Source organism: Stutzerimonas stutzeri (genome assembly GCF_002890915.1).
Lineage (GTDB): Bacteria > Pseudomonadota > Gammaproteobacteria > Pseudomonadales > Pseudomonadaceae > Stutzerimonas > Stutzerimonas stutzeri_AF.
The window spans coordinates 1-113,896 of record NZ_POUT01000010.1 but is presented as its reverse complement, the minus strand read 5'-3'; the positions used below and the strand labels follow the sequence as shown (position 1 = coordinate 113,896).

Annotated in this window: 101 protein-coding genes, 2 tRNA genes and 1 pseudogene (1 of these 104 cut by a window edge); 41 read left to right on the top strand and 63 right to left on the bottom strand. The window is 66.3% G+C overall.

All coding sequences use genetic code 11. The annotated features are described in order from the left end of the window. Together arsB and CXK94_RS17420 are read left to right on the top strand one after the other, a co-directional pair. Positions 1-545, top strand: partial view of an ACR3 family arsenite efflux transporter gene (gene arsB / locus CXK94_RS17425; protein ID WP_102895282.1) — the 3' portion only. It extends 535 nt beyond the left edge of the window; the window shows 545 of its 1,080 coding nt (coding positions 536-1,080); its start codon lies beyond the left edge, outside the window; it ends in the stop codon at positions 543-545. Positions 546-669: 124 nt separating this feature from the next. Next, complete coding sequence (locus CXK94_RS17420) at positions 670-852, top strand: PLDc N-terminal domain-containing protein (RefSeq protein WP_180984446.1); 183 nt, start codon at positions 670-672, stop codon at positions 850-852. Between the two features lie 7 nt (positions 853-859). On the opposite strand, the gene CXK94_RS17415 is transcribed toward CXK94_RS17420, so the two are convergent. From CXK94_RS17415 to CXK94_RS22300, 7 genes are all read right to left on the bottom strand, one after another. Then, positions 860-1,105, bottom strand: coding sequence for a hypothetical protein (locus CXK94_RS17415; protein ID WP_037038046.1), 246 nt, complete (start codon positions 1,103-1,105; stop codon positions 860-862). 168 nt (positions 1,106-1,273) lie between these two features. Further along, a tRNA-Cys gene (locus tag CXK94_RS17410) sits at positions 1,274-1,347 on the bottom strand. A gap of 44 nt (positions 1,348-1,391) precedes the next feature. After that, positions 1,392-1,467 (bottom strand) — tRNA-Gly (locus tag CXK94_RS17405). A 69-nt stretch (positions 1,468-1,536) separates the two neighbouring features. Continuing rightward, on the bottom strand, positions 1,537-2,094 hold the full coding sequence (gene pgsA, locus CXK94_RS17400; protein WP_102895280.1) for a CDP-diacylglycerol--glycerol-3-phosphate 3-phosphatidyltransferase: 558 nt from the start codon (positions 2,092-2,094) through the stop codon (positions 1,537-1,539). Positions 2,095-2,127: 33 nt separating this feature from the next. Then, complete coding sequence (gene uvrC, locus CXK94_RS17395) at positions 2,128-3,951, bottom strand: excinuclease ABC subunit UvrC (protein WP_102895279.1); 1,824 nt, start codon at positions 3,949-3,951, stop codon at positions 2,128-2,130. Then, positions 3,951-4,595, bottom strand: coding sequence for a response regulator transcription factor GacA (gacA, locus tag CXK94_RS17390; RefSeq protein ID WP_037038042.1), 645 nt, complete (start codon positions 4,593-4,595; stop codon positions 3,951-3,953). Before gacA ends, uvrC begins: the two co-directional genes overlap by 1 nt. Before the next feature lie 47 nt (positions 4,596-4,642). Beyond that, positions 4,643-4,894, bottom strand: a complete 252-nt coding sequence (locus tag CXK94_RS22300) for a hypothetical protein (RefSeq protein WP_146032316.1) — start codon at positions 4,892-4,894, stop codon at positions 4,643-4,645. Positions 4,895-4,937: 43 nt separating this feature from the next. Here CXK94_RS22300 and arcD point away from each other — a divergent pair, with 43 nt between their 5' ends. From arcD to arcC, 4 genes are read left to right on the top strand one after another with little or no spacing between them, the layout of a single operon-like run. After that, positions 4,938-6,365: an arginine-ornithine antiporter gene (arcD, locus tag CXK94_RS17385; RefSeq protein WP_102895278.1), complete on the top strand. Its 1,428-nt coding sequence runs from the start codon at positions 4,938-4,940 to the stop codon at positions 6,363-6,365. 47 nt (positions 6,366-6,412) lie between these two features. Then, positions 6,413-7,669, top strand: a complete 1,257-nt coding sequence (gene arcA / locus CXK94_RS17380) for an arginine deiminase (RefSeq protein WP_014853078.1) — start codon at positions 6,413-6,415, stop codon at positions 7,667-7,669. A 10-nt stretch (positions 7,670-7,679) separates the two neighbouring features. Then, a complete protein-coding gene (locus tag CXK94_RS17375; RefSeq protein WP_102895277.1) occupies positions 7,680-8,690 on the top strand; it encodes an ornithine carbamoyltransferase in 1,011 nt (336 codons plus the stop codon). Positions 8,691-8,704: 14 nt separating this feature from the next. Continuing rightward, a complete protein-coding gene (gene arcC / locus CXK94_RS17370) occupies positions 8,705-9,634 on the top strand; it encodes a carbamate kinase (protein WP_102895276.1) in 930 nt (309 codons plus the stop codon). 63 nt (positions 9,635-9,697) lie between these two features. On the opposite strand, the gene CXK94_RS17365 is transcribed toward arcC, so the two are convergent. From CXK94_RS17365 to exaC, 14 genes are all read right to left on the bottom strand, one after another. Next, positions 9,698-9,988: a hypothetical protein gene (locus CXK94_RS17365; protein WP_146032315.1), complete on the bottom strand. Its 291-nt coding sequence runs from the start codon at positions 9,986-9,988 to the stop codon at positions 9,698-9,700. Between the two features lie 140 nt (positions 9,989-10,128). Next, complete coding sequence (locus CXK94_RS17360; RefSeq protein ID WP_102895274.1) at positions 10,129-13,275, bottom strand: efflux RND transporter permease subunit; 3,147 nt, start codon at positions 13,273-13,275, stop codon at positions 10,129-10,131. Next, positions 13,272-14,768, bottom strand: coding sequence for an efflux RND transporter periplasmic adaptor subunit (locus tag CXK94_RS17355; RefSeq protein WP_102895273.1), 1,497 nt, complete (start codon positions 14,766-14,768; stop codon positions 13,272-13,274). Before CXK94_RS17355 ends, CXK94_RS17360 begins: the two co-directional genes overlap by 4 nt. After that, on the bottom strand, positions 14,765-16,015 hold the full coding sequence (locus CXK94_RS17350) for a TolC family protein (RefSeq protein ID WP_102895272.1): 1,251 nt from the start codon (positions 16,013-16,015) through the stop codon (positions 14,765-14,767). The genes CXK94_RS17355 and CXK94_RS17350 overlap by 4 nt, the downstream gene beginning before the upstream one ends. 86 nt (positions 16,016-16,101) lie before the next feature. Then, positions 16,102-16,449, bottom strand: coding sequence for a hypothetical protein (locus CXK94_RS17345; RefSeq protein ID WP_102895271.1), 348 nt, complete (start codon positions 16,447-16,449; stop codon positions 16,102-16,104). Between the two features lie 52 nt (positions 16,450-16,501). Further along, positions 16,502-18,193: a hybrid sensor histidine kinase/response regulator gene (locus tag CXK94_RS17340; RefSeq protein WP_102895270.1), complete on the bottom strand. Its 1,692-nt coding sequence runs from the start codon at positions 18,191-18,193 to the stop codon at positions 16,502-16,504. Beyond that, on the bottom strand, positions 18,177-19,340 hold the full coding sequence (ercA, locus tag CXK94_RS17335; RefSeq protein ID WP_102895269.1) for an alcohol dehydrogenase-like regulatory protein ErcA: 1,164 nt from the start codon (positions 19,338-19,340) through the stop codon (positions 18,177-18,179). Before ercA ends, CXK94_RS17340 begins: the two co-directional genes overlap by 17 nt. Before the next feature lie 106 nt (positions 19,341-19,446). Then, complete coding sequence (locus tag CXK94_RS17330; RefSeq protein WP_102895268.1) at positions 19,447-21,342, bottom strand: S9 family peptidase; 1,896 nt, start codon at positions 21,340-21,342, stop codon at positions 19,447-19,449. Positions 21,343-21,353: 11 nt separating this feature from the next. After that, complete coding sequence (gene pqqE / locus CXK94_RS17325) at positions 21,354-22,508, bottom strand: pyrroloquinoline quinone biosynthesis protein PqqE (RefSeq protein ID WP_102895267.1); 1,155 nt, start codon at positions 22,506-22,508, stop codon at positions 21,354-21,356. Beyond that, positions 22,480-22,758 (bottom strand): pyrroloquinoline quinone biosynthesis peptide chaperone PqqD, encoded by a 279-nt coding sequence (gene pqqD, locus CXK94_RS17320; protein ID WP_102895266.1) that lies wholly within the window; start codon positions 22,756-22,758, stop codon positions 22,480-22,482. Before pqqD (CXK94_RS17320) ends, pqqE (CXK94_RS17325) begins: the two co-directional genes overlap by 29 nt. Before the next feature lie 101 nt (positions 22,759-22,859). Further along, positions 22,860-23,612 (bottom strand): pyrroloquinoline-quinone synthase PqqC, encoded by a 753-nt coding sequence (gene pqqC, locus CXK94_RS17315; RefSeq protein WP_102895265.1) that lies wholly within the window; start codon positions 23,610-23,612, stop codon positions 22,860-22,862. Between the two features lie 83 nt (positions 23,613-23,695). Beyond that, positions 23,696-24,607, bottom strand: a complete 912-nt coding sequence (gene pqqB / locus CXK94_RS17310; RefSeq protein ID WP_102895264.1) for a pyrroloquinoline quinone biosynthesis protein PqqB — start codon at positions 24,605-24,607, stop codon at positions 23,696-23,698. 48 nt (positions 24,608-24,655) lie between these two features. Further along, positions 24,656-24,727 (bottom strand): pyrroloquinoline quinone precursor peptide PqqA, encoded by a 72-nt coding sequence (gene pqqA / locus CXK94_RS17305; RefSeq protein WP_003253598.1) that lies wholly within the window; start codon positions 24,725-24,727, stop codon positions 24,656-24,658. 1,070 nt (positions 24,728-25,797) lie between these two features. Beyond that, positions 25,798-27,318 carry an acetaldehyde dehydrogenase ExaC gene (gene exaC / locus CXK94_RS17300; protein ID WP_102895263.1) on the bottom strand — a complete coding sequence of 507 codons (1,521 nt, stop codon included), beginning with the start codon at positions 27,316-27,318 and terminating at the stop codon, positions 25,798-25,800. 414 nt (positions 27,319-27,732) lie between these two features. Between exaC and pqqA (CXK94_RS22845) the strand changes: the two genes are divergently transcribed. From pqqA (CXK94_RS22845) to CXK94_RS17270, 6 genes are all read left to right on the top strand, one after another. Then, positions 27,733-27,807 (top strand): pyrroloquinoline quinone precursor peptide PqqA, encoded by a 75-nt coding sequence (gene pqqA, locus CXK94_RS22845; protein WP_102895324.1) that lies wholly within the window; start codon positions 27,733-27,735, stop codon positions 27,805-27,807. Positions 27,808-27,861: 54 nt separating this feature from the next. Then, positions 27,862-28,155, top strand: coding sequence for a pyrroloquinoline quinone biosynthesis peptide chaperone PqqD (gene pqqD / locus CXK94_RS17290; protein ID WP_037040071.1), 294 nt, complete (start codon positions 27,862-27,864; stop codon positions 28,153-28,155). Beyond that, on the top strand, positions 28,124-29,269 hold the full coding sequence (pqqE, locus tag CXK94_RS17285) for a pyrroloquinoline quinone biosynthesis protein PqqE (RefSeq protein WP_102895262.1): 1,146 nt from the start codon (positions 28,124-28,126) through the stop codon (positions 29,267-29,269). The genes pqqD (CXK94_RS17290) and pqqE (CXK94_RS17285) overlap by 32 nt, the downstream gene beginning before the upstream one ends. Before the next feature lie 151 nt (positions 29,270-29,420). Continuing rightward, positions 29,421-29,924, top strand: a complete 504-nt coding sequence (locus CXK94_RS17280; RefSeq protein ID WP_037040076.1) for a urate hydroxylase PuuD — start codon at positions 29,421-29,423, stop codon at positions 29,922-29,924. Then, positions 29,905-31,005: a 3-phosphoserine/phosphohydroxythreonine transaminase gene (gene serC, locus CXK94_RS17275; RefSeq protein WP_102895261.1), complete on the top strand. Its 1,101-nt coding sequence runs from the start codon at positions 29,905-29,907 to the stop codon at positions 31,003-31,005. Before CXK94_RS17280 ends, serC begins: the two co-directional genes overlap by 20 nt. After that, on the top strand, positions 30,998-31,855 hold the full coding sequence (locus CXK94_RS17270) for a phosphoserine aminotransferase (protein ID WP_102895260.1): 858 nt from the start codon (positions 30,998-31,000) through the stop codon (positions 31,853-31,855). Before serC ends, CXK94_RS17270 begins: the two co-directional genes overlap by 8 nt. 29 nt (positions 31,856-31,884) lie before the next feature. Here CXK94_RS17270 and CXK94_RS17265 read toward each other — a convergent pair whose 3' ends face one another. Genes CXK94_RS17265 through CXK94_RS17200 form a run of 14 tightly spaced genes read right to left on the bottom strand, consistent with a single transcriptional unit; the run spans position 31,885 to position 44,518 of the window. Then, positions 31,885-32,877 (bottom strand): tetratricopeptide repeat protein, encoded by a 993-nt coding sequence (locus CXK94_RS17265; RefSeq protein WP_102895259.1) that lies wholly within the window; start codon positions 32,875-32,877, stop codon positions 31,885-31,887. A 1-nt stretch (position 32,878) separates the two neighbouring features. Further along, on the bottom strand, positions 32,879-33,844 hold the full coding sequence (locus tag CXK94_RS17260) for a type II secretion system F family protein (protein WP_102895323.1): 966 nt from the start codon (positions 33,842-33,844) through the stop codon (positions 32,879-32,881). Between the two features lie 14 nt (positions 33,845-33,858). Further along, a complete protein-coding gene (locus CXK94_RS17255; RefSeq protein WP_102895258.1) occupies positions 33,859-34,845 on the bottom strand; it encodes a type II secretion system F family protein in 987 nt (328 codons plus the stop codon). Continuing rightward, entirely contained in the window at positions 34,842-36,275 is a 1,434-nt protein-coding gene (locus tag CXK94_RS17250; protein ID WP_102895322.1) for a CpaF family protein, read from the bottom strand. Before CXK94_RS17250 ends, CXK94_RS17255 begins: the two co-directional genes overlap by 4 nt. 2 nt (positions 36,276-36,277) lie before the next feature. After that, entirely contained in the window at positions 36,278-37,492 is a 1,215-nt protein-coding gene (locus tag CXK94_RS17245; protein ID WP_102895257.1) for an AAA family ATPase, read from the bottom strand. Beyond that, on the bottom strand, positions 37,486-37,977 hold the full coding sequence (locus CXK94_RS17240; protein WP_102895256.1) for a TadE/TadG family type IV pilus assembly protein: 492 nt from the start codon (positions 37,975-37,977) through the stop codon (positions 37,486-37,488). Before CXK94_RS17240 ends, CXK94_RS17245 begins: the two co-directional genes overlap by 7 nt. Beyond that, positions 37,977-38,444: a TadE/TadG family type IV pilus assembly protein gene (locus tag CXK94_RS17235; protein WP_102895255.1), complete on the bottom strand. Its 468-nt coding sequence runs from the start codon at positions 38,442-38,444 to the stop codon at positions 37,977-37,979. The genes CXK94_RS17240 and CXK94_RS17235 overlap by 1 nt, the downstream gene beginning before the upstream one ends. Before the next feature lie 9 nt (positions 38,445-38,453). Next, positions 38,454-39,782, bottom strand: coding sequence for a Tad domain-containing protein (locus tag CXK94_RS17230; protein ID WP_102895254.1), 1,329 nt, complete (start codon positions 39,780-39,782; stop codon positions 38,454-38,456). Positions 39,783-39,792: 10 nt separating this feature from the next. Further along, positions 39,793-40,062 carry a hypothetical protein gene (locus tag CXK94_RS17225; protein ID WP_037040094.1) on the bottom strand — a complete coding sequence of 90 codons (270 nt, stop codon included), beginning with the start codon at positions 40,060-40,062 and terminating at the stop codon, positions 39,793-39,795. Positions 40,063-40,076: 14 nt separating this feature from the next. Further along, positions 40,077-41,585, bottom strand: a complete 1,509-nt coding sequence (locus tag CXK94_RS17220) for a type II and III secretion system protein family protein (RefSeq protein WP_102895253.1) — start codon at positions 41,583-41,585, stop codon at positions 40,077-40,079. A gap of 55 nt (positions 41,586-41,640) precedes the next feature. After that, on the bottom strand, positions 41,641-42,429 hold the full coding sequence (cpaB, locus tag CXK94_RS17215; RefSeq protein ID WP_102895252.1) for a Flp pilus assembly protein CpaB: 789 nt from the start codon (positions 42,427-42,429) through the stop codon (positions 41,641-41,643). A gap of 12 nt (positions 42,430-42,441) precedes the next feature. Further along, a complete protein-coding gene (locus tag CXK94_RS17210; protein ID WP_102895251.1) occupies positions 42,442-43,764 on the bottom strand; it encodes an AAA family ATPase in 1,323 nt (440 codons plus the stop codon). Positions 43,765-43,778: 14 nt separating this feature from the next. Continuing rightward, positions 43,779-44,297, bottom strand: a complete 519-nt coding sequence (locus CXK94_RS17205; RefSeq protein WP_102895321.1) for an A24 family peptidase — start codon at positions 44,295-44,297, stop codon at positions 43,779-43,781. Between the two features lie 29 nt (positions 44,298-44,326). Continuing rightward, positions 44,327-44,518, bottom strand: coding sequence for a Flp family type IVb pilin (locus tag CXK94_RS17200; RefSeq protein ID WP_037040132.1), 192 nt, complete (start codon positions 44,516-44,518; stop codon positions 44,327-44,329). Between the two features lie 305 nt (positions 44,519-44,823). On the opposite strand from CXK94_RS17200, the gene CXK94_RS17195 reads away from it, so the two are divergent. From CXK94_RS17195 to CXK94_RS17185, 3 genes are all read left to right on the top strand, one after another. After that, positions 44,824-45,687: a helix-turn-helix transcriptional regulator gene (locus CXK94_RS17195; protein ID WP_102895320.1), complete on the top strand. Its 864-nt coding sequence runs from the start codon at positions 44,824-44,826 to the stop codon at positions 45,685-45,687. A gap of 266 nt (positions 45,688-45,953) precedes the next feature. Further along, complete coding sequence (locus tag CXK94_RS17190) at positions 45,954-47,225, top strand: PAAR domain-containing protein (protein WP_102895250.1); 1,272 nt, start codon at positions 45,954-45,956, stop codon at positions 47,223-47,225. Further along, entirely contained in the window at positions 47,206-47,784 is a 579-nt protein-coding gene (locus CXK94_RS17185) for a hypothetical protein (RefSeq protein ID WP_102895249.1), read from the top strand. Before CXK94_RS17190 ends, CXK94_RS17185 begins: the two co-directional genes overlap by 20 nt. A gap of 396 nt (positions 47,785-48,180) precedes the next feature. On the opposite strand, the gene CXK94_RS17180 is transcribed toward CXK94_RS17185, so the two are convergent. Continuing rightward, positions 48,181-49,956, bottom strand: coding sequence for a PQQ-dependent methanol/ethanol family dehydrogenase (locus CXK94_RS17180; protein WP_102895248.1), 1,776 nt, complete (start codon positions 49,954-49,956; stop codon positions 48,181-48,183). A 278-nt stretch (positions 49,957-50,234) separates the two neighbouring features. Here CXK94_RS17180 and CXK94_RS17175 point away from each other — a divergent pair, with 278 nt between their 5' ends. After that, positions 50,235-51,473: an ABC transporter substrate-binding protein gene (locus CXK94_RS17175; protein ID WP_102895247.1), complete on the top strand. Its 1,239-nt coding sequence runs from the start codon at positions 50,235-50,237 to the stop codon at positions 51,471-51,473. Between the two features lie 30 nt (positions 51,474-51,503). On the opposite strand, the gene CXK94_RS17170 is transcribed toward CXK94_RS17175, so the two are convergent. The 4 genes from CXK94_RS17170 to CXK94_RS17155 form a co-directional block, all read right to left on the bottom strand. Continuing rightward, the gene (locus CXK94_RS17170; protein WP_102895246.1) at positions 51,504-52,973 is read right to left on the bottom strand and encodes an efflux transporter outer membrane subunit; all 1,470 of its coding nucleotides are present in this window, start codon (positions 52,971-52,973) and stop codon (positions 51,504-51,506) included. Beyond that, on the bottom strand, positions 52,970-56,074 hold the full coding sequence (locus CXK94_RS17165; protein WP_037040109.1) for an efflux RND transporter permease subunit: 3,105 nt from the start codon (positions 56,072-56,074) through the stop codon (positions 52,970-52,972). Before CXK94_RS17165 ends, CXK94_RS17170 begins: the two co-directional genes overlap by 4 nt. 184 nt (positions 56,075-56,258) lie before the next feature. Further along, entirely contained in the window at positions 56,259-59,339 is a 3,081-nt protein-coding gene (locus CXK94_RS17160; RefSeq protein WP_102895245.1) for an MdtB/MuxB family multidrug efflux RND transporter permease subunit, read from the bottom strand. Beyond that, on the bottom strand, positions 59,336-60,577 hold the full coding sequence (locus CXK94_RS17155; RefSeq protein ID WP_102895244.1) for an MdtA/MuxA family multidrug efflux RND transporter periplasmic adaptor subunit: 1,242 nt from the start codon (positions 60,575-60,577) through the stop codon (positions 59,336-59,338). Before CXK94_RS17155 ends, CXK94_RS17160 begins: the two co-directional genes overlap by 4 nt. Positions 60,578-60,854: 277 nt before the next feature. Here CXK94_RS17155 and murJ point away from each other — a divergent pair, with 277 nt between their 5' ends. Beyond that, complete coding sequence (gene murJ / locus CXK94_RS17150) at positions 60,855-62,321, top strand: murein biosynthesis integral membrane protein MurJ (RefSeq protein ID WP_037040114.1); 1,467 nt, start codon at positions 60,855-60,857, stop codon at positions 62,319-62,321. A gap of 223 nt (positions 62,322-62,544) precedes the next feature. Here murJ and CXK94_RS17145 read toward each other — a convergent pair whose 3' ends face one another. The 6 genes from CXK94_RS17145 to CXK94_RS17115 all read right to left on the bottom strand — a co-directional run bounded on the left by CXK94_RS17145 (position 62,545) and on the right by CXK94_RS17115 (position 72,739). Then, positions 62,545-63,720, bottom strand: a complete 1,176-nt coding sequence (locus tag CXK94_RS17145) for an NAD(P)-dependent oxidoreductase (protein ID WP_102895243.1) — start codon at positions 63,718-63,720, stop codon at positions 62,545-62,547. 311 nt (positions 63,721-64,031) lie between these two features. Beyond that, positions 64,032-64,532 carry a thiol peroxidase gene (gene tpx / locus CXK94_RS17140; protein ID WP_102895242.1) on the bottom strand — a complete coding sequence of 167 codons (501 nt, stop codon included), beginning with the start codon at positions 64,530-64,532 and terminating at the stop codon, positions 64,032-64,034. A gap of 96 nt (positions 64,533-64,628) precedes the next feature. Beyond that, a complete protein-coding gene (locus tag CXK94_RS17135; protein WP_037040116.1) occupies positions 64,629-65,972 on the bottom strand; it encodes an alanine/glycine:cation symporter family protein in 1,344 nt (447 codons plus the stop codon). 577 nt (positions 65,973-66,549) lie between these two features. After that, positions 66,550-70,230 (bottom strand): translocation/assembly module TamB domain-containing protein, encoded by a 3,681-nt coding sequence (locus CXK94_RS17125; protein ID WP_102895240.1) that lies wholly within the window; start codon positions 70,228-70,230, stop codon positions 66,550-66,552. Next, complete coding sequence (locus CXK94_RS17120; RefSeq protein WP_256046191.1) at positions 70,227-71,909, bottom strand: autotransporter assembly complex protein TamA; 1,683 nt, start codon at positions 71,907-71,909, stop codon at positions 70,227-70,229. The genes CXK94_RS17125 and CXK94_RS17120 overlap by 4 nt, the downstream gene beginning before the upstream one ends. A gap of 194 nt (positions 71,910-72,103) precedes the next feature. After that, the gene (locus CXK94_RS17115; RefSeq protein WP_037040120.1) at positions 72,104-72,739 is read right to left on the bottom strand and encodes a GNAT family N-acetyltransferase; all 636 of its coding nucleotides are present in this window, start codon (positions 72,737-72,739) and stop codon (positions 72,104-72,106) included. A 267-nt stretch (positions 72,740-73,006) separates the two neighbouring features. Here CXK94_RS17115 and xthA point away from each other — a divergent pair, with 267 nt between their 5' ends. Both xthA and CXK94_RS17105 read left to right on the top strand, forming a co-directional pair. After that, positions 73,007-73,819, top strand: coding sequence for an exodeoxyribonuclease III (xthA, locus tag CXK94_RS17110; protein WP_102895238.1), 813 nt, complete (start codon positions 73,007-73,009; stop codon positions 73,817-73,819). Positions 73,820-73,941: 122 nt separating this feature from the next. Further along, on the top strand, positions 73,942-75,318 hold the full coding sequence (locus tag CXK94_RS17105) for a phosphate ABC transporter substrate-binding/OmpA family protein (RefSeq protein WP_102895237.1): 1,377 nt from the start codon (positions 73,942-73,944) through the stop codon (positions 75,316-75,318). Positions 75,319-75,788: 470 nt separating this feature from the next. Here CXK94_RS17105 and CXK94_RS17100 read toward each other — a convergent pair whose 3' ends face one another. Next, positions 75,789-77,015: an acyl-CoA dehydrogenase gene (locus tag CXK94_RS17100; RefSeq protein ID WP_037037434.1), complete on the bottom strand. Its 1,227-nt coding sequence runs from the start codon at positions 77,013-77,015 to the stop codon at positions 75,789-75,791. Between the two features lie 141 nt (positions 77,016-77,156). Between CXK94_RS17100 and CXK94_RS17095 the strand changes: the two genes are divergently transcribed. Next, positions 77,157-78,074 (top strand): LysR family transcriptional regulator, encoded by a 918-nt coding sequence (locus CXK94_RS17095; protein WP_037037431.1) that lies wholly within the window; start codon positions 77,157-77,159, stop codon positions 78,072-78,074. Between the two features lie 33 nt (positions 78,075-78,107). Beyond that, positions 78,108-78,407 (top strand): peptidylprolyl isomerase, encoded by a 300-nt coding sequence (locus CXK94_RS17090; protein ID WP_371257573.1) that lies wholly within the window; start codon positions 78,108-78,110, stop codon positions 78,405-78,407. A gap of 3 nt (positions 78,408-78,410) precedes the next feature. On the opposite strand, the gene zapE is transcribed toward CXK94_RS17090, so the two are convergent. Continuing rightward, a complete protein-coding gene (gene zapE / locus CXK94_RS17085; RefSeq protein ID WP_037037426.1) occupies positions 78,411-79,514 on the bottom strand; it encodes a cell division protein ZapE in 1,104 nt (367 codons plus the stop codon). 69 nt (positions 79,515-79,583) lie between these two features. Continuing rightward, complete coding sequence (locus CXK94_RS17080) at positions 79,584-80,480, bottom strand: LysR substrate-binding domain-containing protein (protein WP_102895236.1); 897 nt, start codon at positions 80,478-80,480, stop codon at positions 79,584-79,586. 130 nt (positions 80,481-80,610) lie between these two features. Here CXK94_RS17080 and CXK94_RS17075 point away from each other — a divergent pair, with 130 nt between their 5' ends. The 10 genes from CXK94_RS17075 to nikR all read left to right on the top strand — a co-directional run bounded on the left by CXK94_RS17075 (position 80,611) and on the right by nikR (position 89,580). Next, entirely contained in the window at positions 80,611-81,855 is a 1,245-nt protein-coding gene (locus CXK94_RS17075) for a D-amino acid dehydrogenase (protein WP_102895235.1), read from the top strand. Positions 81,856-81,877: 22 nt separating this feature from the next. Then, positions 81,878-82,231 carry a RidA family protein gene (locus CXK94_RS17070; RefSeq protein ID WP_102895234.1) on the top strand — a complete coding sequence of 118 codons (354 nt, stop codon included), beginning with the start codon at positions 81,878-81,880 and terminating at the stop codon, positions 82,229-82,231. A 62-nt stretch (positions 82,232-82,293) separates the two neighbouring features. Then, positions 82,294-83,268: a TAXI family TRAP transporter solute-binding subunit gene (locus CXK94_RS17065; RefSeq protein ID WP_102895233.1), complete on the top strand. Its 975-nt coding sequence runs from the start codon at positions 82,294-82,296 to the stop codon at positions 83,266-83,268. A 686-nt stretch (positions 83,269-83,954) separates the two neighbouring features. Beyond that, the gene (locus tag CXK94_RS17055; RefSeq protein WP_102895232.1) at positions 83,955-85,994 is read left to right on the top strand and encodes a TonB-dependent receptor; all 2,040 of its coding nucleotides are present in this window, start codon (positions 83,955-83,957) and stop codon (positions 85,992-85,994) included. A gap of 15 nt (positions 85,995-86,009) precedes the next feature. Continuing rightward, entirely contained in the window at positions 86,010-86,726 is a 717-nt protein-coding gene (locus CXK94_RS17050; protein ID WP_102895231.1) for a DUF4198 domain-containing protein, read from the top strand. Next, a complete protein-coding gene (locus CXK94_RS17045; protein WP_146032314.1) occupies positions 86,719-87,207 on the top strand; it encodes a carboxypeptidase regulatory-like domain-containing protein in 489 nt (162 codons plus the stop codon). Before CXK94_RS17050 ends, CXK94_RS17045 begins: the two co-directional genes overlap by 8 nt. Then, positions 87,207-87,821: a cobalt transporter CbiM gene (gene cbiM, locus CXK94_RS17040; RefSeq protein ID WP_102895229.1), complete on the top strand. Its 615-nt coding sequence runs from the start codon at positions 87,207-87,209 to the stop codon at positions 87,819-87,821. The genes CXK94_RS17045 and cbiM overlap by 1 nt, the downstream gene beginning before the upstream one ends. Further along, positions 87,818-88,480, top strand: a complete 663-nt coding sequence (locus CXK94_RS17035; protein ID WP_102895228.1) for an energy-coupling factor transporter transmembrane component T family protein — start codon at positions 87,818-87,820, stop codon at positions 88,478-88,480. Before cbiM ends, CXK94_RS17035 begins: the two co-directional genes overlap by 4 nt. After that, on the top strand, positions 88,468-89,094 hold the full coding sequence (locus CXK94_RS17030; RefSeq protein WP_102895227.1) for an energy-coupling factor ABC transporter ATP-binding protein: 627 nt from the start codon (positions 88,468-88,470) through the stop codon (positions 89,092-89,094). The genes CXK94_RS17035 and CXK94_RS17030 overlap by 13 nt, the downstream gene beginning before the upstream one ends. Positions 89,095-89,109: 15 nt before the next feature. Then, positions 89,110-89,580 (top strand): nickel-responsive transcriptional regulator NikR, encoded by a 471-nt coding sequence (nikR, locus tag CXK94_RS17025; protein ID WP_102895226.1) that lies wholly within the window; start codon positions 89,110-89,112, stop codon positions 89,578-89,580. 42 nt (positions 89,581-89,622) lie between these two features. Here nikR and CXK94_RS17020 read toward each other — a convergent pair whose 3' ends face one another. The 11 genes from CXK94_RS17020 to urtA form a co-directional block, all read right to left on the bottom strand. After that, positions 89,623-90,468, bottom strand: coding sequence for an urease accessory protein UreD (locus CXK94_RS17020; RefSeq protein WP_102895225.1), 846 nt, complete (start codon positions 90,466-90,468; stop codon positions 89,623-89,625). Beyond that, positions 90,465-91,106, bottom strand: coding sequence for an urease accessory protein UreG (ureG, locus tag CXK94_RS17015; RefSeq protein ID WP_102895224.1), 642 nt, complete (start codon positions 91,104-91,106; stop codon positions 90,465-90,467). The genes CXK94_RS17020 and ureG overlap by 4 nt, the downstream gene beginning before the upstream one ends. Before the next feature lie 14 nt (positions 91,107-91,120). Next, a complete protein-coding gene (ureC, locus tag CXK94_RS17010) occupies positions 91,121-92,833 on the bottom strand; it encodes an urease subunit alpha (protein WP_102895223.1) in 1,713 nt (570 codons plus the stop codon). Position 92,834: 1 nt separating this feature from the next. Then, the gene (locus CXK94_RS17005; RefSeq protein WP_102895222.1) at positions 92,835-93,530 is read right to left on the bottom strand and encodes an urease subunit beta; all 696 of its coding nucleotides are present in this window, start codon (positions 93,528-93,530) and stop codon (positions 92,835-92,837) included. Positions 93,531-93,558: 28 nt separating this feature from the next. Then, on the bottom strand, positions 93,559-94,284 hold the full coding sequence (locus CXK94_RS17000) for an urease accessory protein UreF (protein WP_102895221.1): 726 nt from the start codon (positions 94,282-94,284) through the stop codon (positions 93,559-93,561). Next, complete coding sequence (gene ureE / locus CXK94_RS16995) at positions 94,281-94,727, bottom strand: urease accessory protein UreE (RefSeq protein ID WP_102895220.1); 447 nt, start codon at positions 94,725-94,727, stop codon at positions 94,281-94,283. Before ureE ends, CXK94_RS17000 begins: the two co-directional genes overlap by 4 nt. An 11-nt stretch (positions 94,728-94,738) precedes the next feature. Beyond that, the gene (gene urtE / locus CXK94_RS16990) at positions 94,739-95,428 is read right to left on the bottom strand and encodes an urea ABC transporter ATP-binding subunit UrtE (protein WP_102895219.1); all 690 of its coding nucleotides are present in this window, start codon (positions 95,426-95,428) and stop codon (positions 94,739-94,741) included. Positions 95,429-95,431: 3 nt separating this feature from the next. After that, the gene (gene urtD / locus CXK94_RS16985) at positions 95,432-96,169 is read right to left on the bottom strand and encodes an urea ABC transporter ATP-binding protein UrtD (RefSeq protein ID WP_102895218.1); all 738 of its coding nucleotides are present in this window, start codon (positions 96,167-96,169) and stop codon (positions 95,432-95,434) included. Beyond that, on the bottom strand, positions 96,166-97,197 hold the full coding sequence (gene urtC, locus CXK94_RS16980) for an urea ABC transporter permease subunit UrtC (protein ID WP_256046244.1): 1,032 nt from the start codon (positions 97,195-97,197) through the stop codon (positions 96,166-96,168). Before urtC ends, urtD begins: the two co-directional genes overlap by 4 nt. Positions 97,198-97,297: 100 nt before the next feature. After that, on the bottom strand, positions 97,298-98,200 hold the full coding sequence (gene urtB / locus CXK94_RS16975) for an urea ABC transporter permease subunit UrtB (protein ID WP_102895216.1): 903 nt from the start codon (positions 98,198-98,200) through the stop codon (positions 97,298-97,300). Positions 98,201-98,254: 54 nt separating this feature from the next. Continuing rightward, positions 98,255-99,442: an urea ABC transporter substrate-binding protein gene (gene urtA / locus CXK94_RS16970; protein ID WP_102895215.1), complete on the bottom strand. Its 1,188-nt coding sequence runs from the start codon at positions 99,440-99,442 to the stop codon at positions 98,255-98,257. 602 nt (positions 99,443-100,044) lie between these two features. On the opposite strand from urtA, the gene CXK94_RS16965 reads away from it, so the two are divergent. The 4 genes from CXK94_RS16965 to phaR all read left to right on the top strand — a co-directional run bounded on the left by CXK94_RS16965 (position 100,045) and on the right by phaR (position 103,200). Next, entirely contained in the window at positions 100,045-101,190 is a 1,146-nt protein-coding gene (locus CXK94_RS16965) for a transporter substrate-binding domain-containing protein (RefSeq protein WP_102895214.1), read from the top strand. After that, entirely contained in the window at positions 101,187-101,819 is a 633-nt protein-coding gene (locus CXK94_RS16960) for an ANTAR domain-containing response regulator (protein ID WP_102895213.1), read from the top strand. The genes CXK94_RS16965 and CXK94_RS16960 overlap by 4 nt, the downstream gene beginning before the upstream one ends. 123 nt (positions 101,820-101,942) lie before the next feature. Beyond that, positions 101,943-102,389 carry a hypothetical protein gene (locus CXK94_RS16955; protein WP_102895212.1) on the top strand — a complete coding sequence of 149 codons (447 nt, stop codon included), beginning with the start codon at positions 101,943-101,945 and terminating at the stop codon, positions 102,387-102,389. 268 nt (positions 102,390-102,657) lie between these two features. After that, positions 102,658-103,200: a polyhydroxyalkanoate synthesis repressor PhaR gene (gene phaR, locus CXK94_RS16950; protein WP_102895211.1), complete on the top strand. Its 543-nt coding sequence runs from the start codon at positions 102,658-102,660 to the stop codon at positions 103,198-103,200. Between the two features lie 184 nt (positions 103,201-103,384). Here phaR and CXK94_RS16945 read toward each other — a convergent pair whose 3' ends face one another. After that, entirely contained in the window at positions 103,385-103,846 is a 462-nt protein-coding gene (locus tag CXK94_RS16945) for an acyloxyacyl hydrolase (RefSeq protein ID WP_423835246.1), read from the bottom strand. A 154-nt stretch (positions 103,847-104,000) separates the two neighbouring features. Then, on the bottom strand, positions 104,001-104,576 hold the full coding sequence (locus tag CXK94_RS16940; RefSeq protein ID WP_102895209.1) for a phasin family protein: 576 nt from the start codon (positions 104,574-104,576) through the stop codon (positions 104,001-104,003). Positions 104,577-104,861: 285 nt separating this feature from the next. On the opposite strand from CXK94_RS16940, the gene CXK94_RS16935 reads away from it, so the two are divergent. From CXK94_RS16935 to gltS, 5 genes are read left to right on the top strand one after another with little or no spacing between them, the layout of a single operon-like run. Beyond that, positions 104,862-107,468, top strand: a complete 2,607-nt coding sequence (locus CXK94_RS16935) for a DUF3141 domain-containing protein (protein WP_102895208.1) — start codon at positions 104,862-104,864, stop codon at positions 107,466-107,468. Next, entirely contained in the window at positions 107,465-108,397 is a 933-nt protein-coding gene (locus tag CXK94_RS16930) for a phosphate acetyltransferase (RefSeq protein WP_102895207.1), read from the top strand. Before CXK94_RS16935 ends, CXK94_RS16930 begins: the two co-directional genes overlap by 4 nt. Next, positions 108,394-109,602 (top strand): acetate/propionate family kinase, encoded by a 1,209-nt coding sequence (locus CXK94_RS16925; RefSeq protein WP_102895206.1) that lies wholly within the window; start codon positions 108,394-108,396, stop codon positions 109,600-109,602. The genes CXK94_RS16930 and CXK94_RS16925 overlap by 4 nt, the downstream gene beginning before the upstream one ends. Further along, positions 109,599-110,378 carry an enoyl-ACP reductase FabI gene (fabI, locus tag CXK94_RS16920; protein WP_102895205.1) on the top strand — a complete coding sequence of 260 codons (780 nt, stop codon included), beginning with the start codon at positions 109,599-109,601 and terminating at the stop codon, positions 110,376-110,378. Before CXK94_RS16925 ends, fabI begins: the two co-directional genes overlap by 4 nt. Before the next feature lie 15 nt (positions 110,379-110,393). Then, on the top strand, positions 110,394-111,614 hold the full coding sequence (gene gltS, locus CXK94_RS16915) for a sodium/glutamate symporter (RefSeq protein ID WP_102895204.1): 1,221 nt from the start codon (positions 110,394-110,396) through the stop codon (positions 111,612-111,614). 75 nt (positions 111,615-111,689) lie between these two features. On the opposite strand, the pseudogene CXK94_RS16910 reads toward gltS, so the two are convergent. Then, positions 111,690-112,667 (bottom strand): annotated as a pseudogene (locus tag CXK94_RS16910) (AraC family transcriptional regulator); the annotation flags it as partial. Positions 112,668-112,876: 209 nt separating this feature from the next. Between CXK94_RS16910 and phbB the strand changes: the two are divergent. Then, positions 112,877-113,620, top strand: coding sequence for an acetoacetyl-CoA reductase (phbB, locus tag CXK94_RS16905; protein WP_102895203.1), 744 nt, complete (start codon positions 112,877-112,879; stop codon positions 113,618-113,620). The last annotated feature ends 276 nt before the right edge of the window (positions 113,621-113,896 follow it).

The window sequence follows — 113,896 nt, the reverse complement described above, 5'->3', positions numbered from 1 at the left end:
TCGCCCTGTTGCTGGGTGTCTCGTCGATCCCGGTTCCGTGGGACACCCTGCTGCTCTCCGTGGTGATGTACATCGTCATTCCACTGGCCATCGCCCAGTTCATCCGTGCGCGGCTGATGAAACGCGGCGAACGCGCGTTCCAGACGGCACTGGCGAAGGTTTCGCCATTTGCCATCGTCGCCCTGCTGGCGACCCTGGTCCTGCTGTTCTCCTTCCAAGGCAAAGCCATCGTCGCCCAGCCGCTGATCATTGCCATGCTCGCCGTGCCGATCCTGCTGCAAACGCTGTTCATCGCGGGACTCGGCTATTGGCTCAACCGCAGCTTCAAGGTTCGCCACGACGTGGCCGGGCCGTCGACGATGATTGGCGCCTCGAACTTCTTCGAGCTGGCAGTCGCCGTCGCAATCGTGCTCTACGGCTTCGACTCGGGCGCGGCATTGGCCACCGTGGTCGGCGTACTGATCGAAGTGCCACTGATGCTCTGGCTGGTACGCAGCATCAACCACAGTCGGGATTGGTACAACCAGGCATTATCAGCGGCTTGAGACAACGCCCGTTGCGCGCCCCGACGGGGCGCACGGCAGGCCAGCTATCGCTCCGCGGAACCAGCAGGCGATGCTCGTGGCCTGATGAGTAGCAGCGCTGTGGAGACAAGCCGTGTCCGACTCGATGACTTACCTGGTCATCGCCGCAATGGTCCTGCTGATAACGCTTGATCTGCTGGCGATCATCAGCGTCTTCAAAAGCGACAGAACCGTAGGCGCCAAAGCGCTCTGGGCTATCGGCATTGCCGTTTTCCCGATACTGGGCCTGCCGTTCTGGCTATTGGCCGGCCTTCGCCGCACGCGCTGAAGCGTTCTCAGGGATTCGAGCCCAGCAGATCCAACGCCTGCCCCAGGACCTCCACCGCTTCGGCATGCTTGCCGGCATTGTGCAGTTCCTCGCCCTGCGCCCGCAGATCCTTGACCTGGGCGAGCGTGGCGGCATCTTCTGGCGGGTTGTTCTGCAGTTGCTCATCGATCTTCGCCATGTCCATTGGGCAATGCATGGCGAACAGTGAAGTACTGAAGACGGCAGCGAGGGTGAAACCAAGCAGGCGGCGCATGGCGGCTCTCCTCTGGGAGCGGTCCTTCAAGTATAGAAAGCCCTGCCGGCGCAACCGGGTTTCGGATATATGGTCAGCCGTAACGGCTGAGCGAGTGCTCGCCTTGCGGCGCCATCGCTGCAAAAGAAAAAAACCCAAGCAAACGAGCTGCTTGGGGTTCTTTTAAGATGGAGGCCGATGTCGGAATCGAACCGGCGTACACGGATTTGCAATCCGCTGCATAACCACTCTGCCAACCGGCCTCAAAACGACTGCGCCGCAATTTCCTGCGGCGCAGTCTGCAAACTGGAGCGGGAAACGAGACTCGAACTCGCGACCCCGACCTTGGCAAGGTCGTGCTCTACCAACTGAGCTATTCCCGCGTTGTCTTGGTGACGGGCGCCATTCTATACCATCGAATGCTGCCGTCAAGCCTTTGATTAAAAAAGTTTTTATTTCTTTTCCGTGGTGCTCAGGTGCGGCCATGCGGCGATCAGGTAGTTGACCATCGACCACAGCGTCAGGCCGGCCGCGACGATCAGCAGCGCATATCCGATTCCGACCCAGATCGTCGGCTGCGGCGGGTTGGCCAGCAGGATCACCAGGGCCACCATCTGCGCGGCGGTCTTCCACTTGCCCAGGTTGGAGACCGCCACCTGCGCCCTGGCGCCGAGTTCCGCCATCCATTCGCGCAGCGCCGACACCACGATCTCGCGGCCGATGATGATCGCCGCCGGCAAGGTCAGCCAGAGATTGCCGTGCTCCTCGACCAGCAGCACCAGGGCCACCGCCACCATCAGCTTGTCGGCGACCGGATCGAGGAAGGCGCCGAACGGCGTGCTCTGCTCCAGCCGACGTGCCAGGTAGCCGTCGAGCCAGTCGGTCAGTGCGGCCACGGTGAACACTGCGCTGGCGGCCAGGTAGCTCCAGTAGAACGGCAGGTAGAACAACAGGATGAAGATGGGTATCAGCAGCACGCGCAGTACGGTGAGCAGGTTTGGGATATTCATCGGTACCACTGATCGGCGGAATTCGAGGAGAGTTTACTCACTGTGCAGAGCGGCATAAATCGACTCGGCAAGCTTTTTACTTATACCAGGTGCTTTGGCGATTTCCTCGAGGCTGGCTCTGCATAGCTCCTGCAGACCACCGAAGTGCTTGAGCAGTTCGCGCCGGCGCTTGGGGCCGATACCCGGAACGTCTTCGAGCGTCGAGGTACGCCGCGCCTTGCCGCGTCGCGCTCGGTGTCCGGTGATGGCGAAGCGGTGGGCTTCGTCGCGCACCTGCTGGATCAGGTGCAGCGCCGGCGAATCGGCCGGCAGGGTGAATTCGTGGGCGGCATCGTTCAGGTAGAGGGTTTCCAGGCCCGGCTTGCGCGTCACGCCCTTGGCCACCCCGAGCAGGATCAGCTCCGGCACGGCCAGCTCTTCGAGCACCTCGCGGGCCATGTTGAGCTGGCCCTTGCCGCCATCCACCAGCAGGATGTCGGGCAGCTTGCCCTCGCCTTCGGCGGCCTTGCGAAAGCGGCGCGACAGGGCCTGGTGCATTGCCGCGTAATCGTCGCCGGCGGTGACGCCCTCGATGTTGTAGCGGCGGTAGTCGGACTTCAACGGTCCTTCCGGGCCGAATACCACGCAGGAGGCTACGGTCGCTTCGCCGCTGGAATGGCTGATATCGAAGCACTCCAGGCGCAGCGGCGGCTCGTCGAGCTGCAGCGCCTCGGCCAGTGCCTCGAAGCGCGCCGACAGGTGTTGCCGGTTGGCCAGCCGTGCGGCCAGTGCCTGTTCGGCGTTGGTCAGCGCCAGCTGCTGCCAGCGCGCCCGGGTACCGCGCACGCGATGGCTGATGCTGAGTTCCAGCCCACGCAGCTCGGCGATGGCGTTGGTCAGCGTGGCGAAGTCCTCGTGCACGGCGTTGACGATCAGCTCGCCCGGCAGGTCGCGCTCCGCCGAGCCCAGGTAATACTGCTCGAGGAATGCCTGCAGCACTTCGCTGACGCTTTCCTCGATCGCCACCTGGGGGAAGAAGTTCTTGCTGCCCAGCACCCGCCCGCCACGCACCGTGATCAGGTGAACACAGGCGCCGCCCGGGCTGACCGCCGCGGCGACGATGTCGACGTCGCCGGAACCGCCTTCCATGCTCTGCTGGTCCTGCACCCGGCGCAGGATGGCGATCTGGTCGCGAATCTCGGCGGCGCGCTCGAAGTCCAGGTTCATCGCGGCCTTCTCCATGTTGCGCGAGAGTTCCTCGGCCAGCGCGTTGCTGCGGCCTTCGAGGAACATCACCGAATGGCGCACGTCCTCGGCGTACTCGGCGGGATCGACCAGGTTCACGCAGGGCGCCTTGCAGCGCTTGATCTGGTACTGCAGGCACGGCCGCGTGCGGTTGCGGTAGTAGCTGTCCTCGCACTGGCGCACGAAGAAGGCCTTCTGCAGCAGGCTCAGGCTTTCGCGGATGGCCCCGGCGCTGGGATAGGGGCCGAAATAGCGCCCCGGCTCCTTCTTGGCGCCGCGGTGGATGCTCAGCCGCGGGAATTCCCCGGTGGACAGGAAGACGTAGGGGTAGGACTTGTCGTCGCGCAGGAGGATGTTGTACGGCGGCCGCCACTGCTTGATCAGCGTCTGCTCGAGCAGCAGTGCCTCGGTTTCGTTCGCCGTGATGGTGGTTTCCACCTGCGCGATCTTCGCCACCAGGGCCGCCGTCTTCGGCGCCTGGCCGGTCTTGCGGAAGTAGCTGGCCAGGCGCTTCTTGAGGTTCTTGGCCTTGCCCACGTAGAGCAGCTTGCCGTCGCTATCGAGCATGCGATACACGCCAGGCCGGCCACTGCAGGCGGCCAGGAATGCGGCCGGATCGAAGGTGCCTGCCATCAGTTGACGGTATCGACCATCCCGTGACGAACCGCCAGCAGGGCCAGTTCGACGTCACTGGTGATCGAAAGCTTCTCGAAGATGCGGTAGCGGTAGGTGTTGACCGTCTTCGGCGAGAGGCAGAGCTTGTCGGAGATGCTCTGCACCTTCTGGCAGTTGGCGATCATCAGCGCGATCTGGATTTCCCGTTCGGAAAGCAGATCGAAGGGCGACTCGCTGAGCTGCGGCTGGAACGACTTCAGTGCCAGCTGCTGGGCGATCTGCGGGCTGATGTAGCGCTGGCCGCCGAAGACCATGCGAATGGCCTGGACCATTTCATCGAGCGCCGCGCCCTTGGTCAGATAACCCGCCGCGCCGGCCTGCAGCAGGCGGGTGGGGAAAGGATCCTCTTCGCAGATAGTCACTGCGATGACCTTCAGGTCGGGATAGCTGCGCAGAAGCTTGCGAGTCGCCTCGAGGCCACCGATGCCCGGCATCTTCACGTCCATCAGGACCACATCGGGCTTGAGTTCGCGGGCCTTCTTGATGGCCTCTTCGCCAGAATCCGCCTGCCCAATGACTTGCAGCCCATCGATATCCCCCAGCATGCGACTGATGCCTGTGCGAACCAGATCGTGGTCGTCGACCACCAGCACCCTAATCAAGCAGACACCTCATTGACTGTATTGAAAGCTGGCTGGCTGCGCGCTTTTCAGGAGCGAACTCTACCAAAAAAAACATCCGGCTGGCCGATCAACAAGCCAAGCAACTGATCGAGATCATAAGACGGCCTGCAGCAACCGACGAAGTGCGCACAGAACGCCGATGGGCGGTCGCCTTCCAGCCCTCGCATCCCGCTTCTTCCGGCGCCATGGTCATTCGCCTGCCATGCCTCGCCATTACCGTTGACTCGACCAGCGGATAATTGACAAATGCTGATCCAAGTCATTTCGGCGATTGCCATGCGTGCGCTTAATGAGACAGGACATCCGTAGGGAGCACGTAAAATGTCGGAATCAGCGCAAAAACTCCGCCTCAGTGCCCTGATTGCACTGGTGGTCGGTTCGATGATCGGCGGCGGTATCTTCTCGCTACCGCAGAACATGGCGGCCAGTGCGGGGGCCGGTGCGGTATTGATCGGCTGGGCGATCACCGGGATCGGCATGCTGACCCTTGCTTTCGTCTTTCAGACCCTGGCCAACCGCAAGCCGGAACTGGATACCGGCGTCTATGCCTATGCCAAGGCCGGATTCGGCGACTACATGGGCTTTTCCTCGGCCTGGGGCTACTGGATCAGCGCCTGGATCGGCAACGTCAGCTACCTGGTCCTGCTGTTCAGCACCCTGGGGCTGTTCTTCCCGGCCTTCGGCGAAGGCAACACCCCGGCCGCCATCATCTGCGCCTCGCTGCTGCTGTGGGGCATCCATTTCCTGGTACTCAACGGCATCAAGGAAGCGGCTTTCCTCAACCTGATCACCACCATCGCCAAGGTCGTGCCGCTGGTGCTGTTCATCGTGATTGCCGCCCTCGCCTTCAAGGTCGAAGTGTTCAGTGCCGACTTCTGGGGTGCGGGCAACCTCGAGCTGGGCAGCGTGATGGACCAGGTACGCGGCATGATGCTGGTCACCGTCTGGGTGTTCATCGGTATCGAGGGCGCCAACATCTATTCGGCACGCGCGCAGAATCGCCGTGATATCGGCAAGGCGACCGTCATCGGCTTCTACGCCGTACTGCTGCTTCTGGTGCTGGTGAACGTGCTGTCGATGGGCATCCTGAGCCAGCCGGAACTGGCCGCGCTGAAGAACCCCTCCATGGCCGGCGTGCTGGAGCACGTGGTCGGGCGCTGGGGCGCGCTGCTGATCAGCGTCGGGCTGGTCATCTCGCTGCTCGGCGGGTTGCTGGCATGGACGCTGCTCTGTGCCGAGATACTCTTCGCCGGGGCGCGCGACCACACCATGCCGACCTTCCTGCGCAAGGAAAACGCCAAGCAGGTCCCGAGCAACGCGCTGTGGTTGTCCAATGGCCTGATCCAGCTGATGCTGATCATCACCCTGTTCAACGACGCGACGTACCTCAACCTGCTGTACCTGGCCACCTCGATGATCCTGGTGCCGTACTTCTGGTCGGCCGCCTATGCGGTGCTGGTCAGCTGGCGTGGCGAAACCTACGAGAACGCCCCCGGCGAACGCCGCAAGGATCTGCTGATCGCGCTGGTCGCCCTGCTCTACGCCGCATGGCTGCTCTATGCCGGCGGCATCCAGTACCTGCTGCTGTCGGCCCTGCTCTATGCGCCTGGCGCGCTGTTTTTCGCCAAGGCCAAGCGCGAACTGGGCCAGCCAGTGTTCACCACGCTGGAGAAGCTCATCTTCGCCGGCGTGCTCGTGGGTGCGCTGATCGCGGCCTACGGCCTGCATGACGGCTTCCTGACCCTTTGACCCACCCTGGCCCCTCCGCGGGGCCAGCCCGTGCAAGGAGATTTCCGATGGCTACCCCAACCCAGCAACTCGGCGTGCACTCCGAGGTCGGCAAGCTGCGCAAGGTACTGGTCTGCTCACCGGGCCTGGCTCATCAACGGCTCACCCCGTCCAACTGCGACGAGTTGCTGTTCGACGACGTACTTTGGGTCAGTCAGGCCAAGCGCGATCACTTCGATTTCGTCACCAAGATGCGCGAACGTGGCGTCGAAGTGCTGGAAATGCACAACCTGCTCACCGACATCCTGCACGATGCCGAAGCGAAACGCTGGCTTCTCGACCGCAAGCTGACGCCCAACCTCATCGGCCTGGGCCTGCACGACGAAGTCCGCGCCTGGCTGCAGGAACTCGAACCGCGCCAGCTTGCCGAGCATCTCATCGGCGGCATCTCCGGCGACGACCTGCCCGGCACCCACAGCGGCGAGATCGTGCGGATGTTCCGCGACTACCTCGGCCACTCCAGTTTCATCCTGCCGCCGCTGCCGAATACGCTGTTCACCCGCGACACCACCTGCTGGATCTACGGTGGCGTGACGCTCAACCCCATGCACTGGACCGCGCGCCGCCAGGAAACGGTCCTGGCCGCCGCGATCTACAAGTTCCACCCCACCTTCGCCAACGCCGATTTCAAGGTCTGGTACGGCGACCCGGACCTGGACCATGGCCTCGCCACCCTGGAAGGCGGCGACGTCATGCCGATCGGCAACGGCGTGGTGCTGATCGGCATGGGCGAGCGCTCCTCGCGCCAGGCCATCGGCCAGCTGGCGCAATCGCTGTTCCAGCAGGGCGCGGCCGAGCGGGTGATCGTCGCCGGCCTGCCGGTCGGCCGTTCATCGATGCACCTGGATACGGTATTCAGCTTCTGCGACCGCGACCTGGTGACCATCTACCCCGAAGCGGTACAGGCCATCACCTCCTTCAGCCTGCGCCCGGACGAGAGCAAGCCCGGCGGCATCGACCTGCGCCGCGAGGAAAAGGGCTTTCTCGAGGTGGTCGCCGAGGCGCTCGGCATACAGCAGCTGCGCACGGTGCAGACCGGCGGTGACAGCTACGAGGCCGAGCGCGAACAATGGGACGACGGCAACAACGTGGTGGCGCTGGAGCCCGGCGTGGTGATCGGCTACGACCGCAACACCTACACCAACACCCTGCTGCGCAAGGCCGGCGTCGAGGTCATCACCATCGATGCCAGCGAACTGGGCCGCGGACGCGGCGGCGGCCACTGCATGACCTGCCCGATCGTCCGTGACCCCGTCGATTACTGAGGTAACCGCGATGGCCTTCAACCTGCACAACCGCAGCCTGCTCAGCCTGACCCACCACAGCGAGCGGGAGCTGCGCTACCTGCTCGACCTGTCCCAGGACCTCAAGCGCGCCAAGTACAGCGGAATCGAACATCAGCACCTCAAGGGCAAGAACATCGCGCTGATCTTCGAGAAGACCTCCACCCGCACCCGTTGCGCGTTCGAGGTGGCCGCCTACGACCAGGGCGCCAACGTCACCTATATCGATCCGGCCACCTCGCAGATCGGCCACAAGGAAACCATGAAGGACACCGCCCGCGTGCTCGGGCGCATGTACGATGCCATCGAATACCGTGGCTACAGCCAGCACGTCGTCGAGGAACTGGCGCAGTTTTCCGGCGTGCCGGTGTTCAACGGCCTGACCGACGAATACCACCCGACCCAGATGCTCGCCGACGTGCTGACCATGCGCGAGCACAGCGACAAGCCGCTGCACGAGAATAGCTACGCCTACGTCGGCGATGCCCGCAACAACATGGGCAATTCGCTGCTGCTGGTCGGCGCCAAGCTGGGCATGGACGTGCGGATCGGCGCGCCCAAGGCACTCTGGCCGAGCGCCGAGCACATCGCCGCCTGCCAGGCCTTCGCCGAGCAGTCCGGCGCCCGCCTGACGCTCACCGACGATCCGCGCGAAGCGGTGCGGGGCGTCGACTTCATTCACACCGACGTCTGGGTGTCGATGGGCGAGCCGGTCGAGGCCTGGGGCGAGCGCATCGGCCAGTTGTTGCCCTATCAGGTCAACGCCCGGTTGATGAAGGCCAGCGGCAACCCACGGGTGAAATTCATGCATTGCCTGCCGGCCTTTCACAACGCCGAGACCCGGATCGGCCAGGAGGTCGTTCGGCATCATCCACAGCTGGCCGGCGGCATCGAGGTCACCGACGAGGTGTTCGAATCGCCGGCCTGCATCGCCTTCGACCAGGCCGAGAACCGCATGCACACCATCAAGGCCGTGCTGGTGGCGACCCTCGGGGGAATCTGAAGCGGAGGCACAGCATGCGCATCGTCATAGCCCTGGGCGGCAACGCCCTGCTGCGTCGCGGCGAACCGCAGACCGCCGACAGACAGCGCGAGAACGTGCAGCTCGCCTGCCGCCAGATCGCGCTGGTAGCAGCCGGCAACCAGTTGGTGATCGCCCACGGCAACGGCCCGCAGGTCGGCCTGCTGGCCCTGCAGGGCGCCGCCTACGACCCGGACGGCGCCTACCCGCTGGATGTGCTCGGCGCGCAGACCGAGGGCATGATCGGCTACATGATCGAGCAGGAACTGGGCAACCTGCTGCCGGCCGAAACGCCCTTCGCCACCCTGCTGACCCAGGTCGAAGTGGATGCCGGCGACCCGGCCTTCGCCGCGCCGAGCAAACCCATCGGCCCGGTCTACAGCCATGAGGAGGCCCAACGCCTGGGCGCGGAAAAAGGCTGGAGCATGGCCGCCGACGGCGAGCATTTCCGCCGCGTGGTACCGAGCCCGCGGCCCCGGCGTATCTTCGAGATCCGCCCGGTGCAGTGGTTGCTGGAGCGCGGTTGCGTGGTGATCTGCGCAGGCGGAGGCGGCATTCCGACGGTCTACGACGAACAGCACAAGCTGCACGGCATCGAGGCGGTGATCGACAAGGACCTCTGCTCGGCACTGCTGGCCGAGGAGCTGCAGGCCGAGCTGCTGCTGATCGCCACCGACGTCGACGGCGCCTATGTGGATTGGGGCACGCCGGCACGGAAGGCCATCGCCCACGCCCATCCCGACGAACTGGAGCGACTACCCTTCGCCGCCGGCTCCATGGGGCCGAAGGTCCAGGCGGCCTGCGAGTTCGTCCGGCATACCGGCAAGGATGCGGTGATCGGGGCGCTGGCGGATATCGAGGCGATTGTCCGCGGTGCCGCGGGAACCCGCGTCAGCCTGGCCGGAGCGGGTCTCCGCTACCGCTGAGCAGGCGTTCGCCAGGGGCTGTTGCCGTTTCAGTTCTGCGCATAGCGCAGACCTTGGTGACCGTCAGCGCCGCACGCGGTCGTTGTCCAGCGGTGGTCGGGTCGGTGCGGGACGCGGTTGCGGCGGTTGCCGCTCGAGCCCGGGCAGTGTCGGCTGGCGCTCGTTGCCACGCGCCGGCGGCAGTGCAGGCAGCAAGGGTGGCTTGGCCGACGGCAAGGTGGTCGGGCGTGGTGGCCCCGGGTCGGTATAGGGGCGCGGCGTCGGCGTACCGGGCGCGCCGCTGCCCTCCTCCCTGGCCAGCGCCGTGGCCAGGGGGAACAGCAGGATGATCATGGCGATGCAGAGTCGCGTCATCTTCGTGCCCTCGGTGGCTTTGCCGACACTATAGCCGCCGTACATCGCTCACCGGGCACACACCGGACCTGTAGGAGCCGGCTTGCTGGCGATGCTGTCACCACCCATCGCCAGCAAGCTGGCTCCTACGGTGCTAAAGGTCACCTAGCCTCGGGACGGCGTACAACGCCGCCCCGGCGCCGCATCAGCCGGTAGGCCGCCGGAATCACGAACAATGACAGCAGCGGTGCGCTGAGCATGCCGCCGACCATCGGCGCGGCGATGCGGCTCATCACCTCGCTGCCGGTCCCGGCGCCCCAGAGGATGGGCAGCAGGCCGGCGACGATCACCGCCACGGTCATCGCCTTGGGCCGTACCCGTTGCACCGCGCCCTCGCGAATGGCCTCGCACAGCGCCGCCTCGCCATGTCCCCCGGCCTGCTGGCGCTCGGCCCAGGCATTCTTCAGGTAGAGCAGCATGATCACGCCGAACTCCGCGGCCACCCCGGCCAAGGCGATGAAGCCGACGCCGGTGGCCACCGACAGGTTGAAGCCCATCAGGTAAAGGAACCACACCCCGCCGGTGAGCGCGAACGGCAGCGTCAGCATGATCAGCAGCGCCTCGTCGAAGCGGCCGAAGGTCAGATAGAGCAGCACGAAGATGATCAGCAGCGTGGCCGGGACCACCAGCTTGAGCCGGGCATTGGCGCGTTCGAGGAATTCGAACTGGCCCGAATAGCTCAGGCTCATGCCCGGCAGCAACTCGACGTTGGCGCTGACCGCCTGGCGCAGATCGGCGACCACCGAGGCGATGTCGCGCCCGCGCACGTCGACATACACCCAGCCGGCCAGTCGCGCATTCTCGCTGCGCAGCATCGGCGGTCCGTCGCTGACCCGGACCCGCGCCACGCTGCCCAGCGTGATCTGCCCGCCCTGCGGCGTCAGGATCGGCAACTGTTCCAGCGCCTGCGGCGAGTCGCGCCATTCACGCGGATAGCGCACGCTGATCGGGTAGCGCGCCAGCCCCTCCACCGTTTCGCCGATGGCCTGGCCCCCGATGGCGCCGGCGACGATGGCCTGCACATCGGCGATATTCAACCCGTAGCGCGCGGCATCCTGGCGATCGATGTCGATGTCGATATAGCGCCCGCCCACCAGCCGTTCGGCCAGCGCCGAGCTGACGCCCGGTACGTCCTTGGCCACGGCCTCCACCTGCCGGCTGATGCGGTCGATCTCCTCCAGGCTGGCCCCGGCGATCTTCACCCCGATCGGGCTCTTGATCCCGGTGGCGAGCATGTCGATGCGGTTGCGGATCGGCGGAATCCAGATATTGGTCAGGCCCGGCACCTGCACTGCGCGGTCCAGTTCCTCGACCAGCCTTTCCGGGCTCATGCCCGCGCGCCACTGATCGCGCGGCTTGAAGCGGATGGTGGTCTCGAACATCTCCAGCGGCGCCGGATCGGTAGCCGAGTCGGCGCGCCCGGCCTTGCCGAACACCGTTTCGACTTCCGGCACCGTGCGGATCATGCGGTCGGTCTGCTGCAGCAGCTGCGCGGCCTTCTGCGCGGAAAGCCCCGGCAGTGCCGACGGCATGTAGAGCAGGTCGCCCTCGTCCATCGGCGGCAGGAATTCGCCACCCAGCCGGGAGATCGGCCACAGCGTGGTGGCGAGCAGCAGCAGCGCCACGGCGATGGTGGCTTGCGGATGCGCCAGCACCGCCTCCAGGGCCGGCCGGTAGAGGCGGATCAGTCCGTGATTGAGCGGGTTGCGCGCCTCGTCCGGCAGCCGGCCGCGAATCCAGTAGCCCATCAGCACCGGCACCAGGGTCACCGAGAGCCCGGCCGCCGCGGCCATGGCATAGGTCTTGGTGAAGGCCAGCGGGCCGAACAGGCGGCCCTCCTGCGCCTCGAGGGTGAACACCGGGATGAACGACAGGGTGATGATCAGCAGGCAGAAGAACAGTGCCGGCCCCACCTCCTGCGCCGCATCCGTCATCACCCGCCAGTGCTCCTCGCCCGCCAGCGCCCTGCCCGGGTTGGCGTGGCGCCAAGCCTCGGCCTTCTTGTGGGCGTTCTCGATCATCACCACCGCCGCATCGACCATGGCACCGATGGCGATGGCGATGCCGCCGAGCGACATGATGTTGGCGTTGATGCCCTGGTAGCGCATCACCGCGAAGGCGATCAGCACGCCGATCGGCAGCGAGACGATGGCCACCAGCGAGGAACGCAGGTGCCAGAGGAACAAGCCGCAGACCAGCGCGACGACGACGAACTCCTCCAGCAACTTGAAGCTGAGGTTCTCCACGGCGCGGTCGATCAGCTGGCTGCGATCGTAGGTGGTGACGATCTCGACGCCCGCCGGCAGGCTGGTCTTCAGCTCCTCCAGCTTGGCGTGCACGGCGGCAAGGGTCTCCCGCGCATTCTTGCCGCTGCGCAGGATCACCACGCCGCCGACGGTCTCCCCCTCGCCGTCGAGTTCAGCGATGCCGCGGCGCATCTCCGGGCCGAGCTGGAGGTGCGCGACGTCGCCCAGGGTCACCGGCACGCCGCCCGCGCTGAGCTGCAGCGGGATGCGGCGGAAGTCGTCGAGCGTCTGCAGGTAGCCGGAGGCACGCACCATGTACTCGGTTTCCGCCAGTTCGAGCACGGCGCCACCGGTTTCCTGGTTGGCCAGGCCGATGGCCGCGACCACCTGGGCCTGGGTCACGCCGAGGCTGGCCATCTTCAGCGGATCGAGCACGACCTGGTACTGCTTGACCATGCCACCGATGGTGGCGACCTCCGCCACGTTGGGCAGCGTGATCAACTCGTACTTGAGGAACCAGTCCTGCAGGCTGCGCAGTTGCGCCAGGTCATGCCTGCCGCTGCGATCGACCAGCGCGTACTGGTAGATCCAGCCGACGCCGGTGGCATCCGGGCCGAGCGCCGGCTTGGCACCGGCCGGCAGCCGGGCCTGCACCTGGCTGAGGTATTCCAGCACCCGCGAGCGCGCCCAGTACAGGTCGGTGCCGTCCTCGAACAGCACGTAGACGTAGCTGTCGCCGAAGAACGAATAACCGCGCACGGTCTTCGCCCCCGGCACCGAGAGCATGGTGGTGGTCAGCGGATAGGTCACCTGGTTCTCGACGATCTGCGGCGCCTGGCCCGGATACGGCGTGCGGATGATCACCTGCACGTCGGACAGGTCCGGCAGCGCATCGATCGGCGTGCTGCGCAGCGCCCAGACGCCCACGGCGGACAGCAGCAGGGTCGCCAGTAGCACCAGCAGCCGGTTCGTCACCGACCAGCGAATCAGCATGGCGATCATGGCTGCTGCTCCTCGACCTGCAGTTGCTCGACCAGCAGCCCGGCCCCCGTTTCGCGGACGGCGAAGCGCACCCGGTCGTCGACCTTGGCGCCGTGCAGCAGGTGCGGGTTGGCGACCGCGAAGCGCATGGTCATGCCGGGCATGCCCAGCGTCCTGAACGGCCCGTGGGCGATCTTCACGCTTTGCTCGGCGAGCTCGACGATGCGCCCTTCGGCCTCATGCAGCGCCGGCGCCAGCGCATGCTCGTGGGTCGGCTCGGCGGGCATCGGTTCGCCGGCCGGGGCCGCGGTGATGCCACGCAGGCTGGCTTCGGAGTCGATGAGGAACTGCCCCGAGGCGACCACCTGCTGGCCCTCCTCCAGGCCATCGAGGATTTCGGTCTGGCTACCGCTGTCGGCGCCGATCCGCACGTCCACCGGGCGATAACGGCCGCCGGCTTCGGCAAGCATCACCAGGGCGCGCTTGCCGGTACGGATGACCGCCTCGCTGGGTACCAGCAGCACGCGGCCTTCCTGGCGGTCGGTCAACTCCACCCGCGCCGTGAGCCCCGGCCGCAGGCGACCGTCGCCATTGGGCAGCTCCACCCTGACACGCAGGGTGCGGCTGGCTGCGCTGGCTTCGGGCAGTACCGCCGTGATCGTGCCCGGCACGGCCTCGCCGGCCAGTGCCGGCAGGTAGGCGGTCACCGCCTGGCCGCTGCGAATGGCCCCGGCCTGGGCCTCCGGCACCGCCACCTCGAGCCAGACGCTGTCCAGGCCGTTGAGCCGCGCCAGCGGCGCGCCGGCCGCGACGCTCATGCCCTGGCGCACATCGAGCGTCTGCAGCACACCGCCGATGGGCACGCGCACGGTCTGCTGCGCATTCACCCTGCCCGAGCGCTCCAGTTGGCGAATCGTCTCCGCCGGCATTCCGGCCAGGCGCAGGCGCTGCCGCGCTGCATCCAGCAGCGCGGGCTCGCCGATGCGCCGCACGGCGAGGAATTCTTCCTGCACGGCCACCCATTCCGGGATCAACAGGTCCACCAGCGGCGCCCCCGCCTCCAGCACGTCTCCCGGTGCCAACTGATAGACGCGCTCGACGAAACCGGCTGCCCGCGCCTGCACCAACGCCACGTCACGCGCGTTGAAATCGAGTACGCCGACCGCCTCGATGCGGCGGCTCAATTGGCCACGGCTGACGCTGGCCAGGCGCACGCCGAGGTTGCGGGTGACGGCCGCATCGATGCTGACCGCCGGCGTGCCCGACGAGCCTGCCTCGTCGGCGTAACGCGGCACCAATTCCATGTCCATGAAGGGTGATTTGCCCGGCTGGTCGAACTTCTGCTGCGGGACCATCGGGTCGTACCAGTACAGTACGCTCCGCTCGCCCTGGGCGGCAGCCGGCAAGTCCTGGGGCGCGGCCTGCGATTGCTGCGCCAGCCAGTAGCCGCCGCCCATCCCCAGTGCGGCCGTCAGGGCGACCAGTACGCTGGTTTTGAAGAAAGTCGGGTTCATCGTGCGTCTCCATAGGCGAAATACAGGCGGCTGGCAGCAATGGCCTGCAGGCCTTCGAGGTCGATCTGCTTGAGGCGGGTCTCGATCAGCTCGCGCCGCGCGCTCAACACCGCGTCCAGCTCGCCGGTACCGGCGCGATAGCCGGCCAGGGTCAGGTCGGCACGCTCCTGCGCCAACGGCAGGAACACCTCGCGATTGCGCGTCAGGGCGCGCTGCAGGCGTTCCAGCTCGGCCAGGTCGCTGCTCAGTTGTGCGGCGAACTGGCGCTCCAGGGCCTCGCGTTCGGCCTCCAGCTGGTTCAGCTCGGCATGTCGGGCGGCGATACGCGGGGTCTGCCGCGAACCTTGGAATACCGGCAAGTCGAAGCTGAACGTCAGGTTGACCATGTCGCCGAACTCGCGTCCGCGGCGCAGGTAGTCGACTTCCCAGCTCCAGTCCGGCCGCTTGTCGGCCGTGGCCTCACGGATGCGCGCCTGGGCCTGTTCGGTCCTCGGTGCGAAGGCCTGCAGCTGCGGATGGTTGTTCAACTGTCGCTGCAGCGCCTGGGTATCGAGCGGCCAGTTCGGCATGTCGCCCTCCAGCGGTTGCCGGGCAGCCTCGCCGATCCAGCGCGCCAGTGCCGCACGCGCCTGCTGGCGTTGCTGGCGCAGCTCGTCGGCGCGCTCGGCGAGTTGCGCCGCCTCCTGGCGCGGCACCACGCTCTCGGCGATCGTCCCACGGCCTCCGGCGATGCGTGCCTGCACCGCTTCGGCGAGCAGGCGGTTCTCTGCGTAGAGGGCGTCGAATGCCCGCAGCTTGCGCTCGATGGCATGGGTGGCGATCCAGGCCTGGGCCGTCGCCTGGCGCACGTTCAACCTCTCGACCTCGCGCTCGGCCGCGGCGCGCTCGATGCCGGCCCGGGCCACGTCGACACGGGCGCGACGCTTGTCGCGGTTGGGCATTTCCTGCATCAGCCCGACCATGCCCATGGTCATGCCGTCCTGATCCAGGCTCCAGCGGTTGGCACCTTCGATCGGCACGCTCTGCACGCCGAGCAGCAGTTTCGGGTCGGGCAGTTCGCCGGCCGGCACGGCGGCGCTGCGCGCGGCCTGCAGCTTGGCCGCTTCGGCTTGGAGTGAAGGTGCCTGCTGCTGGGCGACTTGCAAGGCGTCGTCGAAACTCAGCGCATTGGCGGCAGCCGGCAACAGCAGCACGCACACGGACAGGCCGGCCTGTGTGCGAAGTCTTCGCAACAATCGGGATCTCATGGTTCAGATTCCTCGGGTCCTGCGTGCCTGGCAGGCACGCGCGACATCCATCGCAAGGCGATGGACGGTTCGGTCAGGAAGAGGAATCAGGCGCGCGGTGGGCGCCAGACATCGGCGCAGTTGCGCGCAGGAATGAATTCGGAATGAAAGGTGGTCAGGCTAGGCGATGCCACGCCGGCATCGGCCTGGGGGATATCGACCAGCAACAGGCAGCCGACCTTGCACTGGTGGCCGCTCTTGCACAGCGGGTTGCCGTCGTGATCTTGCGTGTCGTGCTGTCCATGCTCCGCGTGGTCCATGTGCAGCGCGGCCTGATCCAGGTCGCTCATCGGCAGGGAACACGGCTGTGCGGCCAGCTCGGCGCCCGCCATCCCTTTGACGGGAAGCACGAGGCTGATCAGCAACAGGAAGCACAGCAGCAAGCGGGTTTTCATGGCAGGCAGTTTAATCGTGGGTGAGTAGCCGAATACTTGATCGAGATCGGGTTCAGGCCTGTTGCGCAGCGGTTTTTTCGCCGAGCAGGTGGCTCAGCGCCGAGCGCATCTTACCGGCCTTGACCGGTTTGTTCAGCACCGGCACGCCGAAGCCCTGCAATTGCTTACGGCACTGGTCGCTGCGGTCGGCGGTGATCATGACCACCGGGATCGCCTGGCCGAAGCGCACCCGCAACGACTGCGCCACCTCCCAGCCGGTCGTGCCACGGTCGAGATGGTAATCGGCCAGGATCAGCTCCGGGGCGCGCCCCTGCAACGCTTCCAGCGCGGCAGCCTCGTCGGTCGCCGTCAGCACCTCGCAGCCCCACTGGCCAAGCAGCGCCGCCATGCTGTGCAGGATGCTCAGTTCGTTGTCGACTACCAGCAGGCGCCGGCCGGGCAACGGGTCGCCCAACTGCGGCTTGCTCACCAGCACCTCGCCGCCGCCACGGGGCAGCCCCTCGGCGAGCGGCACCTCGATGCTGAACACCGAGCCGCGTCCGGGCTGCGAACGTACCTGGATGCGGTAATCGAGCATGTTGGCGATGCGCTCGACGATCGCCAGGCCCAGCCCGACTCCGCGCCGCTCGGCCGCGCGTTCGACGTTGAGCTGGTTGAATTCGAGGAAGATCGATTGCAGCTGATCGGCGGCGATGCCGCGCCCGGTGTCCCAGACCTCGATGCGCAGCGAGTCGCCGCGCCGGCGCGCGCCGAGCAGTACCCGGCCGCGGTCGGTGTAGCGGCAGGCGTTGCTGAGGAAATTGCGCAGGATGCGCGTCAGCAGGCGGAAATCGCTGCGGATCGCGCACTGCGGGATGTAATGCGCCAGCTGCAGGCCGGCCGCCGCAGCGACCGGCTGGAACTCGGAGACCAGTGGCAGCAACACCTCGTCGAGGCGATAGCTGTCGACGTCCGGCTTGATCGCGCTCTGGTCCAGCTTGGAAATATCCAGCAGGTCGGTGAGCAGGTCTTCGGCGCCCTCCAGCGCCTGGTGGGCCCGCTCCACCAGATTGAGCTCTTCGCTCGGCAATGCCCGCTCGCGCAGGGTCGAGATCAGCAGGCGCGCGGCATTGAGCGGCTGCAGCAGGTCATGGCTGGCCGCCGCCAGATACTTGTCCTTGCTCAGATTGGCCGCTTCGGCGGCGTCACGGGCATCGCGCAGCTCGCAGGTACGCTCGGCGACCCGTTGCTCGAGCTGCTCATTGAGCTGCAGCAGCCGCAGCTGGGCCAGCTTGCGCTCGGTGATGTCGGCGACGAAGCCTTCCACCAAGCCGTCCTCGTCGGGCTTGAGCAGCAGGTTCATCACCACATCGATGGCACTGCCATCCTTGCGCCGCAAGCGTGTCTCGTAGCCGAACAGGCCGAGCCGGGTGCTCAGCGTGTGGCGTATCCGCCGCAGCTCCTCCTCGCCGCCGATGAACAGATGATGGGACAGGTCGGTCAGCCCCCATAGCGCCTCTTCCGGGCTGTCATAGCCGAGCATGCGTGCCAGCGCCGGGTTGGCCGCGCGAATGCCTTCCTGCAGGCTGGCCTGGAAGATGCCGTGCACGGCATGCTCGAACAGCCATTTGTAGCGGTTGCGTTCGGCCTCCAGTTCTTCCAGGCGCGCCAGCAGCTCCGGGTAGTGGCTCTTGCGCGCCGAGTGGCTGCCGAAGCCGAGCAGCTGGGTCAGCGCCTGCTGCTGCTCGTCAGAGGGCTTCGGCATAGACGACCTCGACATCCTTCTGCGTCGACGAGCGGGGATTGGTCAGGATGCAGGGGTCCTGCATCGCATGCTGCGAGAGGAATGGGATGTCCGAGAGGTTGACGCCATGCAGGCCGAGGGTTTCCTTGAAGCCGATGGCCTGCTTGAGGTCGATCAGGTGCTGCACCAGCCGCTCGCGAACCTGCCGGTGGTTCAGGCCGCGGCTGTCGATGCCGAGGGTTTCGGCGACGATCTTGTAGCGCTCCGGCGCGGCATCGTAGTTGAACGCCACCACATGCTCGACCAATACCGCGTTGCATACCCCGTGAGGCAGGTCGAGATAGCCGCCGAGGCTGTGGGACATGGCGTGCACGGCGCCAAGAATCGCGTTGGAAAACGCCAGGCCGGCCTGCATGCTGCCGAGCATGATCTGCTCGCGCAGCGCGATATCCGCCGGATTGGCGATCATCTGCACCAGATTGCCGTTGATCAGCCGCATGGCCTCCAGCGCATGCGGGTCGGTCAGCGGCCCGTGGCCGGTGGAGACGAACGCCTCGATGGCATGTACCAGCGCATCGATGCCGGTACAGGCGGACAGGAAGGTATCCATGCTCAGCGTGGTTTCCGGATCGATCAGCGAGACGTCCGGCACGGCCGCCTTGCTGACGATGGAGAACTTCATCCGCTCGTCCTGGTTGGAGATGATCACGAACTGCGAGACATCCGCCGAGGTGCCGGCCGTGGTGGGAATCAGGATCAGCGGCGGGCTGGGCACGCGCAGGGTGTCCACCCCTTCGAATTCGATGATGTGGCGGCCGTGGGCGGCGACGATGCCGATGCCCTTGGCGCAGTCCATCGGGCTGCCGCCACCGACCGCGACGATCACGTTGCAGCCTTCGCTGCGATAGCGCTCGGCGCCGAGCATCACCTCTTCGCAGCGCGGGTTGGGCGACACCTCGGTGAACAGGCAGTGCTCGATGTTCTGCCGTTCGAGGCTGGCCTGCACGTCCGCCACCCAGCCGGCGGCGACCACGCCGGGGTCGGAAACCACCAGGACCTTGCGCGCGCCGAAATTGCTGGCGCAGGTGCCGACGCTGTGGCGACAGCCGGCACCGAAGATGATTTCCGGGGAAACGAATTTACGCTGGAGGCTGATATTCGGGCTCATCACTGCGGCCTTTTTATTTTTTGTAACAACCGCACAAGCCTACTGCATTGCTCGGGTAAAGCAATGCACCGAACGGAGGGTGCCCGCCGTATGAGCGGGCACCGCGTCACAGCAAGCGCTGGTAGAAACGCCACTCGCGCTCCAGTGCATCGGCCAGGTTGCACGCCTCGCGAAAACCGTGGCGCTCCTGCGGATAGCACTGGTATTCCACGGCGACGCCACGCCGGCGCAGCGCCGCCACCATCGCTTCGGTCTGTTCGGGCAGCACCACCGCATCCTGGCCACCCTGGAAGAAGATCACCGGCGTGTCGATCCACTCGGCGTTGTGCAACGGCGCCCGCTCGCGAAAGCGCTGCGGCACCTGTTGCGGATCGCCGATCAGCCAGTCGAGGTAGTCGCCCTCGAACTTGTGGGTGCCCCGCCGTAGCGCCAGCGGGTCGCTGACCCCGTACAGGCTGGCGCCGCCGCGGAACAGCTCGCTCGCCGCCAGCGCGCAAAGCGCGGTGAAACCTCCCGCGCTGGAGCCACGGACGAATACCCGCGCCGGATCGATCAGCCCCTGGGCGGCGAGCGCCCGCGCGGCCTGGCAGACGTCCTGCACATCCACCACGCCCCATTGCCCGCGCAGGCGCTGCCGATAGGCACGGCCGAAGCCGCTACTGCCGCGGTAGTTGACGTCGGCCACGGCGAAACCGCGCTGGGTCCAGAACTGGATGCGCGGATCGAATACCGGGTAGCAGGCCGAGGTCGGCCCGCCATGGGCGAACACCACCAGCGGCGGCAACGCGTCGGGCCGGCCGTGGCACTCGGCGTTGCGCGGCGGGTAGAAGAAGGCATGTGCCGTCCCCCCCTCGCCGGTCGCGAAGCGCAGGGGCTGCGGACGCGATAGTTGCTCGGGCGCGAGCGGCGCCGCGCCACCCGCGAGGATGCGCACGGCCCCACTGGCCCGCTCGATGGCCAGCACCGCCGGGGTCCGTTCCGGCGAACCGGCGATGCAGAAGACGAAGCGATCATTCACCGCCAACTGGCGGCAGCGCGAATAATCCACGGCCAGCTGCCGCGGGCTGCCGGCCGGCCCATGTTCGAAGAGGTATCCGAAGCCGTCCAGCATGTGGGTCAGCAACAGCCCGCCCCCATCCAGTGGCAGATAGCTGGTGGTCCCCAGTTGCCAGGGTGCCGGTGCGCAGTCGAACTGCGCCGCCCCGCCCCCGGCCAGCCCATGCGGGACCAGCCGGCCCTGCGCCTCGTACCAGGGCTGCCAGCCGCCGTGACGGTCGCTCAGGCAGTACAGCCGGCCATCCGCGGCGAAACGGGGCTGCTGCAGGGCTTCGCCACCCGCCTCGCCCGCCAGGCAGCGGCCGGCGCTCCAGCGCCCGTCCGGCAGGCGCTGGCTCAGGCACAGGCGGGTCGCGGTCCAGGGCTGTTCGGGGCGGCTCCATTCGATCCAGGCCAGCCGCTCGCCGTCGGGGCTGAGCGCCGGCGAGGCGTAGAAATCGGCGCCGGCCGCGATCACTCGGCGCGCCCCGTCGCCCCGGGCGATGCTCACCAGGCGATGCACGACGCCTTCGCCACCGCGTGCCTCTTCCAGCGCGACGATGGCATCGGCGCGGCGGTCGTACTGCAGGTCGCCGTAGCGGCAATCGGCTCGCCGGGTCAACGCGAGCGGTTGCGCTGGCACAGAGCTTTCCGGCTCGCCGAGATCCTGCAGGTAGATTTGCTGGTCCGCCTCGTTGACGAACGCCACGTCCTGCCCGGCCAGGCAGAAGGCGCCGCCGCCGTATTCGTAGACGCGGCTACGCAGCGAGAAGCCCGCTGGCGTCAGGCAGGTCGCCGCCCCGCCCCGCCACTGCCATAGCGTGCAGCGCGCGTCGGCCGGCTCGTAGGCGAGCCAGAACAGGCCGTCCGCTCCGGCGCGCAGCTCGGCGAAATCCCGGCTGGCCGCGGCTGCGGCGGCGGCGCTCCAGGCGCTGGGCCAGAAGCCGTAGGGACGGCAGGTAGTCATGGCAGGCGGCCTCACGCCTTGAGGATCAGCCGGGAGGCCTTCTCGTTGCGGTACTGCAGCTGATCGAGACCCAGCGCGCCGTGCTCCGCCTGTTCGCGGGCGGCGAGTATCCTGCCGTGTTGCGGCGACTTGCTGCAGACCGGGTCGGCATTCGCCGCATCGCCGGTGAGCATGAAGGCCTGGCAGCGGCAGCCGCCGAAATCCCGCTCCTTTTCGTCGCAGCTGCGGCAGGGCTCGGGCATCCAGTCGTAGCCGCGGAAGCGGTTGAAGCCGAACGAATGTCGCCAGATGTGCTCGATACTGTGCTCGCGCACGTTGGGAAATTGCACCGGCAGCTGGCGCGCGCTGTGGCAGGGCAAGGCGGTGCCGTCCGGGGTGATGTCGAGGAACAGGTTGCCCCAGCCGTTCATGCAGGCCTTCGGGCGCTCCTCATAGTAGTCGGGGGTGACGAAGATCAGCTTGCAGGGGTGGTTCTGGGCGGCGAGCTTCTCGCGCCATTCGTTGGTGATCCGCTCGGCGCGTACCAATTGTTCCTTGCTCGGCAGCAGGCCGGCGCGGTTGAGCTCCGCCCAGCCATAGAACTGGCAGGTGGCGAGCTCGACGAAATCGGCCTCCAGTTCCACGCACAGCTGGATGATCCGCTCGATGTTGTCGATGTTGTGCCGGTGGGTGACGAAGTTGAGCACCATCGGGTAGCCGTGCCGCTTCACCGCGCGGGCCATCTCGAGCTTCTGGGCGAAGGCCTTCTTCGAACCGGCCAGCAGGTTGTTCACCTCCTCGTCGGCGGCCTGGAAGCTGATCTGGATGTGGTCGAGCCCGGCCGCGGCGAAGCTGGCGATCTTCGCCTCGCTGAGGCCGATGCCGGAGGTGATCAGGTTGGTGTAGTAGCCCAGCCCGCGCGAGGCGCGGATCAGCTCCGTCAGGTCCTGGCGCACCAGCGGCTCGCCGCCGGAGAAGCCGAGCTGCGCCGCGCCCATTTCGCGGGCCTGGCGGAACACCTCGATCCACTCGGCGGTGCTCAGCTCCTCATGGCTGCGGGCGAAATCCAGTGGGTTGGAGCAGTACGGGCACTGCAGCGGGCAGCGATAGGTCAGCTCGGCCAGCAGCCACAGCGGCGGGCCGGGCTCGTGGCCGGGTTTAGCGAAGCTCGATCCAGAACCGTTCAACGGCCACCTCCAGGAACGCCAGGATGTCTTCCTCGATGCCCTCGGCCTCGGGGAAATGCGCCTGCAACTCGGCGACGATGCCGCCGACGGTACGCGCGCCATCCACCCGCTTGAGGATCTCGCTGGCGCTGTCGTTGAGCTTGATCATGCCTTCCGGGTAGAGCAGCACGTGGCCGTCCTGCGCCGGCTCGAACTGGAAGCGGTAGCCGCGGCGGAAGGTCGGGACTTTCAGCAGGATGTTCTCGTTCATATCGGCTCACTCGCCAAAGGCCGAGGTGCGACGGCCGTAGGGTGGCAAACAAGGGTGGAAAAGACCTGCGGTCGTTTTCCACCCTACGCGCTTCGCCGTGCTCACAGCGCGATGCCCCGGTGCCAGACCCGCTCGCGGGTAACGGTGTGATACGGCGGGCGGTCCAGTTCGTAGGCCATGCTCATGGCGTCGAGCATGCTCCACAATACGTCGAGTTTGAACTGCAGGATCTCCAGCATGCGCTCCTGGGCCTCGCGGGTGCGGTAATGCTCCAGGGTGATGCGCAGGCCGTGCTCGACGTCGCGGCGGGCTTCCTTGAGCCGCTTGCGGAAGTAGTCGTAGCCGGAGGCGTCGATCCACGGGTAGTGCTGCGGCCAGGCGTCCAGGCGCGACTGGTGGATGGTCGGCGCGAAGAGTTCGGTCAGCGAGCTGCTGGCCGCCTCCTGCCAACTGGCGCGGCGGGCGAAGTTGACGTAGGCGTCCACGGCGAAGCGCACGCCCGGCAGCACCAGTTCCTGCGACAGCACCTGCTCGCGCTCCAGTCCCACCGCTTCGGCCAGCCGCAGCCAGGCCTCGATACCGCCCTCCTCGCCAGGCGCCCCGTCGTGGTCGATGATGCGCTGTATCCACTCGCGACGGGTGGCGCGGTCCGGGCAGTTGGCCATGATCGCCGCGTCCTTCACCGGAATGCAGACCTGGTAATAGAAGCGGTTGGCCACCCAGCCCTGAATCTGCTCGCGCGTCGCCTGCCCGGCATACATCGCACGATGAAAGGGATGATGGATGTGGTAGTACTCGCCCTTGGCACGCAGTGCCTGTTCGAATTCGGCGGGGGACATGGCTGGCAGGTTCATCAGGGCTTCCTATGCGGGTGTCCGGCCGATCGGCGCATCAGGCGCACCCTCGGCTCTGTCGTGATGCGGCGCGCTGCGGCTAACTACAGCTCGATGCTCATGCCGTCGAAGGACACTTCGATGGCGTGCTCGTCCAGGATCGCGCGCTCGGGCGAGTCCTCGTCGAGGATCGGGTTGGTGTTGTTGATGTGGATGAGGATCTTGCGGGCTGCCGGCAGCGCGTCGAGCACCTCGATCATGCCGCCCGGGCCGCTCTGCGGCAGGTGGCCCATCGCGCTGCCGAGCTTGCTGCCCACCTCGCGCACGAGCATCTCGTCGTCACGCCACAGCGTGCCATCCACCAGCAGGCAATCGGCCTCGCGCATGGTCTCGAACAGCTCGGGGCTGAGCTGGCCCAGCCCCGGCGCGTAGAACAGCTTGCCGCCGCTGCGCAGGTCCTCGATCAGCAGGCCGATGTTGTCGCCCGGATGCGGATCGTGCCGGTGCGGCGAATACGGCGGCGCGGAACTGCGCAGCGGGATCGGCGTGATAGCCAGGTTCGGGCAGCAGGGAACCGCGAAGCGACCGTCCAGGGCGATGGGGTTCCACTGCAGCCCGCCATTCCAGTGCTCGAGCATGTTGAACAGCGGAAAGCCGCTGGTCAGGTCCTGGTGCACCATCTCGGTACACCAGACCTGGTGTGGGCAGCCTTCGCGCAGCGTCAGCAAGCCGGTGGTGTGGTCGATCTGGCTGTCCAGCAGGATGATCGCGCCAATCGCCGTATCACGCGGCGCACGGGCCGGCTGCAGCCTGGGAAAGGCCTCCAGCTGGGCGCGGATGTCCGGCGAGGCGTTGCACAGGATCCAGTTCGCGCCGTCGTCGCTGACGGCAATGGAGGACTGGGTGCGCGGCCGGGCGTTCAGGGTGCCGGCCCGCAGCCCGGCGCAATTGGCGCAGTTGCAGTTCCACTGCGGAAAACCACCGCCCGCGGCGGAGCCGAGAATCTGGATGAACATGGACGACCCCCAAAATGCGAGCCCCGGCCGGAGCCGGGGCTGATTCGATCAACGGTTAGCGAAGTACATGGTGACTTCGAAGCCAATACGCAGGTCGGTGAAAGCGGGTTTGGTCCACATGGGTCGATCCTCTTGTTATAGGGCGCCGGAAGATTCCGACAGCCCAATTAAGCCCCCTGATCCGCCTTGAGCAGAATGGTACTTTGGAAGGAGACAGCGCCGTGCCTTGGTAGTGCCCGATGGGGCACTCGATCCATTACAGCACGTTGGTTGCCAGTTGCCAGGCGAGACTGCATCAGCGGCATCGCACGCCCTTGCGTTGGCGGAACCGGAGTAGCCATACGACGGTGACGGCCGGTCGCCCGGAACACATAAAAAAGTTCTTCGCATTTCATGGGGACATGGTTGTTTGACACCGGACTGGCAAGATTGGGTGTGTTGAATGAAAGTTTTGCTTTCATGGGGCGTTTAGCGAGTTGCTTGAGAGATTGGTTTCGCCCTGCTGGGCGACTCACTTTTTTCAGTCGCGAAAAAAGTAAGCAAAAACGCTTGCCCCTGCATCCGGCCCTGCGCTTCGCGCAGGGTTCGTTCGCTCCATCGCCGCTCCAGGGGCACGCCGCGAAGGGACGTCCCTGTCCCTTCGCGTCTCTCGCGGCGTCCATGCCGCTCAACCCCCTACGCAACGATTCCGCTCACCCTCCTGAAGGGGCGTTGGGCGTCGCCTGATAGTTCGTGCATTGAGCAAAAAGCAACGATCTTCCAGGCGACTCGGACCCCGTTCCCGTCAGGAGGCTCGCGCAGGGGGATAGGCCCATGGTTAGTTTTTCGACGAGCAACGAGATACGGAGCGTAGCGGAGAACAGCCGCAGGCTGGCCCGAAGGGCGAGCGAAGCGAGTCAAGTGACTCGGCCGGGGGGCCGAAACCAGAAGTGTCAGCACACTCGGTAAGCGCCCTGATCACCGAGGCGCAAGCCCAAACCAAATGGTGGCAACACCCAAACTTGCCAGTCCGGTGTCAATCCTTGCTTCCCCAAGAAAGCACGATGAACCTAAAAAAACGCGGCCGAAGCCGCGTTGCGATGGACCCGTCCGTCCGGGAAGGGGGATACAGCTGAAGCGGAACAGGTCCCGCACAATGAAGTGCGCAGCAAATGAACCGGCACGCGGGAGCACGCGTGCCGGGGCCCTCATCAGAAGAAGCCGAGCGGATTGACGTCGTAGCTGACCAGCAGGTTCTTGGTCTGCTGGTAGTGGTCGAGCATCATCTTGTGGGTCTCGCGACCGACGCCAGACTTCTTGTAGCCACCGAATGCGGCATGCGCCGGATACAGGTGGTAGCAGTTGGTCCACACCCGGCCGGCCTTGATGCCGCGGCCCATGCGGTAGGCGCGGTTGATGTCGCGGGTCCAGACACCGGCGCCGAGGCCGAATTCGGTGTCGTTGGCGATGGCCAGCGCCTCGGCCTCGTCCTTGAAGGTGGTGACGCCGACCACCGGCCCGAAGATTTCCTCCTGGAACACGCGCATCTGGTTGTGCCCCTTGAGCAGGGTCGGCTGGATGTAGTAACCGCTGGCCAGGCCGCCCTCGAGTTTTTCCGCGGCGCCGCCGGTGAGCACCTGGGCGCCCTCCTGCTGGGCGATGTCCAGGTAGGAGAGGATCTTGTCGAACTGCTGCTCGGACGCCTGGGCGCCAACCATGGTGTCGGTATCCAGCGGGTTGCCGCGCTTGATCTGCTTGACCTTCTTCATCACCTCGTTCATGAACGGTTCGAAGATCGATTCCTGGATCAGCGCGCGCGACGGGCAGGTGCACACCTCGCCCTGGTTGAAGAACGCCAGCACCAGGCCTTCGGCAGCCTTCTCGATGAAGGCCGGCTCGGCCTGCATGATGTCCTCGAAGAAGATGTTCGGGCTCTTGCCTCCCAGCTCCACGGTGCTGGGGATGATGTTCTCGGCCGCACAGCGCATGATGTGCGCGCCCACCGGGGTGGAGCCGGTGAAGGCGATCTTGGCGATGCGGGTGCTGGTGGCCAGCGCCTGGCCCGCTTCCTTGCCGAAGCCCTGGACGATGTTCAGCACACCCGGCGGCAGCAGGTCGCCGATCACCTCGGCGAAGACCATGATCGACAGCGGCGTCTGCTCGGCGGGCTTGAGCACCACGCAGTTGCCGGCCGCCAGGGCCGGAGCCAGCTTCCAGGCGGCCATCAGCAGCGGGAAGTTCCACGGGATGATCTGCCCGACCACGCCCAGCGGCTCGTGGAAGTGGTAGGCGGCGGTGTGTTCGTTGATCTCGGCGGCGCTGCCTTCCTGGGCGCGGATGCAGCCGGCGAAGTAGCGGAAGTGGTCGGCGGCCAGCGGCACGTCGGCGTTCAGCGTCTCGCGCACGGCCTTGCCGTTGTCCCAGGTTTCGGCGACGGCGAGCTTTTCCAGGTTGGCTTCGATGCGATCGGCGATCTTCAGCAGGATGTTGGCGCGATCCTGCACCGAGGTGCGGCCCCAGGCATCGGCTGCGGCATGGGCGGCGTCCAGGGCCTTCTCGACGTCTTCGGCGCCCGAACGCGGAAACTCGGCGATCACTTCGCCGTTGAGCGGCGAGGTGTTGACGAAATACTCGCCTTTGACCGGCGGTACGAATTCACCACCGATGTAGTTGCCGTAGCGTGGCTTGAAGGAAACGACGGCGCCTGCGGTACCGGGTTGGGCGTAGATCATGATGGGCCTCTCTTTCTCTGCTTGTCAGAGCCTGCGTCGGAACGTGCGCAGGGCATGGACCGATCTTAGGCAGTGCCCTCCGGCCTCCGGTATGCACCCATGGCAGCGGAGGACTCCTCATTTGGTAGTAGATGCCAACGGCGCTGGGCGCGGCGTCGAGGTGCCGCCAGGCCCGGCGGCGGAGACGTTTTCCATGTGAAAAAACGAGCCAGTTTAGGCCGTTCCGGACACGCGGAAATGACCATGGACAAGGGTGTTGCAGGGCAATGCAAATATTTCTCCGACGCCGAAAAAACACGACCAAATACCCGGAAAACCGCTGCGAAAGTCCTATTAGTCGCCCCTGCGAAGCGCCTTAGCTTCGAACTGCGACAACGCTTCCCCTGAACCCACCCTTGCTTAAGGAGATACGCCATGCAGTGGATCGATCCGCAGTTCTGCGACCTGCGTCTGGGCTTCGAAGTCACCGCGTACGTCTACGTACGCTGAGCCCCCGGCCGGCGTGGCGCCCCGCCGCCACGCCGGTCGAGCGAGGAATTGCATATGACAACGACACACATATCGCCAGCCAGCTGCTATGAAATCCGCCCGCCCTTCCTGTTTCGCTGGGAGGCGTCGCAACAGGCCCATGTGCTGCTCTACCCCGAAGGCATCGTCAAGCTGAACGCCACCGGCGGCGAAATACTGCAGCGCTGCGACGGCCAGACCAGCGTCGCCGAGCTGATCGAGCAACTGAGCCGCGTCTACCACGCATCCGCTGACGGCGCGATCCGTGCCAGCGTCCTGAATTTCCTGGAGGTGTCCCATGCCAAGGGCTGGATCCGCGCCAAGGCTTGATGGCCATGGCAACCCGGTCTGGTTGCTGCTGGAGCTGACCTATCAGTGCCCGCTGCAGTGCGTGTTCTGCAGCAACCCACGCAACTTCGCCGATTACCGCCAGGACGAGCTGAGCACCGCCGAGTGGATCGACGTGATGGCCCAGGCGCGCGCCATGGGCGCGATGCAGATCGGCTTCTCCGGCGGCGAGCCGACCCTGCGCAAGGACCTCGAGACGCTGGTCGCCGAAGCCGACCGCATGGGCTACTACACCAACCTGATCACCTCCGGCATCGGTTTGACCGAAGCCCGCCTGCGCGCCCTGAAGGCCGCCGGGCTGCGGCACATCCAGCTCGGCTTCCAGTCCACCGACCGCGGCGTGGCGCGCCAGCTCGCCGGCGTCGATGCCTGGAAGCGCAAGCTCGGCATGGCGCGGCTGATCAAGGCCATGGACTTCCCCATGGTGCTCAACGTGCCGATCACCCGGCAGAACATCGGCCAGGTGCCGGAGATCATCGCGTTCGCCGTCGAGCTGGGCATCGAGTACGTCGAGCTGGCCAACGTGCAGTACTACAACTGGGCGCTGCTCAACCGTGACCAGCTGATGCCGACCCACGCCGAGCTGCAGCGCGCCGAGGCCGCGGTGCGCAAGGCCCGCGAGCGCTACGGCGACCGCCTGACCATCTTCTTCGTCATCCCCGACTATTACGAGGGCCGACCCAAGGCCTGCATGAACGGCTGGGGCGCCATCCACGTGACCATCGCGCCCAACGGCAACGTGCTGCCCTGCTCGCAGGCCAGCAACTTCAAGGACCTCACCTTCCCCAACGTGCGCCAGCAGCGGCTGGAACGGATCTGGCACGACTCGCCGGTGTTCGACCTCTACCGCGGCGACGCCTGGATGCCCGAGCCCTGCCGCAGCTGCGACGAGAAGGAAAAGGATTTCGGTGGCTGCCGCTGCCAGGCGCTGCTGCTGACCGGCAACGGTGCCAATACCGATCCGGCGTGCAGCAAGTCGCCGCATCACCAGCTGATCCGCCAGGCCGTCGAACTGGCGCAGGATGCGACGCGGCCACAAGGCCAGCTGATCGCCCGCCATGCCAGCCCGGGGGTGGACCTTGAAACTGCCCCATGACTCCTTCGCCGGCACCATCGGCGCCGGCGTCGCCCTGACGCTCGGCTGCTACCTGCTGCTGCGCTGGCTGGTGTAGGAGCCCGGGGGGACGCCGAGTCCTTGCCGGCGACAGCCCCTCGGTTTGAATCACCAACGGCTCCCAGGAGGCGCCATGCAACTGCCCCTGCTCGACCTGCTGGCCCGCTACGCGCACCTGCTGTTCGCACTGGTCTGGGTCGGCCACAACTATGCCAACTTCGTGCAGAACCCGCGCTTCGTGCCCTTGCAGAACGGCATCGACGTCGCCACGCTGAACCGCGACCTGGAAGCCCGGATGAAGCGCGAGCACGGCATCTTCCGCTATGCCTCGCTGGTGGTCTGGGCATCCGGCATGACGCTGCTCTGGCAACGCGGCTGGCTGCCCGATGCCCTGTTGCTGCAAGGCCCGCTGGCGGTGATTGGCCTCGGCGCCTGGATCGGCACGGCGATGCTGCTCAACCTCTGGCTGGTGCTCTGGCCACACCAGAAGAAGCTGCTCGGCTTCGTCCCGGCGACGCTGGAGGAACGGGTGCGCTGCTCGCGGATCACCTTCCTCTCCTCGCGCAGCAACACCATCCTGTCCTTCCCTCTGCTGTTTCTGATGGCGGCCGGCGGTCATGGTCTGCATCTCTTCTGAGCGGCCCGGGCGCTACAACTTCGCCGCCGGCCCGGCGATGCTGCCGGCCGAGGTGCTGGCGCAGATTCGCGAGGAACTGCCGGACTGGCAAGGCAGCGCGCTGTCCATACTGGAACAACCCTTTACCGGCGCCGCCTTCAAGCAGCTGATGGCCGAGACCGAGCAACAGCTGCGTGCACTGCTGGCGATTCCGCCCAACTACCGGGTGCTCTTCCTGCAGGGCGGCGCCAGCGCACAGTTCGGCCTGCTGCCGCTCAACCTGCTGCGAGCCGGGCAATGCGCCGATTACCTGGACAGCGGCCACTGGGCGCGCAAGGCCATCGCCGAGGCGCGCCGGCACGCGCCGGTGAACATCGTCGCCAGCGGTGCAGCCGAGGCGTTCAGCGCCCTGCCCCCGTTCGAGCGCTGGCAGCTGGCCCCGGATGCCGGCTACTGCCACATCACCAGCAACGAAACCGGCAACGGCCTGCAGGTGCACGACTTCCCCGACCTGGCGGTGCCGCTGGTGGCGGACATGACCTCGGATTTCCTCACCCGCCCGGTGCCCGTAGAGCGCTTCGGGCTGATCTATGCCAGCGCCCAGAAGAACCTCGGCGTGGCCGGCCTGTGCCTGGTGATCATCCGCGACGACCTGCTGCGGGCTCCGCCACGCGGTTTGCCCGCGGCGTTCAGCTATGCCGTGCAGGCCGAGCAGGACAGCCGTTTCAATACCCCGCCGACCTTCGCCCTGTACGTCGCCGGGCTGATGCTGCGCTGGATCGCCCGTCGCGGCGGGCTTGCCGCGATGGCCACGGCCGCCCGGGAGAGAAGTCGACGGCTGTATCGGCGCATCGACACCAGCGAGTTCTACCGATGCCCACAGCAACCCGCGGACCGCTCGACGATCAACGTGTGCTTTCAGCTGGCCGATGCGCGCCTGCTCGAGACGTTCCTTGCCCGGGCGGCAGACGATGGCCTGTTGAACCTGCGTGGCCACGGCGCCATCGGCGGCGTGCGCGCCAGCCTCTATAACGCCATGCCGCTGGCCGGCGTGGAGCGCCTGACGGCGTTCATGAACGATTTCGAGCGTCTCCATGGCTGAGCGAAGCAGCTTTGCGGCCCTGCGCAGCCGGTTGGCACAGAGGCTCGCGCTGGACCTCGTCAGCCTCGCGTGCCGTATGCCGGGCCCGGCGCCCAGCCGGCCGCTCAGCGTGATGGGCCTGCATTTCCCCTCCCCCCTGGGCATCGCCGCCGGCTTCGACCGCGACGGCCGCCTCGCCCGGCGGGTCGCGGCGCTGGGCCTGGGCTTCAACGAGATCGGCAGCCTGACCGCCGAGGGGGTCGCCAGGCTCAGGCCGGCAGCCCCCGGCGAGGCGCGCCTGGGCATCAACCTGACCCTGGACGCCAGGCGCTCGGCGGCGGAAAGCTGTGCCCTGCTGCGTGACGCCTGGGCCCATGGCGACTATCTGGTCCTCAACCTGATCGGCCCCGCCAGTGCGCCGTTGCTGCAACAGGATGCGCGCTTGCGCCAGTTGCTCGCCGCGCTGCGCGAGCAGCAACGGCAGCTGAACCATTCGGGCGCACGCCGGGTACCGCTGCTGGCGAAGCTGCGCTGTCTGCCCGGGCAGATCCCCTTTTCCCTCGTCGGGCTGCTGCTGGAGCTGGGGTTCGACGGCCTGCTCGCCGCCCACGACCCCGGGCCGCCCGCGACACGCCAGCGCTACCGCGACTGGCAGCACGAGCCGCGGCAGGCCCAGGCCTGTCGCCAGATCGAACACCTGCGCCGCTTCTGCGGGCCAGAGCTGGCGTTGTTGTCGGTCGGCGGCATCCAGACCGCGCAGCACCTGGATGCCCGCCTGAATGCCGGGGCACAGCTGGTGCAGGTCCATGCGGCGCTGCTGCGCCAGGGCCCCTGGCTGGCGCGTCGCTTGTTGCAGACCCAACGAGGCTGATGCCGCCAGCCGCCCCGGCAACGCCACGGCTATGTCGGATCGGCCATGCCCAGCCCGAGCTGGCGGATCTTGCGTAGCTGGCGCACGCGCTCCAGGTTCTCCCAGGCCGTGGCGTAGTGCGACGGCGACTGCTCCAGCGCGCTGCGGAAGAACTGCTCGGCCTCGTTCAGCTTGCCTTCGACGAGGCAGACATAGCCCACGTCGTTGCTGGCCTGCGCCCGCGAGCCGATCTGTTCGAAGGCCGATAACGCCTCTTCATAGCGCGCCGTGCGGGCCATCAGCAGACCGTAGTTGCGCCACAGCGGCGCGTAGTCGCTGCCGTGGTCGAGGGCGCGGCTGTAGGTGCGCTCGGCCTCCTGCCAGCGGCCGGCCATGTAGTAGGAATAGCCGAGGCTGTTGTGTACCAGCAGCGAACGCGGCTCGACCTGCAGGGCCAGCCGGTAATAGCGCTCGGCCAGGGGGAAATCGTTGGTCAGGTCGGCCAGCACGCCGAGCGCGTTGTACAGGCGCACGGGCGACTGCCGGTCCACCACGAGCGCATCCGGCGCCGGCAGCCCGGCCGGGCGCTCGCCGCCGAGTCGCCGCTGGTCAAGCAGCAGCGCCCTGTAGAGCAGCGCGCGGCCCTTCTCCTGGTCGCGCTTGGCCAGCTGCAGCATGCCCATCTCGGCCAGCGCCTCGAGATCGTCGGGCGAACTGCGCAGCACCTCGTCGAAGGCCAGCTCGGCGAGCTGGATGTTGCCGCGCTCACGATGGATCCGCCCCACCCAGACCAGCGCGGAGTGGCGCTTGGGATCGAGCTCCAGCGCGCGCAGGTACTGGAACAGCGCCTGATCCAGGTCGCCCGCCCGATAGGCCAGGTCGGCAAGCTGCAACGCCTGCTCCAGCGAGCCGGCCTGCTGGCGGGCCCGGTACAGCACCGAATTGTTGCCGGAGTAGATGGAGCGTTCGCTAGGCTCCGGCCCCATGGACTGGCAGCCGGCAAGCACGGCCGCCAGGGTCAGCAGCAGACTGATTCTTCTCATCTCACAATCTCCCGAAGGCTTTGAGAACGCCGATCATGGCGGGGCCGATGGCGACCAGGAAAAAGCTCGGCCACAGGCAGAAAATCAGCGGGAACACCAGCTTGGTACCGATCTTGGCCGCCCGTTCCTCGGCCGCCTGGGTCCGCCGGTCGCGAAACTCCTCGGCATAGACGCGCAGGGTGTCGGCGACGCTGGTCCCGAAGCGGATGCTCTGTGCCAGCAGGCTGACCAGCCCGCGCACGTCTTCCAGGCCGGTGCGCTCGGCCAGGTGCGCCAGTGCCATCGCGCTGGGGATGCCGGCGCGAATCTCGGCGTTCACCATCGCCAGCTCCTCGGCCAGCTCGGCCTGGCTCACCGCCAGCTCCTCGGCGACCCGCTCGATGGCCTGCGGCAATGCCAGGCCCGACTCCACGCAGACCACCATCAGATCGAGGGCATCGGGGAAGGCCCCGCGCAGGCGCATCTGTCGTGCAGCCTTGCGCTTCTCGACGAACAGCGCCGGCGCCAGCCACCCCAGGCCGACCGCCAGCCCGGCGGCCAGCAGGCCATTCATCAGTGTGGGATTGCTCACCACCGGCAGCCCCAGCAGGGTCGCCACCAGCAGCACCAGCGGCAGCAACAGGCGGATCGCCCAGTACATCTGCACCGCCGAGGCCGAGCGGTAACCGGCGTGCTGCAGCAACGTCCGGGTGCCGGACACCTGCTTGTCGTCGGGACTGACGAAGCGCTGCCCCAGTTGCTCCAGCAGCAGTTGCAGATGGCCCTGCGGCGCTTCGCCGGCGCCCCGCTCGCCGCCGCGCTTGATCAGCGCCAGGCGCCGCCGTACCGGGTCCTGCAGCCCCATCACCAGCACGGCCATGGTGCCCACCGCCAGCGCCACGCTCAACGCGACCGTCAGCAGGAAGACCAGGCGCACCAGCTGTTCGTCGCCGACCACGCTTGCAACCAGACCATACAGATAGTCCATGATCGCGCCCTCGCTCAAACCTGGATGCGGATGATCCGGCGAATCCAGAAGATGCCCACCAGCATGGCGCCGAACGCCGCCATGCTGAGTTTCTGCCCGATCGGCTCGTTGATCAGCAGCGGCAGGTACTCCGGCGTGGTCAGCATGATCCCGGCGGCCAGCACGAAGGGCACGGAAATCAGCACCCAGGCCGACATGCGTCCCTCGGCCGAGAGCGTCCTGACCTTGCGCTGGAAACGGAAGCGCCCACGGATCAGCCGGCTCAGGCGCTCCAGCACCTCGGTCAGGTTGCCGCCGGTTTCGCGATGGATGAGGATGCTGGTCACCAGCATCATTACCGTCATGCTGGGCACCCGTTCGAGCAGGCCGAGCATGGCGCGGCGCACGTCGTTGCCGTAGTTGATGTCGGCGAAGGTCAGGCCGAACTCCTCGGCCACCGCGCCCTTCTGCTCCTCGGCCACCAGGCGCAGCGTCTCGTTGAACGGATGGCCTGCGCGCAGGGCCCGGCACATGGCATCCAGCGCATCGGCCAGGCCCTCCTCGAACGCGGCGAAACGCCGGCCACGGTCGCGGCCGATCTTCAGGATCGGCAGCCAGAACGCCAGGAACCCCAGCGGCAGCGCCAGCCACCACAGATGCGTCAGCAGCCAGCCGGTCACGGCCACCAGCACGGCCAGCAGCACACCGAGCAGCACGACGCGATGAGCACGGTAGTGGTGCCCGCTCTGCTCGATCAGCTGCGCCAGCCTGTCCATCAGCGGCAACTGCTCCAGCGCCGCGTCCAGCGGAGACAGGCGCTTGAGGTACTTCTGGCGCAGCAGCACCTGCATGTTCGGCAGCTCGCTGGCCTGTTCGAGAAGATGCAGGCGTGCCCGGATGCGCTTGCGCACCCGCCCCGCCTCGCCGAATACCGGCACCGTCAGGCCCTGGCTGAGCAGGAACACCGCAACGAAGACCATGCCGAGGAAAATCAGGATGAATTCGCTGGGAATCTGGCTCATGGCTGCAGGGCCTCCATCCAGTCCGGGCGGAACAGTTCCAGCGGCAGCTCGATGCCGCGCTTGGCCAGCACGTCACGGAAACCCGGCACCATGCCGGTCGGCCGGTAGTCGCCGAGTACCGCGCCATGCTCGCCGATGCCGCGGCGTTCGAAGGCGAAGATCTCGGTCATGGTGATCACCTCGCCTTCCATGCCATTGATCTCCTGGACGCTGACCAGCCGGCGCTTGCCGTCCTCCTGGCGTTCGAGCTGGATCACCAGGTCGATGGCCGAGGCGATCTGCTGGCGCAGGGCCTTGGTCGGGAAGGTCGCGCCGCTCATCGACACCATGTTCTCGATGCGGCTCAGGGCATCGCGCGCGGTATTGGCGTGGATGGTGGTGATCGAGCCGTCGTGGCCGGTGTTCATCGCCGCCAGCATGTCCAGCGCCTCCGGGCCGCGCACCTCGCCGATGACGATGCGATCCGGGCGCATGCGCAGGCTGTTACGCACCAGTTCGCGCTGGTTGACCTCGCCCCGCCCCTCGATATTGGCCGGGCGCGTTTCCAGCCGCACCACATGGGGTTGCTGCAATTGCAGCTCGGCCGAATCCTCGATGGTGACGATGCGTTCGTTGTGCGGGATGAAGCTCGACAGCACGTTGAGCATGGTGGTCTTGCCGGTGCCGGTGCCGCCGGATACCAGCACGTTGAGCCGGCCGCGCACGATGGCCTTGAGCACCAGAGCAATGGCCGGGGTCAGGGTGCCCATCTGGATCAGGCTCTCGGCGTTCAGCAGGTCCACCGCGAAGCGGCGGATCGACAGGCTCGGGCCGTCGATGGCCAGCGGCGGGATGATCGCGTTGACGCGTGACCCATCCTTCAGCCGCGCATCCACCAGCGGCGAGGATTCGTCGATGCGCCGGCCCAGCGTGGAAACGATGCGGTCGATGATGTTGAGCAGGTGGCGGTCGTCGCGAAAGCGCACGTCGGTACGCTGCAGCTTGCCGTGGCGCTCGACATAGACCGAGGCATGGCCGTTGACCAGGATGTCCGATACCGTGCCGTCGGCCAGCAGCGGCTCCAGCGGGCCCAGGCCGAGCACCTCGTCGGTGATCTGCTTGATGATCTGCTGCCGGCCGGCGGCGCTGACCGGCGCGGCATGCTCGTCGAGCAGGCGCTGGCAGATCTCGCGAATCTGCCACACCGCGTCGGCTGGTTCGAGGGAGTCGAGCAGCGACAGGTCCATGACCTTGAGCAGTTGCTGGTAGATCCTTTCCCGCCATTGGGCATCGGTCGGATTGAGCTGGCTGCGGGTCTCGTACGGCGGTTCGGCCGCCACGCGTTCCCAGGCCATGGCGGTATCGGCCCGCATGGGCTCGGCACTGGGTTCCGGCTGCCTGGCCGGGGTTCGCTTGCCTGCCTGCAGGCGGTTGCGCAATTCGCTGAGCATGGTCATCCCCTGAATAGTCGGCCGAAAGTACGCTTGAGCAGGCCCGACTCGGCGGCTTCGTGGCCGATCAGGCCCAGGCTCAGCTGGCGGATGCCCTGGGTCAGCGCCGCGCGCGGCGCATGCAGGCCCAGCGGCACACCGGTGTTCTGGCTTTCATTGATCACCGCATAGTCGTTCGGCAGCCGCTGGGGCTCGCCGCAATGCAGGGCGTCGGTGATGTCCTTGAGGCTGACCGGCGCCGACTTGTCGTAGCGATTGACCACGACCTGCAGGCGGTCGCCGTGAATGCCGAGGTCCTCGCGCATGATCCGCACCAGGCGCGCGGCATCCTTGAGATGGCTGAGCGACTGCTGCAGCACCACGTAGACCTGGTCGGCCTGCTCCAGGCTGATGCCGGTGAGGTGATCGATCTGCCGCGGCAGATCGATCACCACCCAGTCGTACGTGGTCCGTGCCAGGGCTAGCAGCCCCTCGAGCTGTTCCAGCTGTACGTCCTGGGTCAGGCACAGCTCGCCGGCGCGCCCGCCCAGCACATCGAGCGTCGGGCTGAAGTGGCTGCAGAAGCCGTGCAGCGCGACGCCGTCCAGGTCGTCGATCCGCTGCAGGACCTCCATATGGCTGTGCGCGGGGTGCACGTCCAGGCAATGGGCGACGCTGCCGAACTGCAGGTCCAGATCCAGCAGCAACGTGCGCCGGCCATGGGCGCTCAGCGTGTGGGCCAGGTTGCAGGCCAGCATCGTCGCGCCGGAGCCGCCCTTGGCGTTCATGATCGCGATCAGCTTGCCGCCGCCCGCCTGGCCGTCCCGCGCTTCCAGCGAGATCCGGCCAATCGCGGCGAGCAGCTCATGCGCCACCACCGGCTCCGGCAGGAAGTCCCGCGCACCGGCCTGCATCGCCAGGCGCATGCAATCGCGGTTCTCCAGCGGACCACAGACCAGCAGCGGCGGGCGCTGCTGGGCCGGGTGCTGCTGCAGCGCACCCAGTTCCTCGCGCCACAGCTGGCTGACGTGCAGCAACAGCATGTCCGGCCGCTGTTCCAGCCCGTACAGCGGGTCGGTGTGGCCGTTGCTCACCAGCCGCGTGCTGACCTGCAAACCGGCCAGTGGCTGGATCATCGCCTTCAGGCGCGCCAGCGCGGCGGCATCGCGGCTGCTGATCAGCATCCGCAGCGCCTGGCGGCTGGCCGTGGGGGTGGAGACTTCGGCGGTATTCAGCATGGGGTGATCTCCGGAGAAACACCGGGCTCGGCATGGCGCCCGAGGCTTTCGCGCGGCAGCGTCGACAGGAACGGCGGCAGGGTGAACAGGCCCTGCATGCCAGGAATCAGCAGGTCGAAGGTGAAGTTGTCCACGCGCAGCTGGACATAGCGGATGGCACCGAAGCCGGCGGTGCCCGGCGTGGCGATCGCCGCACCGTTGCCGTCCAGGTAGACCAGGGTCAGGTCGGCGGTCTCCAGGCTGGCGATCAGGCTGCTGGCGCCGGCATCCTCGGCGGCGTTGAAGATCGCCCGGCGCAGGATGCGCGGTTCGTGGATCTCGCACACCGCGGCCAGGCGCGCGCCACGGCGCACCGTTTCATTGAGCGCGTTGACGGTGAAGAACAGCCGGCCCATCTCCAGCACGCCGAACAGCAGGACGAACAGCAGCAGCCCGACGATGGCGAACTCCACCACGTACACGCCACGCATGCGTTTCGCGTTCATCACAGCGCCCTCATCACGGTGGTGGCCACCAGCGGGAATGCCAGCGGGACCCGGCCGGCGCCGAAGTCCGGCAGGCCGCTCCCGATCACCGGCTGGAACGGATAGGTGATGCTGACCTGGACGTGATCGCTGCCCTGCACGCTGACCGCCACGTGCGCGGGGCTCAGGCCGCGCACCAGCGGCTGGCTGCCGGCCAGCGCGACCGGCACGCCGTACACCGCCAGCGAGCGGGCCTGCTCCTGCAAGGCCGTCGTCAGTTCCATGCGGCCCAGGGTGCGATTCCAGGCCTGGCCGGCGACGAAACGGCTGGCATCGCGGCTGGCCTGCAACAGGCTGTTGTACTGGAACAGCAGCCGCCCTACCTCGCCGATCGCCAGCAGCAACAGCAACAACAGCGGCAGCGCGATGGCCAGCTCGACCATCGCGACACCGCGTTGTGTCCGTGCGCGAAATCCCTGGGTTACCATGGCCGCCTCCTACGAGTCGCTGCTCGGCGTCCGGTTGTTGTCGATATAGGTCTTGAACAGCTGGATGATCTGCGGGCCGCCGTCGTTCACCGGGTCGCTATCGGGCACGTTGTCGCCCTCGCATTCGCTGACGAACTGGCCGAAGATCTGGGCCTCGTTGCCGGTGCCGGTGGGCAGCGGCTGCACCAGGAAGAAACAGCCGAAGCCCAGTACCGGCACCGAGGTCTGGCCCCCGGAGCTGCCGCTGCAATCGCCCAGCACGATCTTCAGCATGCGCCGTTCGAATACCCCGTCCGCCCGGCAGCCATTGGGGCAGTCGGCCACGCGCTGGCGCCAGTCGTTGTAGTCGAGCAGCGCCGCGCTCGCGGTCGAAAGGTTGCCGGCGTTCGAGCTCACCGCCTGGCCCTGATACTCGGCCTGCGCCGTGGCGTTGTTGTAGCTGATGGCCGGCGAGCTGTAGTCGGTGACCAGATCGGGCGGGTATTCGCCAGCGCTGTTGGACAGTGCGCCGGCATACTGGCCGAAGCGCGTATTGAAGCCCTGCGAAACCGGGCCGACGGTATTGCCGGGCTCGGTTTCCACCGCCTTGCCGACGCTGTTGCACTGCTCGATGCCACCGGCTAGCGCTTCACGAACGTCCGCGCCGCCGGCGCTGTCGCCCAGGCGGATCAGCTGGAAGTTGCCCGGGCCGATGGCCGGGCTGTTGCCGGCTGCGCCCTTGAGCACTTCCAGGTCGCCGAAGCGATAGCCCCAGAACATGCCGGCATCCGGATCGTGCTGGCCGGGATTGCCGCACACCATGAGCGGCGCGATGTTGCAGGGGCTGGTCGGGCTGGGGCCGGCGGTGGCGATCGCCGCCACCGCCTTGTTCGTGTCGTTGCCGAACGCCTGCAGAATGCCCCAGAGGAACCCCGCCAGGGGCAGTTCCGCCACGCTGACGCGCACGTAGCGGGCATCCGCCGGGCCCGGGAAGGAGAACGGCCCGTAGACGCTGGCAGAGAGGTCGACGCGCAGGATGCTGCCCAGGTCGTCGCCCAGCGCGCCGGCCAGTTCGCCATTGCCGGCCGCCTCGGCATTGCGCCGGAACGTCTCGCGCGCGGCGTCCTGCGTCAGGCTGCCGGCATTGCCCGAGCCCGTGACCTGCTGCAGGGTCTTGGCCCCGCTCAGCGCCGCGGCGTCCACCGCGTTCTGCAGGCGCGTCTTGTTCACCAGCATGTGGCTGCCGTCCAGGGCCAGCGCGCCCATCAGCAGCATCGTCGCCAATGCCACGACCACCAGCACCATTACCGCGCCACGCTGGCGATGCGGCAGCGGGCGCGTCATACGCAGGGCGTTCATCGTGCAGGCCTCAGTTTCCCACGTTGATCTGGATCGGCTGCGCGACCTGTTGCGCGTCGCCGGTGATGCCGCGGTAGCCGTCGAGCACCTGTTCGGTCAGCGGGCCATCGGCACCGACCGGCGATAACGCGGTGCCCGGATCGGCCGCGGTGTTCTTGTCGGCGATCTGCTGGTAGAGCGTCGCATTGACCGTACTTCCCAGCGGGCCGACGCGGCCTTCCTGATAGGGAATGCAGCCGGCCAGCAAGGCGAACAGGCAGGCGTAGGGCAGAATTTTCATGATGGCGACTCCGCTTACTTGAGGTCGTGGCCGAAGCGGCCTTCGCTGACGCCGAGGCTGGCCGGCACCGTGCGGCCGGAGCCGCTGCCCTTGGTCTTGCCCAGCAGGTAGAACTCCGCATCGCTGGGTTCGACGAAACGCTCGGTGGGCAGCCGCACCGCACGGGCCTCCACCGGTTGCGCCAGGTGCGGGGTCACCAGGATCACCAGTTCGGTCTCGCCGTGAATGAACTGCTGGCTGCGGAACAGCTGCCCCAGCAGCGGCACGTCGCCCAGGCCGGGGAAACGGCTGACGAAGTCGCGGGTGTTCTCGCTGATCAGGCCGGCGATGGCGATGGTCTGGCCGTTGCCGAGTTCGACGGTCGACTGGGCGCTGCGCTTGGTCAGCGACGGGATGACCTGGGCGACGCCGTTGCCGAGGATGCTTTCCAGGCCGGTATCCAGCACCAGCGAATTGGCGTTGGAGAGTTCGCTCACCGACACGTTCAGGTTCAGGTTGATGCGCCCGCTGTCGAGCACCACCGGCAGGAACTTGACCCCGACCCCGAATTCCTTGAACTCGATGGTGATGCCGTCGTCCTCGGTGATCGGCACCGGGAACTCGCCGCCGGAAATGAACTCCGCCTGCTGCCCGGTCAGGGTGGTCAGCGTCGGCTCGGCGAGCACCTTGGCCGAGCCGTTGTCCTTGGCCGCCTCGAGCACCACGTTGAAGAGGAAGTTGTCCGAAAGGAACTGGCCGAAAATGCCGGTGCCGTCACCGAACAGGGTGGTCGGGTTGACCAGGCCGTCCTCGTCGAAGCCCAGGCCGGCGCCATTGTTGAAGCCCCCGCCCGACCAGCGCCCGGACGAGCCGAAGTCCAGGGCGTTGAAGCGCACGTTGAGGTTCTTGAACAGGTTGCGCTGTATCTCGGCGACCTTCACCTCCAGCATCACCTGCTGGCTGCCGCCGATACTGAGCAGGTTGATCAGCTCCAGCGGTTGCGCGGGTTGCGCCGCCGGGGTCGTGCCCGGGCCCTTGGCCTCGCCGGCGGCCTGCTCGGTATAGCTCCTGGCCAGCTTGAGCGCGCTGTCCATGGCCGCGGCGCTGTTGACCTGGCCACGCAGCACCAGCGCGCCCTGGGCACTGAATACCTCGATGGCTTCGTTGGGCAGGACCTGATGCAGCTTGCCCTTCAGCCCGCCGAGATCGTGCACCACCTCCAGATCGAGGCTGTCGATCAGGCGATTGTTGCCGTCCCACAGCAGCACGTTGGTGCTGCCCAGCGAACGGCCGAGCAGGTAGAGCTGGGTCGGGCTGGTGATGAGGATGTCGGCGATCGCCGGGTTGCCCACCGAGATTCGCTTGACCGCGGTGCGGGTGGTGAGCACCCGTGATTTGTAGATCGGCACCTGGATGTCGCCGACGTTCGCCGCCGGCGTGGCCACCGTCGCCGGTCGCGTCTCGGCGCCCGCTGCCACTGCGGCCAGCAACGCCAAGGTGCCCAGCACCAGGGCCAAGCCCCCCACTCTGCGCATGCTTTTCATATCCGTCTCCTTGCCTGTCGGGCCGCCATGGCCACGCGTAATCGGCGGGCTCGCCCTACAGGCCGACGTTGGTCACGTTGACCTGGGTCCCGCGGATGATCGTCACCCCCACATTGGCGGGCGCACGGCGGCTTACCAGCGGCTTCGGCGCGACGGCAACCGGGGCCGGCGGCGGAGCAGCGGGTTTCTTCTGGTTATCCAGGGGGTTGCGCAACGCCAGCTGCAGGCGCCCTTCGGTCATGGCCTTGACCAGCGTTTCCGCCTCCTCGGAGCCCATCTCCAGCGTCACCGCGCGCACCACCACCGGCTGGGTCTTGTCGGTGCTGGCGGTCTGGTCGACGGCGAGCACGCGCAGATCCTCGAGGATGGTCCTGGCCTCGGCCTCGTCGCCATTGCCCTTGCGCTTGGTGGCCAGCACATCGACGCGGTTGCCGGGCAGCAGGAAACCACCGACGCCCACCACGTCGTCGACGCGCACCGACACGGCGCGCTTGTCGGTGGCGATCAGCGAAGCCAGGGTGCTGCCGCCCAGGTGTTCGGCGAGGCGCGCGCCGCGCAGCACGTCGCCACGCAGCAGGCCGAAGGTGGCGATCTTGCCGATCACGCCCTCGGTGGTATCGAACGAGTCGTCCGGTACGGTGCCCTTGGGCATGCGCACCAGCGTCACGTGCTGCGCCTCGACCATCTGCCCGAAGGGAATTTCGGTGGTGGCGACCACCACGCCCTGCGAGTTGTCGTCGGGACCGGCGTCGAGCCTTGCGCTCAGCCAGTTGTTCGCCATCCAGACCGCTCCGAGCCCCAGCAGCAGGGACAGCGCGATCAGCGTGAGAGTACGGGAGCCCATGTCTGTATCTCCTTATCCGAGAAATTCGAGCTGGACGAAGTAGTTGCGCCAGGCCCAATACAGATCGTCCGGCGTCAGCGGGCCAGCGCGTTCCATGTAGCGCTGCCGGTCCAGCGCCATGCCCAGCAGGTCGCGCGGATGGCACGGCACCAGCGGCATGCCTTCGGCCTCGTAGAGATCGCGCAGGACGTAGCGCAGCAGCAGCGGGTCGAAGGCGATGCCCAGGCGCTCGCCTTCCTGCCGCCAGATGCGCTCGTATTCCGGTGGCCTGAGGTAGCCGAAGCGCAGCTTGTAGCCGATCCGCCGCAGGAAGGCCTCGTCGGCCAGCTCCAGCGGATTGAGGTTGGTGGAGAACACCAGGATCATGTCGAACGGCAGCACGCACTGGCGCCCGCCGCCGAGGTTGAGGAAGTCGCGTTTCTCCTCCATCGGCACGATCCAGCGGTTGAACAGCTCGGCCGGCGGCATCCGCTGGCGCCCGAGGTCGTCGATGATGAACAGGCCGTTGCTCGCCTTCAGCTGCAGCGGGGCCAGGTAGCGCCGGCTGAAGGGGTCGTAGCGGATGTCCAGCTGTTCCATGCTCAGTTCGCCGCCGGAAACCACCAGCGGGCGCATGCAGCACAGCAGGCGGCGGTCGATGCCCTCGCTGAGCAGCAGGCTGTTGTGCTGGTCGCTCTCGCCCAGGCGCTGGTGGATCTGCGGGTCGTAGATCTCCACCACCGCGTCGTTGACCGCGATGGCGTAGGGCAGCCAGATCGCCTCGCTGAACAGGCGAACCAGGCGCACGCTGATGTAGGTCTTACCGGTGCCGGCGGGGCCGTAGATCATGATCGCGCGCCCGGAATTCACCGCCACGCCGAGCTGCTCGAGCAACTCCCCGGGCAGGATCACGCCGCTGAATGCCGAACGCATGGCCTCGGCATTCACCCGTGCGTGATGGATCGTCTGCACCTTGACCAGCGAGCGGTAGGTGCTCGCCGGGAACGGCGCGGCGCCGACATAGCCGCTGCGCTCCAGCGCATCGCGCGCCGCGTTGCGCCCGCGCTCGGTCAGGCCATAGCGCAGGGCCTGGCCATTGTGCTGGCCGAGCACCTCGATCCGGCCATCCTTGCGCAGCAGGCCGAGCACTTCCTCCAGCACGGTGCCGGGCAACGCCAGCCGCTCGACCAGCCGCGACAGGTCCAGCGCTCCGCCTTCATGCAGATGCTTGCACAGCAGGTCGGCGAGCAACTGGTCGCTCAGCCCGGTCTCGGCGATGGTGCGCGGCTGCGGCGCCAGGCGCTGTACCGCTTCGCGCTCGTTCGGGTAGGCGTCGCTATTGCTGATGGCATGCATGGCGGCCTCCCGCGCTAGGGGGTTGAGTGGAACCACAGGCTGCTGGCGAGGGTTCCGATGAGAATCGCGATCGCGTAGGGGAAAGGCTTGCCGGCGACCTCCCCGGCTCCGGGCGCCAGATAGCTGTGCGTCCGCAGCATCACGCCATAGCGCCCCAGGGTCTGCCGGGCCTGGCCATGCCAGAGCACCAGCGCCAGCCCGCAGAGGCCCCCGGCCATCAGGCTGAACATCGCCGCCAGCAGTGCCTGCTGCGGTGTCAGGAAGGCGCCGACCATAGCCATCAGCTTCACGTCGCCGGCCGCCATGCCGCCCACGGCGTAGAGCAGCAGGAACAGGCCGAGGCCGACCAGCCCGCCGAGCACACCCTGCCCCAGCCCCGCCAGGCCGTTCATGAAGAACTGCCCGGCCAGCCCCAGCGCCAGCCCCGTCAGGATCAGCAGGTTGGGTATACGGTGGCGGCGAAGATCGCTCGCCACCGCAATCCCGAGCAGCCCGAACAGGACGATCAGCGTGGACATCTGTGCCGTCGGCATCATGGCGTCTCCCTGGAAGAGGTCGACAGCTAGCAGTCGGCACCTTTCACGGCAGAACACAGCGCCGTGATCTTGGTATTCACCTCACCGCCCAGGGTGACGAACATGGCCGCTACCGCAGCCGTGATCAGCCCTCCGGCCACCGCATACTCGACGATGGTCAGCCCGTTCTCGTCCTTCGCGAACTTCAGTAGCGCGGTCCTGATGGTTTGAATGGTCATTTCGCTCACCTCACTCAAGAGTGGTTGTTCAACGGCCGGCAGCGCTCCTTGCGCCGCACGGGGTGAACACTAGTCAGCGGACCGGACCCGGCGTTAGGACTCTTTTGCGCGTCGCTAGGACTCAGTTTCCGCGTGCGAAGCGAGGCGCCTGGCCATGTCGAACGAGGCATCTGGCGTACTTATGGCGGAGTTTCATAACGGCAAATAGCCATCCTTGCGCCTGCTTAGCAGAATCCGTTCCTACTCATGCTGGCCGATTGCCAATACTGTCTGTAAGGACAAGCAGAAGAGCAGAGCTAGTGCAGATGTCTAACTCTCCGCAGGGACCGTATCTTCTCTGGGTCGACCTGACCCACGACCGTAGTACCGAGGCGCTGATGAGCCAGTTCACCGGGTTCAGCGAATGCCGCCTGGTACAGGGACACAGCCTCGCCGATAGCGCGCGGGGCCGACGGATCGACATGATCTGCATGCATTTCGATCATCCGGATGCGCTCGGCCTGAATCAGCTGCAGCAGGTCAAGCGCAGCACGCCGTCGATCCCGATCACCATGTTCACCGTCCAGCACTCCGAGGAGCTGGCGGTGTGGGCGATGCGCTCACAGGTCTGGGAATACATCACGCTGCCGCTGTCGCCGAACGAGTTGCAGCGCTACCGGCAAGCGCTGCAGCGGCTTTGCGAACTGCGCCAGAGCAGCCGGGGCGCCAGGACCGTGCTGAGCGAGCATTACCCGGACGTGCCCCCCAGCATCCGGCTGACGGTCCAGCATCAGAAGCACCAGCAGCTCGGCCGCGCCCTTCAGCACATCGACCGGCATTTCTGCGAAAACCTCGACCAGAAGGAACTCGCGCAGCTCTGCGGCATGACACCCTCGCGCTTCAGCCGCCTGTTCAAGGACGTGTACGGCGTTTGCTACCTGGAGTACATGCTCGGCAAGCGCATGGAATTCGCCAAGGACCGCCTCGACAACAGCCAGATGCCCATCACCACCATCGGCTACGAAGCGGGTTTTCGCGATCCCTCGTACTTCGCCCGGGTGTTCAAGCAATTCTCCGGCCTCACGCCCAGCGAATACCGCAGTCGCACACAGGCAAGCGCTACCGCAGTACGCGAACTGGCCGATGCCCAGCCACAGGAACTGGTCATCGACTACAACGTCGGCACCTGATCCGGACTCTTTCCGAGAGATTCGAGCAGGAGGCAGTTTCACAACCACCGTAGCTGCAGTCCGAGAATAAAGAATCGAAGATCGGCGTGAGCTGTTGCCGCAGTGCTTGTGGACCAGGCGATCCAGGGGAGTGTATTTAAGCTCCCGCCATGCCCCTCTTGAGGGTTCCCGAGGCGTTACACAGGCTAGTTGCGCAGGGGTTTGCAGTATGTGCAGTCCTGGGCGGTTATCATTCGGCCACCCGTCGACTCTCACCAAGGAATGGCATGATCCCGGCTGCACGACTTGGCGATATGCACGTTTGCCCGATCCCCGGCCACGGCACCTCGCCCATCACTTCCGCTTCTCCCGATACGCAGATCAACTTCCTGGGTGCCGCGCGCGTTGGCGACGTCTGCGGCTGTGGCGCCGTCATTACCACGGGCTTTCCGTCCATCATCATCGACTACCGGCCCTTGGCGTATCTGGGCAGCCCGACCAGCCATGGCGGCAGCATCGTTTCGGGCAGCCCCGACACCTTCGGTGGCTTCCAGTTCGGCGGCACGGCAACTCAGGCCATCGTGGACTTTGCCAAGCTCGGTGCCATCCGCCCGGATGGTGCGGTGGACGATCAGCTCATGACGGAGCTGCTGGCCGATCCGCAACTGGAACAACGTGCCTTGCTGTCCGGCGCTCTGGTGCAACCGGGGAGCTCCGCCCCAACAGCCGCCAAGAAACCGCTGACGCCCGAGCTGATCGCCGTTGCCGGCAGCCAGCACGACAAAGGCTCGGGCAACAAGATGATGTTCATCGGCCAAGCCGTGCGCGAATTGGCCGAATTCAAACGCAGCAAGCCTGCCCTGGCGCGGACACTGGTGGTGTTTACCCCGTCATACACCGATGCGATGCTCAGTGCTGCCCGCAGTTCTGCGAAGGCTTATGGCACAGAGCTTGTCTCCGTGACGAACGCCAATGAGCTGATTGACTACCTGAATAAGGGCAAGGACCGCCAACAGTCGCCCATCGAGCACCTGTCGCTGTTCAGCCATGGCGTACCACATCGGATCGCCTTCGGTTATCAGCTCGCCGGGGACTTTCAGATGTCCCTCGACGTACTGAGCTACAACAAGATTTCACCTCTGGCGTTCTCCAGCACGGCGCGGATCGACAGCTACGCCTGTCGGACCGGCATGGGCAACCGCTCGGACTTCCCCATCGAGGACGGCATCCAGTTCTTCCCACAAACCAACGAGAGCCTGGCGCAGTTGCTAGCCGATCACTTGCAGACCAAGGTGCGCGCCTTCGTTCGCCGGTCGGACTACAAGAACACCTGGGGCTCATTCGAGGAGCGCCAGTTGGGCAAGCTGTGCGGGATCAGCGATAACGCCGCGCCTGGGGAAGAATGGTGTAGGAAATGGCGTGCGCTGGCCAAGGAGCGAGAGAGCAATAACAACATGCTTGATTTCACCTACCAGACCATGGGCGCCATAAATCCCGTGATCTCAGGCGAAACACCCCTTGGCGTACCGGGAGGCCACTTTGAGTTTCTACCGAAGTAAGACCTTCTGGATCGCAACAGCCATTCTCTCTCCGCTACTGCTGGTAGCCAGCTACTACGGGTTCAAGATGATGACGAGCGTATACAAGACGGACATGGGCAACGGCGTAGTGATCTATGCCGACGATTATGTAAAAACCGGGCTCTGGGTTTTCCACTGCGGCCGCACACGCCTCATCAGCCGCAAGCCGCTACCCGTACCGGTGGCGGCGCTGGAACGAGCCAATAAGCTCACTATTCGCGATATGTATGCCTTGAGTGACGCGGATGAACAACTTGCGAAAGCGGCCATCCGAGCCATCACGGCGATGCCTGACTGGTACAAGAACCTGAGTTATTACAGCTCCTTTCTTGGCGAGAACAGTGACCTCAATAGCCACGTCTTTGACTTACTGGCCAAGCATGAAGGGAGGCAGTGGATCTTGAAGGTTTGGCAGGAAATCGAGTACGACGGCGAGTCGAGTTTTGGCATAACCGCCGAACCCTACGACCCCGAAACCTACGTGGACTACGCCAAGGCGCTCCAGGCCGCCGCCAAGAGCTGCCCTGTTTCCCAGTAAAGGATCATGGCGCCGGCTGTTCTACCTGACCGGCGGCCACCTAAGCTCAGAGATCATCAGGGTTGTGCAACGACTGCAGCTCGCCTCGGGCGCCCTCTTCCGGCACCGCGAACGGGTACAGTCCGAGCACGTTGATGTACTGTTTTTTACATGGCCGGCCAAGTCGGCACCGTCATGCCATTGGCACCCGGCGCTCCCTTGTTGCTGACTACGCGCTGGTACGCACACGCCTCCGGCTAACACTTCGCCTTGCCGAGTGAGTCGAGGACTTCACCTCCAAATCGCCTGCTTCACCACCACGGCGAACCCGGCGGCTCCAGTCACGGCGCTATACGCCACCTCTGGCGCACACAAAAAAGGCCGGCGATTAGCCGGCCTTCTCTTGTCGCCCCCCGATCAGCGCTTGGCGACCAGGTCCTTCGGTAGCTTGAAGGTCCAGACCATGCCGCCCTGGTTGAATTCCTTCACGCGCTTGGCGACTTCGCCGCCCCACAGCGGCACCGCGCCACCCCAGCCGGACAGCACGGAGACGTACTGCTCGCCGTCCATTTCCCAGGTGACCGGGGAGCCGATCACGCCGGAGCCGGTGTTGAACTCATAGAGTTTCTTGCCGGTCTTGGCATCGAAGGCCATCAGGTAGCCCTCGGGGTTGCCGGTGAATACCAGGTTGCCCTTGGTGGCCAGTACCCCGCCCCACAGCGGCGCGTAGTTCTTGTAGCGCCAGACTTCCTTGCCGGTCTTCGGATCGATGGCGCGCAGCACGCCGATGTAGTCCTCGTTCAGCGGATGGATGGTGAAGCCGGCGCCGAGATAGGCCGCCCCCTTCTTGTAGGCGACACCTTCGTTCCAGATATCCATGCCCCATTCGTTGGACGGCACGTAGAACAGCCCGGTGTCCTGGCTGTAGGCCATTGGCATCCAGTTCTTGCCGCCGAGGAACGAAGGCGCGACGAATACCGACTTGCCCTTGTCCGCGCCACCCGGCGCGCCGGGACGGTTGGCCTCGTCGTAGAGCGGACGGCCGTCCTTGTCCAGGCCCTTGGCCCAGGTGATCTTGTCGACGAAGGGGAAGCCGCGGATGAACTTGCCGTTGGTGCGGTCGAGCACGTAGAAGAAGCCGTTGCGGTCGGCCGTACCAGCGGCCTTGATGGTCTTGCCACCGTCCTGGTAGTCGAAGGAAATCAGCTCGTTGACACCATCGAAGTCCCAGCCGTCATGCGGGGTGGACTGGAAGTGCCATTTGATCGAGCCGTCGTCCGGGTCGAGGGCCAGGCGCGAAGAGGAGTACAGGTTGTCCCCCGGGCGCAGGTGCGAGTTCCACGGCGACGGGTTGCCGGTGCCGAACAGCAGCGAATCGGTATCCGGGTCATAGTAGCCGCCCAGCCAGGTCGCGGCGCCACCGGTCTTCCACAGGTCGCCCGGCCAGCTCTTGCCGGCTTCGCCGCCGGAAATGCCGTTCTCGATCTTCTTGCCGTCCTTCCAGACGTAGCCCATGTGGCCCTCGACGGTCGGGCGGGTCCACAGCAGTTCGCCGTTCTTCGGATCGTAGGCCTCGATCTTGCCGACCACGCCGAACTCACCGCCGGATACGCCGGTGATCAGCTTGCCCTTCACCACCAGCGGCGCGGCGGTCAGCGAGTAGCCGGCCTTGTAGTCGGCCACGGTCTTCTTCCAGACCACCTTGCCGGTGTCCTTGTTCAGCGCCACCAGCTTGGCGTCGAGGGTGCCGAAGATCACCAGGTCGCCGTACAGCGCCACACCGCGGTTGATCACGTCACAGCATGGCATGATGCCGTCGGGCAGGCGGGCGTCGTACTGCCACAGTTCCTTGCCGCTGCGGGCATCGATCGCGTAGACCCGCGAGTAGGAGCCGGTGATGTACATCACGCCGTCCTTGACCAGCGGCTGCGCTTCCTGGCCGCGCTGCTTCTCGCCACCCAGGGAGAAGCCCCAGACCGGCCGCAGCTGGCTGACGTTGTTGGCATTCAGCTTGTCCAGCGGGCTGTAGCGCTGGCCTTGCAGGCCCAGACCGTTGGTGACGATCTGGTCGGTGGATTTGGCGTCGTTGAGGATTTCCTGGTCGGTGACGGCCCAGGCTGACAGGCTGGTCATCGCCACCGCGGCGCATAGCGCCGTCAGGGCGAAGGGCTTGCGAAGACCGGTGTGCTTCATTGCGGCTACCTCTGCGGGTTCATTGTTATGCCGGGAAATTTTCCCGGTCTGCTGCAGATTCTTGGTTCGCCCCGCCCCTGCAACAATTGCCCGCAGTGTCGATTTTCCTCCTCCCTTGGTAGCAATACCCCGCCCGAAGCCACGGCTGGCGCGGGTTTGCGCAAATATGCGAGGCCGGACCGGCACCGAAGTCGCAGCCGATCGGCCGGAAAAGACAATTCCATCGGCCGCCCGCGAATCCGTACAACGAAGGCTCCCTGCTCCCAAGGATACGAGCCATGTTCCGAACCGTTCTGGTTGCCGTGCTGTACGTCTGCGCCCTGCCCGCCCTGCAGGCGGCCGAGCCCATCCGCATCGGCCTCAACCATCCGAGCACCGGCAACTACAAGTCCGAAGGGCTGGAGCTGCGCCGCGGTGCGCTGCTCGCCATCGATCAGCTCAATCAGCAAGGCGGCATCCTCGGCCGGCCATTGCAACTGGTCAGCCTCAACTCGGCGGCGCGGGCGCAGAAGGCACAGGCCAATGTCGAGCGCTTCGCCGATCAGGGCGCGGCCATGATCCTCGGCGGAGCCAGCAGCGAGGAAGCCCTGGCCGCCGGCCAGCGCGCCCGCGAACTGGGCCTGCTGTACTTCCCGACCCTCGCCTACGCCAACGCAGTCACCGGGCACGAGGGCCATCGCCATCTGTTTCGCGAATCCAACAGCGCCTGGATGAGCGCCCGGGTACTGGGCGAATACCTGAGCTGGCACATGCCGAACCGGCGCTACCACTACATCAGTCTCGACGATGCCTGGGGCAGCAGCATGGAACAGGCGCTGCGCGAGGCGACCCGCAGCCGCGACCGCGCCCGCCACGGCTACTCGAAGATTCCCTCGCGCGGGGCGCGCCGCAGCGACTACCTGGGCGCGCTGCAGAAGGCCGCGGCCAGCGATGCGGACATGCTGGTGATCAGCCTGCTCGGCCAGGACCTGGTGCAGACCATGCGCCTGGCGCACTCGCTCGAACTTGGCAAGCGCATGCAGATCATCGTGCCCAACCTCACCCAGAGCATCGTCGAACAGGCCGGGCCGCTGGTGATGGAGCACGTCATCGGCACCGAAGCCTGGACCTGGCGCGTGCCGCCCATGGAGAAGAGCGCCGAAGGCCAGGCCTTCGTCGACCGCTACATCGCCCTGCACCAGGCCTACCCCGGCAGCACCGCCGCCTCGGCCTACGGCATCGTCCGCCAATGGGCCGCCGCCGTGCAGCGGGCCGGCAGCCTGAACAGCGAGGCGGTGATCGGCGCCCTGGAGAACCATCGCTATAGCCTGCTCAAGGGCGAACAGTACTGGCGCGACTTCGACCACCAGAACGTGCAGAGCATCTACGCGGTGCGGGTGAGGAATCGCAGCGAGGTCATGCAGGACCGCTTCAAGCAGGACTACTTCACCATCATCCACCGCATGGACGGCGACGAAGCCGCGCCGAGCCTGGAGGACTGGCAGCAGGAACGCGGCGACCAGCTGGTACTGCAATGACCACGCGCTGGCGACCTGATTCCCGGCCCGTCAGCGCGCGTTGGACAGCTCCGGTTCCCGGGCGAGCTGGTCGATCTCCCAGCCGCCGCCCAGCGCCGCGATCAGCAGCACGCTGGCGGTCAGGCGATCGCCGAGCAGGGTCAGGTTGGTGCGCTGGTTGTTCAACGCGGTGGTCTGCATGGTCGCCACGCTCAGGTAGTCGACGGTGCCGGCGCGGTACTGGTTCTCGATCAACCGTAGCGATTCCTGCGCCGACTCCAGCGCTTCGCGCTGCACCAGCGCCTCCTGCCCGAGCACGCGCAATTGCACCAGGTAATCCTCGACTTCGCGGAAGCTGTCGAGCACCGTCTGCCGGTAGCTGGCCACGGTCTGGTCGTAGCTGGCTTCGGCCTGCTCCAGTTCGGCACGACGGCTGCCGAAGTCGAGCAGCGTCAGCGCCAGCTGCGGGCCCAGCGACCAGAAGCGGTTCGGCACGCTGAACAGGTCACTGAAACTGCTGTTGCGGTAGCCGCCGGTGGCCGACAGCGTCAGGTCCGGGAACCAGGCCGCCTTGGCGACGCCGATGTTGGCATTGGCCGCCATGACCAGGCGCTCGGCCGAGGCGATGTCCGGACGCCGCTCCAGCAACTGCGAAGGCAACGCCAGCGGCACCTCGGGCAGCCGGGGAATGTCCTCGCGCACGGCGATGCCCAGCTCCGCTGGCGCGACGCCGATCAGCACGGCGATCGCGTGTTCCATCTGCGCGCGCTGCCACTCGAGGTCGATCGCCTGGGCCTGGGTGCTCTTGAGCTGGGTCTGCGCCTGGGTGACGTCGGACTTGGGCACGATCCCCGCCCGATACTGGTTCTCGGTCAGGCGCAGCGAGCGCGCATAGGCCTCGACGGTCTGGTCCAGCAGGCGCTGGTGTTCGTCGATCACCCGCAACTGCAGGTAGGTCTGCACCAGTTCCGCCTGCAGGCTCAGCCTGACCGCGGCGAGATCGGCGGCGCTGGCCTGCATGTTGGCCCGGTTGGCCTCCAGGTTGCGCCGCAGCCGACCCCAGATGTCCGCCTCCCAGGAAGCGCTGAGCCCGGCCTCGTAGCTCTCGCCGACGCCGCTGTTCAGGCTGCTCGTGCTGCTGCCCGAGCTGCCGCCGCCCTGCGCCGAGCGGGTGACACCGGCACTGGCGGAGACGATCGGGAACAGCTGCGAACGCGCCCCGCGGACCAGCGCGCGGGCCTGGCGATACTGCGCCTCGGCGGCGGCCAGGTTCTGGTTGGAGACGTTCAACCGCGCCACCAGCGCATCCAGCTCGGCATCGCCATACAGCTGCCACCAGTCGCCGCGCTGCAGCACGTCGGCCGGCGCCGCGCTCTTCCAGCCTTCGGCCTGCTTGAATTCGGCGGCCGTGGGCAGCTCCGGCCGCTGGTAGTCGGGGCCGAGGGTACAGGCACCCAGCGACAGGGCGAGGACGGCGATGGCCAGTGGGCGCAGCGTGGCATTCGGAAGCAACGGGTTCATAGCGAATTTTCCAGGGCGGCATCGGTGCGCACACCGCGCCAGCTGTTGAAACGATGACGCAGGCGGTCCAGGTACAGGTAGACCACCGGCGTGGTGTAGAGGGTCAGGACCTGGCTCAGCAGCAGCCCGCCGATGATGGTCAGGCCCAGCGGCTGGCGCATCTCGGCGCCCTCCGCGCCGCCGAGCAGCAGCGGCAGCGCACCGAGAATGGCGGCCATGGTGGTCATCAGGATCGGGCGGAAGCGCAGCAGGCAGGCGCGGCGGATCGATTCGGCCGGCGACAGCCGCTCGTTGCGCTCGAACTGCAGCGCCAGGTCGATCATCAGGATGGCATTCTTCTTCACCACGCCGATCAGCAGGAACAGCCCGAGTAGCGAGATCAGGCTGAACTGGTCGCCGGTGAGGATGATCGCCAGCAAGGCGCCCACGCCCGCCGATGGCAGCGTCGAGAGAATGGTCAGCGGGTGGATGTAGCTCTCGTAGAGGATGCCCAGCACGATGTAGACCAGCAGCAAGGCGCCGAGAATCATCAGCGGTTGCCCCTGCTGGGTGTCGAGGAAGGCGCTGCCGGTGCCACCCAGGCGGCCCTGCACTGCGCTCGGCAGGCCGATGGCGGCGACCGCGCGCTCGATGGCGAGCGTCGCCTGGTCGAGGCTGACGCCAGGGGCCAGGTCGAAATCGATGTTCTCGGCGGCGAACTGGCCGTCGTGGCTGACCCGGTCCTCTTCCAGGCTGCGCTCGTAGTGGGCGAAGGCGGCCAGCGGCACGCGGCGGCCATCCTCGGTGACGACATGGACCTGCTCGAGCACCTCGGGATATTGCGCGTAGCTCGGGTCGATCTCCATCACCACCTGGTACTGGTTGAGCGACTCGTAGATGGTGGAGATCTGCCGCTGGCTGAAGGCGTTGTTGAGCAGCGCCGTGACCGTGCTCATGTCGATGCCCAGCCGCTTGGCGGCATCGCGATCGACCTTCAGGGTGATCTGCTGGGCGCCCTCGCCATCGTTGGCGTCGATGCTGGTCAACTCGGGCAGCGCCATCAGCGCCTGGTTGACCCGCGGCACCCAGGTGCGCAGGTCGGTCAGGTCGCTGGCCAACAGGGTGTAGGCATAGGCCGAGCTGCTCTGCCGGCCGCCACCGAACTGCAGGTCCTGGTCGGCCATCAGGAACATGCGCCCACCGGGGACCTTGGGCTGGTTCCGGCGGATGCGCTCGATGACCTTCTGCGCCGAGATGCCGCGCTCGCTCAACGGCTTGAGCCGCACGATCATGAAGGCATTGTTGATGCCGCCCTGCCCGCCGATGAAGCCGGCGACGCTCTCCACCGCCGGATCGGCCAGCACCGCCTTGCGGAAGATCTCCATCTTCGGCTGCATGACCTGGAAGGACATGCCGTCGTCGCCACGGATGAAGCCGGTGAGCTGGCCGGTATCCTGCTGCGGCAGAAAGGTCTTGGGGACCTGCACGTAGAGCACCACGTTCAGCGCGATGGTCGCCAGCAGGCTCAGCAGGGTGATGCGCCGGTGACGCAGGGCCCAGCTCAGCGAACGGTCGTAGTGGCGCAGCAGCCACTGGTGGGCCTCGTGGCTCCAGCGCTGCAGGCGGCCGTCCTTTTTCGGCTCGTGGGCCTTGAGCCAGCGCGCACAGAGCATCGGCGTCAGGGTCAGCGACACCAGCAGCGAGACCAGGATCGCCGCGGCCAGGGTGATGGAGAACTCGCGGAACAGCCGCTCGACGATGCCGCCCATGAACAGGATCGAGACGAACACCACCACCAGCGACAGGTTCATCGACAGCAAGGTGAAGCCGACCTCGCGCGTGCCGATATAGGCCGCGCGCAGCGGCGGCACGCCATCGTCGATGTGCCGGGCGATGTTCTCCAGCACCACGATGGCGTCGTCCACCACCAACCCGGCGGCAAGGATCAGCGCCATCAATGACAGCACGTTGAGCGAGAAACCGCACAGGTACATCACCGCGAAGGTGCCGACCAGCGACACCGGCACCGCCAGCGCCGGGATCAATGCCGTGCGCAGCCGGCCGAGGAACAGGAACACCAGCACGATGACCAGGGCCACGGCGATCAGCAGCGTGCGCTCGGCCTCGTGCAGCGTGGCGCGGATCACCGGCGAGCGGTCCATGGCGACGTTGAGCTCGACGCTGCCGGGCATGATCGCCTGCAGGGCCGGCAGCTCGCTGCGGATGCCCTCGATGGTTTCGATGATGTTGGCGCCGGCCTGGCGGTTGACGATCAGCAGCACCGCCTGCTCGTTGTTGAAGAAGCCGCTGTTGTAGCGGTCTTCCACCGAGTCGCGGACCTTGGCGATATCGCCCAGGCGCAGCGTCGCGCCATCCTGGTAGCGGATGATCAGCGGCGTGTAGTCGGCGGCGTGGTGCAACTGGTCGTTGGCGCGCACCTGCCAGTGCTGGTCGGCATCCTCGACCATGCCCTTGGGCCGGCGCACGTTGCCGTTGGCGATAGTCTGACGCACCTCGTCCAGCGATACGCCGTACTGCTCGAGCTGCTGCGGCTGCAGTTCAACCCGCACCGCCGGCAGCGAGCTGCCGCCGACCTGGATCTCGCCGACGCCGGGGACCTGCGAGAGCTTCTGCGCCAGGATGGTCGAGCCGAGGTCGTACAGCTCGGCCTTGTCGAGCACTTCGGAGGTCAGCGAGAGCACCATGATCGGCGCCTGCGAGGGGTTGATCTTGCGGTAGGTGGGCATGCTGCGCATGCCGCTGGGCAGCAGGTTGCGCGCGGCATTGATCGCCGCCTGCACGTCGCGCGCGGCGCCATTGATGTCACGCTCCAGGTCGAACTGGATGATGATCCGCGTCGAGCCCTGGCTGCTGCGGCTGGTCATCTGGCTGACCCCGGCGATGCTGCCGAGCGAGCGCTCCAGCGGCGTCGCCACGCTGGAGGCCATGATCTCCGGGCTCGCTCCCGGCAGGCTGGCCTGCACGGTGATCACCGGGAAATCCATGTTCGGCAAGGGCGATACCGGCAGCAGGCCGAAGCTGACCCCGCCGAGCAGCAGGATCGCCAGGCTCATCAGCATGGTCGCCACCGGGCGGGCGATGAAGGGGGCGGAAAGGTTCATGGATGCGCCCCAGAGGGGCGCTGGAAGCCGGAAGCCGGAAGCTGGAAGCTAAAAGCACGGCTCGTGGCAATACCTGCTGCCGACCGAACGGAGCGACCACCCGTCTTGGCCAATATCGGGCGCTTTCCAGCATGCACGCATTGCTCTGCTTCCAGCTTCCAGCTTCCAGCTCCTGGCTGCACACTCATGCTTCAACCTCCCGCCCCACTTCGTCCCGCCGGGAGAAGCGATTGCCCAGTCGATCGAAGAACAGATAGATCACCGGCGTGGTGAACAGCGTCAGCAACTGGCTGAGCAGCAGCCCGCCGACCAGCACCAGGCCCAGCGGCTGGCGCAGTTCGGCGCCGGAGCCGGAGGCCAGCATCAGCGGGATGGCGCCGAACAACGCCGCCAGGGTGGTCATCAGGATCGGCCGGAAGCGCAGCAGCGCGGCGCGGTAGATGGCGTCCCGCGGGCTCATGCCCTGCTGTCGCTCGGCTTCCAGGGCGAAGTCGATCATCATGATCGCGTTCTTCTTGACGATGCCGATCAACAGGATGATGCCGATGATGGCGATCAGCCCGAGGTCGTTGCCGGTCAGCAGCAAGGCCAGCAGCGCGCCAACCGCCGCCGACGGCAAGGTGGAAAGAATGGTGACCGGGTGGATGTAGCTCTCGTAGAGCACGCCGAGCACGATGTACATGGTCACCACCGCGGCGAGGATCAGCAGCAGCGTGCTGGACAGCGAGGCACGGAAAGCCTCGGCCGCACCCTGGAAGCGGGTCTGGATGCCGGCCGGCAGGCCGATCTGCTGCTCCACCGCCTCGATCACCTCCACCGCCTTGCCCAGCGACACGCCTTCGGCCAGGTTGAACGACAGGGTCACCGCCGGGAACTGGCCGATGTGGTTGATCAGCAGCGGCGCGTTGCGCTGTTCCAGCCGCGCCAGGCTCGACAGCCGCACCGGCGTGCCGCCCTCGCTCTGCACGAACAGTTGCTCCAGCGCCTGCGGACCGAGGCGGTTGCCCGCCTCGACCTCGAGCACCACGCGGTATTGGCTGGCCTGGGTGAAGATGGTCGAGATCTGCCGCTGGCCGAAGGCGTCGTAGAGCGCATCGGTGATGTCCGCGACCTGGATGCCCAGGCGCGCGGCGGCGTCGCGGTCGATGTCCAGGTAGATCTGCAGGCCGCTGCTCTGCAGGTCGCTGGCGACGTCGGTGAGCTCCGGCCGCTCGCGCAGCGCCTCGACCAGCCGCGGCGTCCACTCCTGCAGCAGTTCGCTGTCCGGGGTTTCCAGGCTGAACTGGAACTGCGTGCGGCTGACCCGATCCTCGATGGACAGGTCCTGCACCGGCTGCAGGTACAGCTCGATGCCCGGCAGCCTGGCCAGTTCCGGGCGCAGGCGGTCGATCACCTGGCTGGCGGTCAGGTCACGCTCGCCATGGGGCTTGAGGTTGATCAGCAGGCGGCCGCTGTTGAGGGTGACGTTGTCGCCATCCACGCCGATGTAGGACGACAGGCTCGCCACCGCCGGATCGGCCAGGATGACCCGGGCCAGTTCCTGCTGGCGCTCGCTCATGGCGCGGAACGAAATCGACTGCGGGGCCTCGCTGATGCCCTGGATCACGCCGGTGTCCTGCACCGGGAAGAAGCCCTTGGGCACCGCCAGGTAGAGCACGACGGTGAGCCCCAGGGTCGCGACGGCGACGAGCAGGGTCAGCGTCTGGTGCCCGAGCACCCAGCTCAGCCAGCGCGAATAGCCGGCGATCAGCCGCTCGACCCAGTCCGGCTTGGCCTCGGCCGCGGTTTGCGCCTTGAGCAGCTTGGCGCACATCATCGGCGTCAGCGTCAGCGACACCACCAGCGAAATCAGGATGGCCACCGCCAGGGTGATGGCGAACTCGCGGAACAGCCGGCCGACCACATCCTGCATGAACAGCAGCGGGATCAGCACGGCGATCAGCGAGAAGGTCAGCGAGATCAGGGTGAAGCCGATCTGCCTGGCGCCCTTGAGCGCGGCGTTCAGCGGCGTTTCGCCCTCCTCCAGGTGCCGCGCGATGTTTTCCAGCATGACGATGGCGTCGTCCACCACGAAGCCGGTGGCGATGGTCAGCGCCATCAGCGACAGGTTGTTCAGCGAGAAGCCGCACAGGTACATCACCGCGAAGGTGCCCACCAGCGACAGCGGCACGGCGATGGACGGAATGATGGTGGCCGAAAGCTTCTTGAGGAACACGAAGGTGACCATCACCACCAGGAAGGTGGCCAGCATCAGCTCGTGCTGCACGTCGGTCACCGCGGCGCGGATGGTCTGGGTGCGGTCGGTGAGCACCACCACGTCGAGCCCCGCCGGCATGCTGGCGGTCACCTCCGGCAGCAGCGCCTGGATGCGTTCGACCACCTCGATGACGTTGGCGCCGGGCTGGCGCTGGATGTTCAGCAGCACCGCCTGGCTCTGGTTGGCCCAGGCGGCGAGGCGTTCGTTCTCGGCGCCGTCGACGATCTCGGCGACATCCTTCAGGCGCAGTGCGGCACCGTCCTGGTAGGTGAGGATCAGCTCGGCGTATTCCTCGGGCGTCTTCAGCTGGTCGTTGGCATCGAGCATGGAGACGCGAGTCGGGCCGTCGAAGTTGCCCTTGGGCTGGTTGACGTTGGAGCTGGTGATCAGCGAGCGCACGTCGGACAACGACAGGCCGTAGGCGGCGAGCGCCTCGGGATTGGTGCGGATGCGCACCGCCGGGCGCTGGCCGCCGGCCAGGCTGACCATGCCGACGCCGCTGATCTGCGCCAGTTTCTGCGCCATGCGGGTGTCGACCAGATCGTGCAGCTGGGGCAGCGGCAGGCTGGCGGAGGTCACCGCCAGGGTCAGCACCGGCGTATCGGCCGGGTTGACCTTGTTGTACACCGGCGGCGCCGGCAGGTCGTTGGGCAGCAGGTTGTCCGCCGCGTTGATCGCCGCCTGGACCTCTTGTTCGGCCACGTCCAGCGCGACCTCCAGGGAAAACCGCAGGGTGATGACCGAGGCCCCGCCGGAGCTGGTGGAGGACATCTGGGTGAGCCCCGGCATCTGCCCGAACTGGCGTTCCAGCGGCGCGGTGACCGCACTGGTCATGACCTCGGGGCTGGCGCCGGGATAGAGCGTCATCACCCGGATGGTCGGGTAATCCACCTGCGGCAGCGCGGCTACCGGCAGCATGCGGTAGGCGATGAGCCCGGCCAGGAGGATGGCGACCATGCTCAGCGTGGTTGCCACCGGCCGCAGGATGAACAGCCGGGAGATGTTCATCGCGCTTCGCGCTCCTCGGCCTCGCCGCCGCCGAGCACCGGGTTCTCCGCGGCCTGTTCGGCCATGCGGCGGCTGTCGACGACTTCGACCTCGGCGCCATCGCGCAAGCGGTCGGTGCCTTCCATCACCACCCGCTCGCCGACCTGCAAGCCCTCGAGCACCACGGTCGTCTCGCCATTGCTCGGCCCTGCTTCGAGCAGGCGCATCTCGACCTTGCCGTCATCACCCACCACATAGGCGAAGGTGCCGCGCGAGCCGAACTGCAGCGCCGCGGAAGGAATCAGGATGGCGTCGCGGAGGGTCTGCACGCGCAAGCGTACGTTGACGAACTGATTGGGCAGCAGCAGCTCGGCCTCGTTGTCGAAGCGCGCCTTCAGCCGCAGGGTGCCGGTCGTCGCGTCGATCTGGTTGTCGACACTTTCCAGCACGCCCTCGCCGAAGAGCAGTTTCTCGCCGCGGTCCCAGGCCTGCACGGCGAGTTCGTCGCCCTGCCGGTAGCGGGTCAGCACCGGCAGCAGGTCACCCTCGGGCAGGGTGAAGCTGATCGACATCGGCTGGGTCTGGGTGATCACCACCAGCGGCGTGGTGTCGTTGGCTGCGACCAGGTTGCCCAGGTCCAGCTGGCGCAGGCCCAGGCGACCATCGATGGGCGAACGGATCTGGGTGAACTCGAGGTTCAGGCGTGCTTCGTTGACCGCGGCCTGGTTGGCCGCCAGGGTGCCCTGGTACTGGCTGACGAGCGCCTCCTGGGTATCCAGGGTCTGCTTGGCGATGCTGTCCTCGGCGTACAGCCCGCGATAGCGCTCCAGGTCGACCTGGGCGTTCCTCAACTGCGCACGATTCTGCTGCAGCGTGCCTTCGGCCTGCTGCAGGGCCACCTGGTACGGCCGCGGATCGATAACGGCCAACAGATCGCCGGCCTTGACCCGTTGCCCCTCCTCGAAACGCAACTCGACCAGCTCGCCGGCGACGCGGCTGCGCAGGCTGACCGTATTGAGCGGGGTAACGGTGCCGAGCGCCTTGTTGTAGACCTCGAACGCGCCCTGCTCGACCTGCGCCACGCGCACCGGCACCGGCCCGGTGAACGCGCCGAAACCCGGGCGGCCGCCGGGACGCTGCGGCGTCTGCGCGGCGCTCGGCCATAGCCACCAGATGAGCAGCGCGACGACCGCGACGGCAACGATGAGGAACAGCCAGCGAAGGCGGGAACGAGCGGGAGTGGAATGAGCCTCGGACATGAACAGGGTTCGCTTGGGAAGGAGCGTGAACCTTAAGCAGTTGCGAACCGCTCGCAAAGTGCCTTTACGGCATTTTTACGTATCAGCACTTATACGCAGCGCCACGCGACCGCTCCGGCCCGGAACCATGCACCACGTGCTCAGTCTATTCAACGTCCTGCTCGCCGCAGGGCAATGCATCCGCAGCAGGCTCCCCGGTCCTGCCAGCACGTCGAATCGGACGTTGTCGTGTCGTTAAAACCGGCCATCGCCCCGGTGGCCCACATAGGATCAAGGAATGAATGCATCGCTGGCCATCCTGGCGCTCACCGTAGCCAGTTTTCTCCTCGGTTTTCTTCGCGATCTGTTCATCGCCCGCGCCTTCGGCCTCAGTTGGGAAGCGGACCTCATCTTCGTCGCCCTGATCCTGCCGCTGTTCTTCGAGAACTTCCTCGGCCTGGCCCTGCGCGACGCCATGATCCCCTTCCTGCAGAAACTGCGCAGCCAGTCGCAGGCCCTGTTCGAGTCGGTGGCCCGCTGGCTGTACTGGCGCGTCATGTTGATGGGCGCCGCCACCTGCGCGCTGATCGTTCTTTCCAGCTACTGGGTCCTCAACGCACTGGCGCCGGGGTGGACGCCGGAGCAGGTGGCCGACGGCCAACTGGTGTTCTGCATCGGCGCCCTGCTCATCGCCGTGCAGGCCGCGCTGTATTGCCAGGGCGCGCTGCTGAACATGGACAACGTGTTCATCATGCCGATGACTCGCACCCTGCTGCTCAACGCCGGCGCGATCATCGGCATCCTGCTGTTCGAGCCCAGCGGGATGGTGATCTTCGCCGGCATGCTGCTGCCGCAGGTGGCGCTGATCGTCGTGCAGCATCGGCGCATCCGCTACCTGCGCGGGGAAGCGATGCCGCTGGAGAAAGGCCACGGCAGCCAGTTCGGGCTCGCCTTCGCCCCCGTGCTGCTGGCAGCTGGTGCCCAGCAGGCGTGCATCCTGGCCGAACGAATGTTCGCCTCGTTCCTCGAAGAAGGCAGCATCACCATGCTGTCCTTCGCGTTTCGCATCGTCACGATTCCGCTGACGCTGTACGCGATGTCCGTGCTGTCGGTGCTTTTCCCGCAGTTTTCCGCCAGTTGGAACGACGACGACCACCGCGGCCACGCCGCCGTGATCCGCAAGGGCCTGCTGGCCACCCTGCTGTTCCTGGTGCCGGCGACGGTGGTGCTCTGCTCCTCCCCCGTGGCGGTGGTCTCGGTGCTGCTGGAACGCGGCCAGTTCGGCCCCGCGCAAACCCAGGCCACCGCGTCGCTGATGGTCATCTATGCCCTGGGCTTGCCGGCGATGGGCCTCGCGCTGCTCTGGGGACGCGCCCTGCTCGCCCAACACCAGGCCCGCCTGTTCCTGATCGTCACCCTGATCAGCTCGGCGATGACCATCGGCCTCGATGCGGCGCTCTACCGGGTCTACGGTGCCGCGGGGCTGGCGATGGCCTTTTCCTGCGGCGCCGCGCTGCAGGCGCTGTTCATGGGGCTGTACGTCTATCGCGCCTCGCCCAAGGGGCTCGCCGTGGCCGTGCTGGCGCGCTGGCTGGCCACCGCCGCCTCGCTGGCCATAGCCCTGCACTACCTGCCCAAGCCGCAGGGGCTGCTGGAGCTGTGCCTATACATCGGCCTGGTGCTGGTGGGGTTCGCCATCGGGGTGACGCTGCTCGGCGAGCGCGATCTGTTCAAGCCGCGCTACTGGTCGATGCGCAAGACCTGAGCATCCAAGTGCGTAGGAGCCGGCTTGCCGGCGAGCTCTTTCGCCGATCGCCCGCAAGCGGTCCTACGCAAAGCATGCGCAAGCGTAACGGGAACCCTGTCCGATCGGTGTTGGGCCGCTGTCGTCCGACAGCGGCCTTCCTGCTTTTGGCCGGGCGAATGCGTTGTCGCCGCCCCGTCGTTGTGGCGACGGGCGCGGCGCGATTGGTGTGGCAGGAAGATGCTCAGCCGCCGAGGGCGAGCATCCCCATGGCGCTGGGAGGCGTCTGCCAGGCAGCGGGCGTGCCTTCGATCAAGCGCTTGCGCTGCGCCATGACGATGTCCAGCGCCCGGCTCGGGAGGATGTCGACGTCGTCGAAGGTGATCAACTGGCCGGGCTCCACGGCGCGCTTGAGGGCCGTCTTGCGCAGCAGGCCGATCGGCACGTGGTCGGGGTGCTGGGCGAGCTTGATCGCTTCGCCACGGAACTGGAAACCACCGATGCCCCGCTCGATCAGCTCGCCCGCCTTCATCGCGCGCTTGGCGATGGCACCGACGCCCAGAGTCGGCTCGGTGGAGTTGTTGAGCAGCACGCCACCGCCGGCGAGGACCCGCCGCACCGTCTTGCCGACCTCCAGCGAGCAGAGGTGGAACGGCCGCAGCAGGGTGTAGAACGGGCCGCGGCCGAGCTTGAAGTATTCGATGGCACGCGCCTGGTTCTCGTCGTGCCGGCCCACCAGGAACACGCCACCGGCCGGATAGCCGGAGGGGATCACGTAGTCGACGATCGGCTGCCCTGCACGTTCGGCCATCATCGCCAGCAGGCTCGCGCTGTCGTCGAGGCTGGTCGAAGCCAGGCCTTCCATGCCCTGCCGGGTGATGGTGGCGCCCAGCCCGTTGCCGATGATCACCTGCTCGATCTGCACCTTGGTGCCGTCGGTGAACGAGGTGGTCTGGTCGACACTGATACCCTGGCGCTGGGCCCAGTAGGTCATGTCTTCCAGCGATGGGTCATGGTTCAGGTAACCCTTCATGTTGCCGTAGACCAGCGGCTGGAAGCCCATCTGCAGGGCCTCCTCGCGCAGTGCCGCAAGAGAGCCCGGCTGGTCGCCTTCCGCCTCGGTGATGAAGCCCCTGCCCGCGAGGTAGGAACCCGTGGTCACTTGCAGTTCGGCATTGACCGTCACCACCGGCAACCCGGCCTCGAAGGCGCGCTCGATGACCGAGGTACCGTGAAAGACATCACCGCTGCACTCGACGATCAGGTCCGAATTGTCGATGAGCTCATCGAGCGAGTTGGTGAGTGCGTCGGCCAGGGGAAAGTCGGCGAGGGATGTGAGCGGACGGCGGGTCAGCACGCGGGAAATCTCCATGTCCCGATAGTGCTGCTTGATCAACCTCACGAAGCCGTGAGCGATCATTCCCGTCCCCGAAACACCAATTTTCTTGATCTGTGAAGTAGGCATAACTGAATCCGTTCAATGGGCATCAGCTTTATGACAGCAACGGGGCAAAAAAATTTTTTTACAAAATATCTTTTGCCATCGCTTGCCGGCTTCTGCTCACCCTGTCCAGCGTGGGGGGCGGCATGGCTGAAGCTAGTGCCCGCGCCGACGTTGTGCTAATTGAGAGCGACAAGCGGTGCGCAGCCTTCCGGTGGTTTCCCGTCGTCAGAAACGAAACGGCGAGCGCCCTCAAGAGCGCTCGCCGTAATGCCTACTTCCTATGCGAATCAAGCCAGCGAAGCGATAGCCGCCTCGTAGTTCGGCTCGGTACCGATTTCGCCGACCAGCTCGCTATAGAGCACACGATCCTGCTCGTCTAGAACGACCACCGCGCGGGCTGCGACGCCCGCCAGCGGGCCACTGGCGATCGCCACGCCGTAATCGTCGAGGAATTGTGCGCCGCGCATGGTGGACAGGCTGACGACGTTTTCCAGGCCTTCGGCGCCGCAGAAGCGTTTCTGCGCGAATGGCAGGTCGGCGGAGATGCACAGCACGACGGTATTGCTCAGCCCGCTCGCCTGGGCATTGAACTTGCGCACCGAGGTGGCGCAGATCGGCGTATCGATGCTCGGGAAGATGTTCAGCACCTTGCGCTTGCCGGCGAAGGCCGACAGCTCCACATCGGCAAGGTCAGTGCCGACCAGGCGGAACGCCTTGGCTTGGTCGCCGGCCTGGGGAAAGTCGCCGGCGACCTGGATCGGGGCGCCGCGCAGAGTCACTTCAGTCATGTTTTCACTCCTCGATATGCATGTAAAAAGGCCGTGGAGGCATTTGCCCCCACGGCCTGCAGGAAGGCAGTCCGAGTGTAGCTGCCGATACGCACGTCAGCCGCGCGCGAAGTATTCCCTGGTCAGCTTGACCACTACCGGGCTCAGCAGCAGCAGCGAGATCAGGTTGGGAATCGCCATCAGGCCGTTGAGGGTGTCGGCCAGCAACCAGGCGAAATCCAGCTGGGCGATGGCACCGAACGGCACCGCGATGACCCAGATCAGGCGGAACGGCCAGATGGCCTTGGTACCGACGAGAAACTCCCAGCACTTTTCACCGAAGTAGCTCCAGCCGAGGATGGTGGTGAAAGCGAAAACCACCAGCGCAACGGTCAGGATCGCCCCGCCGATGCCCGGCATGGCCGACTCGAAGGCCGCCGCGGACAGTGCCGCGCCGCTCTCGCCGCTGGTCCAGACGCCGGTGCAGATGATCGCCAGGCCGGTCATCGAGCAGACGATGATGGTATCGATGAACGTACCCAGCATGCCGATCATGCCCGAGCGCACCGAGCTGGTGGTGGTCCCGGCTGCCTGGGCGATACCGGCGGTACCCAGGCCCGCCTCGTTGGAGAAGATGCCGCGCGCCACACCGAAACGGATCGCCGCCATCACCGCCGCGCCGGCAAAGCCGCCGGTGGCCGCAATCGGCGTGAAGGCATGGGTGAAGATCAGGCCGAAGGCAGCGGGAATCGCCTCGGCGTTCACCACCAGCACCACCACCGCGGCGATCAGGTAGGCCAGGCACATGAACGGCACCAGCGACGCCGCGACCACGCCGATACGGCGGATACCGCCGAGGATCACCAGGCCGACGATCACCATGGTGCCCAGGCCGGTCAGCCACAGCGGTACGGAAAAGGTGGTTTGCAGTGCATGGGCCATGCTGTTGACCTGCACCATGTTGCCGATGCCGAAACCGGCGAAACCGCCGAAGATGGCGAAGGCGGTGCCAAGCCAGATCCACTTCTTGCCCAGGCCGTTCTTGATCGCGTACATCGGTCCGCCGACGTGCTCGCCGCGGTCGTCCTTCTCGCGGTAGTGCACCGCCAGTACCACTTCGCAGTACTTGGTCGCCATGCCCACCAGCGCGGTACACCACATCCAGAACAGCGCCCCCGGGCCGCCGAGGAAGATCGCCGTGGCGACACCGGCGATGTTGCCGGTACCGACGGTAGCCGCCAGGGACGTCATCAGCGCCTGGAACGGGCTGATTTCACCGGTTTCCGCATCCCCCTTGGCCCGGCCGCGCCACATCAGGGCGAAGCCGGTGCCGATGCGGGCCAGTGGCATGAATTTGAGCATGATCATGAGGATCAGGCCGGTCCCCAGGATCAGCACCAGCATGGGTGGGCCCCAGACGAGGGCGTTGATGCTGTTGACCAGGTTGTTCAGGAATTCCATTCGAGCACCTTATTTTCTTATTGCGAGTCACGCTCGCGTTAGTGTCGCGCCACCATGGAGGTCGTTGAAAAACATGACGCTCGTGACGATGGTTTTTCAACGGCCTGGTAACGACGAGTTTCGAGCCATCGTCAAGGTAATGACGATGAACCTCAAAGCCACCACTGCAAGACTCATGCTAGAGCCTTGTAGCGGCATTCCGCACAGATCCGGAGAGCGGATGCTACCACTGCCCCGGCCCCTGGCGCGCGGGTCGATTGCGCCAGTTTCGGTGATCGACGCGGCGTAGGAAACCGACCGGACGATCAGGATTCCCGGCGCCACCGCTTCACCAGCCGCTGACCGCACGAAAAGCGAGCGTAGTCCAAGTTGGTGCGCGCGCCAGTCGGCGCCCGCTTCGAAACGGTGCGATGGCCCGAAAGCGTACCTAGAAGGCACCTGGGCGGCGCTCCTGGAAGCCCCCATCCAAAAGGCAGCCGGGGGACGCCGAGTCCTTGCCGGCGATCATCGGCGTTGCGCACGGATCGCCAGCAAGCTGGCCCCTACAGGTCCACGGCGGCAGCGCGGAAGGCCTACCCTAGAAATCGCGCCGGTAGAACAGGTCCAGTGAGCTGGCCAGGCCGCTGGCGGCCTCGAGGAAGATCCGCCGGGTCAACTGGTAGCGCAGGCCGATGGTGTTGGACGGCTCGAACACGCCGACGCCGTAGCGCAGTGCCAGGCGCTCGGTCAGGCGGCCGGTAGCGACCACGCTGGTGGTGGCGCCGGTGCCTTCGGTATCCAGCTGGAAATCCTGGATGCCCAGGCGCTGTGCCAGGCCGCCGGTGATCGACGAGCTGCCGGCCAGCCCCAGGCCGAGCGCCGCCTGCGCCAGCAGATTGCTGTCGCCGCTATCGGCGCCCAGCGCCCGTCCGAGGACCAGGTAGGAAAGCGCCTGCTCCTGGCTCATGGCCGGCTCGGCGAACACGTCGACGCGCGGCTGCTCGGCGCTGCCGGTGATGCGCAGCCCCGCCACCACGTTTTCGGCATCGATACGGCGGATCGCCTCGATATTCAGGAATGGCTGGCTCAGCACTCCGGTGAACAGCAACTCGGCGCGGCGGATGGTCAGGCGCTGGCCGTAGGCACGGTAGCGGCCGTTCTTGAGCTGCAGTTCGCCGCGGGCGTCCAGGTTGTCGCCGATGTGCAGGTAGCCGGCGAGATCGGCGGTCAGGCCGAAGCCGGAAAAGCGCAGGCGATCCTGGCCGACCTCGACATCGATATCCATCTTCACCGCCATCGGCGTCGCCGGCTCCTCGGCCTCGCGCCCGACGATGACCGCATCCTCCGAAACCCGCACGGTCGAGGGCGGCAGTTCGCGCACGGTGATGGCGCCCCGGGGCACCTCGACCCGACCACTCACCGCCAGTTGCTGGCCGCTCAGGACGATGCGCAGATCCGGCTCCACTTCCAGCTCCGCATAGGGCTCGACCACCACCGGCAGGCGATTGCCGCTGACCCGCATGTCCAGGTCCAACGCCTCGGCCCAAGCCAGTGTGCCGGCCAGCGTGCCACGGCCCTGCTCGCCCGCGCGCCAGTCGCCGTCGATGCGCAGGCTTTCGCCATCGATCAGCAGGCGCACCTGCAGGTCTTCGAAGGTGGTCGGCAATTCGCTGCCGGAAACCTCGCCGCCGCTGAGGGCCAGCTGGCCGTTCAACTGCGGGTGCTGCAGGCTGCCGGAGAGCTGGCCGCTGCCGTTCAGCTCGCCCTTGAGACGCTCGACCATCGGCACGAACGGGCGCGCCACGGCCAGGTCCAGGCCATTCAGGCGGAACTCGCCGGAGAGGGGCTTGATCTCACGGCGCGGATCGATGCGTGCCTGCAGCTCCAGTTCGCCCAGCTCGCCGCCCTGGAAGCGCAGCTGGCTGTCGATGCGCTCGGGCAGCAGCCGGCTGTCCAGCGCCAGGGTCGCGTAGGGAAAGTCGTACCACTCGTCGCCTTCGCGCATGCGCAGCACGCCGGGGCCGGCATCCAGGCTGATCCGGCCGCTGGGGCCTCGCGCCGGCAGGTCCAGTTCGATGTCCGCGTTCAGCTCACCCTGCCAGCCGAAGTCGTCGGGCAGATAACCCGCCAAGGTCTGCAGCGGGAAATCGCGCAGGCGATAGCGGATGCGTGGGTCGGGCAGCAGCCGCTGGTCCTCCGCGCAGAGGCTGGCGGGGCCGGACAGCCAGCAATGCGCGCCGAACTCGAGCCGGCCATCGGCGAAGCGGCGGAGTGCCGCGGGCTGTTGCAGAGTCCAGTCCTGTTGCTCGGCGCTGAGGCTGCCGCGCAACAGGCGGCCGCGCCAGTCGCCGTCGCGCAGGCCGCCGTCGAAGGCCAGCGCCAGGTTCAGCAGCGGCCCCTGCAGCTGCAGGTTCGCCTGGTGCCGCTCGCGGGTGCCGTCGGCTTCCACCCGCAGTGCGCCAAGATCGGTTTCGCCGGCGCGAATCCGCTCGGCGCTCAAGGTCAGGCGCGCCTGCTCGCCTTCGGCCAGCCGGGCGTCGAGGCTGAGCCGGCGTAGCCGGTTGTCCTGATAGCCGAGGTTACGGCCGCTCAGTTCGGCATGCCCCTGCGGCGCCGAAGGCGTGCCGGCGAGTCCGACCTGCCCGTTCAACTGGCCGCGCAGGCCCGGCCACAGCTGGGCCAGGCGGCCGAGTTGCAGTTGCAGCTGGCCATCCAGGGTCTGCGCCCAAGTGCCCTGGCCGTGGATACGGTTATCGCCCATGCGCAGGTCGATGCCAGGCAGCGCCCAGCGGCCGTCCTCTCCGCTGGCCTGCAGTCGCAGGCTGGTGGCCTGGCCGCGCAGGCGGCCGGAGATGTCGAGGGCGGCCTCGGCCTGCAGCCGGGTTTCGCGCAAGGCGCCACGGCTTTTCAGCGAGCCGCCGAGCTTGCCGGGCAGCTCGGCGAGCCAGTAGGAAGGATCGAGTTCGCTCAGACTCAGGTCGGTATTCCAGGAGATGCCGTCGGCGAAGCCGACGCTGAGCGAGCCGCTGGCGCTGCCCTGCCCCGCGTGCAACTGCAATTGCGGCAGATGCACCACCTCGAGATTGCCGCTGACCGGGCTGGCCAGGGTGAAGTCGCCCGCCGGCCCGCTCATGGCCGAGTCGAAGTGGCCGAGGTAGTTGCCGTTGTCGTACTGCAGCTGCGCCGTCAGCTCGCGCAGCGCCACCGGCGGTTCGTCGATCTGCGGGTAGAGCCGGCGCCAGGGGAAGTCCCGCCAGGCCAGATCGGCATTGGCGACCAGGCCTTGCTGCCAGTCAACATCGCCATTCAGGCGCACCCGGCGTTGCTCGCCGGCATCCAGTTCGAGGGTGTCGAGCCGCGCCCCGCTCGCCTCGAGCAGCCCTTCCAGCGCCAGGCGCACATTGCCGCCCTCGCCCGGCAGAAGGCCGGTGCCGAGCAAGCGATAGCCGTCCTCCAGGTTCCCGTCCGCGATCAGTTCCAGTTCGTCCAGGCGCAGGGTATCGGGCAGCTCGGGCATGGCCTTGAACCCATCGGCACGGAGTTTCAGCGTCGCCGGCAGCTGCGGGTCGAGCGGGCGCAGCTGGCCATCGAGCGAACCCTCGAGATAGCCCTGGCTCTGTACGGCGAGGCGGACCTGTTCGCGCAAGTCGCCTTCGAGGTCGATCATCAGCGCCCAGGCTTGCATGTCCGGCGAGCGCAGCGCCGCCTGGCCCTGCAGCGCCAGCGGCCAGGTTCCCCGGGGTTGCAACCGCCCCCGCATTTCCAGATCGAGATCGGCGCGGCGCAGCGTCAGGCGCTGGATGTCCAGCCCGGCGGCGCGCCAGTCCGCCTGCAGGTCGAGACTGCGCAGTTGTTCGGCAGCATTCAGCCGCAGGCGGCCGATCTCGATGCGGCCGACCTGCAGCGCCAACGGCAGGTCGATGTCCGGCAGGCTGAAGGGCTCGGCGTCCGGCTCCGGCTCGGCGGGCGGGAAGACCAGTTCGATATCGCCGGCGAGCAGTTCGTCGATGCACAGGGTCCGCTTCAGCAGGCAGGCCGGCGACCAGGCAAGCCGCGGACGCTCGATTTCGACCCGGTTGCCGCCCTGCTCCCACAACAGTCGCTCGGCTTGCCAGCGCCGGCCGAGGGTGCCGTCGAACGCCTCGACTGTCAGCCCCGGCACCTGGGCCAGCAGCCAGCGGCTGCCGCCGGTGGTGCCGAGCAGCGCGCCCAGGGCGACGATCAGCAGCAGGAGTGCGCCAAGCAGCGTCCAGCCGACGCCTCGCCATGCCCGCCTCACAATTCAGGCCCCATCGAGAAGTGCAGACGCACGCCGCCATCGCCATCGAGCGGGTGCGCCAGGTCGACGCGAATCGGTCCCACCGGCGAAACCCAGCGCACGCCGGCGCCGACGCTGCTCTTGAGGGTCGGGAACTCCAGCGAATTGAAGGCATTGCCCTGGTCGACGAAGGTCGCGATGCGCCAGCGTTCGGCGATCGAATACTGGTACTCGGCGCTGACCGCGAACTGGTAGCGGCCGCCGATCCGGTCGCCATCGGAATTGGTCGGCGACAGGCTCTGGTAGTCGTAGCCGCGCACGCTCTGGTCGCCACCGGCGAAGTAGCGCAGCGACGGCGGCACGTTGACGTACTCGTCGGTCCAGTTGCCGCCGAGCTGCACGCGGCCGAGGAAGCGATGGCGCTGGCCGAGCGTGGTCAGGCCGCGCAGCAGCATGTTGGCGTGGATCAGGTCGGCATCCGAGAACACGCCATCCTTGGCCGCCGCCACCTCGAACTGCAGACGGTAGCCCTGGCTCGGATCGATGCGGTTGTCACTGCGCAGGTAGCTGTAGGCGACGCCGGGCATCAACAGGGTGCTCAGGCCCGAATCGTCGCCGAGGCGGTATTCCTCGTGCTGCCACTTCAGCGACAGCACCCGCTGCCAGCCGCTGGGCAACTGGCTGTGCCACTCCGGACCGACCTTGAGCAGGCGGCTCAGGCTGTCGGTGCCGGCGATTTCCTCGTTCTGGTAGCCGCCGACGAAGCGCAGCTTGTCGGTCAACGGCGGGTCGAGCGGGATGTCGTACCAGAGCCCGACGTTCTGCCGTGGCGCCGACAGCTCGGTTTCGGCGCCGTAGCTGTGGCCCTGCGGGTTGACCCAGTGGCGCGTCCAGTTCAGGCGGATGCGCGGCCCCACGTCGGTGGAATAGCCCAGGCCCAGGCCGAAGGTACGCGGCTTGCGGGTGGCCAGCCGGACCGCCACCGGAATGCGCTGCTCGCTGGCAGTGGTCGGATTGGCATCGACCCGGACACCCTCGAAATAGCCGCTCGACTGCAGCGCCTGGCTGAGTTCGGCGATCAGCTCGGAGTCATAGGGGGTATCGGCCTTGAACGGCACCATGCGCATCAGCAGATCGTCGTCGAACGGCGCGTCGCCCTCGAAACGCACGTCGCCCAGCCGGTAGCGCGGGCCGCTGTCGAACACCAGTTCGACGTCCGCCGTGTTCTCGCGCGGGTCAATCGCCAGCCGCTGGCGGGTGAAGCGGCCATCGAAATAGCCGTAGCGCGAGGCCTGGTTGAGGAACTGCTGCTTCACTTCTTCGTAGCGCCCATGGTTGAGCACATCGCCCTGGCGCAGGGTGCGCTCGGCCACCCGGAAGCCGGAGAACTGCGCCGCCGGCCCGTCCAGGCGCACCTCGATATTGCGCAGGCGCACCGGCTCGCCGGTCCGCACATGCAGGATCAGCGTCGGCTCCTCGCCTTCGCTCACGTCGCTGCGAATCCGGCTGCGGTAGTAGCCCAGCGCCTGCAGTGCCTTTTCCGCCTGGCTTTGCGCGACCCGGCTGTAGCGCAGCAGTTCGCGGGCGTCGCGGTCGCCCAGGTCGCCGATGTAGTTTTCGATATTTTCCCGTAGCGCCCGGTTCGCCGGCTCGATGCGCACATCGAGCTCGGCGGCGCCGGCACCGATCCCGGTCAACATCACAAGTACGGCTACCAGCAGGCCGAGTCGGTTCGATTTGCACATGGCGCGCAATGCTAGCATGCCCCACCCGGCATGCCCGAACGCAGCGGCGAGGCGGTCGGCAGGGTGTTCGTGCGGTGGTCCGGGCATGGGCTGGCATCGTCGGGTGTCAGGCCACTCAGACTGGCCCGGCACGATAAAATTCGGCGCGCCTAGCGCGTCGCCTCCAAGCGCCGCGGTGCCGGGTGGAAGAACACATGCTCGACCACCGGCCCGACCGCCACCTGGCCGATCTCCTGGTAGCCCTGGCGCTGGTAGAAATTCAGGTAACGCGGGTTGCCGGTATCGATCACCAGGCCCTCGGAGCTCTCGTCCTCGGCACACCAGTCGTGCACCGCCGCCAGCAACTGCTCGCCGTAGTGCTGGCCCTGGAACTGCGGATGCACGCCCAGCAGCGGCAGCAGATGGACAGCCCCGGCCGGCAGGCAGGCCAGCACCGCATCGTGATAGTCCAGATAGCGCCGCGTACAGCGAAACCCGGCGGTCAGCAGCATGCGCGCGCGCCAGGCCCAGCTCTCGGTGATGTCCAGCCGCCGTTGCGGTGGCGCGATCAGCGCGACCGCGATCAGCCGGTCCTCCTGCAGCAGGCCGAGCGCCGGTTGCTGCTGCAGGAAATGCTGGTTCACCAGCTCGCGCACGGTCGCACGCACGCGCTGTTCGTAACCAGGGCGATCCGCCTCGAACAGGTAAGCGAAGGTGGGTTCGTGACGATAGGCGTGATACAGCAACGAGCGGGTTTCGCGGTCGTAACCGCTATCGAGCGTACGGACCTCGGCAGGTATCGTCATGGCGACTCTCGGCTGTTTTTTGCAAGGATGATTGCAACTTAGCAGCCGGCCGCCCAGCCCGCCACGAGCGCCCTCTCCATCCGCATGGCGGCCCTGCAGCAGGCGGCAGCCAGCATGCTACGGAAACGCGCTTGGTATGCACGGCGGCGAGTCACTAGAATCACGGCTTTCGTCCACTCCCGGCGCCGCAGGCCGGCGCAGTGGTTGACGCCCCGGGTGGACCGTCACCTGCGAGCGTCGCCCCCAGGCAACACGCATGGATATCTTATGAAAATCGTTTCCTTCAACATCAATGGGTTACGCGCAAGACCTCATCAGCTTTCTGCGCTGATAGAAAAACACCAGCCGGACATCATCGGCCTGCAGGAAACCAAGGTAGCCGACGAGCAGTTCCCCCGGGCGGAAATCGAGGCGCTCGGCTACCACGTGCATTACCACGGCCAGAAGGGGCACTACGGCGTCGCCCTGCTTTCGCGCCAGGCACCGCTGGAAATCCACAAGGGCTTCCCCGGCGACGGCGAGGAGTCGCAGAAGCGTTTCATCTGGGGCCGTTTCGCCGATGCCAACGGCCAGCCGGTGACGGTCATGAACGGCTATTTCCCGCAAGGCGAAAGCCGCGCCCACCCGGTCAAGTTCCCCGCCAAGACCCGTTTCTACGCCGACCTGCAGGCACTGCTCGAACAGCAGTTCAGCCCGGACCTGGCGCTGGCGGTGATGGGCGATTTCAACATCTCGCCGGAAGATTGCGACATCGGCATCGGCGAGGCGAACGCCAAGCGCTGGCTGCGCACCGGCAAATGCAGCTTCCTGCCGGAAGAGCGCGAATGGCTCGGCAGGCTCAAGGGCTGGGGCCTGCAGGACAGCTTTCGCACCCTCAATCCGGAAGTCGTCGACCGCTTCAGCTGGTTCGACTACCGCAGCCGCGGCTTCGAGGACGAGCCGCGCCGGGGCCTGCGCATCGACTACATCCTGACCACCGCGGCGCTGCACGAACGGGTCACCGATTGCGGCGTCGACTACGATATCCGTGCGATGGAGAAGCCGTCCGATCATTGCCCGGTGTGGATCGAACTGGCCTGATCCCCGTGCCGAACTTGCGCCAGTTTGCATTCTGGCGCGATAACCAACGGGCACGGCGCGCCGTCATATTTCGGTAACCGAATCGTCTTAATCTCGCGACCTTCATACAGGGAGGTCGCGAGATGTCGCCACGTATCACCGTAGAGAGGTTCCGGGCCCGGGTTCTGAGGCTGCTGTTGCTCGGCTTGGCTGGTTGCAGCATCCCCGCGCAGGTCCTCGCCGCACTCCCGCTACCTGCCGACGACACGCCGGTGCTGCGCATTCACGGCTCCAATACCGTGGGGGCCAAGCTCGCGCCGATGCTCATCGCCGGGCTGTTCGAGGCCCAGGGCCTGCAGGAGGTACGCACCCAGCCCACCGAGGTGGAAAACGAGCAGCGCATCAGCGCCCGTACCCCGGAAGGCCGCCCCGTCTACGCCACGGTGGCCGCGCACGGCACCGGCACCGGTTTTGCCGGATTGAAGGACGGCTATGGCGACCTGGCCGCCGCTTCCCGCCCGATCAAGGCCGCCGAGCGCGCCGAGCTGGTGGCACTGGGCGACATGCGCAGCGCCCAGGCGGAACAGGTGATCGCCATCGATGGCCTGGCCATCGTGGTCCACCCGGACAACCCCGTGCAATCGCTGACCACCGGCCAACTGGCCGAGCTGTTCGCCGGCGAGATTCGCAACTGGCGCGAGCTGGGCGGGCCGGACCTGGCGGTCCAGCTGCATGCCCGCGACAATCGCTCGGGCACCTGGGACACGTTCAACGAGCTGGTCCTGGCGCGCCAGGGCAAGACCCTCTCCGATAGCGCCAGGCGCTACGAATCCAACGACGCACTGTCGCGCGCGGTGACGCTGAATCGCGGCGCCATCGGTTTCACCGGGCTGGCCTCGCTGGGCAAGGCCAAGGCACTGGCCATCGCCGATGGCAAGTCGCAGCCGATGCTGCCGCTCAACGCGCTGGTCGCCACCGAGGACTACCCGTTGTCCCGTCGCCTGTTCCTCTATGCGCGCCCGAGCGGCCAGACCCCATGGACCCAGGCCTACATCGAGTTCATCCACAGCAGCACCGGCCAGCAGATCGTCGAGCAGTCCGGCTACGTGGCGCAGCACGTCGACGTGGTCAGGCAGGCGCCCCAGGCGGACATGCCCGCGTTCTACCAGCGTCTGGCCAGCGAGGCCCAGCGGTTGACGGTCAACTTCCGTTTCGAGGAAGGCACCGCGCAACTGGACAACAAGGCCCAGCGCGATCTCGACCGGGTGGCGGATTACCTGCGCGCCCACGGCAAGCTCGTCGGCAGTGCGGCCTTGATCGGCTTCGGCGACACCAAGAGCGACCCCACGCGTGCCGCCCTGCTGTCCAAACTGCGCGCCATGACGGTGCGCCGCGAGCTGAGCAAGCGCGGCGCTTTCTTTAGAGAAATCAATGGAATGGGATCAGAACTTCCAGTCGCTTCGAATGATCAGGGCAGCGGCCGGGTGAAGAACCGGCGCGTCGAGATCTGGGTTTACTGAGCCCCCTGCTCCGGGCAGGCCTTGCGGCCTGCAATCGCCGCGAGGGCGCGCCTCCCACCGGTTCGGTGTGCACCGGCTGCCTTCGTGGGAGGCCCGACCTCGAGGCGATGATTTTGAGCCTCGGGCAGTCCTGCGGCCTGCAGTCGCCGCGAGGGCGCGCCTCCCACCGGTTCGGCGTGGGCTTGCTGTTCTTGTGGGAGCCCCGACCTCGGGGCGATGCTTTTGAGCCTCGGGCAGTCCTGCGGCCTGCAATCGCCGCGAGGGCGCGCCTCCCTCCGGTTCGGTGTGCACCGGCTGCCTTCGTGGGAGGCCCGACCTCGGGGCGATGCTTTTGAGCCCCGGGCAGTCCTGCGGCCTGCAGTCGCCGCGAGGGCGCGCCTCCCACCGGTTCGGTGTACACCGGCTGCCTTCGTGGGAGGCCCGACCTCGGGGCGATGCTTTTTGGCTTCAAGCTTCTGGCTTCTGGCTCATCAATGCCCGCGCAGCATGTCCCGCGGCACGTACTTGCCCAGCTCGTGCTTGCCGATGGAAGCCAGGTGTACCTCATCCGGACCATCGGCCAGGCGCAGGGTCCGCTGCATGGCGTACCAATGCGCCAGCGGGAAGTCCTCGGACACCCCGGCGCCGCCATGGATCTGGATGGCGCGGTCGATCACCTTGAGCGCGACGTTCGGCGCCACCACCTTGATCTGCGCGATTTCGCTGGCGGCGATCTTGTTGCCCACGGTGTCCATCATGTAGGCGGCATTGAGCGTCAGCAGGCGCGCCATGTTGATCTCGATGCGCGACTGGGCGATATGGTCGAGGTTGCCGCCCAGCCGCGCCAGCGGCTTGCCGAACGCGGTACGGCTGACGGCGCGTTCGCACAGCAGCTTCAGCGCCCGCTCGGCGACGCCGATGGAACGCATGCAGTGGTGGATACGGCCCGGGCCGAGACGCCCCTGGGCGATCTCGAAGCCGCGGCCTTCGCCGAGGATGACGTTCTCGTAGGGGACGCGGACGTTTTCCAGCAGCACTTCGGCATGGCCATGCGGCGCGTCGTCGTAGCCGAACACCGGCAGCGGGCGCAACACCTTCAGCCCCGGCGCGTCCATCGGCACCAGGATCATCGAGTGCTGCTGGTGGCGCGGCGCATCCGGATTGGTCAGACCCATGAAGATCATCACCTTGCAGCGTGGATCGCAGGCGCCCGACGTCCACCACTTGCGACCGTTGATCACCCACTCGTCCCCTTCGCGCACGGCGCGCGCCTGCATGTTGGTGGCGTCGGAGGACGCCACCGCCGGCTCGGTCATGCCGAAGGCGGAACGGATCTCCCCGCGCAGCAGCGGCTCCAGCCACTGGCGCTTCTGCGCCTCGCTGCCGTAGCGCACCAGCACCTCCATGTTGCCGGTATCCGGCGCGGAGCAGTTGAAGGCTTCCGGGCCGAGGCCGGAGCTGCCCATGATCTCCGCCAGCGGCGCATATTCGGTATTGCTCAGGCCGGCGCCCAGTTCCGATTCCGGCAGGAACAGGTTCCACAGCCCCTCTGCCTTGGCCCTGGCCTTGAGCTCTTCGACGATCGCGGTCGGCTGCCAGCGATCGCCTTCGGCGACCTGCTGGTAGAAGACCTTTTCGGCCGGATAGACATGAGCGTCCATGAACGCCTGCACGCGCGCTCTCAGCTCTTGAACCTTGGGGGAGTAGGCGAAATTCATGGCGACGACCTTCTGCGGGTGTGTATGTAAGCAAGGATGCTAGAGGACGGCTTTCGATTTATCTAAGCTATTTTCCTCGTGTATAAACATTCATAACCGATATATGATCGGCGCATCCGTTACATGCCGGAGAGCACAACAATGAACCTGAACAAGGTCGACCTGAATCTGTTCATCGTCTTCGATGCCATCTATACCGAAGCCAACCTGACCCGCGCCGGGCAGATCGTCGGCATCACCCAACCCGCCGTGTCCAATGCCCTGGCCCGCCTGCGCGAGACCTTCAACGACCCGCTGTTCGTGCGCACCGCGCAGGGCATGGTGCCGACGCCCATGGCGCAGAACATCATCGGCCCGGTGCGCAACGCCCTGCAGCTGCTGCGCGTGTCCGTGCAGGAAAGCCGGACGTTCAATCCGGCGCAGGCGAACAAGGTGTTTCGTATCAGCATGACCGACCTCACCGAGGCGGTGATGCTGCCGCCGCTGTTCCAGCGCCTGCGCCGCCTGGCGCCGAACGTGAAGATCGAGAGCATGCTGGCCAAGCGCCGCGAGACCACCAAGGAACTGGCCGCCGGCCGCCTGGACTTCGCCATGGACGTCCCGCTCAACACCGACCCGCAGGTGCGCCACGCCAAGCTGCTGGAAGACCGCTACATCTGCGCCATGCGCCGTGGCCATCCGCTGGCCAAGGACAAGCTGAGCCTGGAGCAGTACCTGGGGCTGTCGCACATTCATATTTCCAGCCGCCGCAGCGGCCTCGGCCTGGTGGACCTCGCCTTGGGCAAAATGGGCCTGCAGCGCAAGATCGCCCTGCGCTCGCAGCACTACCTGATGGCGACCCAGGTGATCGAGCAGACTGACATGGTGGTCACCGTTCCCGAACGCTTCGCCCGCCGCCACAACCTGCACCAGGTCGACCTGCCGGTGGACGTCGCGCCGCTGGAAACCCACATCTACTGGCACGAAAGCACCGACCAGGACCCGGCGAACCGCTGGATGCGCGAACAGATGATCGAGATCGCCCAGCAGGTCACCGCGCAGCAGGACAAGACCGACTAGAACTCAGCCGCCATTACCCTACAATCGCCGCCTCTGTTCCCCGAGGAGTACCCGATGCCCAAAGCCATGGCCCGCCACATCCTGGTCAAGACCGAAGCCGAAGCCGCGCAGCTGAAGAAACGCCTGGCCAACGGCGAGGCGTTCGACGTGCTGGCGCGCAAGTACTCCACCTGCCCATCCGGCAAGAAAGGCGGCGATCTCGGCGAGGTTCGCCCGGGGCAGATGGTGCGCAGCATCGACCAGGTGATCTTCAAGAAGCCGCTGCGGGAGATCCACGGCCCGGTGAAGAGCCAGTTCGGCTACCACCTGGTGCAGGTGTTCTACCGCGACTGACGCTCAGAAGCGCTGCAACTGCATCTCGCGCAGGCGGCTCAGGGTACGGCGGAACGGAAACGACAGATAGCCCTCGGTGTAGAGCTCGTCCAGCGCCACCTGCGCCTCGATGTACAGCGGAACACGGCGGTCGTAGCACTCGTCCACCAGCGCGATGAAGCGCCGCACACCGTCGTCGCGGGCGGCGAGCCGGGGCAGCTCGCGGTCCCCCGCCGCCACCCGCGCGGCGGCATCCTCGGTGCCACGGGCGATGCGGCCGTCCTTTTGCGCGCTGCCCAGTTTCGGCACGTCGTCGATCAGGATCGCTCGGAAGCGGTCGCACAACTCGATGAAATCCAGCGCGCTGAAGGGTTGCTCGCACAGGTCGGCGAAGCGACACCAGAGCACCGACTCGCTGCGGCGCAGCACCGGCAAGGGACGTCGGCCGAGCGTTGCCGGTTCGTCGCTGGCGGCGCCTTCGGCCAATGCCTCGAACAGCTCCGGCAGAACGCTGGGGCTGCCGGGGGCACGCACCCAGTAGCGCTGCAGCACGGCACCGGGGCGCAGGCGATGATCCGCGCCGCCGTCCACGTTGACCACCTGCATGTGCTGCTCGATGGCCTCGATGGCCGGCAGGAAGCGCTCGCGATTGAAGCCATCGGCATACAGCTGCTCCGGCGGCTGGTTGGAGGTGGCGACGATCACCACGCCCTGCTCGAACATCACCCGGAACAGGCGGCCGAGGATGATCGCATCGCCGATATCGCCGACGAACAGCTCGTCGAAGCACAGCACGCGGATCTCCTCGCCAAGCTCCCGGGCCAGCGCCTGCAACGGGTCGGCGGTGCCGCTGAGCTGGAACAGGCGCATGTGCACCCAGCGCATGAAGTGATGGAAGTGTTGTCGGCGCGCGGGAACCGGCACGCTCGCATGGAACATATCCATCAACCAGGTCTTGCCGCGTCCCACCGGCCCCCACAGGTAGATGCCGGCCGGTACCGCCTCCTGCCGCAGCGCGTCGTGGCAATGCTGCAGCAGCTCCACCGCGCGCAGCTGGGCGGCATCGCTGACGAAGCCCTCACGGTCGACGGCTTGCTCGTACAGGGCGAAGGGGGATGGATGTTCCATGGCGACCGGCTGGTTGAAGAAACGGCCCGCGATGGTAACGCAGCCTCGCCGGAAGCGGCAGCAGGAGCATCAATCGCCCATCAGTTGCCCGGCCTGCTCGCGCACCTGTTCCAGCAACGCCAGCTGCGCGGTCGACGGCGCCTCCTGGGCACGTGTCAGCGCATACAGCCGCACCGGTATCGATGGTTCCAGCGGGCGCTGCTCGACCGTGCTCCCGCCCGCCGCCGCCGTAAGCGGATCGACCAGTGCCAGCCCCTGCCCGGCGGCGACCAGGGAACACGCCAGCTGGTAGGTCTGCACCCAGGTATCGATGCGCGGCGGTGGATCGAGCTCCTCCAGATGCCCGCGCAGCAGGCCGCCCAGCGCATCGCGGGTATCCAGGCCGATCAGCGGCGCACCGGCCAGTTCCGGCAGCCGCAGCGGTTGCGACAGCCTGTCGGCCGGCCACCAACCAGCCGGCGCGATCACCGTCATCTGCCCTTGCGCCAGCAGCTGGCTGCTCAGGCCCGGATGCTCGACGGCCTGCAGCGTCAGCCCCAGGTCCGCTTCGCGCAGCAGCAGCGCCTCGACGATCTCGGCGGTGTGCTGGGTGGCCATCTGGCAGGGCGTGTTGGCGAAGCGGCCGCGCCAGCGCCGCAGCGCTTCCGGCAGCAGCGCCTGGGCCAGCGCCGGCGTGCAGATCAGGCGCAACGCACGCTCCTCGCCACGCCCGAGGTTGTCCGCCAGGCGTCGCAGGTTCTGCAGGTCGGCCGCCAGGCGCTCGGTTTCCTGTTGCAGGATGCGCGCCTCGGCGGTGGGCTGCAGCTTGCCGCGAACCCGGCTGAACAGGGCGAAGCCCAGTTGCTGCTCGGCATGCTTGAGGATCTTGCTCGCCGCCGGCTGCGAGATGTGCAGCAACTGCGCGGCCGCCGTCAGGCTGCCGGTCTGCAGAATGGCCTGGAACAGTTCGATATGGCGAAGACGCATGGCTAGGGTCTGTTGGGGTTTCGACCCGCCAGAGCATAACCCCGGGTTATGGCTTGCCTCCATCCTTTCATTGGCCGCCCCGGCCGCATTCGCCCTAGGCTTCCGGCATCACCTTTCAGGGAGCGAAGCGATGCGAGTTGCGGTAATCGGTGCCGGCGTGATCGGCCTCACCACGGCCTATGCGCTGGTCCGCCAGGGCCATCGGGTGGACCTGATCGAGCAGCGCGACCAGGTGGCGCTGGAAACCAGCTTCGCCAATGGCGGCCAACTGAGCTATCGCTACGTCTCGCCGCTGGCCGATACCGGCGTGCCGCTGCAGGCCCTGGCCTGGATGCTGCGCGGCGACGAGGCGCCGCTGCGTTTCCGGCCGACGATGAGCCTGCGCCAGTGGCGCTGGTGCCTGCGTTTCCTGCTCGCCTGTCGCCGCTCGACCAACCGCCGCAACGCCGCGCACCTGCTGCGCCTGGCGCTGCACAGCCAGCAGGTGCTGCGGGACTGGCGCGAGCAGGACGGGCTGGATGACTTCGCCTGGCGCGCCAACGGCAAGCTGGTGATCTACCGCGACCGGGCGCACCTGGACAAGGCCGCGGCCGGGATCGATGCCAGCGCCGACCAGCAGCTGCTCGATGCCCGCGGCTGCGGCCTGGTCGAGCCCGCCCTGCTGCCGCTGATCGACAGGCTGCAAGGTGGCATCTACTCCCCCGGCGACGAAGTCGCCGACTGCCATCTGTTCTGCAAGCGGCTGCTGCAGCGCCTCGAACGATCGGCGAACTTTCGCCTGCATTGCGGCCAGGCGGCCAGGCGGCTGCGCCGCGAAGACGGCAGGATTCGTTCGTTGACCCTCGGCGAGCAGGAGTTGCCGCTGGATCATCTGGTGATCGCCGCCGGAGCCGCCAGCGTGGCGCTGCTGCGACCGCTGGGCATCGAGCTGCCGATCTACCCGCTCAAGGGCTACAGCCTGACCCTGCCGCTGCACAGCCATGCCAGCATCCCCGAAACCAACGTGACCGACTACGACAACAAGGTGGTCTACGCGCGCCTCGGCGATCGGCTGCGGGTCGCCGCCATGGTCGACATCGGTGGCTGGGATGCCAGCCTCGACCGCCGGCGCATCGCCATGCTGCAGCGTCTGGCCAGCGAGACCTTTCCCGCTGCGGGCGATTATCGCCAAGCCACGCAATGGGCCGGACTGCGCCCTGCAACGCCCGAGGGCACGCCACTGCTGGGCGCCTGCGGCATGGGCAATCTCTGGCTCAACGTCGGCCACGGCAGCCTCGGTTTCACCCTGGCCTGCGGCAGCGCCGACCTGCTCTGCGACCTGATCGATGGCCAGCATCCAGCCGTGGCGCTGGATGGCCTGGTGCTTGCTTCCTGAACCCCCGACGAGGAGAAGAACCATGTCCTTGCAACGCATCGCCCCGAACGAACGCATGTCCGCTGCGGTAACGTTCGCCAATCTGGTATTCCTTTCCGGCCAGGTACCCGACGACCGTACCCAGGACGCCAGCGGGCAGACCCGCCAGGTGCTGGACAAAATCGATGCGCTGCTCGCCGCAAGCGGCTCCGATCGCACCCGGCTGCTCAGCGCGCAGATCTGGCTGAAGGACATCGAGGCCGACTTCGCCGCGATGAACGCCATCTGGAGCGCCTGGCTGCCCGCAGGCTGCGCCCCCGCGCGGGCCACCGTCGAGGCGCGGCTCGCCTCGGCGGACGTGCGCGTGGAGATCATGGTGATCGCAGCCGCCAGCTGATCGCCGGCTGCTGCGCCCTGGATGCACCCCGTTTCACCCAACCACACGCAAGAGGAACAACAATGAACAAGAAAACACGTGTCGGCCTGCTTGGCTGCACCCTCCTCGCCGGCGCCCTGGGCGCCACCACCGGCATGGCCCAGGAGCGCTTCGTGACCATCGGCACCGGCGGCCAGACCGGCGTCTACTACACCGCCGGGCAGTCGGTGTGCCGCTTCCTCAATCGCGCCGAGACGCAGCCGGCGATCAAGTGCAACGCGCCCTCCACCGCCGGCAGCGTGACCAATATCGTCTCGCTGCAGAACGGCGAGTTCGAATTCGGCTTCATCCAGTCCGACCACCAGCACAAGGCGCTGAACGGGCTGGCCCCGTTCGACAAGGGCGGGCCGATCGGAGAGCTGCGCGCGGTGTTCTCGCTGCAGACCGAGATTCTCACCGTCGTCGCCCGGCACGACAGCGGCATCGCAACCTTCGACGACCTCAAGGGCAAGCGGGTGAACATCGGCGTGCCCGGCTCCGGCAGCCGCGATACCTTCGACGAAGTCATGAAGGCCAAGGGCTGGACCAATGCCGACTTCGCCCTGGCCGGCGAACTGAAGCCGGCGGAGATGGCCTCCGCGCTGGGCGACAACAACCTCGACGCCATCACCTATGTGGTCGGCCACCCCAGCGGCGCCATCCAGGAGGCGCTGACCAACGTGCAAGCCACGCTGATCCCGGTCAGCGGCCCGCAGATCGACGCGTTCCTCAAGGGTGCCGACTACTACACCGCCGCCGAGATCCCCGCCGGGCTCTACCCGGGCGTGGACGCGCCGGTGCCCTCCATCGGCGGCAAGGCGGTGCTGGCCACCACCGCGAAAACCGACCCGGAGGTGGTGTACCAGCTGGTCAAGTCGGTATTCGACAACCTCGAGCGCTTCAAGCGCCTGCACCCGGCCTTCGCCGAGCTGCAGGCCGAGGACATGATCCGCGTCGGCCTGACCGCACCGCTGCACGAAGGCGCCGAGCGCTACTACAAGGAAAAAGGCTGGCTCTAGGGTCTGTTCCCGTTTCATCGCGAGCCGCGTTGCTGCGAGAAATAGCCCCCGGTTAGGCGCAGGACGCAGGTAATGGTCATTCCCTTGCCAAGTCCTGCAACGACAGCGGGGACTATTTCCCGCGCAACCCGAAGGGCCGGGCCTGTTTTACCGCGATGCGGCGTTACTCGATGGCTCATTTAGACGACTAAACTTCGCATCTCGTGCCTTGCCTCGCGGTAAAACAGGCTCCGGCGCGGCCGCGAATGAAGCGGGAACAGACCCTAGCGTAATTGGAGCGCGTTGGGCTTCGCAGGCTCAATCAACCTTGTACCTACGATACGTCACGGTTGAGGTGGCAATACAGCGAAGCACCGGTGGTGCGCATAACGCGCTCTGTATCCGATCCACCTCGGGCCTGCCGCCCTCTATCGATGCGCTCAACCCGGAAAGCGCACCAAAATAAGGCAAAGAAATGGGAAAAACCGGCGTTTTCCGCTCGGAACCGTCGCAGATCATGGCTGGTATGAAGATTGCTATTTTCTTCACACCCGACGCTTCGGCCTAGGGACTGTTCTATTGCGTTGTCAGGCGCCAGTCATCCCGGCATGCCTGAAGCACTCTGGACGATGAGCGGCGGTGACAACGAAGTCCCGCCGTAGCGGGCACAGCAGGCCCGACGATCCATCAATCGCCTGGAGCTTCCCATGCCTACCCCATTTCCTATCCTGAAGACGCATTCGCGCGCGTGTCCGCCATTCGTCCAGCTAGCCGGCCTGGTATTTTTCCCATGCGCGGCCTTCGCCGTCGGTACACCTGCACCGCTGCTGCTCGATTCCCTGACCGTCAAGGGCTCGGCCATGCAACAGGCCACCGACAAGGCTTATTCCACCACCCTGATCGAGGCCAACGAGATCCGCCAGGAGCACGTCGACCAGGTACAGGACCTGCTGCGCAAGGTGCCGGGGATGAACGTGCGCGACCTCGGCCTCCCGGGCGTGGCCGACAACATCTCGCTGCGCGGCTTCGGCAATGGCGGGCACGGCGGCGACATCGGCTTCATCGTCGATGGCATCCCGCTCAACGAAGCGATGTCCCACGCCGACGGCTATGCGGACCTGAACCTGATCGTTCCGCTGGAACTGGAGCGCATCAAGGTCCTGCGCGGCCCCGTCTCGGCGCTCTACGGTAACTACAACCGCGCCGGCAGCGTCACCCTGCAGACACGGCGCGGCGGTGACTACCGTGAGCTGGACCTCTCCGCCGGCGAATACGGCAAGGTCGACCTGCAGGCCGCCGCCGGCTTCGAATACAACGGCAACCAGCGGATCAACCTGGCCGCCCAGGCGGTGCACGACGACGGCTTCCGCAACCAGTCGCAGAGCGAGCGGCAGACCTTCGCCGGGCGTTGGGCGATCGATTTCAGCCCGGCGCTGGAAGTCGCCCTGTCGACCCGCGTGCACCAGGCCGAGGCCGACAATCCGTCCTACCTGCCCTACGCCGAATACAAGCGCGATCCCTATGGCAAATACGCCGGCGTGCAGAACGACGGCTCGGAAAAGGACTACCGGAGCCTGCGTCTGGATGCCAACTACCGCCTCGCCGACGACCTCAAGCTGCTCTCGTTCCTCTACACCACCCGCCAGGACTTCAGCCGCTGGTTCACCCGCCCGGTCGCCGGCACCTGGAGCCAGCGCGAGGAGACCTACGACCGCGCCGTGCTCGGCGGCGGCTTCAACCTCAACGGTCAGGGCAGCCTGGCCGAACGCCCACTGAACTGGGTCGCCGGAGTGGAAAGCTATCGCGAGCGCACCGATTACCTGAAGCACGACGGCATCCACTATCGCCAGCGCAACGCTACGCCCAACCTGGACCGGCGCTTCACGCTCAACAACCTGGCCGCCTTCGGCGAGCTCGAATGGCAGATCGACCCGCTGTTCACGCCGACGCTGGGCTGGCGCTGGGACCGTTTCACCGGCGATTGCGCCATCCAGGGCGCGGAAACCGTCGGTGGCGAATGCGCGCGACTGGCGCCGGTCAGCCATGCCAGCCCCAAGTTCAGCCTGCGCTCGCGGCCCGCCGACTGGCTCGAACTGCGCGCCAGCTGGGCGGAAGGTTTCGCCCTGGCCGAGGAGACCGCCAAGTATTCCCTCGGCACCGCGCGCGTCGACCCCAACGTGTTCCGCCAGACCGAAGTGGGTGCCAACCTCGTCTGGGGCGACCTGAGCCTGGACCTGGCGCTCTACCGCATCGATTCCACCGACGAGATCGGCGAAAATCCGGCCGGCGAATACGAGAACTTCGGCGAAACCCGGCGTACCGGCTTCGAAGCCGCCGGGCACTGGTATCTCAGCGATTCCTTCGACCTGTCGCTGGCCTGGGCCACCGCGCAGTCGGAAATTCGTCGCAACGCCGACCCGGCCCTGGAAGGCAATCGCGTGACCGGCGTGCCCAGCCATACCACCACGCTCACCGCCAACTGGCGCCCGGTCGCCGACTGGGAAGGCAGCCTGACCTGGCGGCAGATCGGCGACTACGCTCTCGACGCGGCCAACCGGCAGATCACCGGCAGCTATCACGTGGCCGATCTCAGCATCGCCCACACCCTCGCCTTCGCCCCCGGCGTGCGCACCTACCTGGCCGTGGAAAACCTGACCGACGAGGTCTATGCCGCCGCGGTGTCCACCATCGGCTATGCCAGCGGTGCGCCGCGCCGCGTGAGCCTGGGCGTCCAGGCCAGTTTCTGATCAGAGGAGAGTTCCATGTTCCGCCCCACACCGCTCATCCTGGCTTTCGCCACGCTGCTGGCGCTGCTCGGCAGCCGTGCCGCCCTGGCCCACAGCGTCTGGCTGGAAGCCAATCCGCAGGGCCCCGGCCATGTCGTGCGCTTCGGCGGCCACGCCGGCGTGCTGGAAGACTATCCAGCGGAAAAACTCCAGCAGGTCCATGCCTACGATCGCCAGGGCGCCGAACTCGGCGTCGTGCGCCACGACCGCGCCGATGGCGTACGCCTCGTCCCCGAGGGCGATGCGGCGCTGATGACGCTGTTCTTCGACAACGGCTACTGGAGCAGGCTGGACAGCGGCCGCAGCGAGAACCGGCCGATGGACCAAGTGCCCGGCGCGGTCAGCGGCGTGCGGGCCGTGAAGCACCACAAGAGCATCCTGCACTGGAACGCACAGGCCAGCCGGCCCCTGGGCCAGGCCTTCGAGCTGGTGCCGCTGGCGGACCGCAAGCCCAGGGCCGGGCAGCCGCTCGAACTGCAGGTGCTGATCGACGGCCGTCCGGCCGCCGGCATCGCCCTGGCCTTCGACGAGGAAGGCGAGCTGGCCCGCAGCGATGCCAATGGCCGCGCCAGCCTGGTGGTTCGCCCGGGCAGCAACCGTATCTGGGCCGGGCAGCGACTGGCGGTGAGCGATGATCCGCGCCTCACCGAACTCAGTACCGAATACAGCCTGGTGTTCCATGCCGATGAATGATCGCTGCCGCCTCCTCGCCGGTCTGTTGTTGCTGGCCGGCTCTCCCTTCCTGCACGCCCACGGCCTGGACGTGCTGGCCCAGCGGAGCGGCGAGCGGCTCACCGGCATCGCGCTGTACAGCGACCGCACGCCCGCCGCCGGCATTTTTGTCGAGGCCCTGGACGCCGACGGCCGATCCGGCAGTCTCGCCGAGGGCAAGACCGATACCGCCGGACGCTTCGAGCTGCAGGTGCCAGCGGTTTCCCGGATACGCGTGGTCGCCGAGGGCGAGGAAGGCCATCGCGCCACGGCGTTGGCCAGCGACGTACCGGCGGCCGGCGCGAACCACGAGACGCTGCTCCTGCTGCGCGAGGATATCGGCCGCCTGGAGCAGCGGCTCTGGTGGCGCGACGTGCTGGGCGGGCTTGGCTACCTGCTCGGTATTTTCGGACTCTGGGCCTTGTGGCGAAGCCGGCGCGGCAGCGCCGAGGGGAGGCGCTGATGCATATCGCCGAGGGCGTGCTCGCCACCCCGCTGCTGGTCGGCTGCACGGTGCTGTCGGCCGGTGGGCTGCTGTTCGGCCTGCGGCGTCTGGACGATGCGCGCATGCCGCTCGCCGCGCTGCTCGGCGCCGCCTTCTTCGTCGCCAGCACCGTGCACGTACCGGTGGGCGTGGGCAGCGTACACCTGGTGCTCAACGGCCTGGCCGGTCTGCTGCTCGGCTGGGGCGTTTTCCCGTTGTTCTTCGTCGCCCTGCTGCTGCAGGCCGCGCTGTTCTCGTTCGGCGGTTTCCTGGTGCTCGGCGCCAACCTGCTGTGCATGGCGCTGCCGGCGATACTCTGTCATCTGCTGCTGGGGCCGCTGTTGCGCGGTACGCCAGGCCCGCGCCGGCTGTTCGGCATCGGCATCGGTTGCGGTCTGATCGGCGTCGGCGGCGCCGCGGCGATCGCCAGCCTGCTGCTGGCGCTGAGCGGTGGACGGCTGTTCGACCAGTTGATCGGCCTGCTGCTGGTCGCCCACCTGCCGGTGATCGTCGTCGATTCGCTGATCGGCGCGCTCGTTCTGGGGTTGCTCTGGCGCATGTCGCCGGCACTGTTGCAGGAAAGACGGCCATGAACGGCGCAGCCTGGCGCCTGCTGTCGGCCCTGCTCGGCAGCCTGGGCATCGCCTTGTTGACGGACACCGCCGAACTGCTTGCCGCCTGTGCGCTGGGCGGCGTGGCGTTGCTGCTCGCCCTGCTGCTGCGCCAGGCGCCGACCGGGGTGCTGCTGCGCCGCTGGGCGACGCTCAACCTGTTCGTCGGCTGCGTCTGGCTCAGCCTGCCCTGGCAGCTCGACGCCGAAGGGTTGCGGCTGAGTACCGAAGGCGTCGAAGCCGCCGTGCACATCAGCCTGCGCGGCAACGCCGCCGGCCTGCTGTGCATTGCACTGCTCGCTGGCCTGGACGGTTTCGCCGTGGCCGCGGCGGCGGCGCGCCTGGGCCTGCCGCCACGCCTCGCACGCTTGCTGGCCCTGACCGTGCGCTACCTGACGCTGATGCACGACACCCGCGCGCGCCTGCAGCGGGCCATGCAGGCGCGGGGCTTCCGGCCGCGCTGCGACCGGCGTACCTGCGAAGTGCTGGCGCTGCAGGTCGCGCTCATCCTGGTCCATGCCCTGCTGCGTGCAGAACGAGTCGACCTGGCGCTGCGCGCACGGGGTTTCGGCATCCAGCGCCTGACCGGTCGCGCCAAACGACCCGCCACATCCTTGGAAGAACGCCCATGCTCACGCTGATCGAAACCCGCGGGCTGCGTCTGGCGCGTTCCGCGGACCGCCTGCTGAGCCCGCCAGACTTCAGCCTGGAGGCCGGCGAACGCCTCTGCCTGCTCGGCGCCAGCGGTCGCGGCAAGACCAGCCTGCTGCACGCTTTGCTCGGTTTCGTGCCGGTGCACGAAGGCAGCCTGCAGGTGTTCGGACGCGAGCGGCGCAGCGAGGCCGACTTCATCCCCCTGCGCGGCCCGCTGGGTCTGCTGTTCCAGGACCCGGCGGACCAGCTGTTCGGCCCGACGGCGCTCGAGGACGTCGCCTTCGGCCCCCTCAACCAGGGCCTGGAGCACCGAGCGGCGCATGCGCTGGCGCTGGAAACGCTCACCGCGCTTGGCCTCGAACGGCTGGCCGAACGCCCGGTACAGCAGCTTTCCGGTGGAGAACAGCGCCTGGTGGCGTTGGCTGGGGTGCTGGCCATGAAACCCCGCATGCTGCTGCTCGACGAACCCAGCAGCGGACTCGACGAGAACGCCTGCGCGCGCCTGCTGGCCTGCCTGTTGGAAACCGGACTGCCGATGCTGGTCGCCAGCCATGACCAGGAGCTGGTCCACCGGCTCGGCACCCGTACCCTGTCGTTGTGAACAAGAGGATGCCCGATGGAACGCATCACCATCTCGCTGGAGGCCGAACTGGCCGAAGCCTTCGACGCGCTGATCGCGGAGCGCGGCTACCGCAACCGCTCGGAAGCCATGCGCGACCTGCTGCGCGCCGAACTGGAACGCTCGCGGCAACGCCGCGACGCCAGCGCGCATTGCGTCGCCAGCCTCAGCTACGTCTACAACCACCAGGAACGCGAGCTCGCCGAACGCCTCGCCCGCCATCATCACGCCCACCACGACCTGAGCGTGTCGACCCTGCAGTCGTATCTTGACCATGAGCACTGCCTGGCCTGCTCGATCCTGCGCGGACCGACCCGGCTGGTGCGCCAGCTGGCCGAGCGCATCATGGCGGAAAGCGGAGTCCGCCACGGCCATCTCAACCTGGTGTCGCTGACCGAGGACGGTGCCGAGCACCGCCACGTGCGAGGCCTTTCGGCCAGCCACCGGCACTTCCGCCCGGTGGACTAGAAGCGCGAGCATCTGCATCTAGGGTCTGTTGCTGCGACCGCCCTACCTGCGCCGCATCGCCGGTGCCCTGCCGGTGAACTCCAGGCGCATCGCTGCCCAGGCCGCATGCAGGCCCCGGCGCAGCTCGGGCGCGCCGACTGCGGCCAGGCGCACCATCGCCCCGCAATCGCCGGGCAGCACACTGACACCGGCGTACAGCCCGTCGATCCCCTCCAGCGCGGCACGCAGCGCAGCGCACGGCGGCGGCCCCTCGCCGAGCGACAGGAAGGTACCGAGTACACGCACGCCGTCGCTGATACCGGGCAGGCCGCGCTGGAAATCCGCGCCCTCGACGTACAGCCGGTCGGCGGCCAACAAGCGGCCATCCACCGTGCGCACGTCGAGGTCGGCGCGGTACCAGCCGAACACCCCGCCCTCGCCCTCCGGCGCATGCGCACAGAAGGCATCGCTGAGCAGCATCCGTGCGCCCGGATGCAGCACCGCCTCGATCCGGCTGTGCAGGCGCGCGCCGGGAAACAGGATGGTCGCCAGCGGCAGGTATTCCAGCAGCGCGCCGGACTCGGCCTCGAGTCGCACGCGCTGGCGCGCAGGACGCTCGCGCATGGCGTGGGCGATGGTCGCCGCCCCTGTGCTCAGGTGAGCCTGGGCGCCTGCTCCCGCATGCAGGAGCAGGCCGAGGTCCTCGCCGGCGAAAACGCCGCCTGAACACGACTGCAGATAGGCCGCGGCCATTCCAGGCGGATCGCCGGGCAGCCGCAGGTTGCGACCAAGATGGAACGGATAGCCGACCTGCTGACGGGCAATGTAGCTGGTACCATCCGGCGCCCGGGCGAACGACAGCCGCGCCTGCTCGGACGATTCGCAGGACCAGAGTGCGGACGTCATCATCGATCGAACAACACGGATTGGGCGATGGCTTCGACCACCGCCTCGACGCCGTCGCCACTGGCGCAGTTGGTGAACAGCACCGGCCGCTCTCCACGCGCCAGAGCGGATTCGTGGCGCATGCGCGCCAGATCGACCCCGACATGGGGCGCCAGGTCGTACTTGTTGACCACCAGCAGGTCGCAGCCGAGCACGCCGGGCCCCCGCTTTCGTGGAATGTCGTCGCCACCGGCGACGTCGATGACGAAGAGCCAATAGTCGACCAGATCCAGCGAGAAGGTCGAGGCCAGGTTGTCGCCGCCGGACTCGATGAGAATCAGGTCCAGATCCGGATACAGCGCCTCCAGCTCGTCGGCGGTCTGCAGGTTCAGCGTCGGGTCCTCGCGGATCGCGGTGTGCGGGCAGGCGCCGGTCTCCACCGCGCGTACCCGTCGCGGGTCGATCAGGCCGCTGCGCTGGACGCGCTCGGCGTCCTCTCGGGTCGCCAGGTCGTTGGTGATCACGGCCAGTTGCGTGCCGCGGGCAATGAAGCGTGGAATCAACTGTTCCAGCAGGCGGGTCTTGCCCGACCCTACCGGGCCGCCGATGCCGACGCGGGCGGCCCCCGGATGGACGCAGGCCGGTGCGGTCGATGAATGCATGATGGTTCCTCGTATCAGCGCAGCATGTAGCGTTGCCCCAGCGGCACTTCGCTCACCGGGTCGCAGGACAGACGCTCGCCGTCGGCGTAGACATCGAAGGTCTGCGGGTCGACGCGAATGTCCGGGCAGGCATCGTTGTGCAGCATGTCGGCCTTGCTCAGGCCGCGCGTGCCGACCGCCGGCAGCAGCGGCTTCTTCAGTCCGAGTCTGGCGGCAGTGTCCGCCTCGACGGCCAGGCGATTGACGAAGTTCACCGACAGCGCCTGCTTGGCCTCGCCGAAGGCACCCCATTGCGGGCGCATCACCAGGGGCTCGCAGGTGTACAGCGAGGCGGCCGAATCGCCCATCACGGCGTGCACGATGAAGCCGCCCTTGATCACCAGTTCCGGTTTGCTGCCGAAGAACGCCGGGCGCCAGAGCACCAGGTCGGCGAGCTTGCCCGGTTCGATGGAGCCGATGTAGCGGTCGATACCGAATACCCTGGCGGCGTTGATGGTGTACTTGGCGATGTAGCGCTTGATCCGCTCGTTGTCACCGATACGGCTGCGCTCCTGCGGCAGGCGGCCGCGCTGGTCCTTCATCTTCGAGGCCAGTTGCCAGGTACGGGTGATCACCTCGTTGATGCGCCCCATGCCCTGGCTGTCGGAGCCGAGAATGGAAATCGCCCCGGTGTCGTGCAGGATGTCCTCGGCGGCGATGGTCTGCGCCCGCACTCGCGATTCGGCGAAGGCCACGTCCTCCGGCACCGCGGGGTTGAGGTGATGGCAGACCATGATCATGTCCAGGTGTTCGTCGAAGGTATTGATCGTGTAGGGATTGGTCGGGTTGGTCGACGAAGGAATGCAGTTGGCCTTGCCGGCGACGCTGATGATGTCCGGCGCATGGCCGCCGCCGGCGCCTTCGGTGTGATACATGTGGATGGTGCGCTCGCCGATAGCGGCCAGGGTGTCCTCGAGGAAACCCGACTCGTTGAGGGTGTCGGTATGCAGCTGCACCTGGAAGTCGTGCTCGTCGGCCACCGTCAGACAGGTGTCGATCACCGCCGGCATGGCGCCCCAGTCCTCGTGGATCTTCAGGCCCAGGCAGCCGCCGCGGAGTTGGCCGAGCAGAGACTCCGGCTTGCTGGAATTGCCGCGACCGAGGAAGCCGAAGTTGATCGGCCAGGCCTCCGAGGCCTGCAGCATCTTGCCGACGTTCCATTCGCCGCCGCAGTCGATGCCGACGGTGATAGGGCCCAGCGAGCCACCGATCAGGGTGGTCAGGCCGCTGGCCAGGGCGTGCTCGCAGAGCTGTGCCGAGTCGAAGTGAACATGCACGTCGATTCCGCCCGGCGTGACGATCAGTCCTTCGGCATCACGCACCGTGGTGGCCACGCCGCAGATCAGCCGCGGATGCACGCCGTCCATGGTCTGCGGGTTGCCGGCCTTGCCGACGGCGACGATCAGGCCGTCCTTGATGCCGATGTCGCCCTTCACCACGCCCAGCACCGGATCGATGATCAGCGCATTGCAGATCAGCATGTCCAGCGCACCGTCGGCACTGTCATGGCCGGGCATCAGGCCCATGCCGTCGCGCAGTGTCTTGCCGCCGCCGTGTAGGCACTCGTCGCCGGGCACCGCGTAGTCGTGCTCGACCTCGGCCAGCAGCGAGGTATCGCCGAGGCGAACCGCGTCGCCGGTGGTCGGGCCGAACATGGCCGCATAGTCCTTTCTCGTCATGGTCGCCATGTCACGCTCCCTTGAAACCCTGTGCCCGGGCCTTCTCCAGGGCAGCCGCCCTGCACGCCGGGTCGCGCAGGTTGCCGTTGGTCAGGCCGCTGAAGCCGTGGATGTCGCCGCTGCCGCCGAACTCGACCAGCTCCACCTCGCGTTCCTCGCCGGGCTCGAAGCGCACGGCGGTGCCGGCGGGAATGTCGAGGTGCATGCCGAACGCCAGTTCACGGGGGAAATCGAGGTTCCGATTGACCTCGAAGAAGTGGTAGTGGCTGCCGACCTGCACCGGCCGGTCGCCGGTATTCAGTGCGCGCAGGGCGGCTCGCCGGCGGCCGCTGTTGAGGCGAATCTCGCCGTCCGGGGTGATGACCTCGCCGGGCAACCGTTCCAGCGTGCGCATCTCGCGGCCGGGACGGATCGGCTGGTGCACGGTGACCAGCTTGGTGCCATCGGGAAAGGTCGCCTCGACCTGCAGCACCGGCAGCAACTCGGCGACGCCGGACATCACGTCGTCGCTGCTCAGCAGGGTCGAGCCGAAGCCGATCAGCTCGGCGACGCTGCGCCCCTCGCGGGCGCCTTCCAGTATCTCGTCGGCGATCAGCGCCGAGGCTTCGGGGAAGTTCAGGCGCAGGCCCTTGCCACGCCGTTTGCGCGCCAGTTCGGCGGCCGTATACAGGGTGAGCCGTTCGAGCTCGGTGGGGGTCAGCAGCATCGCTGTGTCCTCTCGGTAAAAAACAGGGTCAGTTGGCGAACAGGCGCAGGGCCTGGGTTTCGTGGCGCATCACGGCGATCTCCGCCAGCGGCGAGAACCCCTGCACCTGTTCGGGGTCGGCCGGCGGCTCGGCCAGCAGCTCGAGCAGCACCGGCTGGATACGCGTCAGCACCTGCTGCGCCTCGAGATGGCCGAGCAGTCCGAGGCGCAGTGCGGCGCTGGCCAGGCCGGTGCAAAGGCTGTGCGCCGCGGCCAGTTGGCAGTCCATGGCATTCATGCCCAATGCCCGCCAGACCAACCCCTGGACCACCGGCAAGTGGCCAGGTGCCCGCCCCGCCTGTATTGCGCCGCGATAGCCTGTGGCTCCCGGCGTGCCCAGGCCGGCATGCACGCCGAGCAACGACAGCCCCAGGCGCCGCGAGCCCTCGCGCAACTCGGCGGCCAGCGTCAGCGCCTCGATTCGCGCGTCCAGCTCCAGCAGGCGTGGCAGTTCCCCGGCCGCCTGCCAGGCGGCCATCAGGAAGGCACGATCGAAGCCGTTCCAACGATGGCGCAACTGGCCCTCGACGAAGCCGAGCAGGCAGTCGCTGCGGGCCACGCGGATGCCACGCTGACGCCGAGGCCCGGCAACCGCGGCCTCCAGACGGCCGTCGGCAAGCAGTGTCTCCAGGCCCCAGGACCAGGCCACCGCGCCGCCGGGAAAGAAACTGTCGGCCTGCTGCAATGCAGCCAGGCGGCTGGCCAGTGCGCTCATGCCGGGCAACGCTCCACGCGGCCGTCCGCCAGCAACGGGGCGAGCCGTTCCAGGTAATCGGCTTCGGCGCCGGCCAGCAGCACCTGCAGGCGCTCCCCGGCGAAACGCACTTTCCAATGCATGTTGCCGGCGAAGTAGCCCAGCTCCAGGGCGGCGGCGGCATCCCGTGCAAACAGCTCCAGATAGCGCGACGCCTCCGTCTGCACGACGATGGCGCGCTCGCCTTCGAGCACCAGCACCGCGCCGTTGCTCAGTTGCTGGTGGCGCTCCAGGCGGATCGCGCAGTCCGTGCCACGGTCGCTGAGCAGGCGCAGGCGACGCCGCTGGATATCCGCGACGGAAAGGCTCAGTGTCTCCACCTGGCCGGCATGCTCCAGGGTGTGCAGGCGCTCGGCGATCCGCGGATCGCTGGCCTGCCCGACGATGCGGTCGAGTATCAGCATGGGAAGACTCCTCAGATGGTCAGGTAACGCAGGATCTTTTCGCGATCGACGTCTTCCCGCCGGTCGTGGTGGACGAAGCGGCCCTTCTCGATGATCAGGAAGCGGTCGGCGACCTCCAGGGCGAACGACAGCACCTGCTCGCTGACGATCAGCGCGAAGCCGCGGTCCCTGCGCAGCAGGTTCAGGGTTCGCGCGATGTCCTTGATGATCGAGGGCTGGATGCCCTCGGTGGGCTCGTCGAGGATCAGCGCCCGGGGGTTGGAGACCAGCGCCCGGGCGATTGCCAGTTGCTGCTGCTGGCCACCGGACAGGTTGCCGCCCTTGCGCCGGCGCATCTCGAAGAGGACCGGGAAGTACTCATAGACATAGTCGGGAACCTGGCCGTCGCGGCTGCCTTCCATGCCGCTGCGGATGTTTTCCTCGACGCTCAGGAAGGGAAAGATCATCCGTCCCTGGGGGACGAAGCCGAGTCCGGCGGCCACCCGCTCGTAGCTCCGGCATCCCAGCAACTCACGCCCTTCCAGCTCGATGCTGCCGGAGCGCGCCGGCAGCAGGCCGATCAGGCTTTTCAGCAGGGTGGTCTTGCCCATGCCGTTGCGCCCCATGATCGCCAAAGACTCGCCAGGCGCGAGCTCGAAGCCGATGTCGTGCAACACCTGGCTGTCGCCATAGAAAACGTCGAGGTGTTTGATCGTCAGCATGCTTCAGTGCCCCAGATAGACGTCGATGACCCGCGGGTCGTTCTGCACGTGATCCATCGAGCCGCTGGCCAGGGTCCGGCCCTGGTGCAGCACGGTGACCCGGTCGGCGACCGATTTCACGAACTCCATGTCGTGCTCGATGATCACCATCGAGCGGCCCCGGGCGATCTGCCGCAGCAGGATGGCGGTTTTCTCGCGCTCGCCGGCGCTCATGCCCGCCACCGGCTCGTCGAGCAGCAGCAGTTGCGGCTCCTGCATCAGCAGCATGCCGATCTCCAGCCATTGTTTCTCGCCGTGGGACAGCAGCCCGGCCTTGCGCCCGAGTTGGTCGCGCAGAAAGACCTGCTCGGCGACCGCCTCGATCCGCTCGACCAGCGCACGGTCGCGGCGGAAGAACAGGCAGCCGAACAGCGAGCGCTGGCGCGGCGAGGAGATGTCGAGGTTCTCCATCACCGTGAGATCCTCGTACACCGAGGGAGTCTGGAACTTGCGGCCGACACCGGCGCGGGTGATCAGGTACTCGGGTCGGTTCACCAACTGCAGGTCGCGGAACAGGATGCTGCCGGCGCTGGGCCGGGTCTTGCCGCAGATCATGTCCAGCAGCGTGGTCTTGCCCGCGCCGTTGGGGCCGATCACCACGTGCACCTGGTTTTCCTCGACATAGAAGTTGAGGCCATCGACCGCCTTGAAACCGTCGAAGGACACGCTCAGGTCCTCGACGGACAGCAGCAGGTTGCTCATCGTGCCTCCTTCCGGCCACCCAGGCGTTGCAGCAGGCCGGCCAGGCCGCTGGGCAGGAACAGCACCACCACCATGAACAGCACGCCGATGAAGTACTGCCAGACGCTGACGAAGTTCTCCGAGAAGTAGGTCTTCGCCGCACCAATCAGCAAGGTCCCGTAGATCGCTCCGACCAGCGACAGGCGCCCGCCGAGCGCGGCATAGATGACGATCTCGGTGGACGGGATGATGCCCACCAGCGACGGCGAGGCAAGCCCCACCTGGAGGGTGAACATCACTCCGCCAATGGCCGAGAACAGCGCCGCCACGGCGAAGACGAAGGCCTTGAACAGCGCCGTGTCGTAGCCGGAGAAGCGCACCCGATCCTCGCGGTCGCGGATCGCCACCACCACCCGGCCGAGCCGGCTGTGGACGATGAAGCGACCTGCCAGCACGCAGCCGAGCAGCAGTAATACGGTGGCCAGGTAGAGCATCCACGGCGCGCTCGGCGCCTGCAGGTCGAAGCCCAGCGCGGTCTTGAAGTCGGTCAGGCCGTTCACCCCGCCGGTATAGCCCTGCTGGCCGATGATCAGCAGGGCCATGATCGCCGACAGCGACAGGGTGATGATCGAGAAGTAGACCCCGCCGACCCGCTTCTTGAAGTAGGCGTAGCTGAACCCGAAGGCCAGCAACGCCGGGATCGTCAGGATCGCCAGCAGGGTGAAGGTCGCCGACTCGAACGGCCGCCACCACCAGGGCAGCGCCTCCACGCTGTTCCAGATCATGAAGTCCGGCAGGCTCGATCCGTAGAACGACGCCAGGGCGCTGGCCGCCGGGTCGTTGGCGGCGGCCTCCAGCTTGAGGAACATGGCGGTCATGTAGCTGCCCAGGCCGAAGAAAACCCCCTGCCCCAGGCTGAGAATGCCGCCGTAGCCCCAGATCAGCACCATGCCGACGGCGCAGAACGCCAGGCTCAGGTACTTGCCGGCCAGGCCCAGGCGGAAGTCACCCAGGCACAGCGGCAACACCACCAGCAACAGCAGGGCCATCCAGGCGAGGCTGTGGCGCTCGACGAGCCGCAGCCCGTCGCGCCAATGGCGGCGATTGGGATCGAACAGCGTCTGCCGTCCGAAAGTCTTGTCGGTCATGTCAGCGTCTCACTTTCGCAGCGAACAGCCCGTTGGGGCGGAAGAACAGCAGGACGATCACCACCAGCAGGGTGATGGCCTTGGCCATCGAGCCGGTGGTCAGGTACTCCAGCAGGATCTGCGTCTGGCCGATCGCGAAGGCCGAGAGGAAGGTCCCGAGCAGGCTCTCGACACCACCGAACACCACCACGATGAAGGTATCCACCAAATACTGTTGGCCCGTCACCGGACCGGTCGAGGCAAGCATGGTGAAGGAGCTGCCTGCGACGCCCGCCAGGCCACAGCCGAGGGCGAAGGTCAGCGCGTCGACCCGAGCCGTGTTGATCCCGGCGGCGCCGGCCATGGCGCGGTTCTGCGTCACCGCGCGGATGCGCAGGCCCCAGCGGCTGCGATAGAGGAACAGGAAGACAGCCGCGGCGATCACCAGCGTGAGGCCGATGATGAAGATCCGATTGAGCGGCAGCGCCACGCCCTCGGCGAGCACCACCGCGCCCTGCAGCCACTCCACGGTGGGTACGCTGACCTCCTTCGGACCGAAGACCTGGCGGAAGACCTGCTGCAACACCAGCGACAGCCCCCAGGTGGCCAGCAGGGTATCCAGCGGGCGGTTGTACATGAAGCGGATGAAGCCGCGTTCGAGCAGGTAGCCGAAGGCGAAAGTCGCGGCGAAGGCGACCAGGATGCCGACCAGGAAGTAGGCGCCCATCAGTTCGGGGAACCAGCGCTGGAAGACCTGCGCGGTGACGTAGGTCATGTAGGCGCCCATCGCCATCAGCTCGCCGTGAGCCATGTTGATAACGCCCATCAGGCCGAACACGATGGTCAACCCCAGGGCCATCAGCACCAGCACGGAGAACAGCGAGAAGCCGCCGAACACCTGTAAGGCCAGAGTTTCGATAGTCATTGCGAGACCTGTAGCCGAGGGCGGGCGCGAGACTTGCCGCACCCGCTAGCGGAGTCAGAGAGACGGGAACGGATTGGGCTCGATGGGATCGGACTCATGGATCACATCGATCTGACCATCGGCACGGATCTGGCCGATGCGGGTGCGCTTCCACAAATGGTGGTTGCTTTCGTGCATCCGCACTTCGCCTTCCGGCGCTTCGAGAACCAGTCCGGAGGATGCGGCGATCACCGCGGGTACGTCGAAGCTGCCCGCCTTTTCCACCGCCTGCTTCCACAGGTGAACGCCGGTATAGGCCGCGGCCATGGTGTCGCCGATCACCCGGTTATCGCCGTAGCGGGCCTTGAAGGCCTTGACGAAGCGCTCGTTGGCCGGATTCTGCAGGCTCTGGAAGTAGCTCATGCAGGTCAGGAAGCCCTCGAGGTTCTCGGCACCGATGCCGGTGATCTCTTCCTCGGAAATCGCCAGGGCCAGCAGGGTCTGGTTGCTGCTGTCGATGCCGGCGGCTCGTAGCTGCTTGTGAAAAGCGACGTTGGAGCCACCGACCATGGTCGAGAGGATGATGTCCGGCTTGGCCGCCTTGATCTTGTTGATTACCGAGGAGAACTCGATATGGCCCAGCGGGAAGTAGTCCTCCCCGACCACACTGCCGCCCCTCTTGCCGATGGCCGCCCGCGAAATCCGGTTGGTGGTGCGCGGCCAGATGTAGTCGGAACCGATCAGGTAGACGCTCTTGCCCTTGTTCTCCATCAGCCAGTCGACCGCGGCGATGGTTTGCTGGGAGGCCTCCTGGCCGGTGTACATGATGGCCGGCGAGCGCTCCAGCCCCTCGTAGAAGGTCGGATAGTAGAGCAAGCCCTTGTTGCGTTCGAAAACCGGCAGGATCGCCTTGCGCGACGCCGAGGTATAGCCGCCGAAAACCACCGCGACCCGATCCTTCTCGAGCAGCTTGCGCGCCTTCTCGGCATAGGTCGGCCAGTCGCTGGCGCCGTCTTCGACGATCGCCTCGATGGTCCGTCCCAGTACCCCTCCGGCCGCGTTGATCTCGGCAATCGCCAGTTGCTCGGCATCGACGATGGACGCCTCGCTGATCGCGACGGTTCCGGTGAGCGAATGGAGGATACCGACCTTCACCGTCTCTTCCGCCAGCGCGGGGCCGGATAGCGAGGCGGCCAGAGGAAGCAGGCTGGCGGCACCGAGCAGAACCGCCTTCTTGAGGAAACCACGCCGTTGCTTGTGCATCGCATTTCTCCAGGAACAAAAGCCAGAAATAAAAAAAGCCCGACCTCCGGTCTGGTGACCGGGAGTCAGGCTTCTTGTGCCGAATCTGGCGGGACGACATTGTCCAAGCCAGTCATGGGCGAGACGTTTCCATACCTGCCGCGAAAAGGCGTATGGCAAATGGCCCGCATTGTCTTTCGAGACGAGACACAGCAAGAGCGATGCCAAGTGCCGAATACGGCGCATCCGCCTTATTTCCCCCTGGGAATACAGCATGCCCCTGGAGAATGGCGCACACATTTGGTGCAATAGATCATCCGAACGCACCGGAACGTGACAAGCAACATCCGAAAAGCGGAGCCTCCATCCGTTCGCCGTGATTGGCCCGCAAACTGCATTGTCCCGACGATCTTTCGCGCGGCGATTTGCCAGGCGCCTCTCCCCGGCAGGCCTGGAACTCGCCGCGCTCGTCTGGTCGGGACAGCGCGGTCCTGCCAGAGCGGGCACAGGCTGCCCAGTCAGGCCATAAGAGTCTGCGTCACCATGCCGCGCTGAACCTGCGCCCTCCGCATGGACAGCCACCGGCCCTGCGCGCCGGTCCAATCCTCACACAAGGTTTACCAATGCCCGACCAACCGATCCGCATAGGCGGCCTGTTTTCCGATACCGGCGTCACCTCGGCCATCGAGCGCTCGATGACCCGCGCCACCCTGTTCGCCATCGAGCAGATCAACGAAGCCGGTGGTATCGACGGTCGCCCGCTGGAACTGGTGCTGCGCAACCCGGACTCGACCCCACACCTGTATGCCCGGCACCTGGAGTCGCTGATCCGTGACGAAGGCCTGCAGTTCTTCTTCGGCTGCTACACCTCGAGCACCCGCAAGGCCGCCCTGCCGGTGCTGGAACGTCACGACGCCCTGCTCTTCTACCCGGTGTTCTACGAGGGCTTCGAATATTCGCGCAACGTCATCTACACCGGCGCCACGCAGAACCACAACAACGTGCCGCTCGCCGAGTACATGTTCCGCCACTACGGCACCCGCGTGCTCATGGTCGGCTCGGACTACGTCTATCCCTACGAAGCCAACCGGCTGATGAGCGACCTGCTCTACGAGCGTGGCGGCACCAAGCTTGGCGAGTACTACCTGCCGCTGAACGCCGGCCGCAGCGAGTTCGACAAGGTGATCGAGAAAGCCCGCCAACTGCGGCCCTCGTTCATCTTCTCGATGGTGGTCGGCGATAGCATGCGTCACCTTTACCAGGCCTATGCGGAAGCTGGCCTGGACCCTCAGGAAATGCCCATCGCCAGCCTGGTGACCAGCGAGACGGAAATCCAGCAGATGGGCGCCGCGCTGGCCGCCGGGCACATCACCGCAGCGACCTATTTCCAGTCTGTCGACACTCCGGCCAATCGCCATTGCGTCGCCGCGTACCAGGCCCGCTTCGGCGCCAACCAGGTGACGGACATGTGCTGGGACGCCGCCTACTTCCAGGTCCATCTGTTCGCGGAGGCGCTGCGCCGCGCCGGGCGCGAGCGTGTCGGGGACATACTCCAGGCCCTGCGCGGGCTGGAGTTCGAGGCGCCGCAAGGGCTGGTCAGGATCGACATGCACAACCATCACAGCTTCCTGTTCTCGCGCATCGGCCGTGTCAATCGCATGGGCCAGTTCGACCTGCTGTTCGAGAGCCGCCATCACCTGAAACCGGACCCGTACGTCATCGCACCAAGCCTGGACGACTGGTCGAATTCGATGGGGAGCGACCTATGACCCTGCGTGCCGCCAAGAAACGCCAGCGCGGCGACGGCAGTTCCGGGATCAAGGAGCTACGCGAAACCAGCGTGCTGGTGATCCACCCGGACGACGAAGACGGCCGGGCGCTGATCGCCCAGTTGCAGCGTATCGGCTGCCAGGTGCGGGCCCAGTGGCCGATTCCCGAACGATTGACGCTGGAATCCGACGTGATCGTCCTCTCGGTGGCGCCGGAAACCCTTGCATCCAATGCACCATGGCTGGGACGGCCCGGCACGCCACCGGTCATTCCGGTGATCGCCTACGAAAGCCCGATCATCGTCGAGGCCCTGCTGCAGTTGAACGCTTTCGCCGTGATCCCTTCGCCAGTGAAGTCCTTCGGCCTGCTGGCGGCCCTCTCGGTGACGCTCAATCAATCGCGCAAGGCTCGCGACCGGGAAAAGCACGTCAAGCGCCTCGAAGGACGCCTCGCCGTGACTCGAACCGTGCAGAAGGCCAAGAGCATCCTGATCGAGACCAAGGGATTGTCCGAGACCGATGCCTACAACGCCCTGCGCGACCAGGCCATGGCCAAGCGGGAACCGGTGGAGAAAATCGCCGAAGCGCTGATCAAGGCCCACGAGCTGTATGCCAAGGCGCTCGGTTGAAGCAGCGATTCGCCGATCGATGCCACTGCCCTCGATGAGTTCCGCATAGGGAAAACCTGCACTCAAGTTCACGGCTCCGCGGTCGATCTTCAAGAGACCACGATCGATGCAAGGAACCGCGCGATGCGCATCGACTCCAACACCCCGCTGAACAATCTGGCCAGAAGTGTCCAGCGTCAAGGCACAGCAGCCGAGCGAACCCCTGAGGAGCTTCGCCAGGGTTTGCGCGTCAGTCTTTCCGAACTGGGCAGGAGCCTGTCCGCCAAGAGCGGGGAAAAGAACCAGGACATCGACGAGAGCGGACTGCCCGACAGCATCAAGCAACTGCTGAAGATGATCCGTGAACTGAAAGCGCAAATCGCCGCGAAGGAAGCCGAGCTCAAGACCCTGATGGCGGATCAGAGCCTCGATCCGGAGGCCAGGCGGGTCAAGGTGGAGGCGCTGCAGTCGGAACTGGCGACGCTCAACGGCGCATGGGCTTCGGCCAATGCCAGCCTGGTCCAGCAGATGCGCGAACAGGGCCTCAGCGATGAGCAGGTGCTCACCGCCACGACCCTGGCCATCGCCTGACACGTTGCTTGACCACGGATCGAACAATCGATCCAAGTTCATGCCCTCTCGCCCCGCGCTACACCCCACCATGCTGAATACGAAGCCAAGGGCTGGACGCCTGCCTCAGTGCCGCGACGCCATAGTCAGTGTCCACCCCGAGTGACACTTGCTTCACCAGGCGAAGTTTCACCTGCCGTGCACGCACCTTGCACGACACAAACCATCGGGTGCCAGGAGGAATTGCTATACCATGCCGACAATGGCAGTCGAACCAGAGATAATCCGTATGCCCGGTGACAGTCGAAATAGCCCGCGCCTTATCAAGAAGTACTCCAATCGTCGTCTGTATGACACTCACACCAGCACTCACGTGACGCTGGCGGACATCCGGCAGATGGTGATCGACGAAATCCCCTTCCAGGTCGTCGATGCCAAAAGCGGCGAGGACCTGACCCGCAGCATCCTGATGCAGATCATTCAGGAGGCGGAAAGCGACGGCGAGCCGATCTTTTCCAGCGACATGCTCAAGAGCATCATCCGCTTCTATGGCCCGTTCCAGGGCATGCTGGGCAGCTACCTGGAAAAGAGTATCCAGACCATCATCGACATCCAGACGCAGACTGGAGTGCAGTCCTCGCAGGCCTGGAGCGAATTCATGCACAAGCAGGTTCCCGTGATGCAGAACCTGATGCAGCAGTACATCGACCAGTCGAAGAATCTCTATCTGAATACCCAGAATCTGTTCGGCCTGTTCGGCAACATGCCCTCGGCGGACAAACCCGGCAGGAGCGGAGCGGACGGAAAGAGGAAGAGCGACGACGAGGAATGACCCCAGCGACCGGACAGGCCGTCCGGTATGCAAAGGCCCCTCAATGCCTTAATGCCGTTCACTTAAAGGCCACAAGCTGGTTGCAGGATCATCTGTAGGAGCGGGCCACGCCCGCGATTCGCGCGCATGGCGCGCTCCTACAAAGTACTCTCTGTTCTTTACCTGAACAGCATTACCTCAATGCCTAGAATGAGCGGCGATAGTGCAGCGAATAGCTTTCCACGCCGTCATTGGGCTGCTTGATCCCGGCATTGGAATAGTGGATGGCGCGAATACCCAGCTCATGCCCGCCGGTGAAACGCAGCCCTGCGCCAATGCGATCCTCGAACTGGAATGAGGACCCCAGTTGGTTGTCTTCCAGGCGAGTACGCTCGAACACGGCGATACCGATCCCGGCTTCGACATAGGGTTTGAGCGAACGCCCGGAGAACTCGTAGACGAACACCGGCGTCAGCGACAGGCTGTGGTTGCTCGACCTCTCGTCCCCTTCCCAGTAGGTATAGCCGGCATCCCAGTACCCGCTCAGTCTGCCGGTAGCGCTCTCGAACCAGTTACGCTGGAAATTCCACTGCGCACCGACGCGATAGGTCGTGGTCGACTCCCCCGTGCGTCCGACCGCTACGTTGAAATCGACGGCCCGTGCCATGGTCACTGTCCCCAGCGACAACATCGTGATCATGGCAATTGAAATACCCTTTCTCATTAAGACTCCTCGAAACTGCCATCCCATGGCGTATGCATGAAGACGGGGGCCACGGCGTTATGGAAACGCTTTGGCGGCCCCCGACGACAGACGGCGATCAGGACGGTTTACGTGTACCAGCCGAAGCCTTGCCCGCCTCGCTGGCTGCCTGACCGGCAGCGGAAGCTGCCGCGGCGATGCCGTTCTCGGCGATCTCGGCGGCCTGCTTGGCCGCCTTCTGGGCACTGTCATAAACGCTGCCAGCGGTTTCCAGAGCTGATTTGAATATCGCCACCACCGGCTCCGAACCCGCCGGTGCGTTCTTGGCAACCACTTCGACCAGTTCCTGTACCTGCTTGGTCGCCGCCTCGGCCTGGCGTTCGGCAAGTTTGGCGATTTCCGTTTGGGTTCCCGAAATCAGCTCATACACCTGGCGGTTGTACTCCAGCAGACGCTCGGCCTGAGCGGTGGGCTGGGCGAAGGATGCCTGCCATTCGGCAAAGGCTTGCGGATCGCGCGCCACCGCCAGTTCGCGCAGGCTGTCGAACTGCGCGTCGGAAGTGGTGCGCAATGTCTTGAGCTGCAGTTGGCCGAGTTGCTCGGCACCCTCGAACAGCTTGCCTGCGACCTGCTGCAGCAGGTCGACATTGGCTTTCTGGGCACTGGTCAGTTTTTCCGTATCGAAAAGGGACATGATCGAGTCTCCTGGGCAATGGCCCGCATTGCGAAAATGCCGGCTCGATCGCACCACGAGGCAAATACCTGGCGTACCGATCGAGTCTGCCGTAAGCCTCTTTCGAACCAGAGGCACGCTGCATTCTTGCACTGCACAAACATCACTATCAAGATTTTTTTGTGCAATGCACAAAAAAATCTTTGCAGCACTTTCTCCATTGGCTATAAGAAGAGGCCTGCACCCATCGCTTGAGTCGAGTCATGCGGTGCTCCGAGCCGAACAGCCAATAATGGGAGCGAAGTCATGGTTTCGAAGACTTATCTTGCAATGCACGAAGACCGCTTTTCATCTTTCCAGGGCCTGCTCGACCATCTTGGTCAGTTGCAGCGGCTGCAGCTGGATATCGTTCTCGAGGCATTGGGCCAGCGACAGAAGAAGGTACTCGCACCCATCCTCGCCGGTCGCCTGCAACAACCGAGCGCCGAGCAGTGCTGGGAGTACCTGGCGGACCTGAGTCAGCGCACCCTGCTGTACTGGGACACGCTACGCCAGCGCGGCGACAACACCCTGGCCCACGAGCGCGCCGGTTACCCGCTGGTCCTGAAGTTCGCCTACGAGGTACTGATCGACGGACGCGACCTGCCCCATCCGGTCAACTATTCCCTGCTGCGCATTCTCCCGCCGGAGGACCTGCCGGTAGACGAACAGCGCCGTCCGGTGATCGTCATCGACCCACGTGGTGGCCACGGCGCCGGCATCGGTGGGTTCAAGCAGGATTCGGAAATCGGCGAGAGCCTGCGCGCCGGCCACCCGACCTACTTCATCGCCTTCAGTCACTCGCCCGAAGCGGGACAGACCCTGCTCGACATCGCCGAGGCCGAGGCGCGCTTCATCGAACACGTCAGCGACCACCATCCCGATGCCGACAAGCCGGTGGTGATCGGCAACTGCCAGGCCGGCTGGGCGCTGATGGGGCTGGCGGCAGCACGGCCGGAACTGCCCGGACTGGTGATCATCAACGGGGCGCCGCTGTCCTACTGGGCCGGCGTCAACGGTCGCAACCCGATGCGCTACGCCGGCGGCCTGCTCGGTGGCGCCTGGATGACCCGGTTCGGAAGCGACCTCGGCAACGGCCGCTTCGACGGCACCTGGCTGGTGAGCAATTTCGAGAGCCTCAACCCGGCCAACGCACTCTGGACCAAGTACTACAACCTGTTCAGCAAGGTCGACAGCGAAGCCCCGCGCTTCCTCGAGTTCGAGCGCTGGTGGGGCAGCCCCACGCTGCTCAACAGCGAGGAGATCGAAACCATCGTCGACGACCTGTTCATCGGCAACCGGCTGGCCAGCGGTCTGTCGCGTCGCAGCACGGGCATCGACCTGCGCCGCATCGAGGCGCCAGTGGTGGTGTTCTGCTCCTACGGCGACAACATCACCCCGCCGCAGCAGGCACTCAACTGGATCGCCGACGTCTATCCCAGCGACCTCGCCCTGCGCAGTGCTGGCCGTACCATCGTCTACCTGCGCCATGCCAGCATCGGCCATCTCGGTATCTTCGTTTCCGGGCAGGTCGCGCGCCGCGAACACCGTCAGTTGCTGGGCGCGGTGGAAGCCATCGGCCTGCTGCCACCGGGCTTGTTCGAGTTGGTCATCGACGACCTTCCCGGCGCGTCACCGAACGCGCAGGCGGAGTACGCCGTGCACTTCGAGTCACGCAAGATCGCAGACATCCTCGCCGATGACCAGGATGGTCGCGACGATGAGCGTGAATTCGCCCTGGTGCAGCGTGCCTCGGAGCTCAACAGCACGCTCTACGACTGGCTGGCGCGGCCCTGGATGCGCCAGATCGTCAACGAGCCCCTGGCCGATCTGTCGCGCCGCCTGCATCCATTCCACCAGCAGCAGATCGTCTGGAGCAGCCTGAATCCGGCACTCTGGTGGCTGCCGGGCACGGCCGAACGGGTTCGCGAGAACCGCCGCCCAGCGCCGTCGGACAATCCGCTGTTCACTTGGCAGGACTGGACCGCCAGTCTGGTCGAAGCGCAGTTGGATACCTACCGTGACATCCGCGACGCCATGCAGGAAATGGCCTTCCACGTCTTCTACGGTAGCCTCAGCACGCTGACCGGCGGAAAGCGGCCGGTGAACCTGGAGGATCGCGCCCCGCATTGGGACCAGGCGCTGGCCGCTCGCCTGGAAGACGCACTGCCGCGCGGCGGTGACCTGGAAGGCCTGGCACGCATCCTGTTCCTGCTCGGCCAGGGAGGTGGAAAGATCGGCAAGGAGCGTATCGAACAGCTCGCCCGGCAGGGCCGGGCGCTGATCGAGCCGTACGACATCGACCCACTGGCGCTGCGCGATACCGTCCGGCTTCAGGGCCTGCTGGTCTTCGCCCATCCGGAGGAAAGCCTGAAGACGTTGCCGCTGCTGATTCCCGTCGAGCATCGCCAGCCGATACTCGACGCCGTCGCCCAACTGGTGCCGGAACTGAAAATCGCCGACAACCCGGCCGCCGAACGCTGGCAGGACGTGCATCGCGTGCTGGAACGCCCACTGCCCGACTTCGTCCAGATAGCAGGCACAGCGCAGGTGCAGGAAACCATTGCAGATCTACAGACCGGCCCCGAACCGGAAGTCATCGCCGATCGACAGATCGGCGCCGTCCAGGAAGCCATCATCGAGCCAGGAGAATCGGCCGCTGCGCAAAGCACGGCGCAGCAGGTCGCCCCGACGCCCCGTAGGACGTCGACCAAGCGCAAGGCCGCCGTGCCCAAGACACCATCGCCTTCCCAACCCATGCCAGCAGACGACGCGGAAAAACCGAATACCGATACCGCAGCCGGTGCCTCCACTGAGAAGCCAAAGCGCAGCCAGCCAACGCGCAAAACGAAAAAAGGTGACGACATCCCATGAGCCAGGATCATTTTGCAGGATTGCTGCAGCATTGCGCTGGACTGCCCCCACAGCCCACCGCCGTGGTCCACCCTTGCGAGGCAGGCGCTCTGCAGGGCGCCCTGGAATCCGCCCGGTTGGGGCTTATAGCGCCGATCCTGGTCGGCCCGCGGGAGAAGATCGAAGCCGTCGCCACGGCCGCCGGCCTGGAACTCGGCGACCTGCCGCTGGAGGACGTGCCGCATAGCCACGCCGCAGCTGCACGGAGTGTCGCGCTGGTGCGCGAAGGTCGCGCCACGCTGCTGATGAAGGGCAGCCTGCACAGCGACGAACTGCTCCATGAGGTGCTTGCCAGGGAGGGCGGCCTGCGTACCGAGCGGCGCCTGAGCCACGTGTTCGCCATGAGTGTGCCCAGCTACCACAAGCCATTGTTCGTCACCGATGCTGCGGTGAACATCTTTCCCGGCCTGGACGACAAGGCCGATATCTGCCGCAACGCCATCGACCTGCTGCATGTCCTCGGCATCGCACGGCCCAAGGTCGCCCTGCTATCGGCCGTGGAGACCATCAACGCCAGGCTGCCCTCGACCCTGGAAGCCGCGGCGCTGGTGGTGATGTCGCTGCGCGGGCAGATCGAGGGCGCACTGCTCGACGGACCGCTGGCCTTCGACAATGCCATCAGCGCGGAGGCCGCGCGGATCAAGGGCATCGCCTCGGATGTCTCGGGCGATCCGGACATCCTCCTGGTTCCCGACCTGGAAGCAGGCAACATCCTGGCCAAGCAACTGATTTATCTGGCTGGAGCGGAGTCCGCCGGGCTGGTACTCGGCGCCCGGGTGCCCATCATCTTCACCAGCCGTTCCGACAGCATGCGCGCACGAGTCGCCAGTTGCGCCCTTGGCGCATTACTGGCCGAGGCCCGGCACTCCACTTGGGAAACACAGGTATGAATGCAACCGCAGGCGAACGCATCCTCACCGTCAACGCGGGCTCCTCGAGCGTACGCATCGGCCTGTTCTACGGTCAGCCGGGGCAGGCGGCACCGACACTGCTGGCGCGCGGCAAGCTGGACGGCATCGGCGTCCGTCCTCGGCTCACTGCGACGCTGGCCGATGGTACATGCCTGCTCGATCAGGATTTCCCGGTCGAACAGGTCGCCGACATGCCGGCTGCCTTCCACCTGGTGGAGCTGGCATTGAGCTTTGGTCTGCGCGGCGAGCGCCCGGCAGTGATCGGGCATCGGGTGGTACATGGTGGTGCGCGCTTCAGCGATCCGATACGAGTCGATCGCGAAGTGCTGGAACAGTTGCGCGGCTTCGAATCCCTGGCTCCACTGCACCAGCCCTACAACCTGGCGCCGATCCAGGCGCTTCTCGACGACAGCCCCGAACTGGTTCAGGTCGCCTGCTTCGACACAGCCTTCCATGCCGGACGCAGCGAAATCAGCCAGATGTTCGCCCTACCCTACCCACTGTACGAGCAGGGCATACGCCGCTATGGCTTCCACGGTCTGTCCTTCGAATACGTCAGCCTGCATCTTGCCGGGGTGGCGCCGGAGATCGCCGCTGGCAAAGTGGTGATAGCCCACCTGGGCAACGGCTCCAGCCTATGCGCCATGGAGGCAGGGCATAGCGTTGAGGTGACCACCAGTTTCAGCGCCCTGGACGGCCTGCCGATGGGGAGCCGCTGCGGCGCCCTGGACCCCGGTGTACTGCTTCACCTGCTGGCCCAGGGCGATGACGAGGACAGCCTGCAGGAGCTGCTGTATCACCGCTCGGGGCTGCTCGGCATCTCGGACGTCAGCAGCGACATGCTTATCCTGCGCGCCAGCCGGGAACCGCGGGCACGGCTGGCCATCGACCACTATGCCTACCGCATTGCTCAGGAAGTGGGTCGCATGGCCGCCAGCATCGGCGGGCTGGATGCCCTTGTGTTCACCGCCGGCATCGGCGAGAAGGATGCGGAACTGCGCGCCCAGATAGTGAAGCGTCTGGCTCCTCTGCTCGACCTCCGGCTGGACGACGAGGCCAACCGGCGTCATGCCGAGCGCATCTCCACCACCGACAGCGCCCGCCAGTTGCTGGTCATCCCCACCGACGAAGAAAGCATGCTGGCCCGGCATGCCTGGCGGCTGTATCAGGAGGGTTCGGCATGAGCCTTCTGCAAAATCTGTCCCTGCAAGGCAAGCGCGGCCTGGTGGTCGGCATCGCCAACCAGCACTCGATCGCCTGGGGCTGCGCCAAGGCGCTGCACGAACTGGGCGCGGAGCTGGCCATCACCTGGTTGAACGACAAGGCCAGGGTACATGTCGAGCCCCTGGCCAGTCAGGTCCAGGCCTCGCTGACCCAGGCCCTCGACGTGACCCGCCCCGGTGAGCTGGAGAGTATTTTCGAGAAGATCGCCCTGCGCTGGGGTCACTTGGATTTCGTCGTCCACTCCCTGGCTAGCGCTCCCAAGGAAGAAATCCGCGGGCGCCTGCTGGACAGCTCCAGCGACGGTTTCCTGCAGGCGATGGACATTTCCTGCCATTCCTTCATCCGCATGGCGCGCCTGGCCGAACCACTGATGGTCGACGGGGGCGCTCTGGTGACCATGAGCTACCTGGGCGCCCAGGAAGCCATCGATGGCTACGCGCTGATGGGCCCGGTCAAGGCCGCGCTGGAATCCAGCGTGCGCTACCTGGCCGACGAGCTCGGACCGCGCGGCATCCGCGTGCACGCCATCTCCCCGGGGCCGATGCCGACCCGTGCCGCTTCCGGCCTGCGCGACTTCGACAACCTGCTCGAGGAGTCCGCGCACCGGGCGCCGCTGCGCCGTCTGGTCACCCTGGACGAGGTTGGCGGGCTATGTGCCTGGCTGGTCTGCGACGCCAGCCGCGGGCAGACCGGCGGCATCCACTTCGTCGATGGCGGTCTCAACATTCTCGGTTGATTATTAGGTTCTTACATGCAGGACAATAGTTTCCACATCCATGGACTGGTCAGTTTCACCCTGGCGATCATGCTGCTGTTCGTCGGCAAGAGCCTCGTCCAGCGCTACGAGTTGCTGCGCCGCTACAGCATTCCGGAACCGGTGCTCGGCGGCTTCCTCTGCGCCGCCATCACCGCCGTTCTGTTCTTCGCGCTGGATATCGAAGTGGCCTTCGACCTGGAAGTGCGCGATGTGCTGCTGCTCTATTTCTTCGCCGGCATCGGCCTGAAATCGGATATCCGCAACCTGGTCAAGGGCGGCCGCCCGCTGCTGATCCTGCTGGTGCTCGCCAGCCTGTTCATCGTGCTGCAGAACCTGCTGGGCATGGCCGTGGCCAGCGGTTTCGGCCTGGATCCCAAGACGGGTCTGATGCTGGGCTCGGTCTCGCTGACCGGCGGCGTCGGCACCACCCTGGCTTGGGCGCCGATCTTCAGCGAGCGCCTGGGCATCGGCAATGCCATGGAGCTGGGCATCGCCAGCAACACCGTGGGCCTGATCGCCGCCTGCTGCATCGGCGGGCCGATCGCCAATTACCTGATACGCCGCCATGCCTTGATCCCCTCCCGCGATCCGGACCTGGAGGTTGGAGCGCCGGTGGCCGAGGCAGGCGCCGCCGCCTCGATGAGCTATTACGACGTCCTGTGGGCCTGGATGTGGCTGAACATGGCGTTGATGCTGGGCCACGGTCTCAACCTGCTGCTGGTCAACAGCGGTATCACCTTTCCCTCGTTCGTCAGTTGCCTGATGGCGGGAATCATCATTCGCAACCTGGCGCTCGGGGCCATCGGCAGCCAGCGCATCAAGCAGTGGAGCGGCGCCGGCCAGGGGCTGGCGCTGATCTCCGACATCTGCCTGGGCATGTTCCTGGTCATGGCCCTGATGGGACTGCAACTATGGCAGCTGGGTGGTGTGCTGGTCTTCGTCCTCAGCGTCCTGGCATTGCAGGTACTGCTGACGGTCCTCTACACCGTATTGCTGGTGTTCCGCTGCATGGGCCGCAACTACGAGGCCAGCGTGATCGCCTCCGGCTTCGGCGGGATCGCGCTGGGCTCCACCGCCACAGCCATCGTCAACATGACCGCGGTCACCCAGCGGCATGGCGCGGCGCACCAGGCGTTCATCATCGTGCCCCTGGTCTGCGGTTTTTTCATCGATGTCGCCAATGCGCTGATCATCGGCCTGATGAGCGGTGTCTGAGTAGGCCTGCAACGTGCCCGGGGCGCTCCATCCGGATGCGTGGTGGCGCTCCTTGAACAGTTGCGCCCGGTAGCGGCCGGGCGGTACGCCAAACCAGCGCAGACAGGCCTTGTGAAAGCTGCTCGGTTCCCTGAAGCCCAGCAGATCGCCTACCTGTGCCAGGCTGTAGGATGATTTCCGCAGATAGTAGTCGGTCAATTGTCGACGCGCCCCGTCCAGCACGTCGCGAAAGTTCGTCCCTTCGCGGGCAAGCCCGCGCTGCAGGGTACGCTTGCTGACACCGAGCCCCCTTGCCACCGAATCCATGTCGTAGCCACCCAGGCTGAGACGCTCGATGACCCACGCCCTGGTACGCTCCGAGTAGGTCGCCTCGCGCAATTGGTTCATGCGGTGTTCGGCGAAACGGCCATGCAGCAGTGCCAGCGCCTCGTTGGCGGTACTCAGCGGATGCAACAGGGCCTGCTGGTCGAACAGAATGCCGTTGCGCGGCGCGCCGAAGCGCAGGGCGCAACCGAACAGCCGCTGGTGCTCGGCCGTGTCCAGCGGTTCGGGGTAGGTGAACTCGATCTCTCGCAGGCACGGCAGGCTGCCTCCGGTCAGCCAGCGGCAGAAGCCCAGCAGCATGGCCAAGCCGGCGTCTTCGAACGCCCTGGGCTTCGCTACCTCCTCGAGATCATGGACCGCCCAGAGACGCTGCCCCACCTCTTCCCGCAACAAACCGAGCTTGACGCCGGTACCGAGCAGGGGCAGATAGCGAACCAGGGAATCCAGGGCCCCCTTCAGGTTCGGGCTGGACATCATCGTATAGCCCACCAGATGGAATCCTCCGGGCAGAAAATGCCGATAGGCGCGCAGGCCGATGTCCGGATCCTCGGACTCGATCTGCGCCAGTGTCATCAGGCGATAGGCATCCGCCCGCGACACGAAGCTGTCCGGCTGCCTCAACAGAGCCGGATCGATACCTGCCACCCGGCACAGGCGGGCCGAATCGAGGCCTTCCCCTTCCAGGGCGTTAGCCAATTGAGCGACAAAGCTGCTGTTGATCCTGTGCATAGCCTCCCTACCAATATGAACGGCAACCGACAAGAAATTAACACGTTGGCAACGCCACTCCCCAGTGACCTGGATCAATCAGGTGGAAATGGCCTGCAAGCCTCTAGGATGGCGCCTGCGGACACCCCAGAGGCGCCCAGAGACATTGATCGAGGTAGATACCGAACCGACAATCCCCTCACGTATTGAATGGTCACGAGGGGGCTCCGATGTCTGAGACACGTATCGCACTGGTCACTGGTGGAATGGGCGGCATCGGAACTGCGATCAGCCGGCGTCTGTACCAGGATGGTTTCACTGTGGTCGTCGGCTGCAGCCTCGATTCGAGCCGCAAGGATTCCTGGATCGCGAAACAGCTCGAGGCCGGTTTCCACTTCCATTGCATCGATTGCGACATCTCCGACTGGGACAGCACCCGCAAGGGCCTCGAACGGGTACGCGAGGATGTCGGCCCGATCGACGTGCTGGTGAACAACGCTGGCATCACGCGCGACGCCACCTTCCGCAAACTGACCCCGGAAAACTGGCGTGCGGTGATCGATACCAACCTCAATGGCCTGTTCAACACCACCAAGCAGGTCATCGAGGGCATGCTGGAGCGCCGTTGGGGACGGATCATCAACATCTCCTCAATCAACGGCCAGCGTGGCCAGTTCGGCCAGACCAACTATTCGGCGGCCAAGGCCGGCATCCACGGTTTCAGCATGGCCCTGGCCCGGGAGGTGAGCGGCAAGGGCGTGACCGTCAACACCGTCTCCCCCGGCTACATCGAGACCGACATGACCGCCGCCATCCGTCCCGACATCCTCGACGGCATGATCGCCGGCATCCCCGTCGGCCGCCTTGGCCATCCCGAGGAAATCGCCTCCATCGTGGCCTGGTTGGCCTCCGAGGAATCCGCCTACGCCACCGGTGCCGATTTCTCGGTGAACGGCGGCATGAACATGCAGTAACGACCATGACCGATGTATCGATAGCCACCACCAACGAACGCTGAGTCACCGGTTATCGCCTAGGGCAGACATGCCCGAAATTGCATGCCACGTCCCCGGCGAACATGCATTCCCCTTTGGGCGTACCGCGCTTGTGGGCGCGGTATTCTTTGTGCGCCCAGCATGGGCGCACTCTTGGAGGTGCAAGTCCTCCCGTGAGCTGGCCACAGTGAACGAAGCGAAGCGCAACTGCGTAAGGGTGACCGAGCGTGGGGAGGAAGCGTGGAGCGTAATCTG

Bases quoted from the DNA above. Each gene is read 5' to 3' on its own strand.
- CXK94_RS17105 (WP_102895237.1), top strand. From the start codon at position 73,942: ATGTCGCCACGTATCACCGTAGAGAGGTTCCGGGCCCGGGTTCTGAGG.
- uvrC (WP_102895279.1), bottom strand. From the start codon at position 3,951: ATGGCAGGCACCTTCGATCCGGCCGCATTCCTGGCCGCCTGCAGTGGC.
- CXK94_RS17195 (WP_102895320.1), top strand. From the start codon at position 44,824: ATGTCTAACTCTCCGCAGGGACCGTATCTTCTCTGGGTCGACCTGACC.
- CXK94_RS17120 (WP_256046191.1), bottom strand. From the start codon at position 71,909: ATGTTGACCGGGATCGGTGCCGGCGCCGCCGAGCTCGATGTGCGCATC.
- CXK94_RS17270 (WP_102895260.1), top strand. From the start codon at position 30,998: ATGGCTGAGCGAAGCAGCTTTGCGGCCCTGCGCAGCCGGTTGGCACAG.
- CXK94_RS17050 (WP_102895231.1), top strand. From the start codon at position 86,010: ATGTTCCGCCCCACACCGCTCATCCTGGCTTTCGCCACGCTGCTGGCG.
- ureG (WP_102895224.1), bottom strand. From the start codon at position 91,106: ATGCATTCATCGACCGCACCGGCCTGCGTCCATCCGGGGGCCGCCCGC.
- CXK94_RS16940 (WP_102895209.1), bottom strand. From the start codon at position 104,576: ATGTCCCTTTTCGATACGGAAAAACTGACCAGTGCCCAGAAAGCCAAT.
- murJ (WP_037040114.1), top strand. From the start codon at position 60,855: ATGAATGCATCGCTGGCCATCCTGGCGCTCACCGTAGCCAGTTTTCTC.
- serC (WP_102895261.1), top strand. From the start codon at position 29,905: ATGGTCTGCATCTCTTCTGAGCGGCCCGGGCGCTACAACTTCGCCGCC.
- CXK94_RS16960 (WP_102895213.1), top strand. From the start codon at position 101,187: ATGACCCTGCGTGCCGCCAAGAAACGCCAGCGCGGCGACGGCAGTTCC.
- pqqC (WP_102895265.1), bottom strand. From the start codon at position 23,612: ATGAACCTGCCAGCCATGTCCCCCGCCGAATTCGAACAGGCACTGCGT.
- CXK94_RS17200 (WP_037040132.1), bottom strand. From the start codon at position 44,518: ATGACCATTCAAACCATCAGGACCGCGCTACTGAAGTTCGCGAAGGAC.
- CXK94_RS17170 (WP_102895246.1), bottom strand. From the start codon at position 52,973: ATGAACCCGTTGCTTCCGAATGCCACGCTGCGCCCACTGGCCATCGCC.
- gltS (WP_102895204.1), top strand. From the start codon at position 110,394: ATGCAGGACAATAGTTTCCACATCCATGGACTGGTCAGTTTCACCCTG.
- CXK94_RS17075 (WP_102895235.1), top strand. From the start codon at position 80,611: ATGCGAGTTGCGGTAATCGGTGCCGGCGTGATCGGCCTCACCACGGCC.
- CXK94_RS17055 (WP_102895232.1), top strand. From the start codon at position 83,955: ATGCCTACCCCATTTCCTATCCTGAAGACGCATTCGCGCGCGTGTCCG.
- CXK94_RS17145 (WP_102895243.1), bottom strand. From the start codon at position 63,720: ATGATCGCTCACGGCTTCGTGAGGTTGATCAAGCAGCACTATCGGGAC.
- arcC (WP_102895276.1), top strand. From the start codon at position 8,705: ATGCGCATCGTCATAGCCCTGGGCGGCAACGCCCTGCTGCGTCGCGGC.
- CXK94_RS17100 (WP_037037434.1), bottom strand. From the start codon at position 77,015: ATGAATTTCGCCTACTCCCCCAAGGTTCAAGAGCTGAGAGCGCGCGTG.
- CXK94_RS17420 (WP_180984446.1), top strand. From the start codon at position 670: ATGACTTACCTGGTCATCGCCGCAATGGTCCTGCTGATAACGCTTGAT.
- CXK94_RS17005 (WP_102895222.1), bottom strand. From the start codon at position 93,530: ATGCTGCTGACCCCCACCGAGCTCGAACGGCTCACCCTGTATACGGCC.
- CXK94_RS17360 (WP_102895274.1), bottom strand. From the start codon at position 13,275: ATGATCGCCATGCTGATTCGCTGGTCGGTGACGAACCGGCTGCTGGTG.
- pqqE (WP_102895262.1), top strand. From the start codon at position 28,124: ATGCCAAGGGCTGGATCCGCGCCAAGGCTTGATGGCCATGGCAACCCG.
- CXK94_RS17095 (WP_037037431.1), top strand. From the start codon at position 77,157: ATGAACCTGAACAAGGTCGACCTGAATCTGTTCATCGTCTTCGATGCC.
- CXK94_RS17165 (WP_037040109.1), bottom strand. From the start codon at position 56,074: ATGAACCTTTCCGCCCCCTTCATCGCCCGCCCGGTGGCGACCATGCTG.
- phaR (WP_102895211.1), top strand. From the start codon at position 102,658: ATGCCCGGTGACAGTCGAAATAGCCCGCGCCTTATCAAGAAGTACTCC.
- xthA (WP_102895238.1), top strand. From the start codon at position 73,007: ATGAAAATCGTTTCCTTCAACATCAATGGGTTACGCGCAAGACCTCAT.
- urtC (WP_256046244.1), bottom strand. From the start codon at position 97,197: ATGGCCCTGCTGTTGCTGGTGGTGTTGCCGCTGTGCCTGGGTGACTTC.
- CXK94_RS17340 (WP_102895270.1), bottom strand. From the start codon at position 18,193: ATGCCGAAGCCCTCTGACGAGCAGCAGCAGGCGCTGACCCAGCTGCTC.
- CXK94_RS17045 (WP_146032314.1), top strand. From the start codon at position 86,719: ATGAATGATCGCTGCCGCCTCCTCGCCGGTCTGTTGTTGCTGGCCGGC.
- CXK94_RS17080 (WP_102895236.1), bottom strand. From the start codon at position 80,480: ATGCGTCTTCGCCATATCGAACTGTTCCAGGCCATTCTGCAGACCGGC.
- CXK94_RS22300 (WP_146032316.1), bottom strand. From the start codon at position 4,894: ATGGCAATCGCCGAAATGACTTGGATCAGCATTTGTCAATTATCCGCT.
- CXK94_RS17210 (WP_102895251.1), bottom strand. From the start codon at position 43,764: ATGCATGCCATCAGCAATAGCGACGCCTACCCGAACGAGCGCGAAGCG.
- CXK94_RS17250 (WP_102895322.1), bottom strand. From the start codon at position 36,275: ATGCTCAGCGAATTGCGCAACCGCCTGCAGGCAGGCAAGCGAACCCCG.
- CXK94_RS17175 (WP_102895247.1), top strand. From the start codon at position 50,235: ATGTTCCGAACCGTTCTGGTTGCCGTGCTGTACGTCTGCGCCCTGCCC.
- CXK94_RS17190 (WP_102895250.1), top strand. From the start codon at position 45,954: ATGATCCCGGCTGCACGACTTGGCGATATGCACGTTTGCCCGATCCCC.
- CXK94_RS17265 (WP_102895259.1), bottom strand. From the start codon at position 32,877: ATGAGAAGAATCAGTCTGCTGCTGACCCTGGCGGCCGTGCTTGCCGGC.
- CXK94_RS16955 (WP_102895212.1), top strand. From the start codon at position 101,943: ATGCGCATCGACTCCAACACCCCGCTGAACAATCTGGCCAGAAGTGTC.
- urtE (WP_102895219.1), bottom strand. From the start codon at position 95,428: ATGCTGACGATCAAACACCTCGACGTTTTCTATGGCGACAGCCAGGTG.
- CXK94_RS16935 (WP_102895208.1), top strand. From the start codon at position 104,862: ATGGTTTCGAAGACTTATCTTGCAATGCACGAAGACCGCTTTTCATCT.
- cpaB (WP_102895252.1), bottom strand. From the start codon at position 42,429: ATGGGCTCCCGTACTCTCACGCTGATCGCGCTGTCCCTGCTGCTGGGG.
- CXK94_RS17260 (WP_102895323.1), bottom strand. From the start codon at position 33,844: ATGGACTATCTGTATGGTCTGGTTGCAAGCGTGGTCGGCGACGAACAG.
- zapE (WP_037037426.1), bottom strand. From the start codon at position 79,514: ATGGAACATCCATCCCCCTTCGCCCTGTACGAGCAAGCCGTCGACCGT.
- fabI (WP_102895205.1), top strand. From the start codon at position 109,599: ATGAGCCTTCTGCAAAATCTGTCCCTGCAAGGCAAGCGCGGCCTGGTG.
- pqqB (WP_102895264.1), bottom strand. From the start codon at position 24,607: ATGTTCATCCAGATTCTCGGCTCCGCCGCGGGCGGTGGTTTTCCGCAG.
- CXK94_RS17115 (WP_037040120.1), bottom strand. From the start codon at position 72,739: ATGACGATACCTGCCGAGGTCCGTACGCTCGATAGCGGTTACGACCGC.
- CXK94_RS17205 (WP_102895321.1), bottom strand. From the start codon at position 44,297: ATGCCGACGGCACAGATGTCCACGCTGATCGTCCTGTTCGGGCTGCTC.
- CXK94_RS16930 (WP_102895207.1), top strand. From the start codon at position 107,465: ATGAGCCAGGATCATTTTGCAGGATTGCTGCAGCATTGCGCTGGACTG.
- CXK94_RS17365 (WP_146032315.1), bottom strand. From the start codon at position 9,988: ATGACGCGACTCTGCATCGCCATGATCATCCTGCTGTTCCCCCTGGCC.
- CXK94_RS17035 (WP_102895228.1), top strand. From the start codon at position 87,818: ATGAACGGCGCAGCCTGGCGCCTGCTGTCGGCCCTGCTCGGCAGCCTG.
- CXK94_RS17180 (WP_102895248.1), bottom strand. From the start codon at position 49,956: ATGAAGCACACCGGTCTTCGCAAGCCCTTCGCCCTGACGGCGCTATGC.
- CXK94_RS17220 (WP_102895253.1), bottom strand. From the start codon at position 41,585: ATGAAAAGCATGCGCAGAGTGGGGGGCTTGGCCCTGGTGCTGGGCACC.
- urtA (WP_102895215.1), bottom strand. From the start codon at position 99,442: ATGCACAAGCAACGGCGTGGTTTCCTCAAGAAGGCGGTTCTGCTCGGT.
- CXK94_RS17020 (WP_102895225.1), bottom strand. From the start codon at position 90,468: ATGATGACGTCCGCACTCTGGTCCTGCGAATCGTCCGAGCAGGCGCGG.
- CXK94_RS17000 (WP_102895221.1), bottom strand. From the start codon at position 94,284: ATGAGCGCACTGGCCAGCCGCCTGGCTGCATTGCAGCAGGCCGACAGT.
- phbB (WP_102895203.1), top strand. From the start codon at position 112,877: ATGTCTGAGACACGTATCGCACTGGTCACTGGTGGAATGGGCGGCATC.
- exaC (WP_102895263.1), bottom strand. From the start codon at position 27,318: ATGATCTACGCCCAACCCGGTACCGCAGGCGCCGTCGTTTCCTTCAAG.
- CXK94_RS16945 (WP_423835246.1), bottom strand. From the start codon at position 103,846: ATGGCACGGGCCGTCGATTTCAACGTAGCGGTCGGACGCACGGGGGAG.
- CXK94_RS17225 (WP_037040094.1), bottom strand. From the start codon at position 40,062: ATGAAAATTCTGCCCTACGCCTGCCTGTTCGCCTTGCTGGCCGGCTGC.
- CXK94_RS17375 (WP_102895277.1), top strand. From the start codon at position 7,680: ATGGCCTTCAACCTGCACAACCGCAGCCTGCTCAGCCTGACCCACCAC.
- nikR (WP_102895226.1), top strand. From the start codon at position 89,110: ATGGAACGCATCACCATCTCGCTGGAGGCCGAACTGGCCGAAGCCTTC.
- CXK94_RS17415 (WP_037038046.1), bottom strand. From the start codon at position 1,105: ATGCGCCGCCTGCTTGGTTTCACCCTCGCTGCCGTCTTCAGTACTTCA.
- CXK94_RS17135 (WP_037040116.1), bottom strand. From the start codon at position 65,972: ATGGAATTCCTGAACAACCTGGTCAACAGCATCAACGCCCTCGTCTGG.
- arcD (WP_102895278.1), top strand. From the start codon at position 4,938: ATGTCGGAATCAGCGCAAAAACTCCGCCTCAGTGCCCTGATTGCACTG.
- CXK94_RS17245 (WP_102895257.1), bottom strand. From the start codon at position 37,492: ATGCTGAATACCGCCGAAGTCTCCACCCCCACGGCCAGCCGCCAGGCG.
- CXK94_RS17280 (WP_037040076.1), top strand. From the start codon at position 29,421: ATGCAACTGCCCCTGCTCGACCTGCTGGCCCGCTACGCGCACCTGCTG.
- CXK94_RS17070 (WP_102895234.1), top strand. From the start codon at position 81,878: ATGTCCTTGCAACGCATCGCCCCGAACGAACGCATGTCCGCTGCGGTA.
- pqqD (WP_102895266.1), bottom strand. From the start codon at position 22,758: ATGAACGAGAACATCCTGCTGAAAGTCCCGACCTTCCGCCGCGGCTAC.
- CXK94_RS17230 (WP_102895254.1), bottom strand. From the start codon at position 39,782: ATGAACGCCCTGCGTATGACGCGCCCGCTGCCGCATCGCCAGCGTGGC.
- CXK94_RS17160 (WP_102895245.1), bottom strand. From the start codon at position 59,339: ATGAACATCTCCCGGCTGTTCATCCTGCGGCCGGTGGCAACCACGCTG.
- CXK94_RS17255 (WP_102895258.1), bottom strand. From the start codon at position 34,845: ATGAGCCAGATTCCCAGCGAATTCATCCTGATTTTCCTCGGCATGGTC.
- CXK94_RS17030 (WP_102895227.1), top strand. From the start codon at position 88,468: ATGCTCACGCTGATCGAAACCCGCGGGCTGCGTCTGGCGCGTTCCGCG.
- ureC (WP_102895223.1), bottom strand. From the start codon at position 92,833: ATGGCGACCATGACGAGAAAGGACTATGCGGCCATGTTCGGCCCGACC.
- urtD (WP_102895218.1), bottom strand. From the start codon at position 96,169: ATGAGCAACCTGCTGCTGTCCGTCGAGGACCTGAGCGTGTCCTTCGAC.
- CXK94_RS16965 (WP_102895214.1), top strand. From the start codon at position 100,045: ATGCCCGACCAACCGATCCGCATAGGCGGCCTGTTTTCCGATACCGGC.
- CXK94_RS16925 (WP_102895206.1), top strand. From the start codon at position 108,394: ATGAATGCAACCGCAGGCGAACGCATCCTCACCGTCAACGCGGGCTCC.
- CXK94_RS17235 (WP_102895255.1), bottom strand. From the start codon at position 38,444: ATGGTAACCCAGGGATTTCGCGCACGGACACAACGCGGTGTCGCGATG.
- tpx (WP_102895242.1), bottom strand. From the start codon at position 64,532: ATGACTGAAGTGACTCTGCGCGGCGCCCCGATCCAGGTCGCCGGCGAC.
- arcA (WP_014853078.1), top strand. From the start codon at position 6,413: ATGGCTACCCCAACCCAGCAACTCGGCGTGCACTCCGAGGTCGGCAAG.
- CXK94_RS17155 (WP_102895244.1), bottom strand. From the start codon at position 60,577: ATGTCCGAGGCTCATTCCACTCCCGCTCGTTCCCGCCTTCGCTGGCTG.
- pgsA (WP_102895280.1), bottom strand. From the start codon at position 2,094: ATGAATATCCCAAACCTGCTCACCGTACTGCGCGTGCTGCTGATACCC.
- CXK94_RS17240 (WP_102895256.1), bottom strand. From the start codon at position 37,977: ATGAACGCGAAACGCATGCGTGGCGTGTACGTGGTGGAGTTCGCCATC.
- CXK94_RS17345 (WP_102895271.1), bottom strand. From the start codon at position 16,449: ATGAAAACCCGCTTGCTGCTGTGCTTCCTGTTGCTGATCAGCCTCGTG.
- CXK94_RS17065 (WP_102895233.1), top strand. From the start codon at position 82,294: ATGAACAAGAAAACACGTGTCGGCCTGCTTGGCTGCACCCTCCTCGCC.
- ureE (WP_102895220.1), bottom strand. From the start codon at position 94,727: ATGCTGATACTCGACCGCATCGTCGGGCAGGCCAGCGATCCGCGGATC.
- CXK94_RS17330 (WP_102895268.1), bottom strand. From the start codon at position 21,342: ATGACTACCTGCCGTCCCTACGGCTTCTGGCCCAGCGCCTGGAGCGCC.
- cbiM (WP_102895229.1), top strand. From the start codon at position 87,207: ATGCATATCGCCGAGGGCGTGCTCGCCACCCCGCTGCTGGTCGGCTGC.
- ercA (WP_102895269.1), bottom strand. From the start codon at position 19,340: ATGAGCCCGAATATCAGCCTCCAGCGTAAATTCGTTTCCCCGGAAATC.
- CXK94_RS17355 (WP_102895273.1), bottom strand. From the start codon at position 14,768: ATGAACCCGACTTTCTTCAAAACCAGCGTACTGGTCGCCCTGACGGCC.
- urtB (WP_102895216.1), bottom strand. From the start codon at position 98,200: ATGACTATCGAAACTCTGGCCTTACAGGTGTTCGGCGGCTTCTCGCTG.
- CXK94_RS17350 (WP_102895272.1), bottom strand. From the start codon at position 16,015: ATGAGATCCCGATTGTTGCGAAGACTTCGCACACAGGCCGGCCTGTCC.
- pqqD (WP_037040071.1), top strand. From the start codon at position 27,862: ATGACAACGACACACATATCGCCAGCCAGCTGCTATGAAATCCGCCCG.